At 38.4% G+C, this 115343-nt stretch carries 96 protein-coding genes, 1 CRISPR repeat array and 1 riboswitch (2 of these 98 cut by a window edge); of the genes, 41 read left to right on the forward strand and 55 right to left on the reverse strand.

The features are described from left to right. On the reverse strand, positions 1–285 hold the start of the coding sequence (locus MS2017_RS02665; protein WP_122951165.1) for a cadherin domain-containing protein. 2253 nt of this gene lie to the left of the window's left edge; the window shows 285 of its 2538 coding nt (coding positions 1–285); its start codon is at positions 283–285; its stop codon lies off the left edge, out of view. Between the two features lie 142 nt (positions 286–427). Beyond that, positions 428–709, reverse strand: coding sequence for a hypothetical protein (locus tag MS2017_RS02670; protein ID WP_122951166.1), 282 nt, complete (start codon positions 707–709; stop codon positions 428–430). A 263-nt stretch (positions 710–972) separates the two neighbouring features. Between MS2017_RS02670 and MS2017_RS02675 the strand changes: the two genes are divergently transcribed. Then, positions 973–1152 (forward strand): hypothetical protein, encoded by a 180-nt coding sequence (locus MS2017_RS02675; protein WP_071564755.1) that lies wholly within the window; start codon positions 973–975, stop codon positions 1150–1152. A 179-nt stretch (positions 1153–1331) separates the two neighbouring features. Here MS2017_RS02675 and MS2017_RS02680 read toward each other — a convergent pair whose 3' ends face one another. Both MS2017_RS02680 and MS2017_RS02685 read right to left on the reverse strand, forming a co-directional pair. Beyond that, positions 1332–3665, reverse strand: a complete 2334-nt coding sequence (locus tag MS2017_RS02680) for a cadherin repeat domain-containing protein (RefSeq protein ID WP_122951167.1) — start codon at positions 3663–3665, stop codon at positions 1332–1334. Continuing rightward, positions 3662–4117: a hypothetical protein gene (locus MS2017_RS02685; RefSeq protein ID WP_122951168.1), complete on the reverse strand. Its 456-nt coding sequence runs from the start codon at positions 4115–4117 to the stop codon at positions 3662–3664. Before MS2017_RS02685 ends, MS2017_RS02680 begins: the two co-directional genes overlap by 4 nt. A 336-nt stretch (positions 4118–4453) precedes the next feature. Between MS2017_RS02685 and MS2017_RS11105 the strand changes: the two genes are divergently transcribed. Further along, positions 4454–4840 carry a hypothetical protein gene (locus MS2017_RS11105; RefSeq protein WP_164707583.1) on the forward strand — a complete coding sequence of 129 codons (387 nt, stop codon included), beginning with the start codon at positions 4454–4456 and terminating at the stop codon, positions 4838–4840. Here the strand turns inward: MS2017_RS11105 and MS2017_RS02690 are convergent. Further along, positions 4812–7097: a cadherin repeat domain-containing protein gene (locus MS2017_RS02690; RefSeq protein ID WP_122951169.1), complete on the reverse strand. Its 2286-nt coding sequence runs from the start codon at positions 7095–7097 to the stop codon at positions 4812–4814. The two genes, MS2017_RS11105 and MS2017_RS02690, sit on opposite strands and share 29 nt — an antisense overlap. A gap of 519 nt (positions 7098–7616) precedes the next feature. Between MS2017_RS02690 and MS2017_RS02695 the strand changes: the two genes are divergently transcribed. Further along, positions 7617–8222 (forward strand): transposase, encoded by a 606-nt coding sequence (locus MS2017_RS02695; RefSeq protein WP_122951170.1) that lies wholly within the window; start codon positions 7617–7619, stop codon positions 8220–8222. Positions 8223–8610: 388 nt separating this feature from the next. On the opposite strand, the gene MS2017_RS02700 is transcribed toward MS2017_RS02695, so the two are convergent. From MS2017_RS02700 to MS2017_RS02720, 5 genes are all read right to left on the reverse strand, one after another. Further along, positions 8611–13611 carry a beta strand repeat-containing protein gene (locus MS2017_RS02700; protein ID WP_122951171.1) on the reverse strand — a complete coding sequence of 1667 codons (5001 nt, stop codon included), beginning with the start codon at positions 13609–13611 and terminating at the stop codon, positions 8611–8613. Positions 13612–14258: 647 nt separating this feature from the next. Next, positions 14259–16604, reverse strand: coding sequence for a cadherin repeat domain-containing protein (locus MS2017_RS02705; RefSeq protein WP_122951172.1), 2346 nt, complete (start codon positions 16602–16604; stop codon positions 14259–14261). A gap of 652 nt (positions 16605–17256) precedes the next feature. Then, positions 17257–23931 (reverse strand): beta strand repeat-containing protein, encoded by a 6675-nt coding sequence (locus MS2017_RS02715; protein ID WP_122951174.1) that lies wholly within the window; start codon positions 23929–23931, stop codon positions 17257–17259. A 72-nt stretch (positions 23932–24003) separates the two neighbouring features. Continuing rightward, positions 24004–24195, reverse strand: coding sequence for a hypothetical protein (locus MS2017_RS11110; protein ID WP_164707584.1), 192 nt, complete (start codon positions 24193–24195; stop codon positions 24004–24006). A 452-nt stretch (positions 24196–24647) separates the two neighbouring features. After that, the gene (locus MS2017_RS02720; RefSeq protein ID WP_122951175.1) at positions 24648–26942 is read right to left on the reverse strand and encodes a cadherin repeat domain-containing protein; all 2295 of its coding nucleotides are present in this window, start codon (positions 26940–26942) and stop codon (positions 24648–24650) included. A 382-nt stretch (positions 26943–27324) separates the two neighbouring features. Here MS2017_RS02720 and msrP point away from each other — a divergent pair, with 382 nt between their 5' ends. From msrP to MS2017_RS02745, 5 genes are read left to right on the forward strand one after another with little or no spacing between them, the layout of a single operon-like run. Further along, a complete protein-coding gene (gene msrP / locus MS2017_RS02725; RefSeq protein WP_122951176.1) occupies positions 27325–28278 on the forward strand; it encodes a protein-methionine-sulfoxide reductase catalytic subunit MsrP in 954 nt (317 codons plus the stop codon). Between the two features lie 7 nt (positions 28279–28285). Further along, the gene (locus tag MS2017_RS02730; RefSeq protein WP_122951177.1) at positions 28286–28858 is read left to right on the forward strand and encodes a protein-methionine-sulfoxide reductase heme-binding subunit MsrQ; all 573 of its coding nucleotides are present in this window, start codon (positions 28286–28288) and stop codon (positions 28856–28858) included. Beyond that, on the forward strand, positions 28846–30153 hold the full coding sequence (locus tag MS2017_RS02735; RefSeq protein ID WP_076982510.1) for a M16 family metallopeptidase: 1308 nt from the start codon (positions 28846–28848) through the stop codon (positions 30151–30153). The genes MS2017_RS02730 and MS2017_RS02735 overlap by 13 nt, the downstream gene beginning before the upstream one ends. Beyond that, a complete protein-coding gene (locus MS2017_RS02740) occupies positions 30154–31449 on the forward strand; it encodes a M16 family metallopeptidase (RefSeq protein ID WP_122951178.1) in 1296 nt (431 codons plus the stop codon). Next, positions 31439–31777: a gamma-glutamylcyclotransferase family protein gene (locus MS2017_RS02745; RefSeq protein ID WP_071564827.1), complete on the forward strand. Its 339-nt coding sequence runs from the start codon at positions 31439–31441 to the stop codon at positions 31775–31777. The genes MS2017_RS02740 and MS2017_RS02745 overlap by 11 nt, the downstream gene beginning before the upstream one ends. On the opposite strand, the gene MS2017_RS02750 is transcribed toward MS2017_RS02745, so the two are convergent. Further along, positions 31774–35457 carry a DUF3683 domain-containing protein gene (locus tag MS2017_RS02750; protein ID WP_122951179.1) on the reverse strand — a complete coding sequence of 1228 codons (3684 nt, stop codon included), beginning with the start codon at positions 35455–35457 and terminating at the stop codon, positions 31774–31776. The two genes, MS2017_RS02745 and MS2017_RS02750, sit on opposite strands and share 4 nt — an antisense overlap. 346 nt (positions 35458–35803) lie before the next feature. Here MS2017_RS02750 and hemJ point away from each other — a divergent pair, with 346 nt between their 5' ends. Continuing rightward, on the forward strand, positions 35804–36226 hold the full coding sequence (gene hemJ / locus MS2017_RS02755; protein WP_122951180.1) for a protoporphyrinogen oxidase HemJ: 423 nt from the start codon (positions 35804–35806) through the stop codon (positions 36224–36226). On the opposite strand, the gene MS2017_RS02760 is transcribed toward hemJ, so the two are convergent. The 12 genes from MS2017_RS02760 to MS2017_RS02815 all read right to left on the reverse strand — a co-directional run bounded on the left by MS2017_RS02760 (position 36198) and on the right by MS2017_RS02815 (position 51727). After that, on the reverse strand, positions 36198–37478 hold the full coding sequence (locus MS2017_RS02760; RefSeq protein WP_122951181.1) for a chloride channel protein: 1281 nt from the start codon (positions 37476–37478) through the stop codon (positions 36198–36200). The genes hemJ and MS2017_RS02760 overlap by 29 nt on opposite strands. A 7-nt stretch (positions 37479–37485) precedes the next feature. Then, entirely contained in the window at positions 37486–38373 is an 888-nt protein-coding gene (cysM, locus tag MS2017_RS02765) for a cysteine synthase CysM (RefSeq protein WP_122951182.1), read from the reverse strand. A 3-nt stretch (positions 38374–38376) separates the two neighbouring features. Then, on the reverse strand, positions 38377–38865 hold the full coding sequence (locus MS2017_RS02770) for a hypothetical protein (protein WP_122951183.1): 489 nt from the start codon (positions 38863–38865) through the stop codon (positions 38377–38379). After that, entirely contained in the window at positions 38865–39989 is a 1125-nt protein-coding gene (locus MS2017_RS02775) for an ATP-binding protein (protein ID WP_164707585.1), read from the reverse strand. The genes MS2017_RS02770 and MS2017_RS02775 overlap by 1 nt, the downstream gene beginning before the upstream one ends. Positions 39990–40111: 122 nt before the next feature. Beyond that, positions 40112–40675: a DUF4276 family protein gene (locus tag MS2017_RS02780; RefSeq protein ID WP_241156949.1), complete on the reverse strand. Its 564-nt coding sequence runs from the start codon at positions 40673–40675 to the stop codon at positions 40112–40114. Then, complete coding sequence (locus MS2017_RS02785; RefSeq protein WP_122951185.1) at positions 40666–41862, reverse strand: AAA family ATPase; 1197 nt, start codon at positions 41860–41862, stop codon at positions 40666–40668. Before MS2017_RS02785 ends, MS2017_RS02780 begins: the two co-directional genes overlap by 10 nt. 4 nt (positions 41863–41866) lie before the next feature. Then, the gene (thrC, locus tag MS2017_RS02790; protein WP_122951186.1) at positions 41867–42931 is read right to left on the reverse strand and encodes a threonine synthase; all 1065 of its coding nucleotides are present in this window, start codon (positions 42929–42931) and stop codon (positions 41867–41869) included. A 175-nt stretch (positions 42932–43106) separates the two neighbouring features. Next, positions 43107–44384, reverse strand: a complete 1278-nt coding sequence (locus MS2017_RS02795; protein WP_071563291.1) for a homoserine dehydrogenase — start codon at positions 44382–44384, stop codon at positions 43107–43109. A gap of 288 nt (positions 44385–44672) precedes the next feature. Beyond that, entirely contained in the window at positions 44673–45575 is a 903-nt protein-coding gene (locus MS2017_RS02800; protein ID WP_122951187.1) for an ADP-ribosyltransferase, read from the reverse strand. 260 nt (positions 45576–45835) lie between these two features. Then, complete coding sequence (locus MS2017_RS02805; RefSeq protein ID WP_122951188.1) at positions 45836–49753, reverse strand: hypothetical protein; 3918 nt, start codon at positions 49751–49753, stop codon at positions 45836–45838. A gap of 732 nt (positions 49754–50485) precedes the next feature. Then, positions 50486–51037 carry an RNA pyrophosphohydrolase gene (locus MS2017_RS02810; RefSeq protein WP_071563876.1) on the reverse strand — a complete coding sequence of 184 codons (552 nt, stop codon included), beginning with the start codon at positions 51035–51037 and terminating at the stop codon, positions 50486–50488. Between the two features lie 18 nt (positions 51038–51055). Beyond that, the gene (locus tag MS2017_RS02815) at positions 51056–51727 is read right to left on the reverse strand and encodes a Bax inhibitor-1 family protein (protein ID WP_122951189.1); all 672 of its coding nucleotides are present in this window, start codon (positions 51725–51727) and stop codon (positions 51056–51058) included. A 60-nt stretch (positions 51728–51787) separates the two neighbouring features. Here MS2017_RS02815 and murD point away from each other — a divergent pair, with 60 nt between their 5' ends. From murD to cas4, 6 genes are all read left to right on the forward strand, one after another. Further along, positions 51788–53032: a UDP-N-acetylmuramoyl-L-alanine--D-glutamate ligase gene (gene murD / locus MS2017_RS02820; RefSeq protein WP_122951190.1), complete on the forward strand. Its 1245-nt coding sequence runs from the start codon at positions 51788–51790 to the stop codon at positions 53030–53032. A 35-nt stretch (positions 53033–53067) separates the two neighbouring features. After that, positions 53068–57879, forward strand: a complete 4812-nt coding sequence (cas9, locus tag MS2017_RS02825; protein ID WP_122951191.1) for a type II-B CRISPR-associated RNA-guided endonuclease Cas9/Csx12 — start codon at positions 53068–53070, stop codon at positions 57877–57879. A gap of 103 nt (positions 57880–57982) precedes the next feature. Beyond that, entirely contained in the window at positions 57983–58696 is a 714-nt protein-coding gene (locus tag MS2017_RS02830) for a Fic family protein (RefSeq protein WP_122951192.1), read from the forward strand. Next, positions 58674–59660: a CRISPR-associated endonuclease Cas1 gene (cas1, locus tag MS2017_RS02835; protein ID WP_122951193.1), complete on the forward strand. Its 987-nt coding sequence runs from the start codon at positions 58674–58676 to the stop codon at positions 59658–59660. The genes MS2017_RS02830 and cas1 overlap by 23 nt, the downstream gene beginning before the upstream one ends. Positions 59661–59666: 6 nt before the next feature. After that, positions 59667–59975: a CRISPR-associated endonuclease Cas2 gene (gene cas2 / locus MS2017_RS02840; RefSeq protein WP_122951194.1), complete on the forward strand. Its 309-nt coding sequence runs from the start codon at positions 59667–59669 to the stop codon at positions 59973–59975. Beyond that, complete coding sequence (gene cas4, locus MS2017_RS02845; protein ID WP_164707586.1) at positions 59965–60540, forward strand: CRISPR-associated protein Cas4; 576 nt, start codon at positions 59965–59967, stop codon at positions 60538–60540. The genes cas2 and cas4 overlap by 11 nt, the downstream gene beginning before the upstream one ends. A 248-nt stretch (positions 60541–60788) precedes the next feature. Beyond that, a CRISPR array of direct repeats spans positions 60789–64333; the repeat unit is 37 nt; unit sequence CCAGCACATCATAACCTAAAAAACCAGCAACTGAAAC. A 186-nt stretch (positions 64334–64519) separates the two neighbouring features. On the opposite strand, the gene MS2017_RS02850 is transcribed toward cas4, so the two are convergent. After that, positions 64520–64993: a hypothetical protein gene (locus MS2017_RS02850; RefSeq protein ID WP_071564226.1), complete on the reverse strand. Its 474-nt coding sequence runs from the start codon at positions 64991–64993 to the stop codon at positions 64520–64522. Between the two features lie 202 nt (positions 64994–65195). Between MS2017_RS02850 and MS2017_RS11115 the strand changes: the two genes are divergently transcribed. Next, the gene (locus MS2017_RS11115; RefSeq protein WP_164707587.1) at positions 65196–65342 is read left to right on the forward strand and encodes a hypothetical protein; all 147 of its coding nucleotides are present in this window, start codon (positions 65196–65198) and stop codon (positions 65340–65342) included. A gap of 126 nt (positions 65343–65468) precedes the next feature. Here MS2017_RS11115 and MS2017_RS02855 read toward each other — a convergent pair whose 3' ends face one another. Beyond that, a complete protein-coding gene (locus MS2017_RS02855; RefSeq protein WP_338071739.1) occupies positions 65469–65870 on the reverse strand; it encodes a tRNA dimethylallyltransferase in 402 nt (133 codons plus the stop codon). On the opposite strand from MS2017_RS02855, the gene MS2017_RS11775 reads away from it, so the two are divergent. The 7 genes from MS2017_RS11775 (at position 65811) to MS2017_RS02885 (ending at position 69376) form a co-directional block, all read left to right on the forward strand. Further along, positions 65811–65939, forward strand: coding sequence for a hypothetical protein (locus tag MS2017_RS11775; RefSeq protein ID WP_257468852.1), 129 nt, complete (start codon positions 65811–65813; stop codon positions 65937–65939). The genes MS2017_RS02855 and MS2017_RS11775 overlap by 60 nt on opposite strands. A gap of 109 nt (positions 65940–66048) precedes the next feature. Further along, complete coding sequence (locus MS2017_RS02860; protein ID WP_122951196.1) at positions 66049–67131, forward strand: Fic family protein; 1083 nt, start codon at positions 66049–66051, stop codon at positions 67129–67131. A gap of 43 nt (positions 67132–67174) precedes the next feature. Next, positions 67175–67315, forward strand: a complete 141-nt coding sequence (locus MS2017_RS02865; RefSeq protein WP_122951197.1) for a restriction endonuclease subunit S — start codon at positions 67175–67177, stop codon at positions 67313–67315. A gap of 93 nt (positions 67316–67408) precedes the next feature. Then, positions 67409–67645: a restriction endonuclease subunit S gene (locus MS2017_RS02870; protein WP_164707588.1), complete on the forward strand. Its 237-nt coding sequence runs from the start codon at positions 67409–67411 to the stop codon at positions 67643–67645. Positions 67646–67654: 9 nt separating this feature from the next. Next, positions 67655–68344 (forward strand): TIR domain-containing protein, encoded by a 690-nt coding sequence (locus tag MS2017_RS02875; RefSeq protein WP_122951199.1) that lies wholly within the window; start codon positions 67655–67657, stop codon positions 68342–68344. A 20-nt stretch (positions 68345–68364) separates the two neighbouring features. Then, positions 68365–68781 (forward strand): hypothetical protein, encoded by a 417-nt coding sequence (locus MS2017_RS02880; protein WP_122951200.1) that lies wholly within the window; start codon positions 68365–68367, stop codon positions 68779–68781. Positions 68782–68785: 4 nt separating this feature from the next. Continuing rightward, positions 68786–69376, forward strand: a complete 591-nt coding sequence (locus MS2017_RS02885) for a TIR domain-containing protein (protein WP_071563695.1) — start codon at positions 68786–68788, stop codon at positions 69374–69376. A gap of 390 nt (positions 69377–69766) precedes the next feature. Here MS2017_RS02885 and MS2017_RS02890 read toward each other — a convergent pair whose 3' ends face one another. Together MS2017_RS02890 and miaA are read right to left on the reverse strand one after the other, a co-directional pair. Then, positions 69767–70435 carry a hypothetical protein gene (locus MS2017_RS02890; protein ID WP_122951201.1) on the reverse strand — a complete coding sequence of 223 codons (669 nt, stop codon included), beginning with the start codon at positions 70433–70435 and terminating at the stop codon, positions 69767–69769. Positions 70436–70848: 413 nt separating this feature from the next. Beyond that, positions 70849–71766, reverse strand: coding sequence for a tRNA (adenosine(37)-N6)-dimethylallyltransferase MiaA (gene miaA, locus MS2017_RS02895; protein WP_071563398.1), 918 nt, complete (start codon positions 71764–71766; stop codon positions 70849–70851). 83 nt (positions 71767–71849) lie between these two features. On the opposite strand from miaA, the gene MS2017_RS02900 reads away from it, so the two are divergent. From MS2017_RS02900 to MS2017_RS02915, 4 genes are read left to right on the forward strand one after another with little or no spacing between them, the layout of a single operon-like run. Continuing rightward, on the forward strand, positions 71850–72860 hold the full coding sequence (locus MS2017_RS02900; protein ID WP_071563397.1) for a CDP-6-deoxy-delta-3,4-glucoseen reductase: 1011 nt from the start codon (positions 71850–71852) through the stop codon (positions 72858–72860). Further along, positions 72860–73168: a BolA family protein gene (locus MS2017_RS02905; protein WP_122951202.1), complete on the forward strand. Its 309-nt coding sequence runs from the start codon at positions 72860–72862 to the stop codon at positions 73166–73168. The genes MS2017_RS02900 and MS2017_RS02905 overlap by 1 nt, the downstream gene beginning before the upstream one ends. Positions 73169–73185: 17 nt before the next feature. Then, positions 73186–74712, forward strand: coding sequence for a lytic transglycosylase (locus MS2017_RS02910; protein WP_241156951.1), 1527 nt, complete (start codon positions 73186–73188; stop codon positions 74710–74712). Continuing rightward, positions 74709–75404 carry a hypothetical protein gene (locus tag MS2017_RS02915; RefSeq protein WP_122951204.1) on the forward strand — a complete coding sequence of 232 codons (696 nt, stop codon included), beginning with the start codon at positions 74709–74711 and terminating at the stop codon, positions 75402–75404. Before MS2017_RS02910 ends, MS2017_RS02915 begins: the two co-directional genes overlap by 4 nt. On the opposite strand, the gene MS2017_RS02920 is transcribed toward MS2017_RS02915, so the two are convergent. From MS2017_RS02920 to MS2017_RS03000, 17 genes are all read right to left on the reverse strand, one after another. Then, positions 75379–76137, reverse strand: coding sequence for a cell division protein FtsQ/DivIB (locus MS2017_RS02920; protein ID WP_122951205.1), 759 nt, complete (start codon positions 76135–76137; stop codon positions 75379–75381). The two genes, MS2017_RS02915 and MS2017_RS02920, sit on opposite strands and share 26 nt — an antisense overlap. Continuing rightward, positions 76130–77047, reverse strand: a complete 918-nt coding sequence (locus tag MS2017_RS02925; protein ID WP_071563392.1) for a D-alanine--D-alanine ligase — start codon at positions 77045–77047, stop codon at positions 76130–76132. Before MS2017_RS02925 ends, MS2017_RS02920 begins: the two co-directional genes overlap by 8 nt. 328 nt (positions 77048–77375) lie before the next feature. Further along, positions 77376–78212 (reverse strand): UDP-N-acetylmuramate dehydrogenase, encoded by an 837-nt coding sequence (gene murB / locus MS2017_RS02930; protein WP_122951206.1) that lies wholly within the window; start codon positions 78210–78212, stop codon positions 77376–77378. Continuing rightward, on the reverse strand, positions 78199–79608 hold the full coding sequence (gene murC / locus MS2017_RS02935; protein ID WP_122951207.1) for a UDP-N-acetylmuramate--L-alanine ligase: 1410 nt from the start codon (positions 79606–79608) through the stop codon (positions 78199–78201). Before murC ends, murB begins: the two co-directional genes overlap by 14 nt. After that, positions 79605–80075, reverse strand: coding sequence for a 2-C-methyl-D-erythritol 2,4-cyclodiphosphate synthase (gene ispF / locus MS2017_RS02940; RefSeq protein ID WP_122951208.1), 471 nt, complete (start codon positions 80073–80075; stop codon positions 79605–79607). The genes murC and ispF overlap by 4 nt, the downstream gene beginning before the upstream one ends. Next, positions 80068–80766, reverse strand: a complete 699-nt coding sequence (gene ispD / locus MS2017_RS02945) for a 2-C-methyl-D-erythritol 4-phosphate cytidylyltransferase (protein ID WP_071563388.1) — start codon at positions 80764–80766, stop codon at positions 80068–80070. The genes ispF and ispD overlap by 8 nt, the downstream gene beginning before the upstream one ends. Positions 80767–80834: 68 nt before the next feature. After that, complete coding sequence (locus MS2017_RS02950; RefSeq protein WP_122951209.1) at positions 80835–81143, reverse strand: septum formation initiator family protein; 309 nt, start codon at positions 81141–81143, stop codon at positions 80835–80837. After that, positions 81140–81547, reverse strand: coding sequence for an RDD family protein (locus MS2017_RS02955; protein ID WP_122951210.1), 408 nt, complete (start codon positions 81545–81547; stop codon positions 81140–81142). The genes MS2017_RS02950 and MS2017_RS02955 overlap by 4 nt, the downstream gene beginning before the upstream one ends. After that, complete coding sequence (locus tag MS2017_RS02960; protein WP_122951211.1) at positions 81544–82371, reverse strand: peptidoglycan DD-metalloendopeptidase family protein; 828 nt, start codon at positions 82369–82371, stop codon at positions 81544–81546. Before MS2017_RS02960 ends, MS2017_RS02955 begins: the two co-directional genes overlap by 4 nt. Next, entirely contained in the window at positions 82349–83782 is a 1434-nt protein-coding gene (gene xseA, locus MS2017_RS02965) for an exodeoxyribonuclease VII large subunit (RefSeq protein ID WP_122951212.1), read from the reverse strand. Before xseA ends, MS2017_RS02960 begins: the two co-directional genes overlap by 23 nt. Before the next feature lie 3 nt (positions 83783–83785). Further along, the gene (locus MS2017_RS02970; RefSeq protein WP_122951213.1) at positions 83786–84271 is read right to left on the reverse strand and encodes a Smr/MutS family protein; all 486 of its coding nucleotides are present in this window, start codon (positions 84269–84271) and stop codon (positions 83786–83788) included. 46 nt (positions 84272–84317) lie between these two features. Continuing rightward, the gene (gene rpsT / locus MS2017_RS02975) at positions 84318–84578 is read right to left on the reverse strand and encodes a 30S ribosomal protein S20 (protein ID WP_071563382.1); all 261 of its coding nucleotides are present in this window, start codon (positions 84576–84578) and stop codon (positions 84318–84320) included. Positions 84579–84629: 51 nt separating this feature from the next. Beyond that, a complete protein-coding gene (gene hflD / locus MS2017_RS02980) occupies positions 84630–85235 on the reverse strand; it encodes a high frequency lysogenization protein HflD (RefSeq protein WP_071563381.1) in 606 nt (201 codons plus the stop codon). A gap of 14 nt (positions 85236–85249) precedes the next feature. After that, the gene (mnmA, locus tag MS2017_RS02985; RefSeq protein WP_122951214.1) at positions 85250–86317 is read right to left on the reverse strand and encodes a tRNA 2-thiouridine(34) synthase MnmA; all 1068 of its coding nucleotides are present in this window, start codon (positions 86315–86317) and stop codon (positions 85250–85252) included. 100 nt (positions 86318–86417) lie between these two features. Continuing rightward, complete coding sequence (locus tag MS2017_RS02990) at positions 86418–86972, reverse strand: reverse transcriptase domain-containing protein (protein ID WP_122951215.1); 555 nt, start codon at positions 86970–86972, stop codon at positions 86418–86420. Beyond that, entirely contained in the window at positions 86969–87436 is a 468-nt protein-coding gene (locus MS2017_RS02995) for an RNA-dependent RNA polymerase family protein (protein WP_122951216.1), read from the reverse strand. The genes MS2017_RS02990 and MS2017_RS02995 overlap by 4 nt, the downstream gene beginning before the upstream one ends. Before the next feature lie 313 nt (positions 87437–87749). Beyond that, positions 87750–88667, reverse strand: coding sequence for a PhoH family protein (locus tag MS2017_RS03000; RefSeq protein ID WP_122951217.1), 918 nt, complete (start codon positions 88665–88667; stop codon positions 87750–87752). A 253-nt stretch (positions 88668–88920) separates the two neighbouring features. On the opposite strand from MS2017_RS03000, the gene MS2017_RS03005 reads away from it, so the two are divergent. The 3 genes from MS2017_RS03005 to MS2017_RS03015 are packed head-to-tail and all read left to right on the forward strand — an operon-like array spanning position 88921 to position 90569. Beyond that, positions 88921–89427: a copper chaperone PCu(A)C gene (locus MS2017_RS03005; protein ID WP_071563378.1), complete on the forward strand. Its 507-nt coding sequence runs from the start codon at positions 88921–88923 to the stop codon at positions 89425–89427. A 3-nt stretch (positions 89428–89430) separates the two neighbouring features. After that, positions 89431–90108: an SCO family protein gene (locus tag MS2017_RS03010; protein WP_071563377.1), complete on the forward strand. Its 678-nt coding sequence runs from the start codon at positions 89431–89433 to the stop codon at positions 90106–90108. Further along, positions 90105–90569 (forward strand): hypothetical protein, encoded by a 465-nt coding sequence (locus tag MS2017_RS03015; RefSeq protein ID WP_071563376.1) that lies wholly within the window; start codon positions 90105–90107, stop codon positions 90567–90569. Before MS2017_RS03010 ends, MS2017_RS03015 begins: the two co-directional genes overlap by 4 nt. On the opposite strand, the gene miaB is transcribed toward MS2017_RS03015, so the two are convergent. The 7 genes from miaB to metK form a co-directional block, all read right to left on the reverse strand. Then, positions 90558–91880 carry a tRNA (N6-isopentenyl adenosine(37)-C2)-methylthiotransferase MiaB gene (gene miaB / locus MS2017_RS03020; protein ID WP_122951218.1) on the reverse strand — a complete coding sequence of 441 codons (1323 nt, stop codon included), beginning with the start codon at positions 91878–91880 and terminating at the stop codon, positions 90558–90560. The two genes, MS2017_RS03015 and miaB, sit on opposite strands and share 12 nt — an antisense overlap. Next, a complete protein-coding gene (locus tag MS2017_RS03025; RefSeq protein ID WP_122951219.1) occupies positions 91880–92902 on the reverse strand; it encodes a mechanosensitive ion channel family protein in 1023 nt (340 codons plus the stop codon). The genes miaB and MS2017_RS03025 overlap by 1 nt, the downstream gene beginning before the upstream one ends. Before the next feature lies 1 nt (position 92903). Continuing rightward, positions 92904–93410 carry a murein hydrolase activator EnvC family protein gene (locus MS2017_RS03030; RefSeq protein ID WP_071563373.1) on the reverse strand — a complete coding sequence of 169 codons (507 nt, stop codon included), beginning with the start codon at positions 93408–93410 and terminating at the stop codon, positions 92904–92906. Further along, the gene (locus tag MS2017_RS03035) at positions 93400–94026 is read right to left on the reverse strand and encodes a YqaA family protein (protein ID WP_122951220.1); all 627 of its coding nucleotides are present in this window, start codon (positions 94024–94026) and stop codon (positions 93400–93402) included. The genes MS2017_RS03030 and MS2017_RS03035 overlap by 11 nt, the downstream gene beginning before the upstream one ends. Next, a complete protein-coding gene (gene glyQ, locus MS2017_RS03040; protein ID WP_122951221.1) occupies positions 93980–94879 on the reverse strand; it encodes a glycine--tRNA ligase subunit alpha in 900 nt (299 codons plus the stop codon). Before glyQ ends, MS2017_RS03035 begins: the two co-directional genes overlap by 47 nt. A gap of 162 nt (positions 94880–95041) precedes the next feature. Next, positions 95042–96412: an adenosylhomocysteinase gene (ahcY, locus tag MS2017_RS03045; protein ID WP_122951222.1), complete on the reverse strand. Its 1371-nt coding sequence runs from the start codon at positions 96410–96412 to the stop codon at positions 95042–95044. A 148-nt stretch (positions 96413–96560) separates the two neighbouring features. Continuing rightward, positions 96561–96631: riboswitch (S-adenosyl-L-homocysteine riboswitch) on the reverse strand. A 12-nt stretch (positions 96632–96643) separates the two neighbouring features. After that, positions 96644–97759 carry a methionine adenosyltransferase gene (gene metK, locus MS2017_RS03050; RefSeq protein ID WP_122951223.1) on the reverse strand — a complete coding sequence of 372 codons (1116 nt, stop codon included), beginning with the start codon at positions 97757–97759 and terminating at the stop codon, positions 96644–96646. Positions 97760–98175: 416 nt separating this feature from the next. Here metK and MS2017_RS03055 point away from each other — a divergent pair, with 416 nt between their 5' ends. The 8 genes from MS2017_RS03055 to MS2017_RS03085 all read left to right on the forward strand — a co-directional run bounded on the left by MS2017_RS03055 (position 98176) and on the right by MS2017_RS03085 (position 110074). Continuing rightward, the gene (locus tag MS2017_RS03055; protein ID WP_122951224.1) at positions 98176–98391 is read left to right on the forward strand and encodes a transposase; all 216 of its coding nucleotides are present in this window, start codon (positions 98176–98178) and stop codon (positions 98389–98391) included. 481 nt (positions 98392–98872) lie between these two features. Continuing rightward, entirely contained in the window at positions 98873–99880 is a 1008-nt protein-coding gene (locus MS2017_RS03060; RefSeq protein WP_122951225.1) for a hypothetical protein, read from the forward strand. 43 nt (positions 99881–99923) lie between these two features. Next, on the forward strand, positions 99924–100118 hold the full coding sequence (locus MS2017_RS11120) for a hypothetical protein (RefSeq protein WP_164707589.1): 195 nt from the start codon (positions 99924–99926) through the stop codon (positions 100116–100118). 125 nt (positions 100119–100243) lie between these two features. Then, positions 100244–104749: an FISUMP domain-containing protein gene (locus MS2017_RS03065; RefSeq protein WP_122951226.1), complete on the forward strand. Its 4506-nt coding sequence runs from the start codon at positions 100244–100246 to the stop codon at positions 104747–104749. Between the two features lie 253 nt (positions 104750–105002). After that, entirely contained in the window at positions 105003–106601 is a 1599-nt protein-coding gene (locus MS2017_RS03070) for a hypothetical protein (RefSeq protein WP_122951227.1), read from the forward strand. 121 nt (positions 106602–106722) lie between these two features. Then, a complete protein-coding gene (locus tag MS2017_RS03075) occupies positions 106723–107574 on the forward strand; it encodes a hypothetical protein (RefSeq protein WP_122951228.1) in 852 nt (283 codons plus the stop codon). 461 nt (positions 107575–108035) lie between these two features. Continuing rightward, positions 108036–108779, forward strand: coding sequence for a hypothetical protein (locus MS2017_RS03080; protein WP_071564759.1), 744 nt, complete (start codon positions 108036–108038; stop codon positions 108777–108779). Positions 108780–108964: 185 nt separating this feature from the next. Further along, positions 108965–110074: a JDVT-CTERM domain-containing protein gene (locus tag MS2017_RS03085; protein ID WP_071564760.1), complete on the forward strand. Its 1110-nt coding sequence runs from the start codon at positions 108965–108967 to the stop codon at positions 110072–110074. Positions 110075–110234: 160 nt separating this feature from the next. On the opposite strand, the gene ccmB is transcribed toward MS2017_RS03085, so the two are convergent. Beyond that, entirely contained in the window at positions 110235–110900 is a 666-nt protein-coding gene (gene ccmB, locus MS2017_RS03090) for a heme exporter protein CcmB (protein WP_071564761.1), read from the reverse strand. After that, positions 110897–111493 (reverse strand): cytochrome c biogenesis heme-transporting ATPase CcmA, encoded by a 597-nt coding sequence (ccmA, locus tag MS2017_RS03095; RefSeq protein ID WP_071564762.1) that lies wholly within the window; start codon positions 111491–111493, stop codon positions 110897–110899. Before ccmA ends, ccmB begins: the two co-directional genes overlap by 4 nt. Positions 111494–111508: 15 nt before the next feature. Between ccmA and sppA the strand changes: the two genes are divergently transcribed. Further along, on the forward strand, positions 111509–112456 hold the full coding sequence (gene sppA / locus MS2017_RS03100; protein ID WP_071564763.1) for a signal peptide peptidase SppA: 948 nt from the start codon (positions 111509–111511) through the stop codon (positions 112454–112456). Positions 112457–112649: 193 nt separating this feature from the next. On the opposite strand, the gene MS2017_RS03105 is transcribed toward sppA, so the two are convergent. After that, the gene (locus MS2017_RS03105; RefSeq protein WP_071564764.1) at positions 112650–113420 is read right to left on the reverse strand and encodes an outer membrane protein assembly factor BamE domain-containing protein; all 771 of its coding nucleotides are present in this window, start codon (positions 113418–113420) and stop codon (positions 112650–112652) included. 48 nt (positions 113421–113468) lie between these two features. Between MS2017_RS03105 and fur the strand changes: the two genes are divergently transcribed. Beyond that, positions 113469–113876, forward strand: coding sequence for a ferric iron uptake transcriptional regulator (gene fur, locus MS2017_RS03110; protein ID WP_071564765.1), 408 nt, complete (start codon positions 113469–113471; stop codon positions 113874–113876). Between the two features lie 12 nt (positions 113877–113888). Then, positions 113889–114680, forward strand: a complete 792-nt coding sequence (locus tag MS2017_RS03115) for a metal ABC transporter permease (RefSeq protein ID WP_071564766.1) — start codon at positions 113889–113891, stop codon at positions 114678–114680. Between the two features lie 269 nt (positions 114681–114949). Here MS2017_RS03115 and prfA read toward each other — a convergent pair whose 3' ends face one another. Further along, a protein-coding gene (gene prfA, locus MS2017_RS03120) for a peptide chain release factor 1 (RefSeq protein WP_071564767.1) crosses the window boundary here: on the reverse strand, positions 114950–115343 show its 3' end. It continues 695 nt past the right edge of the window; 394 of the gene's 1089 nt are visible here — the last part of the coding sequence; its start codon lies off the right edge, out of view; it ends in the stop codon at positions 114950–114952.

Below are 115343 nucleotides of genomic sequence, written 5' to 3' on the forward strand. Positions count from 1 at the left end.
TAGAGCGGGAATGCCGCAAATTGCTGTAATATGCCAAGAAAACCCCCCTAATAAACTACACCCTGTGGAGTCATTACCTAGTATGGTAATGGTAGTAGAATTACCACTCGCCCCATCTTGAATGCTAGTGAATACCATAGATTGATGGGTTAAAGAGGCTTGTGTGTTAGGTGTGCCGTCTTGAGCATGTGCGCTTATAGTGGCAATAAAGGTGTCTGTGGCAAACACCTGAGAAGCAAACAAAACCAATAAAGTGGTAACAATAAAGCGATTAAATGTATTCATAATAAAATTCCTAGGTTGGTAATTAATGGTTATTTTTCTGTGTTATTTTTTAAGTAGTGACGAATAAACTTGGTGGCAAGGTATTGATTGACAATCTCTAATTCGTTGCTAAAGTTGTTGTATTTTTTGTTACCTATCGGAATCATTTCTGTTGTTTGAAAAAATAAAAATGCTTTAGTGGTAAGAGAGAAATGTTTGAATTTTTTTTGGCGCAGGTGTTACTAGTTTTATGGTATAGCGGAGCGATGGGGAGAGGCGTGGAGGAAATGGTTTTAAATATAGAATATTTTTTTTCAACGATTGCAATGCAGGTAATAAAAGCAACGAGGCGAATAATTAGGGTGGAGAAATAAGCGGTCGTTTGGTTTGGATTAAGCCCAGATGTTGCTAAAATTGCGGTGTTATTGTAATGCAATATATTCATAGTCTAAAATTAAGTAATGCTCTGAATTATTCCATAAAAAATAATATTTGTGTGAGTTTTTAATTGTGGGTGGATGGGTAATTTTGATTTTTTTATTTGTTCTTGCAGGTGATTCGTTATACTTTTTTCAAAAATAAACGAATAATCTGGCGTGCATTCTCATTTTAAATATAGGTAAAAATATCTATGCTATCAATAATTAGCAGATGTTTTTACTAGTAACATTTAGGCGATTACAAACACTGTGAGACCTTTGCATAAATATGAATAATCATCAAGAATCCTCGTTTTACCCACTTAGTAATTTTTTAAACCCAGCCTTAGCCCCGCTAGAACAAGGTTTAAGAAAATCACCAAGTGGGCAAAAATTGAATCTTGCCAATCATCCATATTTACGCAAAGGTCTCACTGTATTATTTATTTTATTTTTGAAAATTCTATAACTCACCCCTTTACTTTATCCTCAAGCTGTTTTAAGTAGGGGTGGGTTTATAACCCATCCTCTTGCCTCACTCTCATACCCTGCGTGAGAGTGAAAAAAAATTATTACAATAAATCAGGCGCAAAAAAGCCCCATTTTCACGGGACTTTTGTTGTCAGTATTTTTACTTGATTTGTTTGCTTAATAAGAAAATCGACGCCTTTTTCTGATTAAATAATAAGCACTCAATGTCATTAACAGAATAAAAACTATATCAAATCTAGCAGGTGCATTAGGATTGTAAACACAACCACCGCCACTGCTATTACTACCACCATTACCAACAACAGGCGTTGCTATTGAAATAGTGCTTTCAACCACGCCATTAGCATGATTGTCATCCGCATCATTTTCACCGCCATCTTTAAGGGTTAGTTTAAGGCAAGTTGCGCCGGTGATTAATCCAGTTTGCCAAGTGCCATCGGTGCAGGTATTACTTGTGTTGGTTTTGGATTGTATGCTGTTATTATTATCAACCACAAAATTACGCCAACCAGTCGCTAGTGAGTATTGACGCAATACTGCATTTGCAGGGATTGGGGTGGCGAGTTGAATGATTACTTGGGTGGAGTCACCAGTGGCGCTTAGGCCTTCGATTATATAGTCGTAGATATCGCCAGTGGCTAAGGTGTCTTTAGTGTAGTCGGATAGGTGGTTGGCTACTCTGTATTGTTTTAGTTGATCAAGGGTTAGCTGTCCAGAATCTTCGCCCATGATGCCGGGTAATATTCTAGTACTTCCTGGACTGGTGATTTTTTTGTTTGTGCCTGCGGGTAACTCGTTGTTGCTATTTCCTGATTCTTTGCTGTCGGAAATGCCGTTGCCGTTTGTGTCTGTTCGTCCATTGGGATAGGTGTCAACTAATTTAAGCTTCAATACTCTTTCTGATGAAAAATCGCCAGCCGTTACTTTTAGTGTGATTGTCCGGGTGCCGATGTTGGCACTTTGGGGATTGAAAACAAAAGTCTTGCTGGTGCTTATGTTAGAAAAATCGGCACTACTCCAAGTATAAGTTCCTGTGCCTGCTGAGGCACTGACAGTAACTTCTCCACCATCTTTGCTGATTAAAGGACCTTTGTTTTCACCTTGAGTTACACTAAATTGGGCGATCACTGGGGCGGCGATGTAAGTGGCAGTGATGGTAATGGTAAAGGGTTGTGGGATGGAGTCGTGAGTGCCGTCTTTAGCGGTGATGTTAATGTTGATCGTGTTTCCGAGGGCAGTGGTGATGGATTTATTGGTTCTGAGTTCATTGCCGTTGACGATTTTGAAGTTGGTGGTGTCGTTGACGGTAAAGGTAAGAGGGGTATTGGTATCTACATCACTGGCACTAAGGGTGCCGACTAAGGTATTGGCGGGTTGGTCTTTGATCAAGTTTACATTACTAAGTAGAATGTTAGTTGGGGCAGTGTCGTCTATGTCGCTAACTGTGAAATTAAAGATTTTGTCGAATGTGTGATTGTTGCCATCGGTTACGGTAATGGTGGCGCTAAGACTGGTGGCGTTCTCGTAGTCTAGGGTGGCGTTGAGTTTGAGTTTGCCATTGTCAATGGTAAATTTGGTGTTGCTACTGGTGTAAGTAAAAGTGTCGTTGGCATCGGCATCGGTGGTGGAGAGTGTGCCTAATTCAGCGCCAGTGCTTGTGTTTTCAGCAATGGTGCGGTCGCCTGTGAGAGTGATGGCGGTGGGGGTTTCGTCGTTGAGGTCATTAAGGGTAACGGTGATGGTTTGGATGGTGTTTTTATCGTTGCCATCTCCGGTGGTGGCTTTGACTTTGACGGTGTAGGATTTTGTGGCGCTTTCGTAGTTGGTGGTGGTGCCGTTAAAGGTTAGGGTGTTGTTGGTGCCACTGAGGCTGAATAAGCCACTGGTGTTTTCTGTAATGCTGAAAGTGGCAGCAGTATCGCTGGCGGTGAGGGTGTGCTCGAGATTGTTGCCTTCGTTGGTAGCGAGGTTGTTGGTGGAGGTGATAGTAAGTGTCCCGCAATCTTCCCAGCAAAATTTAAGGGTTCTTTGAAGCATTGAAGGGCTTTCTGTGTTATTGATACTTGCGCCACTAAATAAAGATGGGGGGATGTTACCACTTTTATAAGGAGTTTGTAAGGTAAATTTCTTGCCATCTTGGTCTTTTATTATTGCAATGGTATAAGAACTAAGTGTTAAATCCCAAGTTTTGTACATGTTGACAGTGCCCTCAAGAAAATCTATTTTGTAAGGTAAGTTAGCACTAGTGCCAACACCAGATTCATTAACAAAGGTACGTGAATCAATTTGATTATTGTTTTCATCAAAGAAACGGTTATTTTTACTCACAAAAAATGCATAATCATCAAGTGTAACTCGTATAGTTTTTTGCATATCGCTAAGAATATAGGTTGTATCCTTAGTGGCCTGGGTGAAGTCAAGGGCTAGTGTTTGCGCTGATAAAGTCAATAGACAAAACGAGGCAATAATAAAGCGATTGAACATATTCATAATGAAACTCCTAGCTGATAATTAATGGTTATTTTTAAGTAGTAACGAATGAGCGTGGTGGTGAAGCATTGATTGACAATCTCTAATTCGCTACTAAAGTTGTTGTATTTTTTGTTACCCACCGAGATTACTTTTGTTGCTTGAAAAGATAAAAATGCTTTAATGATAAGAGACAAATGTTTGATTTTTTTTGGTGTAAGCGTTGCTAGTTTTTCGGTGTATGGGAAGATTTTGCGGTATAGCGGAGCGATAAAAGGAAGTGTGGAAGAAATGGTTTTAAATATAGAATATTTTTTCTCAACGATTGTAATAAAGGCGATAAAAGCCAAAAAACCTCGGTTGACGAGGCAAGTAATTAGGGTAGAGAAATAAGAGACCGGTTGGCTTGAATTAAGCCTAGGTGTCGCTAAATTGCGGTGCGATGCTGTCGTAATGTAATGCAATGTATTCATAAGTGACTAAATTATTCCATACAAATGAATAATTGTGTGGGTTTTATTGTTGAATTGAATCTTTGTTGTTCGTTGTGTGAGAATGAAGGCTTGTTTGTGTGGGTTTTGCGCTTCGTTCCCAAGTTCTTCCTGGGAATGTGTAGTTGGTTTTGAAGATAAAAATATGACAAAAAGATTGGGCAGGGTATTTGAATAAAGATAAAAATGTTGTTAATTGTTGGCGCATGTATTTCCAAGCAGGACTTGGGAATGAAGGTGGAAATAACACCCTTTTCTTGGTCGTCTTATTTAAGAACACCTCCAGAAACTCTAATACAATGAGACCTTTGCATAAATATGAATAATCATCAAGAATCCTCGTTTTACCCACTTGGTAATTTTTTAAACCCAGCCTTAGCCCTGCTAGGACAAGGTTTAATAAAATTACCAAGTGGGCAAAAATTGAATTTCGCTAATCATCCATATTTATGCAAAGGTCTCACTGTATTATTCATTTTATTCTTGAAAATTCTACAACCCATCTCTTTACTTTATCCTCAAGCTGTTTTAGGTAGGGATGGGTTTGTAACCCATCCTCTTGCTTCTCTCATACTCTGCGTGAGAGTGAAAAAAAATTATTACAATAAATCAGACACAAAAAAAAGCCCCATTTTCACGGGACTTTTGTTGTCAGTATTTTACTTGACTTGTTTGCTTAATGAGGAAATCGGCGTCTTCTTCTAATTAAATAATAAGCACTTAATGTCATTAACAGAATAAAAACTGTATCAAATCTAGCAGGTGCATTGGGATTGTAAACGCAACCACCGCCACTGCTACTACTATCACCATTATCATCACTATCATCATTGCCACCGACAACAACAGGCGTTGCTATTGAAATAGTGCTTTCAACCACACCATTAGCTTGATTGCCATCAGCATCGTTTTCACCACCATCTTTAAGGGTTAGTTTAAGACAGGTTGCGCCGGTGATTAATCCAGTTTGCCAAGTGCCATCGGTGCAGATATTACTTGTGTTGGTTTTGGATTGTATGCTGTTATTATTATCAACCACAAAATTACGCCAACCAGTCGCTAGTGAGTATTGACGCAATACTGCATTTGCAGGGATTGGGGTGGCGAGTTGAATGATTACTTGGGTGGAGTTACCAGTGGCACTTAGGCCTTCGATTATATAGTCGTAGATATCGCCAGTGGCTAAGGTGTCTTTGGTGTAGTCGGATAGGTGGTTGGCTACTCTGTATTGTTTTAGTTGATCGAGGGTTAGTTGCCCAGAATCTTCACCTATGATGCCGGGTAATATTCTGGTGTTTTCTGGACTGGTGATTTTTTTGTTTGTGCCTGCGGGTAATTCATTGTCGCTATTTCCTGATTCTTTGCTGTCGGAAATGCCATTGCCGTTTGTGTCTGTTCGTCCATTGGGGTAGGTGTCAACTAATTTAAGTTTTAATACTCTTTCTGATGAAAAATCGCCAGCTGTTACTTTTAATGTGATTGTCCGGGTGCCAATGTTGGCACTTTGGGGATTGAAAACAAAAGTCTTGCTGGTGCTTGTGTTGGAAAAATCGTTACTACTCCAAGTGTAAGATCCTGTGCCTGCTGAGGCGCTGACGGTAACTTCTCCACCGTCTTTGCTGATTAAAGGACCTTTGTTTTCACCTTGGGTTACGGTGAATTTGTCGATTACTGGGGCGGCGATGTAAATGGTAGTAATGGTAATGGTAAAGGGTTGTGGAGCGGAGTCGTTAGTATTGTCGCTGGCGGTGATGTTAATATTGATCGTGTTTCCGAGGGCGGTGGTGATGGATTTATTGGTTCTAAGTTCATTGCCGTTGACGATTTTGAAGTTGGTGGTGTCGTTGACGGCAAAGGTAAGGGGAGTGTTGGTATCTACATCACTGGCACTGAGGGTGCCGACTAAGGTATTGGCGGGCTGGTCTTTGACTAAGTTTACATTACTAAGTAGGATGTTAGTTGGGGCGGTGTCGTCTATGTCGCTAACTGTGAAGTTAAAGGTTTTGTCGAATGTGTGACTGTTGCCGTCGGTTACGGTAATGGTGGTGCTAAGACTGGTGGCGTTCTCGTAGTCTAGGGTGGTGTTGAGTTTGAGTTTGTTGTTGTCAATGGTAAATTTGGTGTTGCTACTGGTGTAGGTAAAAGTGTCGTTGGCATCGGCATCGGTGGTGGAGAGTGTGCCTAATTCAGCGCCAGTGCTTGTGTTTTCAGCAATGGTGCGGTCGCCTGTGAGAGTGATGGCGGTGGGGGTTTCGTCGTTGAGGTCATTAAGGGTAACGGTGATGGTTTGTTCGGTATTTTTATCGTCGCCATCTCCTGTGCTGGCTTTGACTTTGACGGTGTAGGATTTTGTGGCGCTTTCGTAGTCGGTGTTGGTGCCGTTGAAGGTTAGGGTGCTGTTGTTGGTGCCACTGAGGCTGAATAAGCGGCTGGTGTCTTCGGTGATGCTGAAGGTGGCATCGGCGTCGCTGGCAGTGAGGGTGTGGGTGGGGCTGCTGCCTTCGTTAGCGTTGAGGGTGTTGTTGGAGGTGATGGTGAGGTTGTTATTAATAGCAAGAATAAGATTTTGACTGTAGTAGTTGATTAATTTAGCCGCTGCATTTACCAAGTACTCGAAGTCCAAGTTTAAAATTACTGAAGTTTTGCCACTAGCGTCGGCTAACTTAAAGCCGTCACCCCCAAGTGTAATTTTTATCTGTTGACTGTAATTATTAACAGGATTTACGAGTTCTGCAGGAGAAGTAATAGTGAGATTATGAGCGCCTAAATAGTATGTAGTACCAGAATAGAGCTCTACATGTGCTTCTTTACGCGAAACAAGCTCAACAGGCTGATCGATGGTAGCAAGAATCGTTTTGTTACCTATTCTCTTAACATCTATAACTGTTGGTCTGACGGCAAATACCTGTGAGGTAAATAAAACCAATAAAGTGGTAACAATAAAGCGATTAAATGTATTCATAATAAAACTCCTAGGCTGGTAATTAACGGTTATTCTTCTGTGTTGTTTCTAAGTAATGGTGAATGTAAAGTGGCATAGGTTTACAACTGTTAAATTATGCCATAAACCGAACATCTGTATAATCTTTTACATAGAAGACACCTCCAAAACCCAATACAATTTATGAAAAGTATAAAGCAGCACTTTTTTCATCTAAAAATTCATCAAATAGCGGGTTACTCTCCTCATTTTTGGCTAAAAAATGCACTATTTAAGCCCCCTGCATTAAACTAAAAAACCCAACAAAAAATCACAAATCAACCCTCAAAACCTTATGCAAATATTAGAATTTATGATAAAATACTATAATTATCAGACACTTACAAAAAAATTCGAGTTAAAACCACTCAAGAACAAACCTTTGCTGATAGTTTTATCAATATACCAAATTTAGAACCAAACTAATCAAACAAAATCTATTTGATAGACTTTTGAGTAGCATCAATCTTATGCTTGAGAACAATCAACTCAAACTCTCTAATGGCAAATGCAACCTTAATTCAAAGTGCTAGACGCACTAAGAAGATTATTACAACACACAAAACTGGTGGGGCTTATAAGATTGATAGCAACCCAATTCAATATTCAGATGATAAAGATGCAAGATGGACATTTAAGGCGGGAAAATACACTTATGGATATTCATCAGTAGTAACAACTGATGCCAATGGATTAATTAACAAAGCCACTACGCACCCTGCTAATGATAGTGAAATGACTCATTTTGAAGAAAATGTTAAACAGGCAGGCAATCAAAAAGGCGTAAGCGTTTTATACGACAAAGGAGCAGCCTCTCAAGCTAATAGTGAAGCACTTAAAGCACAAAAGTTAAGAGATGGTATTATGCGCAAAAAACCCAAAGGCAAGCAAATGAGTCATTGGAATAAATTACGCAATAAAGCAATCAGCAAAAGAAGGTTTGTGGTTGAACGCACCTTTGGTACACTCAAACGCACTTATGGTTTGGCAAGAAGTCGTTATATTGGTTTAGAGAAAGTTGCCAGCGAAGTTAATCTTAAAGCTATTGCTTATAATCTAGTTAGAGCGGCGAATGTTTATATTAACAAGGGATTAAATACAACCTAGGGATTATTGTGTCTTTTTTGTGGAAACAGTACAAAAAAGAGTAAAAAATGAGCGATTTATAGTTGATATTGATGATTTTTTTAATGAAAGCTGGGTTTTATATGTTTTTTGACTTTGAAAAGTCAAAAATTGAGGGTTTTGGGTTTTGATGGTTGGTTTTAGGGTGCTATGCAGGGGTCTTATTCAGGGTACCTCCAAAAACCCCAGTGCGATTTAAGGAAGTTAGAAAAAGGTGCTGTTTTATACTTTTCATCAATTGTATTGGGTTTTTTGGAGGTGTCCTTTATGTAAGCCCTTTATTCTCATGCTGTTTTAGATAAAGCCGGATTTGTAACCCGCCCTATTTTCACAGGGATTTTTTGTCAGTATTTTTACTTGATTTATTTGTTTAATAAGAAAATCGGCGTCTTCTTCTGATTAAATAATAAACACTCAATGTCATTAATAAAATAAAACCTATATCAAATCTGGCAGATGCATTAGGGTTGTAAACACAACCACCACTGCCACTACTATTGTTACTACTGCTACCATCATTAACAATAGGTTTTGCTATTGAAATAGTACTTGCAACCACACCATTAACATCACCCGTGTTGTCGGTTTGTTGACCATCGGTATCGTTTTCACCGCCGTCTTTGATGGTTAGTTTAAGGCAAGTTGCACCTGTGATTAACCCAGTTTGCCAGTTATCATCGGTGCAGGTTGTGCTGATTTTGGATTTAATTGTATTGTCATTATTATTCACAAAAGCAGACCAGCCATTGACTAACGAATATTTGCGCAACTCTGCATCTTTAGGGGTTGCCGTGGTGAGTTCGATAATCACTTCAGAAGTGCCTGTGGTGCTTAAGCCTTCAACGACATAGTCATAAATAGCACCAGTCGTTAGTGTGTCTTTGGTTTTGTCAGGTAGATTACTGGTTGTTACATATTCTTTCATTTGATCAAGGGTTAAAAATGTGGAATTTTTGCCTAGAGCAAGCGTACCTAATAATATTCTAGTGTTTCTCTTACTGGTGATGGCTTTACCTTTGTTTTCGCCTTCGCCTGCTTGGATTTTATTGCCAGCATTGTTAATGTCTTTTTCATCGGGGATGCCATCACCATCGCTATCACCCTTAACATCTTTACTCTTTTCAATTAATTTGAGTAGTAAGGTTCTTTCTGATGTGTGCTCTCCAGTTGTGGCTTTTAATTTAATGGTTATAGTGCCGAATGTGGTTATCGTTCCGGGGTCAAAGGTCAGCGTTGCGTTGCTTACACCATTATTAATATTGGTGCCATTAATATCAGTGCTACTCCACTCGTAAGTCTGTGTGTCTACTAAGGTATGAATCTTAACCTCTCCACCATCTTTGCTAATTATCCGACCTTCTTTTTCACCTTGAGTAATGATGAATTGATTGATGACTGGAGCAATGTTAAGGTTAATGGTGGTTTTGGTGATTGTAAAGTTTTGTTGTGCAGAGGTAAGGGTGCCGTCGCTGGCAGTAATGGTGATGGTGATTGGAAAGGTAATGTTACTGGCTGCTGTTTTGAGTTTTAGCTTATTGCCAATAATTTCAAAATTGTCGTTGGTACCGATAATATTATAGATTAAGTTACTTGTTGTGTCTGTGTCGGTGGCAGACAAGGTGCCTATGATCGTATCAGCAAGGGCGTTAGAGGTAATGGTGGATTTGCTAAGGACAATGTTGGTGGGGGCGGTGTCGTCAATATCGGTGATAATAATGGTGATTTGGGCGGTTTTGTCTATGGCGTTGGTGCTGGTTATTTTGACTGTTAGGATATGACTTGATTTGTCTTCGTGGTTTAGGGTGTTTTTTGCGACTTGGATTTGTCCTGTGTTGTTAATTTTAAAGAAGCCGTCGTCGTTGCCAGCCGTAATTTCAAAGGTTGAAATTGTGCCTATGGTTGTTAAAGGGGTACCGATGTTGGTGTCAATGGCTGAATTTTCGTTGACAGATCGGGATTGATTGGCAAGGGTAATTTCAACTATTTTTTCGAGGGTAAGCGTCAGGGTTTGGGTGGCATCGGTTTCGCCTGTTTTTCTGGCGGTGATTTCAACTTCATAGGTGTTCTCGGCTCCGTCTTCAAAGTCGGTGGCAGTGAAGGTGAGTTGGGTGCCGTCAAGGGTGAATTTAGCTTTGTCTGCACCATCTGTGATGGCAAAAGTTACATCGTCTCTGTTGGCAGCAAGTGTAATGATTTTGTCGGCTTTTTCAATGGTGGTGATAGTGGCTGGTGAGGTGATGGCAAAATTTGCATTGACGCTAAAGTTGAAATTTACAGGGGCGGAAGTGTTGACGCCATCGAAGGCGGTGATGGTGATGTTATAACTGGATTTGGTGCTGTAGGCAACGGTGTGTGCGATTTTTAATTGGTTGCCGCTAATGGTAAAACTGGTGGCGTCGGTGCTACCGAGGGTGTAAGTCAATGTGCCAACGGTATCTGCATCGGTGGCAGAGAGGGTGGCGATGGTGGTGCCAGCTGTGGTGCCGTCGGCGATGACGATGTTACTGAGTTGAATATTAGAAGGGGTAATATCGTTGGTATCGGTGATGGTGAAGGTGAAATCTGTGTTAAATGTGTGGTTGTTAGCATCGGTTACGGTGATGGTGGTGGTGAGGTTAATGGTGTTTTCATAGTCTAGGGTAGCGTTGAGTTTGAGTTTGTTGTTGTCAAAGGTAAAGGCGGCGTTACTGCTGGTGTAGGTAAAGGTGTCGCCTGTGTCGGCATCAGTGGCAGAGAAGGTGCCTAATTCGGCGCCAATAGCAGTGTTTTCGGCGATGGAAAGGTCGCCTGTGAAGGTGATGGCAGTGGGGGTTTCGTCGTTGATGTCGGTTAAGGTGATTATTAGGGTTTGGGTGGCATCGGTTTCGCCTGTCTTTCTGGCAGTAATTACAACTTCATAGGTGTTGTCGTTGGTTCTGGCTTCAAAGTCGGTGGCAGCGAAGGTGAGTGTTGTGCCACTAAGGGTGAATTTGGCTTTGTCTGCACCATTTGTGATGGCAAAAGCCACATTGTCTCTGTTGGCAGTAAGTGTAATGACTTTGTTGGTGTTTTCAACTACGGTGGCAGTGGCTGGTGAGGTGATGGTAAGTGTTTGAACGACATTTAAGGTAAACCCTCGACTGAAAGTGGCACCTGTATCAGCAACTTGAATAACAATATGATATTGCGATTGAGTGGCAAAATTAACTGCTGCTTTAACGCTTAATTTACCGTCTGTACTTAGGGTGAATTTGCCGTTGTCAGCATTATTGACACCATTGAGGTTGTCAAAAGAATATCTATGTGTACCAACCGTGTCTGAATCTACAGCAGAAAAATAAGCAACTTGCATGCTAGCAGGGATATTATCGGCAATATTAGTGGTATTGATAAGGATATTTGTGGGAGCGACATCATCCACATCTTTAATCTCAAGTGTAAAGTCTTTGGTGAATTCATGGCCATTGCCATCGTTGACTTTAATGCTAAAAGAGAGTGTTTTATTGGTATTGACTTCGTAGTCAACAGTTGCTTGTAGTTCTAATTTTGTGCCATCGTTTGAAATCTTTAAAGTATTGTTTTCATTGTTGGTCAGTGTGTAGGTAAAGGTGTTATTGGTATCAGCATCAGTGGTTGTTAATGTGGCAACTGTACCAGAGGAGGAGCCGTCTAATAATTTTCTTTTGTCGTCTTCAATGGTGCCTACATTGTTATCAATATTACCTGTTAGAAGAATGTCAGTGGGAGTATTGTCATTGATATCAACTAGGTTGATGGCGATGGTTTGTTCGGTGTTTTTGTAGTCTTCGTTACCTGTGGTGGCTTTGACTTTGACGCTGTAGGATTTGGTGGCGCTTTCAAAGTCGGTGGTGGTGCCGTTGAAGGCTAGGGTTGCGTTGTTGGTGCCGCTGAGGCTGAATAGGTTACTGGTGTTTTCAATAATGCTGAAAGTGGCGTTTTCATTGGCAGTAAGGGTGTGAGTGGTGTTTTCACCTTCATTTATATTTAGTGTGTTGCTAGAGGTAATGGTAAGTCTAGGTTTTACGGTTAAAGTAAATTCCCCAAGTAAATCACGCTTCAAAGGATCGCTTGCGTTGCCATCAGCAACACGGATGTAAACTTTGTAGGAACTTTTGGTAGCAAGGTTGACTGTCTCGGTAATGCTTAACTTGCCATCAGTGGTGATTGAAAATTTATTGTTGTCAGTCGTGTTGTCATCTACAAGCCCATAATAAAATTGTGTGTTAGTGTCAGCATCGGTGGCAGAGGTGGTGGCAATTTGGGTGTTGGCAGGTGTGCCATCGATAATGGTTAAGGGGTTGAGTTGGAGGTTTTTAGGGGTATTGTCATTTACATCGGTAACTACTACAGTTACTGTTTTTGTGTATTCATGGCCTGCGCCGTCTGTTACTTTGACATCAACACTTAGGGTTTTAATGACTTCATAATCAACTGACTTGATAATCCTTAGTTTGGTGTTGTTAATAATTTTGAAAAAATTACCAGTATTGTTTTCTAAGGAAAAAGTAAAGGTGTTTGTGGTGTCAACATCTATTGCACCGAGGTTGGCGACTAGAAATAAACGGCTGGAAATACTACTGGTTTCCTCATAACGCCCCTCAGGTATCGTTAAAGTGCTGTTGCTGAGGGTAATGTCAGTAGGGGTGCTGTCGTTTACATCAGTTAGGGTAACTTCGATGGTTTTAGTGGTGTCGGCTTTACCTGATTTAGTGGCTTTAATGTGGATAGTATAAATTTTTGATGAAGTGGTGTCATAATCTGCACCGTTGGCATTTTTGAATTTTAATACGCTATTTTCAATTTTAAAAAGGTTGTTGTTGTCGGCGGTGCCGTCTAGCGAAAAGGTTGCGCCATCTTTATTAGCAGAGAGGGTGGCAATAGTTTGAACTCCTTCAGGGGTTGTTAGGTTGTTTGTGGTGATGGTGAGAGGGAGATAATCGGTAAGGGAGATTGTTTGTTTTAAATTTTTTAAAACAATTTCATTGTTGTTATTAGCCACATAGGTGCCCAAATTAATATCCACAGAGTCTAGATTATCAGCATCTAGAGTGGCAAGTATAGCAGTTTCTTCCCATGTCCATTGGGTAGCAAATCGACCAATGGGGCTAATTGGCGTTAGAGTTCTTGACGGACTATTACTTGAAGGCGACCCAAGATAATAAGTTGCACCTTTATTGATACTGTAAGATACCCTTGGATTATCTATTGATTCTGTGACTGATTCCCATCCTTGGACAGGCTGATCAAAAGTTATTTGAAAAGTTTTAACATCTATTCTTTTAAGTTCCGTTATAACTGGATCGGAAGCAAAGGCTTGAGAAGTGAAAAAAACCAACAAAGTGGTGATAATAAAGCGATTGAATGTATTCATAAAAAACTCCTAGGTCGGTAATTAACAGTTATTTTCTGTGTTGTTTCTAAGTAATAGCGAATGAGTGCCCCGTCATAAGCGCCAAAAATATAAATTTTTTTCAATGATTGTAATAAAGGTAATGGAAACAAAAAAACCTCGGTTAACGAGGCAAGTAGTTAGGGTGGAGAAATAAGAAGTCATTTGGCTTGAATCAAGCCCAAATATTGCTAAATTTGCGGTGCGGTGCAGTGCTATTATAACAATGTAGTGTGTTCATAAGTCAGGAATTATTCCATAAAATTGGGACTTGTGGGGCTTTTTTTATTGTTAGTGCGGTGTATTTTTTGGCGAGGTGAATGGGATTTGTGAAATGGGGCGAGGAAGGGTTGCAAATTCTTCTCCACTTGTGATAATTAGTTCTGTGTGAAATTTTGAGCAAAACTATTATTCTTGTTTATATTCAGGGTACTTCCAAAAACCCCAGTGCGATTTAAGGAAGTTAGAAAAAGGTGCTGTTTTATATTTTTCATCAATTGTATTGGGGTTTTTGGAGGTGTTCTTTATGTAAGCCCTTTATTCTCATGCTGTTTTAGATAAAGACGGATTTGTAACCCACCCTATTTTCACAGAGATTTTTTGTCAGTATTTTTACTTGATTTATTTACTTAATGAGAAAATCGGCGCCTTCTTCTGATTAAATAATAAACACTCAATGTCATTAACAGAATAAAAACTGTATCAAATCTAGCAGGTGCATTGGGATGGTAAACGCAACCGCCACTGCTGCCACTGCTATTACTACTACCGACAACAACAGGCGTTGTTATTGAAATGGTACTTTCAATCACGCCGTTGGCTTGGTTGTCGCTATCATTTTCTCCACCATCTTTAAGGGTTAGTTTCAGGCAGGTTGCGCCTGTGACTAATCCAGTTTGCCAAGTGCCATCGGTGCAGATATTACTTGTGTTGGTTTTGGATTGTATGCTGTTATTGTTATCAACCACAAAATTACGCCAACCAGTCGCTAGTGAGTATTGACGCAATACTGCATTTGCAGGGATTGGGGTGGCGAGTTGAATGATTACTTGGGTGGAGGCACCAGTGGCGCTTAGGCCTTCGATTATATAGTCGTAGATATCGCCAGTGGCTAAGGTGTCTTTAGTGTAGTCGGATAGGTGGTTGGCTACTCTGTATTGTTTTAGTTGATCAAGGGTTAGTTGCCCAGAATCTTCGCCCATGATACCAGGTAATATTCTAGTACTTCCTGGACTGGTGATTTTTTTGTTTGTGCCTGCGGGTAATTCATTGTCGCTATTTCCTGATTCTTTGCTGTCGGAAATGCCGTTGCCGTTTGTGTCTGTTCGTCCATTGGGATAGGTGTCAACTAATTTAAGTTTTAATACTCTTTCTGATGAAAAATCGCCAGCCGTTACTTTTAATGTGATTGTTCGGGTGCCGATGTTGGTACTTTGGGGATTGAAAACAAAAGTCTTGCTGGCGCTTGTGTTAGAAAAATCGTTACTACTCCAAGTGTAAGTTCCTGTGCCTGCTGAGGCGCTGACGGTAACTTCTCCACCGTCTTTGCTGATTAAGGGACCTTTGTTTTCACCTTGGGTTACACTAAATTGGGCGATCACTGGGGCAGCGATGTAAGTGGTAGTAATGGCAATGGTAAAGGGTTGTGGAGCGGAGTCGTTAGTATTGTCACTGGCGGTGATGTTAATGTTGATCGTGTTTCCGAGGGCAGTGGTGGATCTGTTGGTTCTGAGTTCATTGCCGTTGACGATTTTGAAGTTGGTGGTGTCGTTGACGGTAAAGGTAAGGGGAGTGTTGGTATCTACATCACTGGCACTGAGGGTGCCGACTAAGGTATTGGCGGGTTGGCCTTTGATCAAGTTTACATTACTAAGTAGAATGTTAGTTGGGACAGTGTCGTCTATGTCGCCAACTGTGAAATTAAAGATTTTGTCAAATGTGTGATTGTTGCCATCGGTTACGGTAATGGTAGTGCTAAGACTGGTGGCGTTCTCGTAGTCTAGGGTGGTGTTGAGTTTGAGTTTGTTGTTGTCAATGGTAAATTTGGTGTTGCTACTGGTGTAGGTAAAAGTGTCGTTGGCATCGGCATCGGTGGTGGAGAGTGTGCCTAATTCAGTGCCAGTTCTTGTGTTTTCAGCGATGGTGCGGTTGCCTGTGAGGGTGATGGCGGTAGGGAGTTCGTCGTTGAGGTCAACTAGGTTGACGGTGATGGTTTGTTCGGTATTTTTATCGTCGCCATCTCCTGTGGTGGCTTTGATTTTGACGGTGTAGGATTTTGTGGCGCTTTCGTAATTGGTGGTAGTGCCGTTGAAGGTTAGGGTGTTGTTGTTGGTGCCGCTAAGGCTGAAGAAGCCACTGGTGTTTTCTGTAATGCTGAAAGTGGCGGTGGTGTCGTTGGCGACGAGGATGTGGATGGTACTTGCTGCTTTTTCATTGGCGGGGAATGTGTTGGTGGAGGTGATGGTGAGGGTGGCTGGAACTGGGCAAGACTCCCAGCAGAGGTTAATGGTTCTTTGGGGCATTGAAGGGCTTTCTGTGTCATTGATACTTGCGCCAATAAACGCAGAGGGAATGGGTTGGTCACTCTCATAATAAGTTTGCATGGTGAATCTTTTACCTCCTTGGTCTTTTATTATTGCAATGGTTGCGGGTTCAAGTGTTAAATCCCAGGTTTTGTAAAAGGGAAGAGTGTAGTCAATGCTTCCTAATTTCAAATGTGTAGTAATACTGGTGCCAACACCAGATCTACTGACAAAGCCATGAAGAGCAATTTGATTATTGTTTTCATCAAAGAAACGGTTATCTCGATCCACAGCAAGTGCATAATCATCAAGTGTAACTCGTATAGTTTTTTGCGTATCGCTAAGAATGTAGGTTGTGTTCTTAGTGACTTGAGTGAAGTCAAGGGCTAGCGTTTGTGCTGATAAAGTCAATAGACAAAATAAGGTAATAATAAAGCGATTGAACATATTCATAATGAAACTCCTAGCTGGTAATTAATGGTTATTTTCTGTGTTGTTTCTAAGTAATAGTGAATGAGAGTGCCCTGTCATAAGCGCCAAAAATATAAATTTTTTTCAATGATTGTAATAAAGATAATGGAAACAAAAAACCTCGGTTAACGAGGCAAGTAGTTAGGGTGGAGAAATAAAAAGTCATTTGGCTTGAATCAAGCCCAAATATTGCTAAATTTGCGGTGCGGTACGATGCAGTGCTATTATAACAATGTAGTGTGTTCATAAGTCAGGAATTATTCCATAAAATTGGGACTTGTGGGGCTTTTTTATTGTTAGTGCGGTGTATTTTTTGGCGAGGTGAATGGGATTTGTGAAATGGGGCGAGGAAGGGTTGCAAATTCTTCTCCACTTGTGATAATTAGTTCTGTGTGAAATTTTGAGTAAAACTATTATTCTTGTTTACATTCAGGGTACCTCCAAAAACCCCAGTGCGATTTAAGGAAGTTAGAAAAAGGTGCTGTTTTATACTTTTCATCAATTGTATTGGGTTTTTTGGAGGTGTTCTTTATGTAAGCCCTTTATTCCCATGCTGTTTTAGATAAAGACGGATTTGTAACCCGCCCTATTTTCACAGGGATTTTTTGTCAGTATTTTTACTTGATTTATTTACTTAATAAGAAAATCGGCGTCTTCTTCTGATTAAATAATAAACACTCAATGTCATTAATAAAATAAAACCTATATCAAATCTGGCAGATGCATTAGGGTTGTAAACACAACCACCACCACTATTGTTACTACTGCCACCATCATTAACAACGGGCGTTGCAATTGAAATAGTACTTGCAACCACACCATTAACATCACCCGTGTTGTCGGTTTGTTGACCATCGGTATCGTTTTCACCGCCGTCTTTGATGGTTAGTTTAAGGCAAGTTGCACCTGTGATTAACCCAGTTTGCCAGTTATCATCGGTGCAGGTTGTGCTGATTTTGGATTTAATTGTATTGTCATTATTATTCACAAAAGCAGACCAGCCATTGACTAACGAATATTTGCGCAACTCTGCATCTTTAGGGGTTGCCGTGGTGAGTTCGATAATCACTTCAGAAGTGCCTGTGGTGCTTAAGCCTTCAACGACATAGTCATAAATAGCACCAGTCGTTAGTGTGTCTTTGGTTTTGTCAGGTAGATTACTGGTTGTTACATATTCTTTCATTTGATCAAGGGTTAAAAATGTGGAATTTTTGCCTAGAGCAAGCGTACCTAATAATATTCTAGTGTTTCTCTTACTGGTGATGGCTTTACCTTTGTTTTCGCCTTCGCCTGCTTGGATTTTATTGCCAGCATTGTTAATGTCTTTTTCATCGGGGATGCCATCACCATCGCTATCACCCTTAACATCTTTACTCTTTTCAATTAATTTGAGCAGTAAGGTTCTTTCTGATGTGTGCTCTCCAGTTGTGGCTTTTAATTTAATGGTTATAGTGCCGAATGTGGTTATCGTTCCGGGGTCAAAGGTCAGCGTTGCGCTTGCACCATTATTAATATTAATATCAGCGCTACTCCACTCGTAAGTCTGTGTGTCTACTAAGGCATGAATTTTAACCTCTCCACCATCTTTGCTAATTATCCGACCTTCTTTTTCACCTTGAGTAATGATGAATTGATTGATGACTGGAGCAATGTTAAGGTTAATGGTGGTTTTGGTGATTGTAAAGTTTTGTTGTGCAGAGGTAAGGGTGCCGTCGCTGGCAGTAATGGTGATGGTGATTGGAAAGGTAATGTTACTGGCTGCTGTTTTGAGTTTTAGCTTATTGCCAATAATTTCAAAATTGTCGTTGGTACCGATAATATTATAGATTAAGTTACTTGTTGTGTCTGTGTCGGTGGCAGACAAGGTGCCTATGATCGTATCAGCAAGGGCGTTAGAGGTAATGGTGGATTTGCTAAGGACAATGTTGGTGGGGGCGGTGTCGTCAATATCGGTGATAATAATGGTGATTTGGGCGGTTTTGTCTATGGCGTTGGTGCTGGTTATTTTGACTGTTAGGATATGACTTGATTTGTCTTCGTGGTTTAGGGTGTTTTTTGCGACTTGGATTTGTCCTGTGTTGTTAATTTTAAAGAAGCCGTCGTCGTTGCCAGCCGTAATTTCAAAGGTTGAAATTGTGCCTATGGTTGTTAAAGGGGTACCGATGTTGGTGTCAATGGCTGAATTTTCGTTGACAGATCGGGATTGATTGGCAAGGGTAATTTCAACTATTTTTTCGAGGGTAAGCGTCAGGGTTTGGGTGGCATCGGTTTCGCCTGTTTTTCTGGCGGTGATTTCAACTTCATAGGTGTTCTCGGCTCCGTCTTCAAAGTCGGTGGCAGTGAAGGTGAGTTGGGTGCCGTCAAGGGTGAATTTAGCTTTGTCTGCACCATCTGTGATGGCAAAAGTTACATCGTCTCTGTTGGCAGCAAGTGTAATGATTTTGTCGGCTTTTTCAATGGTGGTGATAGTGGCTGGTGAGGTGATGGCAAAATTTGCATTGACGCTAAAGTTGAAATTTACAGGGGCGGAAGTGTTGACGCCATCGAAGGCGGTGATGGTGATGTTATAACTGGATTTGGTGCTGTAGGCAACGGTGTGTGCGATTTTTAATTGGTTGCCGCTAATGGTAAAACTGGTGGCGTCGGTGCTACCGAGGGTGTAAGTCAATGTGCCAACGGTATCTGCATCGGTGGCAGAGAGGGTGGCGATGGTGGTGCCAGCTGTGGTGCCGTCGGCGATGACGATGTTACTGAGTTGAATATTAGAAGGGGTAATATCGTTGGTATCGGTGATGGTGAAGGTGAAATCTGTGTTAAATGTGTGGTTGTTAGCATCGGTTACGGTGATGGTGGTGGTGAGGTTAATGGTGTTTTCATAGTCTAGGGTAGCGTTGAGTTTGAGTTTGTTGTTGTCAAAGGTAAAGGCGGCGTTACTGCTGGTGTAGGTAAAGGTGTCGCCTGTGTCGGCATCAGTGGCAGAGAAGGTGCCTAATTCGGCGCCAATAGCAGTGTTTTCGGCGATGGAAAGGTCGCCTGTGAAGGTGATGGCAGTGGGGGTTTCGTCGTTGATGTCGGTTAAGGTGATTATTAGGGTTTGGGTGGCATCGGTTTCGTCTGTCTTTCTGGCAGTGATTACAACTTCATAGGTGTTGTCGTTGGTTCTGGCTTCAAAGTCGGTGGCAGCGAAGGTGAGTGTTGTGCCGCTAAGGGTGAATTTGGCTTTGTCTGCACCGCCTGTGATGGTGAAAGTTGCGTCATTTCTGTTGGCAGTAAGTGTGATGACTTTGCTACTGTTTTCGGCTACGGTGGCAGCGGCTGATGAGGTGATGGCAAAATTTGCATTGACGCTAAAACTAAAGTTCATCGGGGCGGAAGTGTTGACGCCATCGAAGGCGGTGATGGTGATGTTATAACTGGATTTGGTGCTGTAGGCAACGGTGTGTGCGATTTTTAATTGGTTGCCGCTAATGGTAAAACTGGTGGCATCGGTGCTACCGAGGGTGTAAGTCAATGTGCCAACGGTATCTGCATCGGTGGCAGAGAGGGTGGCGATGGTGGTGCCAGCTGTGGTGCCGTCGGCGATGACGGTGTTACTGAGTTGAATATTAGAAGGGGTAATATCGTTGGTATCGGTGATGGTGAAGGTGAAATCTGTGTTAAATGTGTGGTTGTTAGCATCGGTTACGGTGATGGTGGTGGTGAGGCTGGTGGTGGTTTCATAGTTTAGGGTAGCGTTGAGTTTGAGCTTGTTGTTGTCAAAGGTAAAGGCGGCGTTACTGCTGGTGTAGGTAAAGGTGTCGCCTGTGTCGGCATCAGTGGCAGAGAAGGTGCCTAATTCGGCGCCAATAGCAGTATTTTCGGCGATGGAAAGGTCGCCTGTGAAGGTGATGGCAGTGGGGGATTCGTCGTTGATGTCGGTCAAGGTGATTATTAGGGTTTGGGTGGCATCGGTTTCGCCTGCCTTTCTGGCAGTGATTACAACTTCATAGGTGTTGTCGTTGGTTCTGGCTTCAAAGTCGGTGGCAGCGAAGGTAAGTGTTGTGCCGCTAAGGGTGAATTTGGCTTTGTCTGTGCCATCTGTGATGGCGAAAGTTGTGCCACTTTTGTTGGCAATTAGGGTGATGGCTTTGGCGGTATTTTCAATGGCGGTGGCAGTGGCTAATGAGGTGATGGCAAGGTTTTCATAGACAGCAAGGGTGAAATTCATTGGGGCGGAGGCGTTGACACCATCAGAGGCAATAATGCTGATGTTGTAACTGGATTTATTGGCAAAGACAACGGCGTATGCAGTTTTTAATTGGTTGCCGCTAATGGTAAAACTGGTGGCGTCGGTGCCACCGAGGGTGTAAGCTATGGTTTCGCCTGTGGTGTCTGCGTCAGTGGCAGTGAGGGTGGCAATGACGATACCAGCTGTGGTGTTGTCGGCAATGGTGGTGGTGCTGAGTTGGATGTTAGAGGGGGTGATGTCGTTGGTATCGGTGATGGTGAAGGTGAAATCTTTGTTAAATGTGTGGCTGTTACCATCGGTTACGGTGATGGTGGTGGCAAGGCTGGTGGTGGTTTCATAGTCTAGGGTAGCGTTGAGTTTGAGTTTGTTGTTGTCAAAGGTAAAGGCGGCGGTGTTGCTGCTGGTATAGGTAAAGGTGTCGCCTGTGTCGGCATCAGTGGTAGAGAAGGTGCCTAATTCGGCGCCAGTAGCAGTATTTTCAGCAATGGAAAGGTTGCCTGTGAAGGTGATGGCAGTGGGGGTTTCGTCGTTGAGGTCGGTCAAAGTGATTATTAGGGTTTGGGTGGCATCGGTTTCACCTGTCTTTCTGGCGGTGATTACAACTTCATAGGTGTTGTCGTTGGCTCTGGCTTCAAAATCGGTGGCAACGAAGGTGAGTTGGGTGCCGTCAAGGGTGAATTTGGCTTTATCTGCACCATCTGTGATGGCGAAAGTTACATTGTCTCTGTTGGCAGTAAGTGTAATGACTTTGCTACTGTTTTCGGCTACGGTGGCAGTGGCTGGTGAGGTGATGGTAAGTGTTTGAACGACATTTAAGGTGAACCCTAGGGTGAAATCACCAACTGCATCAGCAACTTTAATGGCAATATGATATTGTGATTGGGTGCTAAAATTAACGGTTTCTTTAACGCTTAATTTACCGTCTGTACTCAGGGTGAATTTGTTGTTGTCAGCATTATCAGTCCTACTGAGGTTGTTAAAGGAATATCTATGTGTACCAACCGTGTCTGAATCTACAGCAGAAAAATAAGCAACTTGCATGCTAGCAGGGATATTATCGGCAATATTAGTGGTATTGATAAGGATATTTGTGGGAGCGACATCATCCACATCTTTAATCTCAAGTGTAAAGTCTTTGGTGAATTCATGGCCATTGCCATCGTTGACTTTAATGCTAAAAGAGAGTGTTTTATCGGTATTGGTTTCGTAGTCAACAGTTGCTTGTAGTTCTAATTTTGTGCCATCGTTTGAAATCTTTAAAGTGTTGTTTTGATTGTTGGTCAGTGTGTAGGTGAAGGTGTTATTGGTATCGGCATCAGTGGTTGTTAATGTGGCAACTGTACCAGAGGAGGATCCGTCTAATAATTTTCTTTTGTCGTCTTCAATGGTGCCTACATTGTTATCAATATTACCTGTTAGAAGAATGTCAGTGGGAGTATTGTCATTGATATCAACTAGGTTGACAGTGATGGTTTGTTCGGTGTTTTTGTAGTCTTCGTTACCTGTGGTGGCTTTGACTTTGACGCTGTAGGATTTGGTGCTACTCTCAAAGTCGGTGGTGGTGCCATTAAAAGTTAGGATTGTGTTGTTGGCGCCGCTAAGGCTGAATAGGTTGCTGGCGTTTTCAATAATGCTGAAAGTGGCATTTTCGTTGGCAGTAAGGGTGTGGGTGGTGTTTTCGCCTTCATTTATATTTAGTGTGTTGCTAGAGGCAATGGTAAGTCTGGGTTTTACGGTTAAAATAAATTCCCCAAGTAAATCACGCTTCAAAGGATCGCTTGCGTTACCATCAGCAACACGGATGTAAACTTTGTAGGAACTTTTGGTAGCAAGGTTGACTGTCTCGGTAATGCTTAACTTGCCATCAATGGTGAGTGCAAACTTGTTGTTGTCATTCTCACCAATTACAAATTCATAATAAAATTGTGTGTTAGCATCGGCATCGGTGGCAGAGACGGTGGCAATTTGAGTGTTGGCAGGTGTACCATCGATAATGATTAAGGTGCTGAGCTGGAGATTTTTAGGGGTATTGTCATTTACATCGGTAACTACTACAGTTACTGTTTTTGTGTATTCATGGCCTGCGCCGTCTGTTACTTTAACATCAACGCTTAAGGTTTTGTTGGTCTCATAATCAGCTGTTTTGATAATCCTTAATTTGGTGCCGTCAACAATTTTGAAAAAATTACCAGTGTTGTTTTCCAAGGAAAAAGTAAAAGTGTTTGTGGTGTCAACATCTATTGCACCGAGGTTGGCGACTAAAAATAAATAGTTGGGATCATTGTCAAAATAATTTACACCTTCAACTATTGTTAAAGTGCTGTTACTGAGGGTGATGTCGGTAGGAGGGTTATCATTTGTGTCGGTTAGGGTGATAGTGATGGTTTTAGTGGCATCGGTTTCTCCATTTTTGCTGGCTTTGAGGTGAATGGTGTAAACTTTTGATGAGGTGGTATCATAATCTGCACCGTTGGCATTTTTGAATTTTAATACGCTATTTTCAATTTTAAAAAGGTTGTTGTTGTTGGCGGTGCCGTCTAGCGAAAAGGTTGCGCCATCTCTATTAGCAGCGAGGGTGGTAACAGTTTGAACTTCTTCAGGGGTTGTTAGGTTGGTTGTGGTGATGGTGAGAGAGAGGTAATCGGTAAGGGAGATTGTTTGCGCTGAGCCATTCATGCCTTCATAGCCGCTATTCACCATATAAAAACTCATGTCAACATTCACAGAGTTTATATTGGCAACATCCATAGCGGCTAATGCAGGGGCTTCCTCCCATGTCCATTGAATAGCAAATCGGCCATTGGGGTTAATTGGTGTCATAACTCGCAATGCATAACTGCTTTGTGAAACACCAGGCGCTCCAAGATAATAAGTTGTACCTCTGTATAGTCTGTAATTTATCTCTGGTTCAGCTGCGCTCGCATTAAAACTATCCCATCCTTGAACCGGCTGATCAAAAGTTATTCGAAAAGTTTTAACATCTATTCTTTTAAGTTCCGTTATGACTGGATTGGAAGCAAAGGCTTGAGAAGTGAAAAAAACTAACAAAGTGGCGATAATAAAGCGATTGAATGTATTCATAAAAAACTCCTAGGTTGGTAATTAACAGTTATTTTCTGTTGTTTCTAAGTAATAGCGAATGAGAGTGCCCTGTCATAAGCGCCAAAAATATAAATTTTTTTCAATGATTGTAATAAAGGTAATGGAAACAAAAAAACCTCGGTTAACGAGGCAAGTAGTTAGGGTGGAGAAATAAGAAGTCATTTGGCTTGAATCAAGCCCAAATATTGCTAAATTTGCGGTGCGGTACGATGCAGTGCTATTATAACAATGTAGTGTGTTCATAAGTCAGGAATTATTCCATAAAATTGGGACTTGTGGGGCTTTTTTTATTGTTAGTGCGGTGTATTTTTTGGCGAGGTGAATGGGATTTGTGAAATGGGGCGAGGGAGGGTTGCAAACCCTTTTCCACTTGTGATAATTAGTTCTGTGTGAAATTTTGAGTAAAACTATTATTCTTGTTTATATTCAGGGTACCTCCAAAAACCCCAGTGCGATTTAGGGAAGTTAGAAAATAGTGCGTTTTTAGTCAAAAATTAGGGGAATAGCCCGCTATTTGATGAATTTTTGGATGAAAAAGGTGCTGTTTTATACTTTTCATCAATTGTATTGGGTTTTTTTGGAGGTGTTCTTTATGTAAGCCCTTTATTCTCATGCTGTTTTAGATAAAGCCGGATTTGTAACCCACCCTATTTTCACAGGGATTTTTTGTCAGTATTTTTACTTGATTTATTTGTTTAATAAGAAAATCGGCGCCTTCTTCTGATTAAATAATAAACACTCAATGTCATTAATAAAATAAAACCTATATCAAATCTGGCAGATGCATTAGGGTTGTAAACACAACCACCACCACTGCCACTACTATTGTTACTACTGCTACCATCATTAACAATAGGTTTTGCTATTGAAATAGTACTTGCAACCACACCATTAACATCACCCGTGTTGTCGGTTTGTTGACCATCGGTATCGTTTTCACCGCCGTCTTTGATGGTTAGTTTAAGGCAAGTTGCACCTGTGATTAACCCAGTTTGCCAGTTATCATCGGTGCAAGTTGTGCTGATTTTGGATTTAATTGTATTGTCATTATTATTCACAAAAGCAGACCAGCCATTGACTAACGAATATTTGCGCAACTCTGCATCTTTAGGGATTGCCGTGGTGAGTTCGATAATCACTTCAGAAGTGCCTGTGGTGCTTAAGCCTTCAACGACATAGTCATAAATAGCACCAGTCGTTAGTGTGTCTTTGGTTTTGTCAGGTAGATTACTGGTTGTTACATATTCTTTCATTTGATCAAGGGTTAAAAATGTGGAATTTTTGCCTAGAGCAAGCGTACCTAATAATATTCTAGTATTTCCTTTGCTGGTGATGGCTTTACCTTTGTTTTCACCTTCGCCTGCTTGGATTTTATTGCCAGCATTGTTAATGTCTTTTTCATCGGGGATGCCATCACCATCGCTATCACCCTTAACATCTTTACTCTTTTCAATTAATTTGAGTAGTAAGGTTCTTTCTGATGTGTGCTCTCCAGTTGTGGCTTTTAATTTAATGGTTATAGTGCCGAATGTGGTTATCGTTCCGGGGTCAAAGGTCAGCGTTGCGCTTGCACCATTATTAATATTAATATCAGTGCTACTCCACTCGTAAGTCTGTGTGTCTACTAAGGCATGAATCTTAACCTCTCCACCATATTGGCTAATTATACGACCTTCCTTCTCACCTTGAGTAACGATGAATTGATTGATGACTGGAGCAATGTTAAGGTTAATGGTGGTTTTGGTGATTGTAAAGTTTTGTTGTGCAGAGGTAAGGGTGCCGTCGCTGGCAGTAATGGTGATGGTGATTGGAAAGGTAATGTTACTGGCTGCTGTTTTGAGTTTTAGCTTATTGCCAATAATTTCAAAATTGTCGTTGGTACCGATAATATTATAGATTAAGTTACTTGTTGTGTCTGTGTCGGTGGCAGACAAGGTGCCTATGATCGTATCAGCAAGGGCGTTAGAGGTAATGGTGGATTTGCTAAGGACAATGTTGGTGGGGGCGGTGTCGTCTATATCGCTAACTGTGAAGTTGAAGATTTTGTTAAAACTGTGACCGTTGCCGTCGGTTACGGTAATGCTAGTGCTAAGGGTTTTGTTATCTGCAGGCAAGGCTTCATAGTTGGGGCTGCTTTTGAGTTTGAGTTTGTCGGTACCTGTGGTAATTTCAAAATTAGTGGTGTTACTACTGGCATAGGTAAAGGCATTGTTAGTATCGGCATCAGTGGCAGAGAGGGTGCCTAACTCAGTGCCAGCGGCAGTGTTTTCAACGATGGTGCGGTTGCCTGTGAGGGTGATAGCGGTGGGGGTTTCGTCGTTGAGGTCATTAAGGGTAACGGTGATGGTTTGGATGGTGTTTTTATCGTTGCCATCTCCAGTGGTGGCTTTGATTTTGACGGTGTAGGATTTTGTGGTGCTTTCGTAATTGGTGGTGGTGCCGTTGAAGGTTAGGGTTGCGTTGTTGGTGCCACTGAGGCTGAAGAAGCCGCTGGTGTTTTCTGTAATGCTGAAAGTGGCGGCGGGGTCGTTGGCGGTGAGGGTGTGGGTGGTGCTTGCTGCTTTTTCATTGGCGGGGAATGTGTTGGTGGAGGTGATGGTGAGACCGGCTATGCAATTGCCGTCAACACAGAGTGTGTAACCCTCAAAGTTTTCACCTGATCGAAACATTACATTAACCTCGTCGCCTGCAGCCAAGATAGATGGGATAAAACTAGAGATAGTGTCTGTACAATGGTTTTGTGCATGGGTAAATTCACTACTTTGTTCAGCGGGTGAACTTAGTACACAGGTTGCTCGTATTATTCTATTGTTACCAGAAATAGCAATAACTTCATCACTCCTTGAGTATGCTGTAATGATTTCAAAGGTATTATTAATAAGACTTACATGAAACTCTTTGGTAGCAGGATTAGGGTTAAGTGTTGCAAACACCTGTGAAGCAAACAAAACCAATAAAGCGGCAATAATAAAGCGATTAAATATATTCATAATGAAACTCCTAACTGATAATTAATGGTTATTTTCTGTGTTGTTTCTAAGTAATGGTGAATGTAAAGTGGCATAGGTTTGCAACTGTTAAATTATGCCATAAACCGAACACCTGTATAATCTTTTACATAGAAGACACCTCCAAAACCCAATACAATTTATGAGAAGTATAAAGTAGCACTTTTTTCATCTAAAAATTCATCAAATAGCGGGTTATTCTCCTCATTTTTGGCTAAAAAATGCACTATTTTATAACGCTCCTAAATCCCTTGAAGGTGTTCATAAGAAGAAAACGCACTGTTTTTTTATTTTATCAAGGTAAAAACTTGCATAAATTTGACAGCGTATAATAAGCGACTTATGTTGAGAGAGAATGGTGTGAATGAAAAAAATTCCTGAGTATTGTGTAACGAATGAGGCGGATTATCTTAATCGACGCACTTTTATTAAAAAAAGTGTGGGTTTGGGTGTGGGTTTGGCAGCGTTTGGTAGTTTGCCGAGTTTGGCGGAAGGCGTGCAGGGTGGAGGCTTGTTTGACAAAATAGTGGCGACTGATTATGGCAAGGGACTGGTGCCGCATACTTATAAGGAAATTAGTAATTACAACAACTTTTATGAATTTGGCACGGGGAAGCGTGATCCGGCAAAAAATGCACATACTTTGAAGCCTGCGCCTTGGCATATTGAGGTTTCGGGTGAGTGTGTTAAGCGAGGGGTGTATGATTTGGAGGACTTTATTGCGCCTTATCAATTGCAGGAGCGTATTTATCGTTTTCGTTGTGTGGAGGCTTGGTCAATGGTTATTCCTTGGGTGGGGGTGTCGTTGGCGAGTGTGTTGAAAACTTTTCAGCCTACTTCAAAGGCAAAGTATGTGGTGTTTAAAACTTTGTTGGACAAAACGCAGATGCCGTGGCAAAAACGCCCAACGCTGGATTGGCCTTATACTGAGGGATTGACGATTGCTGAGGCGATGAATCCCTTGAGTTTTTTGGCGGTTGGCTTGTATGGTAAAACTTTGCCTAATCAAAATGGTGCGCCGTTGCGTTTGGTGGTACCGTGGAAGTATGGGTTTAAAAATATTAAGTCGATTGTTTCCATTCATTTTCAAGAGACGGCACCGATTAACACTTGGCAAGATCAGGCGGCTAGTGAGTATGGATTTTATGCCAATGTTAATCCAAATGTGGATCATCCACGCTGGTCTCAGGCGCGTGAACGGGTTATTGGTCGGGGCAGTTTTTTCTCGCCAGAAAAGCGCAAAACTGAGATGTTTAATGGCTATGGTGACGAGGTGGCACATTTGTATACAGGGCTAGATTTGACTAAAAACTTTTAATATTTGTATGAATTTTTCTTGGCAAAAGCCTGTGTTGTTTGTGTTGCTTTTAAGCCCTTTTTTGGTGCTTGTGGCAGATGTATTTTTGGGTCATTTAATTGACCCAGTTGAAGAGATTACCAATCCAACGGGGCAATGGGCGTTTAGATTTTTGTTGTTGAGTTTGTTGGTTACGCCGTTGAATCAAATTTTGCCTTTTTCAATTATTAAATATCGCCGTATGATTGGGGTGTTTAGTTTTTTTTATGCGTGTTTGCATTTGGGTATTTTTTTAATCAGTCAAGAGTTTAGTGGCGTGCTTATTGTTGAGGATATTGTGAAGCGACCTTATGTGACGATTGGTTTCTTGGCTTTTATATTGTTATTTTTGTTGGCAATAACTTCGACCAATAAAATGATGCAGCGACTTGGAAAGCGCTGGAAAAAATTACACAAAAGTATTTATTTGATTGCGATATTGATTGCCATACATTTTTATTGGCAGGCAAAATCATCAATGGATATTGAGCCGATGATTTATACTTTGATTGTCTTGTTATTACTTAGTTTTAGGGTGGATTGGAAAAAATGGTTAAAATAATTGTAGTATTTATTGGTCTATATGTTGCTCAAGTTTGGGCACTGGAAGGCGTTAGTCAAGTGACATTAAAAAATGGTTTAAACATTATTGTCAAAACTGACAAGCGTGCACCTGTGTTTATTTCTCAACTTTGGTATAAAGTAGGCTCCAGTAATGAAAAGCGACCATTAACAGGGGTGTCGCATATGTTGGAACACATGATGTTTAAGGGAACAAGTGACTACAAAACGGGAGATTTTTCCAAGATTATTGCGCGTAATGGTGGGCGTGAGAATGCTTTTACTTCCAAAGATTATACGGCTTATTATCAGACAATGCACAAGTCAAAATTGGCGTTGGCTCTGAAGATGGAGGCGGATAGAATGCGCCATTTGCAATTGTCTAGTGATGAGTTTGAAAAAGAACGAAAAGTGGTGATTGAAGAGCGTCGATTGCGCATTGAAGACAACCCAAATGCCAAAGTGGCTGAACACCTGAATTTGATTTCTTTTGCTAAAAAAGGTGCTTATCATGCGCCAGTTATCGGATTTCAAGAAGATATAGAAGGCTATAAATTAAGTGATTTACGCACCTGGTATGAGACTTATTACGCACCGAATAATGCAACTTTGGTGGTCGTTGGTGATGTTGATGCAGAGGAAGTAATTGCCTTGGCACGGCAATATTTTGGTGCGTATAAGAGCAGTGCAAATATTGACAATATTGACAATCCATCTATTACACAAACGGGGCAATCCCATGTGTTAAAACTGAAAGCGGAACTGCCTTTTTCCATACTGTCATTTCCTGTCCCAAGTCTTAAAACTGCAACGGATAAACACAGAGCCTATGCCTTGAATATGTTGGCATTTGTGCTGGATAACGGGTTGTCCAAAACATTGGTTAGAGAGCAACAAATTGCTTCTAGTATTGGCGTGGGTTATGGGCTGTATGACAAATACGATACTTTATTAACACTGAGTTTTATCCCTGCAAAAGGGGTGAGTGATGAAGTGGTGTTATCTGCTATCAAAACACAGGTTGCTGAATTGATTAAAAAACCTACGGTGATTGAAGCGGAATTATTGCGTACTAAAATACAACTTGAAGCCAATTTTGTATTTGAGCAAGACCATATAGGTACCCAATCTTATTATTTGGGTATGCTGGCAACCGTGGGTCTGGGTATCGAAACGCTATTTTCCTATGTGGATAAAATGCGTGTCGTGAGTGCTGAGGATATTGCTCAGGTTGCCAAACAATATTTGCATTTTTCTGCTGCCAATTCGGTGGTACTTATTCCACAAGGAGATTAGATGAAAATCTTACTTTTACTTTTGTTGTTTTCAAGCAACATTTATGCCCAATTAAATATCCAGCATTGGACAACGCCTGAGGGTGCAAAAGTGTTGTTTGTGCAAACTCAAGGGTTGCCAATGTTAGATATTGATCTTAATTTTGATGCTGCCAGTAGCAGAGAAGGTGCGCAATATGGTTTGGCCGCTCTAACCAGCAGTTTGTTAGGTACGGCTACCCAAAATCGCAATGAAGAGCAAATTATTAGCGCTTTTGAGTCTGTGGGTGCGCAATTTGGCAAGAGATCATTAAAAGATATGTCAATCTTATCGTTGCGTACACTGTCAAGGGAATCGGTTTTAAGAGAGGCACTTAATATTTTTACCGAAGTTGTTGCTCAACCGAATTTTCAACAACAATATTTAAGTCGTGAGAAACGCCAAACCTTGCAATCTATTAAAGCCAACAAACAATCTCCAGACAGCGTAGCCTCGATAGCCTTTGCTCAGGCAGTGTTTGGCAAACACCCTTATGCTCACAGTAAAATTGGTACGCCAGCAACGATTGAAGCGATTAGTCTAGACGATTTAAAGCGCCATTATCAGCAGTTTTTCGTTGCCAAAAACTTGACCATTTCTTTGGTGGGCGATGTCAGTAGGGCGAGAGCCAAGCAGATTGCACGCCAACTTTCACATGGTTTGAACATGGGTAAAAAAGCCGAACTTAATCCGCTTGTTAAGCCACTTAATCAAGCGCAAGAAATTCACATAGATTTCCCTTCAAAACAGACGCATTTACTCATTGGACAAGTGGGTATTAGCCGTTCTCATCCTGATTATTATGCTCTATATTTGGGTAATCATATATTTGGTGGCAGTGGGTTGGTTTCCATTTTAAGTGATGAAATTAGGGAGAAAAAAGGCTTGGCTTATTCGGCTTATAGTTATTTTAGCAAAATGACCTCTAATGGCTATTTCTTATTAAAACTACAAACCAAAAATACCCAAGCTGAGGAAGCAAAAGCGACTGCTCTTGCTACTTTAAAAAACTTTGTCAATAAAGCCGTGAGTCCACAACAACTGCAAGATGCTAAGGACAATATCATCGGTGGCTTCGCCCTGAAAACTGCCAGTAATGCTAATATTTTGATTTATCTGTCTATTATCAGTTTTTACGACTTACCTTTAGATTTTTTAAGCAGTCTTACCGACAAAATTAAAGACATTAGTGCGCAAGATGTGCAAAGTGCCTTTAAGCGTTTGATTGACACCGACAAACTTATTATTTTGAGTGTAGGAGGTGCAAATGCAGAGTAATACTATTTTGTTGTTTTCTTATGGCACTTTGCAAGACACCTCTGTGCAAATTGAAACTTTTGGGCGTGAACTTACAGGGTATGACGACCAATTATTGGGTTATAAATTAGCAAAGATTGCCATTCAAGATCAAAAAGTTGTTGCACTGAGTCGTGAAGCATATCATCCAATTGCAGTTGTTAGTCAATCTGAGCGCATATCAGGCAAAGTGTTTGAAATCAGTGCCGAAGAATTGGCACAATCCGATCAATATGAAGTTGCCGATTATCAACGGGTATTAGGAAAAATGGCATCAGGCACACCCGCTTGGGCGTATGTAGCGGCTTAAAGTAATACTTTTTCAATATGCACAGACTTAACAAAGTCTTTTTGCCAATTTTTACCCAGTTGTTGTTCAGCGATTAACTCTATTGGGTAAATTGGTTCAACACCTGTTGAATCGCTATAACGCGACAAACCTTGTCGACAAGCAGGGCAGGTGGTAAGCATTTTGATTGGCTTGTCGGTTGATGATAGCGTTGCTAAATCTTTTTTTATTTCAGTTTCCTTGCGAAATTTCACCTGTTTGGCAATATCGGGACGGGCAACTGCAAAAGTGCCTGCTTCGCCACAGCAACGGTCGTTGCTAATAACATCTGAGTTCATAATTTCAGAGATGACAGTGCTTGAATCTTTTGACTTAATTGGGTCATGGCAGGGGGCATGATAGAGATATTGTTCGCCAGTATTATCAAGTGTTACCTTGTTTTCTAACAAGTATTCGTGAATGTCAGTTAGGCGAGAATTTTTAAAAATACCGCCCAATTCATAAGTCATTAACTGGTCAATGCAGGTGCCACAAGAGGTTAGTATGTGTGTGATATCAAGATAATTGAGCGTGTTTGCCATGCGATGAAATAGGACACGGTTGTCAGTTGCCATAGCGTTGGCTTTTTGCTCGTAGCCACTAGATTTTTGTGGGTAGCCACAGCATAAATAACTGGGTGGCAACACGACTTTTACACCCTGATGATATAACAGTGCAATGGTTGCTAAACCGATATTGGAATATAGGCGTTCTGAGCCACAACCAGGGAAATAAAATACGCTGGGTGAGTCAGTAGTGGATTTTTCAGGGTGCGCTAGAATGGGAATACTGCCTGCATCATTAATATTGAGTAGGCTTCTTAGTGGTGCTGCTGATGTGTCAGTTGGCAGGGGTTTGTCTAAAATTGTTACCAATTCTGTAAAAGGGCTGGGCTTGCCCACGGTTTTATCGGGCTGTTTTTTTAAGAATGATTGACTTAGTTTTGAAGTGATATTTTGTGCTTTGTAACTAAAGTCAATCAGGAGTTTTTTGGTGAGGTTAATTTTCCATGGCTGAGTCATATTGAGATAAGCAATAGACGCTTTAGAGGCGATATTGGTGTGTCTTTGTTTTTGTTTTACCAAGATATTTTTCATCTTAATAGAAACATCGCCAAAATCAATATTCACAGGACAAGGTTTCTCGCAACGATGGCAAATGGTGCAATGGTCTGCCACATCGTTCAATTCATCAAAATGGTCAATTGACACGCCACGACGCGTTTGCTCTTCGTAAAGAAAGGCTTCGGAGATAAGGTTGGTACCGATGATTTTATCACGCGGTGAGTAGAGTAAATTGGCCTCTGGGACATGGGTGGTACAGACATCTTTGCATTTGCCACAACGAAGGCAGGATTTTACCATGTCATTAATTTCGCCAATTTCACTACTTTCTAAAATCAACGCCTCCTGTTCAACCAATTGTAGTGAAGGGGTAAAGGCATTTTCCAAGCCACTGTTCGGCATCAATTTGCCTTTGTTAAAATGTCCGTTGGGGTCAATTTTATTTTTGTAATTGACAAATTCTTGTTTGAATTCAGCTGATAAATATTGGTATTTAGTGAGTCCAATACCGTGTTCACCTGAAATAACCCCACCAAGTTGCTCGGCTAAAATCATAATTTCATCCACCACTGCTTCCGCTTGTTGCAGCATTTTTGTATGATGAGAATGCACAGGAATATTGGTATGCACATTGCCATCACCAGCGTGCATGTGGGTGGCGACAAATAAACGAATTTCTCGGTATTCGCTATGAATGGCGCTAACTTCCTTGCGCACATTGATAAATATATCACCCATTAGTAAATCGTTTAAAGGTTGGGCAAAATCATTCACATAAGAAATCACACGCTCGCCTGTTTGTAAGGCTTTAAAGCCAGAATCTTGTGCCAAACTTGCCAAGGCATCTTGCCACTCAAAATTGACTTTATTCAGCAAGCACAAGGCCAAGGTAATTTTGTCTTTTACCAAAGTGGATTCTGGGTTAATACCTTGAAAGTAGGCTTTAATTGCATCCAATGTGGCAAGTTTGTTTTTAATGGATAAGCGGATATTGATGTGTTCAATGCCATGGCTATAATCACTAAGTTTATCCAGTGGGATGACCACATCTTCGTTGATTTTAAAGGCATTGGTATGAGCGGCAATGGCGGCGGTGTTAGCACGATCTTGCCAAAAGGTTTGGCGTTTTTCTAATGACTTGGCGACAAAACACTCGCCTCCTCTGGCTTGTGCTAAAGTAATGATTGTATCGATTTGAGTGCAGAGAGAGGCTTCATTTTCAGCGCTAATATCAATTAATAGCACCATTCTTGGGAGTTCTGGACGGTTGGCTTTTGTGGTGTAGTTGACGGCCTTAATGTAGCGGGCATCGAGGTGTTCCATACCTACTAAATCAACTTGTGTATTGGTATCAATGTTGTCTTTGATCTCAACAATGCTAGATACTGCTAATTGTAAATCGTGGCCAAAAAACTCCAAACAAAGTGTGTTAATATATTTGAGTGGCTGGTGGAGGACAAATTCAGCAGAGGTGATAAAGCCATCACAACCTTCTTTTTGAACCCCCGGTAATCCATCTAAGAATTTATTGGTAACATCTTTGCCCAAGCCACTTTTACGCAGACTTGCAGATTTAATATCAAGTCTTTTGGTATCAATAATGGTTTGTGCGTCGGCTTTTAATGTGTGAATGTTAAAACTCACTTCGTCTAACAATTGAATCTTGTCTTGATTGTGGTCAATACGCACCACTTGCAGCCACTCCCCATCGGGCATCACCATTTTCCAAGAGAGTAGATTGTCAATCGTTGTTCCCCATCTGAGTGCTTTTTTGCCCCCTGCATTCATGGCCACATTGCCACCAATCGTGCAAGCATCTTGTGAAGTTGGATCAACGGCAAACACCAAGTTATTTGCTGTTGCTACTTCGCTAACCCGTTTGGTAATCACACCTGCACCAACATTAACGCTGTGCATACCGTTGTTGCACTGTACCGTGTCAATAAAACTGAGTTTTTCAGTATTAATCACCGCAGTTTGTGCGTTTAAAGGGATTGCACCGCCGGTATAGCCTGTACCACCACCTCTGGGGATAATGGTTAAACCCAGTTTAATGCAAGTTTTGATAATGGCGGCAATTTCAAACTCAGTATCTGGTGTAATGACCACCGCAGGATATTCAACCCGCCAGTCAGTTGCATCAGTTGCATGGGAAGCGCGTGATAAGGCGTCAAAACGAATGTTGTTATTGTGGGTAACTTTGAGCAGTGCTTTTTTAATACGATTTTGATTGCTTTGAAATTCACTTAAACACGCTTTAAAGTCATCTACTGCTTGGTCAGCACTGCGTAATAGTTCAAGCACTTTTTCATTGCCATCGGAGCGTGTGCGAATTTGATTCAGACGATAATATAGTGCCTCAGTAAGTGATTTCCAGCGGCGTTTATTTTTGATTAAGTCTTCTTGTAAATAGGGGTTACGATTAACTACCCACATATCACCCAGCACTTCGAATAACATTTTAGCACTCCGACCAGTATTGCGATTTTCTCGTAATTGATTTAACAAATCCCATGATGCCTCACCTAGGAAACGACGCACAATTTCTTTGTCAGAGAATGAAGTGTAGTTATAAGGAATTTCGCGATATTGTTGCAATTGAGAATAGAAGTGATTAAAGTGGGATTATTTTACTATGAGACCTTTGTATAAATATGGGTGATTAGTAAAATTCAATTTTTACCCACTTGGTGATTTTCTTAAACCTTGTCCTAGCAGAGCTAAGGCTGGGTTTAAAAAATTGCCAAGTGGGTGAAAAGTGGATTGTTGATGATTATTCATATTTATGCAAAAGTCTCACTATGAAACCTTTGTATAAATATGGGTGATTGGCAAAATTCAATTACCGCCAAGCAAGTGAAAAGTAGATTGTTGATAATTATTCATATTTACCCAAAAGGCCTCACTATAATAACACCTGTTTATTGTTTTATTCGAGGTTATTATGTTGTGGGTAAAGGCATTTCATATTATTAGTATCATCACTTGGTTTGCGGCATTGTTTTATTTGCCTCGTTTGTTTGTTTATCACGCTATGAGTAACGATAAAACAAGTGTTGAGCGTTTTAAAATCATGGAGCGCAAACTCTATCGTGGCATTATGATGCCAAGTTTTATTTTGGCAACAGCATTAGGGGCTTGGATGGTGATAGACGGTTGGGCCTTTTATGCAACGCAATATTGGTTACATGCTAAATTGGCATTGGTCATCCCCTTGATTGTTTATCATTTTTATTGTGGGCATTTACTTACTGCATTTAAGCAAGATAAAAACACGCATTCGCATATTTTTTACCGTTGGTTTAACGAATTTCCCGTATTATTATTAGTGGCCATTGTTATTTTGGTTGTGGTGAGGCCTTTTTAGAAAATTTTTCAGCCAATGCTTCGTAAATAGGTTGGTGATAAATTTGTTTGGAAATGAAATTAGCAGCAAAAGCAACGACCAACCCTGGAATTAGCAAGTGCAAACCCATCGTCATTTCAAGAATTACAAAAGTTGAAGTAAGTGGCGCTCTAATCACCGCACTTAAATAGCCAATCATCGCCATGATCACAACGACTTGCATATCAATTTGTGTATAAAAATTAGCAACTTCCGCCCCAATTCCCGCACCAATGGAAATACTTGGCATAAATACCCCACCTGGAATAGTGGAGACAAAAGAAGTTAAAACAGCAAAGAATTTCATTATCACAAAGTCTAAACCCAGCGCCTGATGATTAAGTATTTGTAAGATTTCCGTATGTCCAGAGCCTGCAATTTGCCCTTTTGAAAAGTAGTTAAACAGTGCTATAATCATCCCCAAACACAATGCTATAACCAATATTTGAGTTTTATTGTTTGCGACCAACTTGTTAATGAAATAAATTGTCATTCTAGAAAATAACCCACCCAAAACACCAACAACAATTGCCATAGGTAGCAGTTGCCAAATTAAAGTTAAATCCAATGAATACGAAGAAAAATCCCCCAAATACGGCTGATTACCATGATATAAAATCTCTAAAAAATAAACCAAGAGACCCACCATCATAATTAAAATTAGCGCCTGCTTCTTTAGATTTCTGCCAATTTCTTCATAAGCAAATAGTATGCCAGCAATCGGCGTATTAAACGCTACAATCAACCCTGCACTACCACCAATAGCAATTAACGCATGAATTAAAAATTTTCGATTAAGTTTGAGAAAACGATTAAATCCATAAAAAATAGAACCTCCAATATGAATACTCGGCCCCTCAATACCAATCGGCGCACCTCCTAACATGGTTAAAAATATAAGCCCTATTTTTCCCGCCGCCACCCTAAATGAAAGCAATTTTTCACGAATAGATTTGTTACGAGAATCCGTTGCCGCAATTAATTGTGGAATACCACTACCCTGCACAAAATGACAATATTGTTTTGCAAAATAAATAATACCAACAAAAGTAATCGGCGTAATAATAAAACTCAACGCTGGATGTTTGGCAATTAATGTTTTAAAAATATGCTGCGAATACTCACTAATTTGCAAGAAAAAAGTAATCGCAATCACCGTCAAAACACTCGCCAATATCAACGATGCATAAACTTTTAATTCATTGGGGAAATGATAGGATAAGTATTTTTTCACACTTTGACTAAGAAAAAACTCCCGTGGAAAGGTACCTATCTCCTCGGTCGCAAACAATAGTAACAATGATGGCGTTGTCAACTTTTTTGGACAATTCAATAGCAGCAGACACTGCACCGCCACTGGAAACGCCAGCAAAAATACCTTCTTGAGTGGCTAAATTGCGAGTAGTTTGCTCGGCAGCAATTTGTGAAACATCCATTATTGAATCCACTTTAGAGGCATCAAATATTTTAGGCAGATAGGCTTTAGGCCAACGACGAATGCCAGCAATTTTTGCCCCATCTTCAGGCTGCACGCCAATGATTTGTACGGCAGGGTTCTTGGTTTTTAAGGTAGTGGAAACGCCTATAATCGTGCCAGTTGTCCCCATGGCAGAGAGGAAATGTGTGATTTCACCTTTTGTATCTTGCCAAATTTCCTCAGCAGTCGTGTTAATATGTGCCCCTGAGTTGTCCTCATTAGAAAATTGGTCAAGTTGTTTGCCTTTACCTTCTTTTTCCATCTTATCAGCCAAGTCTCTAGCGCCTTCCATGCCTGCCTCTTCACTTACTAAAATCAACTCAGCGCCATACGCCGCCATCGCATCACGCCGTTCTTGCGAGAGATTGTCAGGCATAATCAACACCATTTTGTACCCTCTAATTGCCGCTACCATTGCCAATGCAATCCCTGTGTTGCCACTGGTTGCCTCAATTAATGTATCACCCATGCCAATTTCGCCTCGCGCCTCAGCTTGGGTAATCATATTGAACGCTGCACGGTCTTTTACCGAACCTGCGGGGTTGTTGCCTTCAAGTTTGAGTAAAATTGTGTTGCTGGGATTGGGGTTTAAGCGTTGAAGTTTAACGAGTGGGGTGTTGCCTATGGTTTGTTCTATGGTTTTGTAATTCATAACTTATTGTCGCCAAGTAATATTAACATTGATATAGTTTTCTTCTAAAAACTTTTTAAATTCGGCATCTCTAGACCATAGTTTTTCAAAATCACAGTTTTTGAATTTTCCTGCAAGGTTAGCTTGAATGAATTTGCTTGTAAATTCATTTTTATTGCAGGCGCCAAATTCAGTAAACAACTGATCTTTAGTTTGTTCGCACACATAACTTAATTCATCTTCTAAGTTTTTATTTTGAACGATTAAACAAACATTATATCCTTTTAATTTCTTAAGATTGTCTTTGAATAATTGTTTGTTTGTTAATGTGTCAGTATCAATGATAAAATATAGTTCTGAACTTTTTGATAGCATTCTAATTATTCTGTTAATGTCACCCTCCCAAAGATTGAATTTTCTAACCTTTCCTTGTTTGATTATTCCCTTGTCTTTTAAATAAGTTATTAGTTTTTTCTCACTCTCTCCTTCGTAAAAATATTCAACCTGCGACATTACAAAAAATTCTCAATTTTACTGGTATCAGGCAAAGTGCCAAACACATCGTTTTTTACATAACCCAATAAGCTTCTGTCATTTTTGGTATAGCCTAATTTTTCAGGATGCAAAACTTCAACAAATTCATTTTTTCTCATAAAAGTGTAACTGTGGCTTGGTAAGTTCATTGCTAAAATATCGTAATTATGTGTTGTGTAGAAAAACTGAGAATTTGGTTTTAGTTTTTCAATGATTAAATTCAGTATTGAAATTTCTATTTCTGAATGAGAATATGCCATTTTTTCATCTAAGAAAAATGTACAATCATCCTTTGACTTTATATGGTGTAAAAAATCAGCAACTTCAATGGACTCTATTGTCCCTCTTGAGAGTCTCATTTCACTATCTTTAATAAAAACTCCATCTTTAATAAAAACTTCATCTTTATTGGCAAATTTAACAATATAAGAGTTCCCTTCACTCTCTGAGATTTTACTAACGCTTAATATTGAGTTATCAAAAGATTTCAGAATGCCTTCTAAAATGGAAATATTTGGCGTATAAGTTTTTATGAAATGAGGGTCGTTAGAGTTGGAATCACTGAATAGGTAACACCAAATAGAGGATTGCTCACATAATATTCGACCTAAAGAATGAGCAACAGATTTAAAGCCAGGATTTTCAATGCCATGCTTGTTGTTTTCATCGTATGTAAAACGGGGAGTTGAGTTTTCCACAGCCAATAAGGTTGCTTTTAAATTAGAAGTTTTCTTTAATTTGCAAACTGTGTGTTGTTCAAAAATCAAGCGATTGATATCAAATTTAATTAACAATTTGTGTATTTCTTTGCTTTGTGGGGTTATGTATATAATCTCAGCGCTAGCACTTTTCTTTTTATCACCTATTGAGCTTGAGAAATATTTTACATCCCTTCCTGCCAAATAATTGTTAATAAAACACATTGTTTTACCCAATGAAGTTTTTCCTGAGGCATTTGCTCCCATTAGAATGCAAACTTTTTTGTAATTTATTTTTGGAAAATCCGTTAAAAATTCCCCCTCTATGGTTGAATTGGCTATTTTTTTAGGATAAGTAAAGTCAAACTCTGTATCCTTAAACATATAAAAATTGTCAATTTTCAATTTTAGAAAAATCATAGTTGCATTCCAATATTTGGATTTAAATTGATAGCATTATACTAAGAATTGTATATTATATGTAAAAGTGTTTAATATATTTGTGGTGTCAACTCACTTATTTATGTTTATGGAACTCTCTGACATAAATCTTTAATCCCCAAAAGGAGCATATTGAAACTGACAGATGTATTGCTATTGTTTAATTTTAGATAAGGCGTTATTGCTTTTGAGCCTGATATGGGCTGGTATTTTTTATTGGTAATTCTTTTTAATATTTGTTTTGCATTGGTTAATTTATCAACATCTCTAAATTTCTTAGAAGCCTGACTTGAGGCTAATGTTTTATTAAAAGCTTGTTCAATTGCTGATAAGTCGCCTAAGTAAAAATTTTCTAATTCATGGCAAGCAATTCGAACAAGAGACACCTTTGCTTTGCCACTGTTCCTAACTTTGTTTAACAGTTGTTGCTTGACATTTGTGCATACAGCAGCATCTTGATCTCTAAGAATTAAAAAAACGGTGTCTGGGCGTTGATAATTTTTTAATTTTTTTTCTATTTGCTTGTCTAAATCACTTTTTCCCTCAAAGGAAATGACAAGAAACGAAAAATTATCCGGTAGTATTTTGGGTAAGACAATTTCCAGCATTTTTTTTGCAGATCTTTCTTCGGTAAAACAAACTAAATGCACTGTTTGCCTAAATTGTTAAAAAATCCTTGTTTCCATAAATAACCCATTTTGTCACCATTTTCCATATAGGTTTTAATTTGCTCGTTTTTAGAGGCGCGTTTAATTGTCGTGTAACCTTTGTCTTTGACCAGTAAAAATACCTCATCAATTTCAACGGCATTTAAAAAATCAGGAGAGTGCGTGGAAACAAAAACCTGTTCACCTCGATCGGCATACGCTCTAAATTCTTCTGCCAATTCTTCTAACAAATGCGGATAAAGTTGATTTTCAGGTTCTTCAACGCACAGTAACGGGTAAGGCTTAGGGTCATAAAGCAAAACCAAATAAGCCAGCATTTTTATTGTTCCATCGGAAATATAGCGCACTAAAAATGGCTTATCAAAGGACTCATCTTGAATTTTTAATAATACTTGCCCTGTTTCAATGGTTTGCACCTCTACTTTGGAAATTCCTGGAATTCTTTGCTTTAAAGTATTAATAATGTTATCCAGTATTGGTTTGTGATTATTGTGCAAATAATCAATGACATTGGATAAGTTTTCACCCAAGGTGGATAAATGTTCGGCATAGTTCGCTTGTTGGATATTGCGTGCTTCATTCACATGAATATCAGAGACATGCCAGTTATCAATAAGTTCACTGAGGGCAATAACTGCAGGGAATTTTACAAATTGAGACAAGCCTTTGATGGCTAAAATATCGGGCGATCTCAGGGTTTGACCTTCTCGTTTTAAATCTGTTTCTTCCGTAGAGTCAAGCATTTTCTCATTAATAACCGCCTCACCTTCGCCCCTAGAAAAATCTAAAAATTTCCAAGGATTCCCGTGCTGACCACGGCGATATTTTAAAATTTCTCTATCGACAATTGCCTTGCCATTTTCTTGTGCAATGCTTAAAGAGTAAGTGATAATCGGATTTTTTTCGTAAGTGTCTTTTGCTCTAAATTTTATTTCAAATTCAATGTTATCATTACAACTGCGACTAATGACTTCATTGAATCCACCTCGTTTCTCAAAGGCAGTGTTAACATTCGTAGAAAGTGCATCTTTTAAAAAACCAAAGACATTAAAAAGTGTGGTCTTTCCAGAACCATTAGCGCCAATAATTACGCAGAATCTAGGAATATCTTTCATTTCAGCATTTTTAAACGCCTTGAAATTTTTGATTTTTATAGATTCTATTTTCATAATTTTACATATTATCTAAAATCGCATTTTTAACTTCTTCCATCACTGGATTGATGTTAATCATCTTATCTTTGCATTGAGCAATGGCGGTATCAGGGTCTTTTAAGCCATGGCCTGTTAAAGTGCAGACGATTTTAGAGCCTTCGGGGATTTTACCGCTTTTAATGTCAAGCATGGCGCCTGCGAGGGAGGTGGCTGAGGCGGGTTCGCAGAAAATACCTTCTTTTTCGGTGAGTAGTTTTTGTGCTGCTAGGATATCGTCGTCGCTGATGGCGTCAAACCAGCCGTTTGATTCTTTTTCTACTTTGTGGGCTAGATCCCAACTTTGTGGGTGGCCAATGCGAATGGCAGTGGCAATGGTTTCGGGGTTATCTATCATTTCACCTTTGGCAAAAGGGGCGGATCCTGCTGCTTGGTAGCCTACCATTCTGGGGGTGTTGTTGGCTTTGCCTTCTTGATGATATTCTGTGTATCCTATCCAGTGGGCGGAAATATTGCCTGCATTGCCAACTGGTAAGCAGTGGTAATCGGGTGCTTCACCCAACTCTTCAATAATTTCAAATGCTGCGGTTTTTTGACCTTGTAAGCGAAAAGGGTTGATTGAATTAACAATGGATACGGGGGCGTGGTCAGCCACTTCTTTTACGAGGCGCATGCCATCGTCAAAATTGCCTTTGATTTGGATAATGACAGCACCGTGAATCATTGCTTGTGCCAATTTTCCCAGTGCGATTTTTCCCTCAGGAATAAGTACAAATGCTTTGATACCAGCGCGTGCTGCATAAGCTGCTGCTGATGCGGAAGTGTTGCCTGTAGAGGCACAAATAATAGCCTTAGAACCGGCTTCAACTGCTTTGGTTACTGCCATGGTCATACCACGGTCTTTAAATGAGCCTGTTGGATTTAAACCTTCGTATTTCACATAAATATCAACTTTTTTACCCAGTAGGGCGGGGATATTTTCTAAGCGAATTAGGGGTGTATTGCCTTCGCCTAGGCTGATAAAGCGTGTGTTTTCATCAACGGGTAATCTGTCTTTATAGTGGTTAATTAAGCCGGTGTATCTCATTGTTTTCTCCTTCTTTTGGGTTTATGTTCTCTTAAATCTGTTGATGGAAATAAGAAATATGGGGTCTCTGCGTAAATATGGATGATTGGCAAAAATCAATTTTTGCCTAAATTGTCAAGTGGGTGCTTGATGATTATTCATATTTATGTAAAGGCCTCATATTGGTTTTTTTGTTTTAATCTAATGTTTCTACATGGATGATTTTAATTTCTTCTTGGATAAAATCATGACTTTGAATTTCTGTAACTGCCACCTGAATATCGCCAGTTTTTACTTGATTGGTGATAATGGCAATGTGTGCGTTGTCTTGCTCGTCAATTTGCTTTTGCACCACTGCTTCTACGCTGATATTGTGATTGGCAAAAATTGCCGTAATGTCTGCCAATACGCCCGGTTTATCGGTAGCCAATAAGCGCAAATAAAAGATGCTTTCAATGTCATTGTGATTTTGATAAGGTATTGCTTCAAATGATTTCCAACCTAAAACATCGTTACTCACTGTGCCTTTAATGACATCAATCAAATCAGCAATTACCGCACTTGCTGTGGCTTCATCACCTGCACCAGCACCATAGTAAAGCGTTGGCCCTACGGCATTGCCTTTGACCAATACTGCATTCATCACACCATCAACATTTGCCAATAAGCGCGTTTTGGGAATTAGGGTTGGGTGTACACGCATTTGAATTTCACCCTTGACCTTCTTGGCAATTCCTAAGTGTTTAATGGAGTAGCCTAGTTCTGTGGCAAAAGCCACATCTTCGCCACTAATTTCACTAATCCCTTCGGTTGAAACCTTGTTAAATTGCAACTCACAACCAAAGGCAATGGCTGCCAATATGGCTAATTTGTGCGCTGCATCAATACCTTCAACATCAAAAGTGGGGTCAGCCTCGGCATAACCCAATTCCTGTGCTTCTTTTAAGACGCTGTCAAAATCTCTTCCTTTGTCACGCATCTCAGTTAGGATAAAATTACCCGTGCCGTTGATGATGCCAGCCACCATTTCAATTTGATTGGCACTCAGTCCTTGCTCTAAAGATTTAAGAATTGGAATGCCACCAGCCACTGCCGCTTCAAACAACAAATGTGTGTTATTTGCTTTTGCCAAAGCCAGCAGTTCATTACCATGTGTGGCAATCAAAGCTTTGTTGGCAGTAATCACATGTTTGCCATTTTTAATTGCTGTTTCTACCAATTCTTTTGCCAAACCTGTGCCACCCATTAATTCTAATACAATATCAATCGAGTTATTGTTAACAATTTCAGATGGGTCTTGGGTCAGTTGAATGCCTGCTGTTGAACAAATACGAGATTGATTAATATCACGCACTGCGGCATGTGTTACTTGGATTTGCGTGTTTGTGCGGCGCTTAATCTCAGTTTGATTTTTTGCCAAAACATTGACAACGCCACCACCAACAGTCCCCAGCCCTAAAATTCCGATATTCATCGTATTTGTCCTAATGATAAAAGTAAAGAGTCAAATTATACCAATTCGTTTGCGTAAGCCTTGCTTGATTTTATAAGAGGTTTTACGAGAAAGGGCATTAAAAAGAATGGTTTTTTATCTCTAAATCAAAGCATCAAAATCACCACATTTAAAAGATTCTTGTTTATTTACCAAAACCGCAGGGGATGACTTGTAACCGTTCTTTTTTTTACTTAAAAATTGAAATCAATGTTGTTTTTATAAATTAAACAAAAGGAAAAATAGGTACTTAGCGCCACTTGGTATTATCTATGTTTCAGGCGCACAAGTCCCAAGCCCGACATTGATATTGTCCTTCAACGAGTCCGGCATTAAATACTTATTTTCAGGGCCTAATCGACTTTCAAGTGTTCGAAACTCCTCTTGATTTAAGGGGCGAGCTTGCGTCATAAAAAAAACATTTGCGTCACTGGGAATCATTTCTTCTTCCCCAAGTTCAACGGTTACCATTTTTTTCTCATGACCCATGTCGTCAATAAAACCATCGTAACTTGTTATTTTTTTGATTTTGTATGCTTGCCCCGGTTTAACCAGAGCCTCTGCTTCATCTTCATGTGAATACAAGGCAATCGGGGCTGAGCTAGCTGAGTTTTCGATGCCGAAAATAACCCCGATATCACCCTCTGCACCTGTTCTTGAAAAATATGAAGCCTCTTCAAAGCTGGATGAAAAAGAGGTAAACTTATTGGTTACAAGGTAATCCCCTTCTACCACTTGGGGTGGGTTTTCTGCATCAAGATTATAATAGGGTTTGCCATTTCCTGATGATCTTGTTGAAGAACTTCCGCGATAGATATTACTGTTAGAAGGCGGGAATTTTTCCAGCGTTTCAGAGAATTTTTTTATTCTTGTTTGGTAATTACCTACGGTTAGAGGGTCGGATTCTGCAAGACCATCTCCAAGGTAATCATTTACAAAATCATTGCTATCAGTTGTATATTCTGCAAAATAATCGCTCTCTGCTTTTGTTAGTTCCAATTCTTCTGTTTGGGCGTACATTTTCTCAGCATGAACTAACTTCGCTTCGCTTCTTGTTGCTCTGTCATTATTAGCAAATAAATGTCGTTGTTTGTCCACATCTGGAAAAACTGTTGCGAATGCATTCGTAACGGTTAAAGTGAGTAAGGTAATAAGTAGATAATATTTTTTCATAATCAATTTTTAAGAGTTAAGTTACAATAAGGCCTTTGTGTCAATATGGACAATCGTCAAACATACACTTTTTATCCATTTGGCAATTTTTAAAATCCAGCCTTAATCTTACTAGGGCAGAGTTTAAATAAAATTACCAGTGTGACAAAAATTGAATTTTGCTCATCCATATTTATACCAAGGTCTCCCAATGAATAGAGATAATTTTAGCGATCACATCGCCTGTTAAACACTTGATGCAAAAGTCTCACAATAAGAACTTAGGGATAACAACCTTCAAGCACCAACTCACCATCATTTATTTCAGTGAGTGCACTTTCGGAAATCACTTCTTCGCTTTCCATTGATTGTGTCTCCACGCTCATGTCTTCTAATAAACTTTCGTCAGAAAGTGCATCTAAGTCCATGCTCATTGTTCCTGATTCTTCAATTTCAGACACCATGTCTTCTGATGCAAGTGTACTAGAAAAGGATTCCATACCCTCCATTATTGCTTCTGCCATATCAAATGCCATTACGATATTTAATATATACATAAATCCTTTGAAAAAACGCTGAAAAAATGTGGGCCCTTCTGCGTCTAAACCACTTATCCAGTCAGATATTGCGCGAGATTGCAGGTTGAATATTATTCTTTTATCTGCTTTCATCATATAGGTTAAACAACTGCCAATAATATAATAATCTTCAAGGTAGTCTTCAGGAATTGACACATCACAGGCCTTTAGAATATTGTTGTCTACATGGCTTACGCCATAAGTCATACTGTCTTTGGCACGCATATAATAAAGTTGGGCAATCTTACCCATCATAATACCTGGGTCAAATCCCATTTTGCTATCAGGAAAATAAAATGTCCTGTAGTTTTTCAATACATTTAATGATGCATGATAGAGTTTGAAGCCATTGTGTCCATTTTTTTTATAAAACGCTAAAGTGTAATCTTTCCCAAACCATTTTTCGAGTAGGGTAAGCGCAGTTGCCATAGTGGCTCTTGCTGAGGGAACATAATGCAGTGTAAATATATGGTAATTGCCAAAAGGCCCCCAGTTTTTTACCTTTTCTCCAATGCCAACCATTCTAAGATCTATTTCTCTTATCCACTCACTGTATGTAGGTGTGTAATTTTTTGTGCCATAGGTAATTGATGTGGAACCAATACTAACATCAGTATATATTTTTGTCCAAAGACCCATGTAGGCCACATTTTTATTGTAATCTGCAATAATATTTTCTTTGTTTTGATTGGTAAAATAACTGGGTATTGATGCACTGGCTTTGCGGTAAGCTTTCTCAAGGATAAAGTTTAATATTTTTTTCTTAATGACTTCTGATTTCATTTCTTCATAAATAGTATCACCCCCCTCTTTGTAAGATCCATTTCCAGACGAAGGATTGTTTAATGTCAATAATACTGAACCCTCTCTAAAAACAAAATTGTATAGCCCAGAAGGGGTTAAACTGCTTTTTTTGTTACCCTTATGGCGGCTGTTAATGATGCCGGCATATTCTTTAATTGTTTTTTTGATATATTTATGGAAATAAAGTGAATGATAAGGAAAGTCTCCATATTTTTCTTTGTACTTAGCAATCCACAAACCTCGTCCAATAATGCTATCTGCACTTGGATCGCGATTGATATCAAACCTATAATCCTCGCCAAAATTACTCACACTACCACCAGCAGTATGATTAATTCGATAAAGTATTGAGCGCCTTGCTTTTTCTACCAAAACTTTAATTCTTGATTGCGTCTTAAAATCTTTTGTAAATATTAGATCTGGATCTTTTAACATACTCAAAATGAACTCAGCATATACGGCATGCGGGTCTTGTGTTGCTTTTATTGTATTGTCTTTGGAGGCGTTACCATAGGTAATGTATGGTCTGTTAAAGTCAATCGATGCGCCTCCCGGATTCCACATTTTTATAACGGTATAAAACCCATCTCGTAACTGCTCCATAATATAAGGAAATACCTTTATTCTAACCATATTAGGCAGTTTCTTTTCACGAACCATATCTTCGTCAGCCAGCCCTGCATACAAGTAATTATGCGTCAAATCATAGCCAAAAATTAAATATATATTGCTGTCTTTATTAAAATCGAAAGTAATGTCTGAAAAACTACTGATGCGCCCATTTTTGCCTACATTAATAGGGTTATTGTCTTTTTTTGGATTAATAAAGTCATTTGGCCCCAGCCCATCTAAGAAATTTAAGCTAACTTTTACCTTGCTACTCTTTGTTTTGGCGTTTTTTAGAATGCCACTGCCTAAATTTATAAAATTACCGACTTCTGTATAATTCTCATGATGAACTGAAATTTGCATTAAACTTCCTCTGCCATTTTTACTTTTAATGCCTATGTCAAAATAAGATTCTACATATTTGGAGTCAAGTGTTGTTTTTTTAAGGTCTAAAGGCAATACACTAAGAACCTTCATATTCTTGTAAGGGATAATATTATTGTCAATAAATACATTTTTTTGATAGGCGGTACGGCTTCTCGGTATTTTAATTTTAGCTTCGTCAGCTGTCCAAAAAAGTGTGGGGTCAAGTAACCCGATAGGTGTTCTAACGGGAATAGACTTTTCTTCATTGGGGAAATTGATTTTATACTGTAGCACCTTACTGGGGTAAGCGTAGGTCATTTTTGTGGTGGGGTATATTGAGTTAAGACGATATTCAGTGGCAGATTGCAATTTACCTGCCGTATCATTGTTTAAGTGTAAATAATAAAAACTTGCTGAGGCAAATTCATTTAAGGTGAAAGCGCCGCCATCAACGATTGATTCTTCCATCGTTAGACTTGTCCCATAAGACTTATTGTGGTTCGGTGTCTTCTGTGCATTGTGAGAAACATACAGCGTGGCACCATTGTATACGGTTTTAAGATAATATTTTTCTGTGCCAAATTTACTTTCAAATTGCCACTTGGCAGGTTTGCCCACATCATAAGGTGTGAAAAAATAATCCGAACCTCGGTGAGGCTGAACAATATGTCCTGAGAAATATTTATTGCCACCAAAGGCAAATATTTCCGCATAAATTTTGCTAAGATCTCTATTGTAGGTGTATAAACTTCCGTTCCATCCGTAGAAAACTTTGTTATTAGGAATACTTGTTTCGTTGACAGAAGCCAAATCGCAAGGTGCCATTCGAGTGATTTCACGCGGATCGGAAAAATGAATATCCTCCTTCTCAAATTTCATACATTGTTTATCATCATCCATAAGTGAAAATGTAGCAAACGGCTTAAAATCATGCAGAATAACAATGTGGTGTTTGACATGTTCCGTAGAAGATTCGAAACCCATGGGCGCATTACGCTTAAGGATAATGTGGGCAACACCTTTTTTATTGAAGGACACTTTTCCCGAGTCTGGGTCGTAACTAGCAACGGATGGGTGATTAATGGGGTAATTTGCAGCGGACAAACTGCTGTCCACAAGTAACTCTTTTTTCGGTGTTTCCTTATATCCATTTTGCTGGCTTTTCGTTGCGCTATTCTTAGTAATCTTTGGTGGTGTATCGGTCGCATTGTTTTTTGATCTTTCAACAAAAGGCGCCAAATAAGGCATATCGCCAAAACTAATACTGTAGTCATCTAAAGATTCATTGGGTTTGAGCAATGTGTTCAAATCAATCTCGGGTGAGAATAGCACCAATTTGTGTGTTTTGAATATTGCAGACGAATATACATGCACCTTCATCACCCTGTTACTAACATCTGTCCCTGCAAAAATCTTATTACCCAAAGGCAGAGTTGCCATAATACTGATGCGCTTGTTATAGGCACTTGGGTCAAATTTCAGCCCCAAACCTTGTGTAGTATGCTTATAGGAAACATACTTAGGAAGAGGTGCCAGTGGATCAATAGTGCGTATTTCCCTCTTGTATATCGTAGTCGCATCTTGACTTATTGACGGGTAAGCGTAGTCGTCAATAACTACCCCTTGAACATCTGGGTAATCTTTAGTGTGAAAACCAATTAAAAAATTAAGCGCCTCTTTTTGTTTTGTTTTTTTAAGAAAATTGTTGAACACTAAAGTCCCCTCGTGATGAGGAAACCAATCTGTTTTTTCTTTATTCCAGCGTACTTCTGTACTAGAATCAATACAGGAAGTGAGTAATAAAAGATTGGACAGAATAAAGAAATAAATTATTTTTTTCATTTTAGTTGTAGCTCCTTGAGACTTTTGCAGTGCATCGCCTTTTTTGAATAATTTGTTATCGAAACTTTTGCATCATCGGGTGAATTTACCCCATAAATACAACCTTTTCATTTAAAGAAAAACTCTTGCCTTAAACTACACAAGAGAATCAAATGGAGTTTAAACCCCAAATTTATCGGCTTATTATATCCGAGACCTTTGCATAAATATAAATAATCAACAAGAATCCACTTTTCACCCACTTGGTAATTTTTTAAACCTAGCCTTAGCCCTGCCAGGGCAAGGTTTGATAAAATTACCAAGTGGGCAAAAATTGAATTTTGCTAATCATCCATATTTATGCAAAGGTCTCTATCCATTAAATTAACCTCAAATGTTTCTTTTTATCAAATCTATTTGCTTGGAAAAAGTGTTTTGATTCAGGGTGAAAAATTACACTTAGCATTTAAAGTGAGTATTTTTTACCAGTAAAAAAATGAACGCTTGACGATACCCAGTATCATTTACATCATTCATTTTTTTTAAAGGACATGCTTGCTTGGCATGGGTATTTTTTTTCCAATGAGTCAAAATTTAAATACGCATTTTCAGCATTTAATAGCCCTTTGAATGTTTAAAATTTATTTTGATTTATGGTGCCACCTTTTTACCCGTAAGAAATACATTTGCACCCTTAAGAATCATTTTTTTAGGCAAGATTCCTGAGTAGTCTTTTAAGTGTCTTGCTTTATTTTATAAAGAAGGAGGGCGAGGCATTAGAATTGCACTCCCTTTAAATGGGCGGGAGTAGCATTTGGGGATTTGGTGTTGGTTGTTAAAAACGATGGGGGCTAGGGATTTGAGCATATCTTCATAAACAGGCTTTTTGAAGTCGATAATAACCTGAATAGGATGCCAATAATCAACCCACATCCAGTCATCAAATTCAATTTTTGTATGTGTGTCTAATTTAATGTTGTTGTCTTCGCCAATGAGTTTTAATAAAAACCAAACCTGCTTTTGACCAATGCAAATTGGCTTTTGTTTACGCCGAATGCAGGAATCAGGCAAATCATAGCGCAACCATTTTGGCGTTTTGGCAATGACATTGACATGTTTAGGCGTTAAGCCAACTTCTTCTTCCAATTCACGAAACAAAGCCTCAAGATCGCTTTCGCCATTATCAATGCCACCTTGCGGCAACTGCCAATTATCTTGTTGACAACGCTTGGCTAAAAGTATCTGATTTTTATCATTGATAATAACAATGCCAATATTAGCGCGATATCCTTCTTTGTCAATCATTGTGCAAAAGGCTTGTAATTAGTCGTCGTTAAAAGCACCCAAAATATATAGCAAACTGGTAAACATATTGTGCAACGCTAAATACAATCCCACTGTTGCAGCAATGTAATTAGTCTCGCCACCATTGATAATAGATGACATCTGCGAAAGCATATAAGCCCCCATTAACAACACCACCACAAACGAAATTGCCAAACTCACAAAAGAAGATTCAACCAAAAATGCATTCACCAAAGACAAAACAATCACGCCAATCATCGCAAAAAATATCATGCCATTTAAAAAACTAAAATCTTTCTTAGTATTTTGCGCATAAAAACTAATGGCAAAAAACGACACACCCGTACCAGTCAACGCTTGCAATACCAGTTCACCACCATTCGGCATCGCCAAATAATGCGCCAACATTGGGCCAATGGAATACCCTAACAAACCTGCTACAGCAAAAGCCGTAAAAATACCCTTATTGCTATTTTGTGTTCTTGGTAAAACAAACCAAATCATCGCAATCGCAGCAATTGAACTCGCTATCGCAGAGCCATAACCCGCACCCGAGACAACAGAAAACCAAGACGCTAAACCACCAAAAATCAGCGTATAAGACAACAGCCTCATTGTGTCTGATAAAACCTTGTTTTTAACCCGAATGCTCGAAATACCTGCACTTGCAGTAGTTGAAAATGTACGCATGATTTTTCCCTCTTTATAGATAAGTGTAAAATATCTATTTTATTCTGAAAACAGCATGTAATGAAACTAATTTTAGGCAATGGCAAAACCGCACAATCCCTCGCACGCTTTTTAGACAAGCAAAGCACCCCCTTTACCTTGCTCGAAGACACTAGAAAAATTAACAATCCATCCGTTTTGCAAGACATTGACGAAATTTTTATCTCACCGGGTGTCCCACAAACACAACCTATCGTCATCTGGGCAAAAGAGAAAGACATTCCCGTTACCAGCGATATTGAATTATTCTCACGCCACGCCCAAGCCCCAATTATCGGCATTACCGGCTCAAATGGCAAATCAACAGTTACCCAACTACTCGGCGAAATGATTGCCAATGACAACAAAAAAGTCGCCATCGGTGGCAACATCGGCAAACCAGCACTTGATTGCCTATCATCCGAGATTGATTTTTATGTCCTTGAACTCTCAAGTTACCAACTAGATTACACACAAAATTTAAAACTATTCACCGGTGTCGTGCTTAACATCACTCCCGACCACCTTGACAGATACCCAAGTTTTCAGCACTATGTCAACACCAAACTCAGCCTATACACCTACTGCCAACACCCAGTTATCAACGCCAACGAGCCACTCACCCCACCAATAAATACCCCCAAATATTTTGGTATTGAAATACCCAAACAACCCAGCGATTTTGGCACAGTTACCTGCCACGGCAGCTGCTATTTCCTCAAAGGCGACGATGTCCTTATGGCAGTCGATGAAATGCAACTCATCGGCAAACACAATGTCAGCAACATCCTCGCCACACTCGCCTTAGGCGATCAAATCGGCTTAAACATCACAGCAATGATTGCCTCCATCAAAGTTTTCAAAGGCCTAGAACACCGCCTAGAATGGGTTACCCAAAAACACAACACCGACTACTACAACGACTCAAAAGCCACCAACGCCATCTCCACCATCAAAGCCATCAAAGCCCTCACCCAAAAATACAAAACCATCACCCTCATCCTCGGCGGCATCCCCAAAGACGAAGATTACAACACCCTCCTCACCCTCATCGACTCGCACATCGCCAGCGTCATCCTCATCGGCCAAAGCACCCACACCTTCAAAAACCACCTAAAAATCACCCACACCACCCAAGCCAACTCAATGCAAACCGCCGTCAAACTCGCCACCAACACCCACTGCGAAGCCGTACTGCTGTCTCCAGCTTGCGCCAGTTTTGATATGTTTGATGATTTTGAGCATCGGGGGCGGGTGTTTAAAGATTGTGTAAATTATTTGGGGTAAAATCTGATAAAAATAAATATATAAAGGTTTAAATTATGAGCAAAATTATTTCACCAATTGCTATTGATATGGGGGCTAAAAATACGGGGGTTTATTACGCTCATTACCAGAGAAATTCAACTTTTCAAGAGGTGGATAAGAAGGGTCAGGTTTTAGTTTACGGTAATTACACACCTTTACTGGTGAGCAGAACAGCCAATCGCCATACTAGACGAGGCTATACGCGTAAAAAACTGGCTAAACGCTTATTGAGTGTTGTATTAAAAGAGTACTTTGATTTTCCCGCTGAAAAACACACACAAGCACTTGGCTTTTTAATGAATCGCCGTGGGTTTAGTTTTTTAGAAGAGGAATATTCAAAAGAGTATCTAAATAATTTACCTAATGATTCTTGGGAAGCGTTATCAGAAGAAGTCCAAAAGATGCTTGGTGGGCAAGAAAATATTGCTGATAGACTAATGAACCTTGCAACTACTAACCCTTCAGAAGTTACCAAACTTCTGGAAGCAGTTCAGAATATAAAAGGGTATAAAGATTTTCAGGAAGAAGATAAAGAAATAAAAGCCGATTTGGTTTATTTTGATTATATTGAGAAAATTAGTAAAGCTTGTAAATTGGTTAAAAAAGGTGAAAGCATTGAAGATGATAAAGTTACAAAAAGCAAGAAAGACAAGCAAAACTTATCTAAAACTGCCAATTGGGTTGTCGCTCGATTAAATAATGAAAATGCATTAAATTTAACAGTTGCTACAGAAAGTTACCAAACGAATTTAATTGAAGAGATTACACAAATAAATTACCAGCAGATACAAAATAACTTACCTGACTTTGAAAAGGAAAGAGAGGTGATAAAACAACGCAAAAAGGACAACAATACATCTGATTGGAAATTTAACTATTCTGAATTTAAGTTTAATACACCTAATGAAAAAGGATTGGAGGAAGATGTAGCAAGAACCCATTTACATCATTTTTGTTATGCCGTTTATAAAATCAACAACGAAATCATTTCAGGTGGTCGTCATCGCTCTAAGTTTTTTGATGAAATTAAAGATGATTTAGATAATTTTACAACCAATAGTTTTTTAAACAATAAGCACAATCCGGAATATTTGAAAGATTTTATTTTGGCAATCAATGAAAATAAAGGATTAGATGTCGATAAATTATATAAATTAGTGTGCCATATTAGCAACTTTGAGCTCAAGCCATTGAGGAAGTATTTTAATACTGAAGCGTATAAAAGTGGCGATAAATTGGACAATAAAAACCTTTCTAAAATAACATCTCGTTGGTTTTTACAGCACTGGATAGTAACCAAAGAAAAAGATAAAGAGGCTAAAGTAGAAGACTACGAAAAACTAAAAAAAGCGTGGCGAGCGCATCAAAAGTGTCAAGATGACAATAAAAATAATATCATTAGTTTTTGGCTGAAAACTGACCCAAAATTAACCATCCCACCTTACCAAGCAATGCTTAATCGTCACCCACCTAAATGCCAATCTTTATTATTGAATGCAGATTATTTAAATAAACATTATCCACATTGGGAAGATTGGTTAGATGACTTAAATTCAAATGAAGAATATCAAACAAAATTACAATCATTGCAAAGAGGCAAGGGCAGAAGAAAAGCCAAAAATGGCAAAGAGATTGATGGTAGATTGCTTGACGATGAAAAAATCAAAACTCGTCAATTACAATTCATTCTAGATACAGCTAAGAAACAAGATTTTTATAAACTTAATGAGATCTGGAGTGTTTATCATAAATTACAAAAATCAGATGTTGATAAAATAAAATGGCAAGAAAAATTAGGAAACTTAATTGATGCGAGCAAGTTGCCAAAAGACTTAAAACAGGATTTAGATTTTAGCCAAGAAGAAAGTTTTGGACATTTTTTAAATAAATATTATCAAACTCGGCGAAAAGCCAGAGATGGTAGATATTTTCTAATTCAAGAGAAAAAAGAAAAATGGCTAACTAACAATAAATTATTAATCCTTTGCACGCATAAGCCAAGACAGAAAAAACACCAATGGCAATTAGATTTAGCCGCTGTTTTAGGAGTAAATGCCGATGACTTAAAGGCTAAAATAGTTGGCAATCCAGAGGATTATTTTAAAAGTATCAAAGGATTTGCTTCTAATTGTGAAAAAGCTGCCAAAGCCCAAAAAGAGCATAGAGGCGAATTAAAACATAAAATTTATACTGAACTGACAAGCAACCCAATCGACAAATTGGGAAAACTTGCTAATAAATGCAGTAACTTAAAGCAAGAGCTGATTAAGGAAATTAAAATTCCTGAACTATTAGCAGATAAACAGACTAATGAAGTTAATCAAAAAATTGCATTAGTTTTTAAATTCGCTCAAATTCACAATATTGTTTTTAAAGATCGTAGTGGATTTTCTAAAACTTGCCCTGTTTGCTCAACAGATAATGCTTTTAGAATGCAAGAAAATGATAAGGGCATTACTAAAGCCTCAAGACTACCAGCTCTAAGTATTCGTTTGATTGATGGTGTAGTGATGCGTATTTGTGATGCCATTGCTCGGCAAGTTGCGGTAACAAAGTGGAATGATATTAAGGATGATTTACAAAATGGAACGAAGGTTAGCGTTCCCCTTATTTTAGAACAAAATCGTTTCGAATTTGAGCCAAACCTTAAAAAAATTAAAACAGCACCAAAGCCAGGTGTAAAAGCAGCTGAAAAAGCAGATGAAATAAAAGACAATAGAACTAATAAGTACAAAGGGCAAAAAGTATCGTTGTATAGTGGGGAAGGATTGGGAAGCGATGGCGAGATAGATCATATTATTCCTAGAACGGGACCATATGGCATACTTAACGATGAAGCAAATTTAATTTATATCTCTAAGAGTGACAATCAAAATAAAGGAAACGATATAAAGTTTTTAAAAGATTTACATAAAAATTATAAAACCGAAATTTTTGGCAAAAAATCTGATGCTGAAATCAAAGAATTCATTTATAAGCGATTAGGCAAAGACATCGAAAGTAAAGATTTTGCTTTTGACAAGTATTTAAGTTTTATCAACTTAGGAGAAAAGGATAAAAAAGCCTTTAGGCATGCTTTATTTTTACAAGAGGGCGACCCCTTAAGGGAAAAAGTAATTCGTGCCTTAAATAATCGCAATCGTGCGATTGTAAACGGTACACAGCGTTACCTTGCTCAATGTATTGCTGATAAAATCCATCGTATTGCTAAAAAGGAAAATAAACACAATTTAATAGAATTTGATTACTTAGAATATACTGCCAGATGGGATGATCCAAAAAGTACCTACAACTTGCGCAAGAAATACGATTTAGTTAAATCCAAAAAACAACCTTTGTACTCACACCTGATTGACGCACAATTGGCTTTTTTACTTGCCAGTGAAGATCATCAAAACGATGGCACTATGGGAATTAAATTTGACAACAATCAAACAATTTGGGAGTATGAAACAAATAAAGAAACTGGTGAAATTTCTCCAAGTAAGTCATTTAATGCGATAGATGTTGGGGAGAGTGATTTAAAAAAGATTGACTTAAGTCCTAAAGATAGCAATCAAAAAATTATTGATATTGAAAAAAATAATAGCAATAAAAAGCAAAATTTATCCAAGATTTTTAAGCGTCGCATGTTTAAAGCAAATGCTATAGGTGAACGGTATAAACCGATTGTTAAATTTAAAGATAAATGGTATTTAGGTTACCCGATGACGATCAAAGGTGGCATTTATAATTGTGATGAATACTGCCAAGAAGTTGCCAGTAAAAATGATATAAAGAAAATAGAAGATGTTGTTAATGATGATAAGTATTATCAATTAACAACTGACCATAAGCAAATAAAAATTTGGACGATTAAAATAGTTGATAAAAAGTATAAGAAAATTAATAAAGATTCACATAGATATTTTAGCCAATTGAACCCAGAATATAACAATGATGAAAAAAAAGAAGTAGATCAAATAAAATTTATTTTAGATAAATGTAGATACTATGTGGCAAAAACTGATGTCATTAATGCCCCTAAAATTTTTGATAAGCAAGGTTATCCTTTTTACAAAAATTGGGTGGATTTTGATAATGCTTGGCGTAAGGAAATTGGTGATGATTATTCTGTGAAAACTGGAGAGTATGATTTATCAAATAATACTACTAAAAAGAAGTGGGATATTTTTTGTAAAAACAGGTTTTCACCACCTGAAAACCAACATAAAAATAAACACCAAGTTAAAGGGAAAAAATACACGATGATATCTTCAGGTACGCCATCTGGCAATGTTTTTAGGGTTAAAAGAAATAACCAAAATATTTATCAGGCTTTGCCATTAGATAATAATATTATTTTAAAAAAGAAATCTAATTTTTTAATTAAACACAGTAAAAATTTAACTTTAAGTTCTGCAGTTGCCGATAAAGATTTGGCAAAACCTATTGATATTGAGGAAAAAATCGAATTAAAAAACTGCGTTATTCCAGCAAATAATTTTTTTAAAGATGAATTAAAGGGGGTAAAAGTATTTTTAAATAATACTTCGGTAGATATAAAAGACTTTCCGTTGGATAAATTTAGAGAATACTTCAATAAAGAAATAGATGTCAAGAAATCAATAAAAATAGAAATATTAACAGAAGAACAGGCAGAAATAGACTTAACAGAAAATCCAAATTTATTATATGCTCACAAGTGCAAGGTGGATGCTAGCATTCGGTACACAACTAGGGATGGATCGGTTACAAATATCAGGGTAGGGGTTAAAGAGCGATTGGTTAGTTTTTCGTTACCATTTAGAAGTTGTGAGAAAATTTATAAGGACAGCCAAGGCTAATGGGTAGCTATCAAATCATTTTTCGCCAATTGAAAATAGAGCGTAAAAATAAAAACTTGCCTATAGAGATGCAAACAGTTTATCAAAAAAGCATACCAATAAAATGAACTTAACAGCCATTATCCCCAACCAAAAAAAAGCACTATTTTTTGCCAAGAAACAACTGAGCGAGTTGGTTTATGATGCCGTAAATTTAGAGGGTGTAAATTATACTTTGCCAGAGGTACAAACTTTGTTAGATGGGGTAACAGTGGGCGGACACAGGCAAACTGATGAGTTGATAACACGAAATCAAATTGAAGCATGGGGGTTTTTGTTTAAGATAATTGAAGATGGGGATTTTGATTTGTCTGCTGAATTTGTTTGCCAATTGCAAGCAAAAGTTGCTAAGCGTGAAGCGCTTACTTGGGGTGAATTTAGAGGGGGCGGCGTTAGTATTGCGGGCACAGATTATCTACCACCTAATCACAAAGAATTACCCAATTTGTGGCAAAAACTAAGACAAAAATCCATGCCAAATGATATTGACGGTATTTATCAATATGCCATCAGTTTATTTTTACAAATGGCACGAATTCAATTTTTCTATGATGGTAACAAGCGTACAGGTAGGCTAATGATGAATGGCATATTGCTTAAAAATGGTTTGCCTGTTATTAATTTGCCAGTTAGTAGGCAGTTGGAATTTAATCAATTAATGCTAGATTTTTATTTAAGTAACAATGAGGCGCCAATGCAAGCGCTAATGTTGTCTTGTCTTGATGTTAAGTATTTAAAGATAATGGCTGAAACAAATGCACGCTCATTTAACACTTAGTGAATACGGGCAATTTATTGGCGTAACCAGTGAATGTTTGACAGTGAAGCATGAGGGTTTTATTAGAGAGTATCCGCTCAATCGCCTAAAGAGTGTGCAAGTTGCTAAACGAGGTGTAAGTTTTTCATCTGATGTGATTATTGCTTGTGCCAACAGAGGGATTAAATTTTTTATTCAGGATTTTAAAAACGAAATCATTGCCAGTATTTCAGGCACGCAACAACACGCCGTAGTACGAGTGCGACAAAATCAGTTTGAATTTATCAAAACCATTAAAGTGGCAACTTTATCTGCATCCGTTATTGAAGGGAAAATTAAAAATCAGCGTGCAACACTACTTTATTTTAAAAAATACCACCAGCATCATAAAGCCATTATCGATACAACTGCCGAACAATTAAACAGTATTCTTACGCAAATAAAATATAGAAAATGGCAAAATTTTAACCAATGGAATGAAATATTATTAGGACTAGAAGGGTGTGCAGCAGCACAATATTGGCAATGTTTGGTAGCGTGTGATTTAATGCCCAATGATTTTAAAAATAGAATTGGACGACAAGCGCAAGATGTTGGCAATAAGGCACTAAATTATGGTTATGCAATTTTAACATCTTATATTTGGAATGCACTTTTGAACGCAGGACTAGAGCCGTATTGCGGTTTTTTTCATACACAAAGAGCAGGCAAACCTTCACTCGTTTTAGATATGATGGAAGAATATCGTGCTTGGGTTGTGGATAGAAATATTATCAAATTACGCACTCAGTTGAACGGAAAAAGTGATTTAACGCCTGCTATAAAAAAGAAAATTATCACAGGCATTCATAAAACTTTTAACACCAAATACCATTATAAAAAACGAAAAATGCGTTTAGAAAGCATCCTACAAAGGCAAGTTTATCATTTGTCAGGGCATTTTTCTGATGATAAAAAATATAAATCTTATCGTTTTAGGTGGTAATAATTTATGGCTCAAGCAAGATTACATAACGAAGTAATGGTGGCTTACGATATAGAAGACAGCAAAAATCGCACTAAATTATTTAAAAAACTTAAAGACATTAGCCTTAAGCCAATCCAAAAATCCGTATTTTGGGGGCATTTAAACAAAGCAGAAGAGGATAGCGTGAAGCGCTTATTAAAAGAATATTGCCAAAAAACCGACAAAGCCTTTATCGCCAGAATTGCGCTCTCAGAGCAAGTTAATCAAAATAATTCTATTGGTTACGAAAAGGATGATTTCCCTAAAAATCCCCCTGAATATTATGTCTTATAGTCTGCCAATTAGCCTAATTCGCCAATATTGCTTTTGCCCTAGGATTCCTTATTTTCAAGAACTATTAAAACTTAATCCCAAAAGACCACAATGGGTAAAGCAAGGCGAGGACTTGCACCAAAAACAACAAAAAGTTTTTAAACACCGCACATTAAAGCGCTTTGATTTAGAACAAGCAACTCAAACATTCGATGAATTTGTAACCTCTGATAGTTTTGCCTTACATGGCGTTGTTGATAGTGTTTTAAACAATCAAGAAAATATTTACCCAATAGAATTTAAGTTGGGTGGCAGTAAACCAATGAAAGGGCAAATCTTGCAACTTACAGCTTATGGCATGTTATTACAAGAAAAATATGGCTTTCCTTGTCAAACAGGATTTATCTTATATGAGAACAAAGGCAAAACCCATCAGATAAATTTTGCTAAAGAGCGCATCCAACAAGTAATAACAATTAGAGATAAAATTTTATTTGATTTAGATAATTCTTATATGCCAGATAGCCCGGCAACACCGTCCCAATGCACACAATGCGAGTATTTAAACTATTGCAACGATCGATAAATGGTATAATATTTTCACTTAATTTAGACAATAAAAAACCCGACATGCAAAGCAGAAAGTCGAGTCAAAATTTATTTTAGATGATTTCAGTGCATCGCTATTTAGGTTATGATGTGCTGGCACTTAAAGTAAATATTATAACAATAAACTTCGCAGAATTTAACACTTTTTAATATTTTTATGAACTTCGTAAAAACATCAATTTTTCAACCTTTAAAATCCTTATTTAGTAAGGGTTTTAAGGCAGACCAGCACATCATAACCTAAAAAACCAGCAACTGAAACACTGCTTATTCTTTATTTCGTCGTGCTAAAGTTCACCAGCACATCATAACCTAAAAAACCAGCAACTGAAACAGTACATCTTCATTATGAGAATCCGTTGAATCATACCAGCACATCATAACCTAAAAAACCAGCAACTGAAACTGTTCAGGAAAAGACTTTTTAAAACCATGACCATGCCAGCACATCATAACCTAAAAAACCAGCAACTGAAACCTTGAGACTATTAATAGATCGATGCAAGCTGGTACCAGCACATCATAACCTAAAAAACCAGCAACTGAAACCCAATCCGCATATTAACGCCAGTCGTTAGACCCACCAGCACATCATAACCTAAAAAACCAGCAACTGAAACGTGGCCAGTGCGTTGGTTGTCGTCTTGAGCGTTCCCAGCACATCATAACCTAAAAAACCAGCAACTGAAACCTTGATCCTTTGATGGATAATGTTCGTTTTTATACCCAGCACATCATAACCTAAAAAACCAGCAACTGAAACACCTTATAATTCTTCTGATTTTGCTGTTTCTCTTACCAGCACATCATAACCTAAAAAACCAGCAACTGAAACCCGGGAGTATTGGAACGAAACTTACCTGTAACAACCAGCACATCATAACCTAAAAAACCAGCAACTGAAACTTTTCTATAAACCTAAAGGAAATCAGGGTTAGTAAGACCAGCACATCATAACCTAAAAAACCAGCAACTGAAACGTTCATTATTTATCTTTACAGCTATTGGGGGGAACCAGCACATCATAACCTAAAAAACCAGCAACTGAAACACGGTGGTCAGCCTACGGCTGAGAATAGGTTTAACCAGCACATCATAACCTAAAAAACCAGCAACTGAAACATGGCCTGCTTTCATCCATTGCAAGCTTTTCGCGTTCCCAGCACATCATAACCTAAAAAACCAGCAACTGAAACCCAAGATATTCTGAACGCTGCAAACGAGCATCAGCCAGCACATCATAACCTAAAAAACCAGCAACTGAAACTAATCGTAATATTACCATTTATCTGCTCAGTAAATCCAGCACATCATAACCTAAAAAACCAGCAACTGAAACTTAGAGTAGTTACTCCAGACTTATCTCCTTCAGCCAGCACATCATAACCTAAAAAACCAGCAACTGAAACCTCTTATAACCGGCACAGATAGCCTAAGGATAATGCCAGCACATCATAACCTAAAAAACCAGCAACTGAAACAACGAAACATAAAACACATCAATTTCATCATAATCCAGCACATCATAACCTAAAAAACCAGCAACTGAAACCCTTTCCTTCACTAACAGACTTTGATATTTTTCCCCAGCACATCATAACCTAAAAAACCAGCAACTGAAACGTTGAAAATTTTTTAATAGGTCAATCTGGAAAACCAGCACATCATAACCTAAAAAACCAGCAACTGAAACCCAAAAATGGCTTGTGCAGCTGTGCCAAGATTCGCCAGCACATCATAACCTAAAAAACCAGCAACTGAAACCCACGAGATTTACCTCTATAGGTAAATTTAGGTTTCCAGCACATCATAACCTAAAAAACCAGCAACTGAAACAGGCCATCTCTCAAGCCCGACTGTACGGAAATGTCCAGCACATCATAACCTAAAAAACCAGCAACTGAAACCTAGAAGCCGACGCAGTCGCAGTCGGCAAGTTGTCAACCAGCACATCATAACCTAAAAAACCAGCAACTGAAACCTGAAAGGGGTAGCACAGTTAGTTCTACTTGATACCAGCACATCATAACCTAAAAAACCAGCAACTGAAACAAAGTCTTTTAAAGGACTAAAAAGCTCGAGTCTTCCAGCACATCATAACCTAAAAAACCAGCAACTGAAACAGGCTTTCCAACCTTAGATGAGGTTAAGGCTCACTCCAGCACATCATAACCTAAAAAACCAGCAACTGAAACAACAATTGTTGTTACAGTCTTATCAATGCTTGCCTCCAGCACATCATAACCTAAAAAACCAGCAACTGAAACGCAAGATCGGATGATTTAGACTGGTGCGTCACTGGGCCAGCACATCATAACCTAAAAAACCAGCAACTGAAACCCTTCAGCGCTTTATTAAACTTCGCACTAGATGAAGCCAGCACATCATAACCTAAAAAACCAGCAACTGAAACATACCACCTTTAGCGGAGAGAATAGGATTAAGACCCCAGCACATCATAACCTAAAAAACCAGCAACTGAAACCATGGGAATTCAATGTGAATGTACTTCTTTTTGTCCAGCACATCATAACCTAAAAAACCAGCAACTGAAACCCTCAATATACCCCTTATTAATATTCTGATCCACCCAGCACATCATAACCTAAAAAACCAGCAACTGAAACACTTAACCACAGTCTCGCCAATGTTGTCGCTTAATACCCAGCACATCATAACCTAAAAAACCAGCAACTGAAACAACTCATCTGCAACTATTAGAGTTGCAGTTACACCAGCACATCATAACCTAAAAAACCAGCAACTGAAACCCGGTTGATTACTCTTCAGAAGAAAAAAACAAACTACCAGCACATCATAACCTAAAAAACCAGCAACTGAAACCCTTCTCGGATGAACAAACAACCTCTACCATTTCCCAGCACATCATAACCTAAAAAACCAGCAACTGAAACCCCTAACATTAAGAACACGATAGTCTTCGAGTACACCAGCACATCATAACCTAAAAAACCAGCAACTGAAACAGTCAACTATTAAGCAGACACTGTTATAACTCTAACCAGCACATCATAACCTAAAAAACCAGCAACTGAAACCGCTAGAGGCTTCAGGTTGTTTTTTCAGTTTATCCAGCACATCATAACCTAAAAAACCAGCAACTGAAACTTGGACAATTTACTTAAAGTGATTGCTCTATCTCCAGCACATCATAACCTAAAAAACCAGCAACTGAAACTCATATCCGCATCAATCATTAATGCTAATCGTATGTCCAGCACATCATAACCTAAAAAACCAGCAACTGAAACACAACTAATATACAGATTGGGCAACTGGCTAGAGCCAGCACATCATAACCTAAAAAACCAGCAACTGAAACTCATTTTCAAAACTTGAATTGCATCCAAAGTAATGCCAGCACATCATAACCTAAAAAACCAGCAACTGAAACTAGGACGACGCAATTTAGAAGAACCACGCTTCTTCCAGCACATCATAACCTAAAAAACCAGCAACTGAAACAGCCTCTTGATAAGCAAAAACATGATCATTAAAACCCAGCACATCATAACCTAAAAAACCAGCAACTGAAACTGGCCTCAAAAAGGTAATGCTGTTCCGCTTCCTGCCAGCACATCATAACCTAAAAAACCAGCAACTGAAACCAAGAGGCTCAGCAAGACCGAACTCAACAAGATCCAGTACATCATAACCTAAAAAACCAGCAACTGAAACGCGAGCTTAGTAGCCGAGAGAATTGGATTGAGACCCAGCACATCATAACCTAAAAAACCAGCAACTGAAACTCAATTAATGCTAGATTTTTATTTAAGTAACAATGAAGCGCTAATGTTGTCTTGTCTTGATGTTAAGTATTTAAAGATAATGGCTGAAACAAATGCACGCTCATTTAACACTTAGTGAAGACGGGCAATTTATTGGCACAGTAAATCAATTGACTGCTTTGCTTTAGTTCTGTATTTGCAACACGCTTATAACTTATGATAACAAGTGCCATACAAATCTACGGGAGCCGACCATTGGCTGTATGGCCCTTCTACTGTTTCTATGTAAGCCAAGCCTTCTACCACTCGTTGTACTCTGTAAGCGTTTACTTGATTGGAAGAACAACGATTGACTATAACATCGTGACGAACTAACCTCGTGTGGTATCTATTTAAAGAGTCAACAAGATCTGTGTCCTGAGTGAATGGCAAGTGTATTGGATGGTCGTGATCTCTGAGTCGTTGTTTACTGTAATGTGTGCCAATAACCCATATATTGCCTACTGGGCAACCTTTTGGTGTTATTTCGTCGTTGTCGTATGGGGAGTACCTGTCTAGTGGTTTGCACTTTGTTGGTGCGTTTAGTAGTTCGCGCTCTGTGGAGAATGTGTTTAGTGATTCATACCCTGTTGAGAATGCGTTGGCACTTAATAGCAGTGCTAGAATTAATATTTTTTTCATTGTTGAACTCCTGTAGTTATTAATTTAAATAGAAGTATAACATTATTTCCAAACCTTTGATAACCTTTAAAATTTCATTTGGGTAACTTTCACTTTTTTCTACATGAGGGCAAGATATAAAATCACAGTATCACGATTGAATAAAAGTTTATTACGGATTTGTATATTGCTTTTTTCTAAAATTAGAGACCTTTGTATAAATATGAATAATCGTCAAAAAACCACTTTTCACCCACTTGGCAATTTTTCCAGCGATACTCAGCAACCTTTTAGGAGGGTAAATCTAGTCTTGGCGCTTACTAGGATTAGGTTTAATAAAATTACCTATTTGATTATCGCTACACAGTAATTCTTTAGGAGGGCAAAAAATGAACTTTGCCAATCATTCACATTTATGCAAAGGATTTACTTTCTCTCTGTTTTGCTGTATTGCCACCCCTTAATGTATGTCATTTCCAAATAGTGCCAAGAGGCATTACGATTGAATAAAATCTATGGCGGCTTGTATATCGCTTTTTTCTAAAACCAGTGCATCGGTTTCACTTTTGAGCCAAGTGCTTTGGCGTTTGCAGAGTTGGCGAGTGGCAATGATGGCTTTTTCTATTAGGGTTGTTTTGTCAATTTCATTGTTGAGGTATTGCCATGCTTGGCGGTAGCCGACGCAACGGATGGCGGGTAGGTCTTCGTGGAGGTTTGGGTTTTGTTTTAGGGTTTGTACTTCTGCTAAGAAGTTGTTTTCCATCATCGATAAAAAGCGGGTTTCGATGCGTTGGTGTAATTCGGCTCGTGCGGGCATGAGGATGATCTTTTTGATGGGGTGATTGATGTTGAAGAAGAGGCGATTGTCGATATTGCCCAAGCTAAAAAAGATATTCAAAATATAGAACGAGAGCCAGCAGATATTAAAAAACAGATGAATGGATATTTAAAAGAATTAGAGTTATAAATGGTATAAAAATGAATATGTAATTAATTATATGTTCAATAATCCTATTTTTTGAACACTTAATATAAATATATACTATAATTAAATTTTTCTGAACACTAAGCAAATAATGAACACACTGAATCAAATTGTTAAAAATAACACTTTTGAGTCGATTGTTATATTAAAGGCATTAAATAAAGCCCATCGATACTTAGGGGAGTTAAAAGGTGTTTGTCAAAGCATGCCAAATCAGCAGATTCTTATTAGCACTCTAGCATTACAAGAGGCAAAAGACAGTTCTGAAATTGAAAATATTATTACTACTCAAGATGAAGTTTTCAAATATCAATTACAGGCAAACAATAAAAACATTGCAGCTAAAGAAGTTAGCCAATATAGCGACGCCATGAATTGTGTCTTTCATCGGCTTAAAACTCATAATCTTATTACCACCAATACGATAATTGAAGCCCAAAAAATTATTAAAGGTAATGATGCAGGTTTGCGCACACAGCAAGGCACAACGCTATTTAATGAGAAAAGTGGTAAAGTTGTATATACACCACCTAATCCTGATGAGTTGCCAGAATTGTTAAAAGACTTGGAACAATTTATTAACAATATTGACATTGAGTCAGATTTAGATCCTTTAATAAAAATGGCGATTATTCACCACCAGTTTGAAAGTATTCACCCGTTTTATGATGGTAACGGCAGAATTGGGCGTATTGTTAATATTATTTACTTGGTACAACAGGGCTTGTTAGGCACACCTGTATTGTATTTAAGTCGGTATATTAATCACAATAAGAGCCAGTATTATCACTTGTTGCAAGCTGTTAGGGATGAAGGAAAATGGCAAGAATGGGTGTTATATATGATCACTGCGGTTAGCAAGACCGCACAAAGCACTATTAAACTTATCACTAATATAAAAGAGTTACAGCAAAGCTACAAGCACCGCATTCGTAGTCAATGCCCAAAAGTTTACTCGCAAGACTTAATTAATAATATTTTTAAGCACCCTTACACCAAAATTGCTTTTTTACAACAAGATTTAGGTGTATCACGCCTAACTGCTAATCGTTATTTAGAGCAGTTAGTAAAAGAAGATTTGTTAACCAAGCATAAATTTGGCAGGGAAAATTTTTACTTCAATCCTCAACTGATTAACTTGTTGAGCAATACAGAGAATATGCATGATGAGTGATAAAGTTTATTTTACCAGGGTATAAAAAAACCGAAATTGGGTTATTCCAGAGGATTGGGAGGCGGTGCGGTTGGGAGAGGTGGGAAAATTTATTGGTGGAGGCACGCCATTGATAAAAATAAAAGAATACTGGGGCGGAAATATTCCATGGGCATTCATCAATTATTATAGAAAATTTAGATAATACTGTATACGGTTATCATTTAATAAGATTCAGGTCTGAAAAAGATTTGGACATTGATTTTTTTTGGGGTATGTATTTAATAATGTTTTAATATTGAAGGAGTTTGCAAGAAGAGCAACAGGAAGTACGCGGTTTACTTTATCGATTAAAAACTTTAATGAAATTGAGGTATTATTTCCACCACTTGAGGAGCAACAAAGAATCGCTCAAATTTTAATGCTTGCTGATGATGAAATAATCAAATTAAAAAACGAATTAGTCTTTTTAAAAACCCAGAAAAAAGGATTAATGCAACAATTATTAACTGGGAAAATTAGAGTAAAAACATAGGAGAATAGAATGGGAAAGAAAGTTTTTGTGTCATATAAGCATAGCGATAGTTCAGTTCAATCTCTAACTAGATATTGCAATAATACGGTTCGTGATTATGTGGATTATTTAATAAATAACACTTTAAAAAATGATGTTTATAAGGGTGAAGGGGATGAAGATTTAAGTGATTTCAAGGATGGTACGATTGAAAATCATTTAAAAGATAAAATTCACGATAGTAGCATTACAATTGTGTTGATTTCTCCGAATATGAAAGACCTTTATAAAAGTGAATCAGACCAATGGATTCCATGGGAAATATCTTATTCACTTAAAGAGATAACGAGAAGTGATAAAACAAGTCATACCAATGGCATATTGGCAGTTGTATTGCCAGATATGAAGGGTAGTTATGATTATTTTCTTGAAGAAGGCACTTGTATTGCTTGCAACTCTAGTACAACTAAAACTAACATCTTATTTCAAATACTTAGGGAAAATATGTTTAACGGTAAAGCATTAATTCCAACTGATTGCCCTAATTGTGATTCGTATGCAGAGAGGGGAAGGTCTTATATTGAATCTGTTAAATGGGAAGATTTTATCTCTAATAAAGATTTTTATTTGGATAAAGCAATAGAAATAATGAATGATAGAAAATCTTACAATATAACTAAAGAAGTTCAAGATAATAGTTATGAAAATACAATTTTTTAATAAATTAAGGGGCTGTAATAATGGACGATAAAGAACAAGTAGTAAAACATTTAGAGATAACGCAAGGCGTGGTTAATCGCCTAGCGGGCAATTCTTTTTCTATTAAAGGTTGGAGCATGGCAATACTAGCGGCAGCTATCTTGTTTATTGCTAGAAGTAACGGGGAATATTCAGAGTATCTTATTTTAACTTTCCTTGTTCCTATTTTTGGATTTTGGCTGTTGGACGGGTATTTTTTATGGCAAGAGCGATTGTTTAGAGGGGTTTATGATGATGTTAGGCAACAAGAAACAACGGATTTTAAAATGAATATTCCCGCACAATTTAAAAAGGTTGATAACAAATGGAGAGATTCAGTTTGCTCATTGACGCTTTGGATTTTTTATAGCGTTGAGGTTGTTTTTATTGTGGTGGTATTTTTTATTTTAAAAGGTTAATGAGATGAGAAAAGTATTTTTTAGTTTTGCCTGGGAAGACATTTGGCAGGTTAATCAAGTGCGTAATAGTTGGGTTGCACAAGGTCGTAAATTTGCTGGTTTTATAGATAAGGCAAAAATAGAAAAATTAAAACTACAAACAGATAAAGAAATAAAGATGTGGATAAATAAGCAAATGCACGGCACTTCTGTTACTTGTGTTTTAGTTGGAGAAAATACTAATAACAGCAAATGGGTTAAATATGAAATAGAACAAAGTATAAAATTCAATAAAGGGATAGTTGTTATTTATATTCATAACACAAAAAACAGTAATGGCGACATTGGAAAAGTCGGAGAAAATCCTTTGAGTATTTATAAAAAAACACTTACAGAAAAGTTTGGAAAATCTATTTTTTTAGGCGGTGCAGTAGGAGTTTTAGCTAGATTTTTTCCACCAACTGCACCAGTTGCATGGGCATTATTAGGGGTGTTTACAGTTTGTCAATTATTTAAAAGCGAAGAGAGTTATAGGGTTTATGATTGGATTGAAGAAGATGGGCGTAATAATTTGAGTGATTGGATTGAAGGGGCCGCCCAACAAGCAAAGCGATAAAATAAACCAAACTTCAAAAAAAATAAACGAAAAACACCTGTAACAAAATATCACTGCTTTATTTAAGAGCAATGGGTTGGTGCATTTTTTTTGGCAGCATTAAATAAACTGGATAGACGAAGAATTAAATTTTTTAGAGATGAAATACCGCTTTCATTTAGTATCCTCGTTGTCGTTACTGCCGTATGGGGATATTTGCCTAGTGGTTTACATTGTTATTAACTTAAATAGAGGCGTATTACCTTTAAAGCCTTTGACAACCTTTTAAAATTCTTCTAAAACTAGAGACCTCTGTATAAATATAAACAATCGTCAAAAATTCACTTTTCACCCATTTGGCAAAAAGTGAATTTTGCTAATCATCCATATTTATACAAAGGTCTGAACTAATTAGAGTATGCCACCATCAAAAATATGTTCAAGAGTACTTACGGCTGGTATGGAATCAATGACTTTGTTTACTACTTCTCCAACATTGTCTCCTTCAATAATATGCTTAACAGCACCCACGACTGGCACGATTTTGAGAGCGTCGTTTGCTATTTCTCCGGCGCTTTTTCCTTTAATTATATCGTCAACAGCCTTAACTTCAGGAAATACATCCGAAACGCCTAATTCATCATGGTAAGGCGTTGATGAATCGGTTGATTTATCAGAGTGATATGCTGGTTCGGTGGTTAGGGCTGCGCCGATATTATCTATATAGGTTGAATGTTCGGCTAATTTAAATTGAATATTTGCTTGCTTACTCCAGTTGTCCTGGAAGTGGGCACCATCATTGTCACTTTTAACATTGTGGGCTAATATCTCATTCAAGGCTGTAAGATCAAAGCCAATTGAACTTTGCATGTTTTTGGTGTTAAATTCTATCGTTATATATTTTGATGACCCGTCGCCTTCGGTATGCATAATGCCCTTGAGTCCTGTGTAGTCGTCTAATTGTATGATGCTGTCAAGTGCAAAGCCTTCTATTGCGCAAACATCCTCGTTCATTTTTAATGTTATTACCAATTTATTATTTGTTTGGGTTAGGCTGAAATTCTCTATTCTTAGTCTCATTTTACTTCTCCTTGTTATAATTTTATTTGGTTTTGTTTTTAAAAAAATTGAATAGTACTTATTTACTATACCACAAAAGTAATGCAGTTTAAAGTCAATATGAATAATTATCCAAAAAAATTCACCTTTCACCTACTTGGTCATTTTTTTTAGCGACACCCAGCAACTCTCATGGGGGTAAGACCAACCGTAGGGAACGGTTTGTAACCGTTCCCCTCCTTGCTAGAACAAGGTTTAAAGAAATCGCCAATTAAGTTATAGCGCTATACAATCACCTTCTAGGAGGGCAAAAATTGAATTTTGCCAATCATTCATAATTTATGCAAAGACCTTATTTTGCCTATATTTTGTCGCATTGCTACCCTTTAAAGTTATGCCATTTTCAAATATCACCTAGGCACAAAACCATGGCATTACGATTGAATAAAATCTATGGCGGCTTGTATATCGCTTTTTTCTAAAACCAGTGCATCGGTTTCACTTTTGAGCCAAGTGCTTTGGCGTTTGCAGAGTTGGCGGGTGGCAATGATGGCTTTTTCTATTAGGGTTGTTTTGTCAATTTCATTGTTGAGGTATTGCCATGCTTGGCGGTAGCCGACGCAGCGGATGGCGGGTAGGTCTTCGTGGAGGTTTGGGTTTTGTTTTAGGGTTTGTACTTCTGCTAAGAAGTTGTTTTCCATCATCGATAAAAAGCGGGTTTCGATGCGTTGGTGTAATTCGGCTCGTGCGGGCATGAGGATGATCTTTTTGATGGGGTGATTGATGCCGGATTGTTTGTTGCCTTGTAATTCACTGAGGGTTTTGCCGCTGAGTGTAAAGACTTCTAGGGCGCGGGTGATGCGTTGTGAGTCGTTTGGGTGGATGCGGCTTGCGGCTTGTGGGTCGATTTTTTTTAAGTTGTTGTGTAGTTTGCTGGCGCCTTTGTCTTTAAGGAGTTGGTTGAATTTTTCTTTGGATTTTTTGGTAGATTCTGGTAATTTGGAGAGTCCGTGTTCAAGTGCGTTAAAATAAAATGAAGTGCCACCGACTAAGATAGGTATTTCCCCTTTGTCAAAGGCGATTGCTATTTGTGCTTTGGCATCACGCACAAAATCAAAGACTGAGTAGGCGTTTTCTGGATTGCAGATGTCAATTAACTGATGTGGGTATTTTTTTAGGATGGCTTTACTGGGTTTGGCGGTACCGATGTCCATGCCTTGGTAAATGAGTGCGGAGTCAACGCTAATAAGTCTTGCTTTGAATTTATCTGCTAATTGAATAGCCAAATCGGTCTTACCTGAGGCGGTAGGACCCATTAAAAATACAATAGTTTGGTGTGGTGTTTGTAGCATAAAAGGACTTTAAATTACTAGGCATTAACAGAGATAACCTACATTATAATACCAGTCTTCATAAAAATCTCATAAAATAAACAATGTTTACAATTGAAAACCAGATAACTGGCAAAATTTTCAGAACTGATGGCGATAGTGCCATTTTAGAGGATGCATTAATTCATGGCTTAAATTTCCCCTATGGTTGTCAAAAAGGTTTTTGTGGCAAATGCAAGGCGACGATTATTGAGGGCGAAGTGGGGTACAAAGGTGATGTTCCGAACGGCATTACCCCTGAAGAGGTGGCTGATGGAATGGCGTTATTGTGCCAATGTTATGCTAAATCTGATGTGGCTTTGGCGGTTAATGAGTTGGACAGTGTGGCGGATATTGAAGTGAGAACGCTGCCCTGTAAGGTGCAAAGTATTGAGCGTTTGAATCATGATGTGGTGCAGATATTTTTAAAAATTCCGCACGCTGAATCGTTGCAATATTTGGCGGGGCAGTATATTGATTTAATTCATCCTGATTTTGAGCCTCGGGCGTTTTCTATTGCCAGTGCACCGAGTAATGATGGTTTGATAGAGTTGCATGTGCGTTTGGTTGAAGGGGGTAAGTTTACGCATTTTATTTTCAATCAATTACAGGAAAAATCATTGTTGCAACTAGAAGGACCAAAAGGGGATTTCTTCTTTCGAGAAGACAGTAAAAAACCTGTTATTTTGATGGCTGGTGGCACAGGGTTTGCCCCGATTAAATCCATTGTTGAGCATGCAATTTCTACTCAACTTAATCGAACGCTTTATATTTATTGGGGGGTGCGTGACGAGGTGGATTTGTATATGGATTTACCGATGCAGTGGGCGAATGAGAACGATAATATTCATTTTGTGCCAGTGTTGTCACAGCCCAATAAAGATTGGCAGGGTAGAGCAGGCTTTGTGCATAAAAGCATATTGGCGGATTTTGAAGATTTAACGGGGTATGAAGTGTATGCTTGTGGGTCGCCAGATATGGTAAAGTCTGCGGCCAAAAGTTTTGTGGAACAAGGCATGATTAAGGATAATTTCTTTTCAGATGCCTTTGTTTTCGCTTTTACAGGGAAAAAATAATGAATACTATGCAACAACACTTAACGGATCAACTGACCACGGCACTGAGTCCAATGCATTTGGAGGTAATTAATGAGTCTAATAACCATTCTGGACCTGCGACTGAGTCACATTTTAAATTGGTGGTGGTGAGTGATTATTTTGCTGATCTTAAATTGATTGACAGACATCGCTTTATCAATCAATTATTCAAAGAAGAGTTAAATCACATACACGCTTTAGCGATGCACACTTATACGCCAAATGAATGGCAAATGAAAAACGGTGCGCCCAATTCTCCACAATGTGCAGGGGGTTCAAAATTTTAAAAAAAATAGCTTTTTTATTGTTATTTATCTTAAGTGCTTGCGAGTCGCAAGAGGCCATTAATGTAGACAAAGAAGTAACCGATGCAGCATTTTGGGCGGAAATAGAAGAAATTGACAATCAAGAAACTAAAGCAGATTTATGGCGCTATATTTCTAGCAAACATACGCTAAAAGCACGCAATTCAAAGGATTTATACTGGCATATTAAATGGTTTAAGGACAATCCTGATTATCTTGAACGGGTAACAAAACGAGCTGAGCCGTATTTACACTTAGTAGTTCAAGAGGTAGAGAAGGCGGGTTTGCCGATTGAAGTGGCATTGTTACCGATTGTTGAGTCGGCTTATTATCCGTTTTCTTATTCACATGGCACGGCTTCAGGTTTGTGGCAATTTATTCCCGGTACTGGAAAATTATACGGTTTGAAGCAAAATTATTGGGTGGATGAGCGCCGCAGTGTCATTCATTCAACCCGTGCGGCGGTGAGATATTTGAAAAATTTACATACCTTGTTTAAGGGCGATTGGTTGTTAGCGCTTGCCAGTTATAATTCTGGGCCAGGTAGGGTGCAAAGAGCGATTAAAAAGAATAAAGCCAAAGGTAAAAAAGCAGATTTTTGGCACATTTCCTTACCCAAAGAAACCAAAGGCTATGTACCCAGATTGTTAGCGGTGGCAGAGTTGATTAAAAATCCAGGTAAATATGGACAAACAATTACTTTTGTTGCCAACCAACCACAAGTTGAATCGGTGCACCTATATTCGCAATTAGACTTGTCGCTTATTGCCCAATGGACAGGATTAAGTTTAGATCAAATTTACACGCTTAACCCTGATTTGAACCGTTGGGCAACGCCAGATACCACTCATTATGAGTTATTATTGCCTATTGACAAGGTGGCAATTTTTAAGCAAGCGCGTGCGAATTATCCCAAGAAAAAACAGTTAAATTATAAGCGCTATACGGTCAAATCAGGTGACAGCCTCAATAAATTGGCAAAAAAATTCAATTCCTCAGTGGCTTATATTAAGAGCATTAACCACTTAAACGGCACAAAAATTCAGCGTGGGCAAAAAATCATCATTCCCATCCCTAAGAAAGCAGACAATTATTACACCCTGTCTAAAAGTCAACGCAAAATACAGCGATTTAACGCTAAAAAACACGGTAAAAAAGTGACGCACAAGGTTATTAAAGGCGATAGTTTGTGGCTAATATCTACTCGTTATGGCGTGCCTACAGAGAGTATTATCAAGTGGAATCATTTGGCCAATGCTACCAAAGAATTAAGAATTGGGCAAAAACTCATCATTTGGCAAGTGCCAAAACTTCGAGCATCACAACTAGAAAATATTACCAAAATCGGCGTAAATGTCAAAAGAACGATTGTTTATCGTGTGAGAAAAGGCGATAATTTATCACGCATTGCACATAAATTTGGTGTGCTTGTGTCGCAGTTGCGCAAGTGGAATAAATTGTCTGCCAAAAAGCCATTAAAAATTGGCAAAAAACTTAAAATTATTAAACCCATAGTGAAACCATGAATCAATTACCTGTTAATAAAATTATCTTTGCCAGCTTTGCCTTTGTCTTAATGAATTGGAGAAAGATTGTTGAAATATCAATCTTGCCATTGTTGTTGTCGTTGCCGTTATTGACTTTGTCTGCTGAAATTATTGATTTTCTCAATATTTTCACGGAAAAAAGTGCGGTAAAAACTGAAGATATTCAGCTTCCTAGTGGCATTGTTGCTTATGCATTGTTGTCCTTATGTGGACATATTAGCTTGTCAATTAATATGTATCGATTGGTGATTTTTGGTGCTGACAGTGTGTCGTGGATGCCGATTTTTAAGTTGCGGCAAATTGTTGGTTTTCTTGGGCTAACTTTTTTTATTAATTTGGTAACAGGTCTGCCATTGTTGTTCGCTGATCTTATGTGGATACATCTTGCGGTTTCTTTTTTCCTTGTCCCGATTTCATTAAATTTTATTAATATTGCCACCGACCAATCTTTGAAATTTAAGTGGGAAATAAGTGTTATTACACAAGTGAATTTATTCTTTTTACAGATTTTATTGCCGTTGTTAAGTGCAATGGCGATAAATTTCTTAATATCCAGTACCGGATTACCGGATATAATTAGCTGGATAGTTAAAGTGATTGTTTTTTATTGGACATTAATTAATTTAGCGTTGTGTTATCAGTTAATCACTCAGTCGAATACTTCAAAGTAAAGCCTTTTGGGTAGCGCATATCAAAGGTGGCTTGGTTTAATTTCTTGCGTGATATTTTCTTTTTAAGTTCTTGGTAAACTTTTAGAAAGCGTGCTAACCGTTGCTGTTGCTGTTGGTATCCTAAAATGACCGTGACATTGGGTTCAAATGTGAGTCGCTCAATGTGTGTTTTAGTGAATGATTTAATGGGTATTTTCTTTGTTATTTTTTGGTATTCTTGATAGTTTTGATAAAGTTGAGAAACGGTTTTTTGGTCTATTTTGGTGCGTGCTAATACGGCATCAGAAACAGTCATTTCCTTAGGTATAAACAGCGTGCCATTTTTGGATATATATCCTGTGCAATTGGGCTCGTCGTTTGTCTTGCAGTCTATATTTTCCCAACGCATGGCGATTTGTCGGGCATCAATGTTAATTTTAATGCGGTTAAAAAATAATGGCTCGGCGGTGATGGATACTTTGGCAATCCATGGTTGATTTTCTAATGCTTGTTGAATTTCATTGGTGTTGAGTTGGTATTCGTTTTTAATCAATGGGTGTATGATTTTTTCCAGCATGATTTGGGTCATGGGCAATTCGGTGTCAATGTGCCATTTAATTTCTGCTTTGAGAAAACCTGTGTCAATGATGGTTTTGGCGCCCCATGCCCCAAGACTTAGCAGAATAAGAAAAGCGCAGATTTTGGCAAGGAACTTAAGTCGCTTGGTTGATAATTTTTTGCGTTTTCTAATCATTGATAATTTTTAAAACCAGTTGCTTGAAACTTAGTCCAATTGCCTTGGCAGCCATTGGTACTAACGAGTGAGAGGTCATACCCGGTACGGTGTTAATTTCTAATAAATAAGGACTGTTGTTTTTGTCTACAATGAAATCAATTCGCCCCCAAGTCTTGGCATTCATGACAGTAAATGCCTGCATGGCAATTGCTTGTAGTTGTTGTTCATCTGTATTTGACAGTCCACATGGGTGGAAATATTGGGTGTCATTAGCATGATATTTTGATTCATAGTCATAAAATTTACGCTCTGTTTTAATTTGAATAACCGGTAATGCTTTGCCATTTAGAATTGAAACTGTGTATTCATTACCTTCAATCCATTGTTCAACCAATGCAGTATTGTCATATTTAAATGCCAGCGTAAGCGCCTTTTCTAGGGCATCAATATGATTTACTTTGCTAATACCTATACTAGAACCCTCAAGAATCGGCTTAACTGCCCAAGGCAGTGGAAAATCAATCTTAGGTATGTCGCCACCCATTTTAACCAAAATAGAAGGAGACAGTGGCAAGTTATGTTTTGCCCAAATGGTTTTCGTTGTGGCTTTGTTCATACACTGTTCAGAGGCACTGGCGTTTGAGCCTGTATAAGCAAGTTGGCGGTTTTCTAATTGCTGTTGAATGTAGCCATCTTCGCCACCACGACCATGTAGAACAATAAAGGCCTTGTCAAATTTTTGCTGCCAAAGTTGCTCTAAATTATCACCTTGCCAGTCAAATTTAAAGCACTGTATGCCTTGATTTTTTAAAGCCTCATAAACGGCATTACCACTGTTTAGAGAAACTTCTCTTTCGGCTGAATTGCCCCCCATTAATACGGCGACTTTTTGCCATTTTAAAGGCTTGGCAGGTGTTTGAATTTGCATAGGTGGTTGATTGTCCTTAAGTGTGTTTCATTATATTGGTCATTTTCTAATGTTTTTTTGTTGTTCTTATTTTAATATGAGACCTTTGCATAAATATGGATGATTAGCAAAATTCAATTTTTGTCCACTTGGTAATTTTCTTAAATTTTGTCCTGGCAGGGCTAAGGCTAGGTTTAAAAAAATTACCAAGTGGGTGAAAAGTGGATTCTTGATGATTATTTATATTTATGCAAAGGTCTCAATATGGTGCAATGGCATTCAACCGTATTATCTGGGCACAGTAATGCAGTTAACAAAACGCCTGCGTTTACCATGGGCGTTCTTTTGTCTAGCCTATTATGACCACTTCGGTTTCCAGGTCAATATTAAAGTTAGATTTTACAGTTTGTTGAATGTGTGTAATCAAGCGTTCAATGTCGCTCGCTGTGGCGTTGCCTTGATTGATAATAAAATTGGCGTGCTTGTCCGAGACACAGGCATTGCCAATGCAAAAACCTTTTAAATGACTTTCTTGGATGAGTTTTGCAGCGTGATGATTGGGTGGATTTTTAAAGACACTGCCGCAACTTGGCAATCCAATGGGTTGTAAATCATTGCGTTTTTTAAGCAAAGCCTTGATGTCTTGTGGTTTATCTGTTTGTGCCAATCTCAAATTTGCCCCAATAAAAATCTCATTTTGATAATGAGGCGTTACTTGTCGATAAGCAACATCAAACTCGGCAACATTACGCTTAAACACCTTACCTACTGTATTAATGGTGGCAACAGAATCAACCATAGACCAAAAATCCGAGCTAAATGCACCCGCATTCATTGCCAATGCACCGCCGACATTACCGGGAATAGCACTCAAAAATTCAGCGCCGTTTAGCTCTTGAGATTGGCAAAAACGAGCCAATTTTGCCAGCGTCACTCCTGCTCCTGCTTGAATAATATTGTTTGTTATATTCAGTTGATTAAGTTGAGTGAGTTTAATGGCAACCCCTGCAAAGCCTTGGTCACGAACCAGTAAATTACTGCCCAATCCTAACATAAAGATGGGTTTTTGGTTGTTTTTTAAAAAATGAGACAAGTCATCAAGGGTGTGGGGGGTAAAGAAATCTTGCACCACGCCGCCTGCTCTGAGTGAGCAGTGTTTGCTCATCGGCTCATTATGACTTAGCATTGATTAGCAACCCAATTAAAGTATGAATGTCGCCAGCACCAAGCGTTAGCACCACATCTCCGTTTTTAACAATATTGGGTAATATTTTTAGTGCTTCATCGGTACTCTTAACTACGATTGGGTCTAATGTGCAGCGTTGGCGAATACTGTTTGCCAGTGTGCTGGAATTGATATTGGCAATGGGTTGTTCGTTGGCAGGATAAATATCAAGCAAAATCAGCGCATCCACTGTGGACAGGGCATGTGAAAAATCATCAAACAAATCGCGCGTGCGTGTGTAGCGATGTGGTTGGAAAATAACCACCAAGCGTTTGTTTTGATAAGTATTTCTCAGGCTTTCAAATACCGCCATAATTTCATTCGGATGATGGCCATAATCATCAAATAAAATCACTGATTGATTGCCAATCGTTAGAGTGCCGTGATAATCAAGACGGCGCTCAACCCCTTTGAAACTTTTTAGCGCTTGCTGGATAATGTTAATATTAATATCCAATTCACAAGCCACGCCAATGGCTGCCAAAGTGTTAAGTATGTTGTGCTTACCAATAAGATTCAGTTCAATTTTAAAAGATTGTTTTTTGGGAGTGTGAATAACTTCGAAGCACATTTTTCTATCGGTTTGACTGATGTTATTTGCTTGGACATCAACCCCATTAGAGAAACCAAAAGTAACCAAAGGGCGGTGAATGCTATTGAGTATTTTTTTGACACCAGCGTCATCGCCACATAAGACACAAACGCCATAAAAAGGCAGATTGGAAGTGAAACTAACAAAAGCATCGGTGAGTTTTTTATAATCATTGTCATAAGTACTCATATGGTCTTGGTCGATATTGGTAATGACGCTCAACATCGGTTGTAGGAGCAAAAAAGATGCATCAGATTCATCGGCTTCGGCTATCAAGTAATCGCTTTCCCCCAGTTTTGCATTGATGCCGTTAGAATTCAAAATACCGCCGATAATATAAGTTGGATCAAGTTTGGCAGTATGTAAAATATGGGCAATTAAACTGGTGGTAGTGGTTTTTCCGTGTGTGCCTGCCACTGCAATGCCAAAGCGAAAACGCATAATTTCTGCCAACATTTCTGCTCTAGGAACAACGGGAATGTTGGTGTCGTGAGCCTTGATGAGTTCTGGATTTTTTCCATTAATCGCACTGGAAACAACCACCACATCGGCATTTTTTACATTGTCTTGATGGTGTGTGGTAAAAATCTCACAGCCTAATTTTTGTAAGCGTTCAGTAACAGAACTTTGATTAAGGTCTGATCCTGAAATTTGATAACCAAGATTGTGCAACACCTCGGCAATACCACTCATACCTGAACCACCAATGCCAATAAAATGAATGTGTTTGATTCTAAAATTGGAGATATGGCGTAAATTGTTCATATTTTTGCAACGCTGATAATGCTGAATGCCTGAATACCTTCACCTCTGCCGAAAGCCGTCAAACCTTCGCCTGTGGTAGCAGTGATGCCAATATCGTTGGGTTGAGTGTGGGTTAAATGGGCGATATTGGCTTTGAGTTGTTCAATTTTTGGGGTAATTTTAGGCACCAAACATTCAATGGCAATGGCAATATGGATAATTTTCCAATCGCCCAAATCATGCAATGCCAATTTTAAATATTGCGCACTATCAGTAATGCCTTGTTGGCAAAGTTCATCAGCTTTAGCGCCCAATACATTCACCCCAGTGACAGAAGAAATGGCGTTGGTGATTGAATGCAAAATGACATCCGCATCACTGTTGCCTTTTAATCCCTGAGGGTGGTCAAATACAATGCCACCTAAGATCAATGGCTTATTTTTGATATCAAAAGCGTGGGAATCTTGCCCCAGTCCAGTTTTAGTCATGGCTTTTAAGATAAAAGTTAGCCAGTTCCAAATCTTCTGGTGTGGTTATTTTCAGATTGCTTTTACTGGCAGAAATTAAGACAGATTCTAAACCCAAATGTTCCATACTACTGGCTTCATCGGTAATCATTAAATTATTTTTTATCACATTCTCTAAGGCCTTGGATAATACGCCAAAGCGATACATCTGGGGTGTTTGTGCCTGCCAAAGTTTAGACCTATCCAAAGTGCCTTCAACGATATTCCCACGAGATTGCTTGATTGTATCCACCACCTGAGTCGCCAACAAACCGCCGACAGGGTTGTCTTTAAGTTGCTCAATTAATTTTATTACCTCATTGGCTTTAATACAAGGTCTAGCGGCATCATGCACCAGTACCCAATCCTCATCTTGGGCAAAAGGACGCAAAACATTAAGTGCCGAAATAACCGAATGAAAGCGTTGTTCACCACCAACAGCAGTTGCCAACAGTTTTGTGTGATTTGCAAAAGTTGATTTTTTAAATTCTGTATCATTCTGCGCAATAGCCACCACGCAAGCCTTAATTTGCGTCATACCTAACAAAGTCTCTAATACCTGATCAAGCACGCTTAAACCGTTTTCCAACTTCAAGTATTGTTTGGGTTTTTCAGCATTCATCCGCACACCAATACCACTGGCGGGGACAATAAGAAAACATTGATCAGTCATGCTCAAAATTATACCTATAAATTTTTCCAATAAGCACAGCTTATGTTATGCCATTTTCAAAAATGGCATTATGGTAATTTGGTAATTTGGTAGTAGCGTTCACTTGGTTTAATTAGACCAAACCGGTAGCGGGCTTGGGATTCTAAGATTTCCATATCAACTGCGTTTTTTGCTTGTAATTCGAGGATTTTTATTGTATTTTGTTGTTTTAATAATTGATTGATTTTCTCATTTTTGTCAATCATGGCTTGCTTTTCCAATAACGAAGATGGAAATTGATTGATTAAAAAATTTTGACGGATTAGGATTAACAATATAGCGGCAAGCATAAGGGTGATCCAGTATCGATAGACAAAGTCAAAGTTTTTTTTAATCATAAGTCTTTTATTAATTTTGTGTTTGAAAGACGGTCGTGTAAGGCAAGATTGTCTTTGTTGAATAATTGATAAACAAAGCCAAGTCCTAGCGTTGAAAATGACACAATGGATAAGACAAAACGAATGAGCGCCTGTTGATGGGTGATATTTTTGTTGTTATTTTGCACGATATGGAATTTCCAGGCTTTCATGCCAAGGGTTTGTCTGCCTTTAACCCATGACCAAGCAAAATAAAAATAACTGGTTAATAAATACACTAAAAACATCCAGCCATTTACTTGCGCTTGTTTTTCAAAAAATATAATAAGCAGAATGCCGACAATAAAAAATGCCAACGAAAAAGCTAAGAAAACATCATAAGTAATGGCGCCCAATCTGCGCAATAAAGAGACATTTGATTTCATTGTTGACCCAGTAATAAATTTGGATTTATGGCGGTGCGATTGAGGTAAACACTCCAATGTAAGTGTGGGCCAGTTGAGCGTCCACTTTGTCCAATTTCACCAATAATTTCACCTTGTTTAACCGATTGCCCTTGTTTAACCAAGTGTTTATTGAGGTGAATATAGGCGCTAATTAACCCTTGCCCATGGTCTAAAAATATGGTCTTGCCGTTAAAGAAGTATTCCCCTATTAAAATCACTCTGCCAGCAGCGGGCGCCTTGATTGGTGTGCCAGTAGCGCCTGCGTAATCAAGCCCTGTGTGTGGTCTGCGTGCTTCTCCATTGTAAAATCGTTTGAGCCCAAAAGGGCTGGTGGTAATGCCATCAACAGGGCGAGTGAATATGCCTTTGGACAGGGATTGAGTGGAAAAAGTGGTTCTGGCTTTTGATAGAATAGGGCGCTCTTTGTTTATGCGTTTTGTGTGTGCCAAATTGGGATTGACATATTTTTTCTTTTTTCCTTTTAAGGTAATGCGTTGCTCTTTATAAGTGTGTGTTTTAACTTCAAAATCTAAGGTTTGAGTGGTGAAACCTTGTATGGTAACCGACTTTTTTCCAAGTTTTTCTAGTAATGGAATGCCGATTAATACTTGCCAATGATTGTTTTTAATGTGTTGCACATATAGAGGTGTGGTGTGATAAAACGCTTTTGGATTGGGGTGATTGCTTTCAAAATCAATCACTGCAATGCCGCCAAGAACGGGCGTGTTTTGGATTGCCACACTTGCCCACAAAACACTCGGCAATAATAACAAAATAAGGCTAATTTTTTTTAAACTTTTCAATTTTTTTTACCTCAGAATAAAGGTTACCATCACCCAATCGGGTATTTATCAATGTGCCTATTTTAACCTGAGCAACAGAGTCCAGTACTTGATTATTCTCTAACATAGAAATGCTGTAGCCACGAGAAAGCGTGTTTAACGGTGAGAGGTGGTGAAGTCCTGCGCTGTGTGCGGCAAGTTTGTATTTTTGTCGCTCAAGGCTGTGGTGTATTGCTTTTTTCAGGGTTTGAGTTAGATTAAATAAATCTAGTTGTTGTTGGGCGATGGTGTGTTGAATGTGGTTATTTAATTGTGTTTTTGCTAATTGATTCAGTTGTTGTTTGTGCTTAATGCTGGCGATTGGCGAGTGTTGTTTTAATTGCTCAAACAAAGTATTGAGTTTGCCTTGGTTTAAATTAAGTGTTATTTTTGCCTGATAATTTAGACGCGTATTTAACTCATCCAGTCTTTGTGAGAATACATTTAGTTGTCGATTAAAACTTGGCATACCTAGGCTTAACTGCTTGAGTTGTTGCTGATAATTATTCAAAGTTTGTTGAATGTGTTGCGTTAAATTGGCGTGTAGTTTGCTAAGTTTGCTGAGTAATTCCAGTCTGTCTGGCGTTGCCAACATCGCTGCTGCACTGGGTGTGGGTGCACGCATATCGGCAACAAAATCGGCAATGGTAGTGTCAGTTTCATGCCCAATGGCACTGATAATTGGGGTGGTGGCTGCAAATATGGCTCTTGCTAAGATTTCTTCATTAAACGCCCATAAATCTTCTAACGAACCGCCACCTCGTGCCAAAATTAACACATCACATTGTCCGTATTTATCAGCCGCCTGCACAGCTTGTGCCAGTTTTTTTGCCGATCCTTCGCCTTGCACCATACAGTCAAATAACAATATTTCAGCAAAGGGATAGCGTTTATTAAGTACCTTGATAATGTCCTGAATAACCGCACCATTAGATGAGGAAACAACGCCAATGGTATTAACTTCTACAGGCAGGTGTTTTTTGTGTTGTGTATCAAACAAACCTTCATCACGCAATTTAACTTTGAGTTGCTCAAAAGCAGCTTGTAAATTGCCCACCCCCACAGGTTCAATACGGCGAACAATTAACTGAAAATCCCCCCGTGCTTCGTAAAGTGTCGGTGCTGCTTGTAACAACACTTCCATACCATTTTCTGGAATGAATTTAATATGGCGCTGACTTAGGCGAAACATAGCGCAACGAACTTGCCCTTTGTCGTCTTTTAAAGAAAAATACCAATGTCCCGAGGTGGGGCTAGAAAAATTAGAAATCTCACCGCGCAACCAGCAAATTGGGATGTTATTTTCAATGGTTGAATGACACAGTGACAAGAAGTCAGATACTGAGTAAATCTCATCGGTATTAAAATCAAGTTCGAAATCAGGATGTAGCATATTTTATTTTTTTAAGAGCGCAAAAACCGCACCCGCACCTCCATCTTTAGGTGGGCAAGAATGAAAGGCTAATACTTGCGGATGTTGCTTGAGAAAATTTACCACCTGTGTTTTGAGAACGCTCATTCCATTATCAGAGCGATATCCTTTGCCATGAATAATATGCACAAAACGCTCAAATTGATGATGATACATAAAATTCGACAAAGCCACACATGCCTTTTCTGTTGTGTATCCGTGTAAATCTATACTTGCCGCATTGTCAATATGACCCTGTTTCATAATATTCATTTGCTTGTTCGATATACCGCTTTGCGCATAATAGACAATTTCTTCACCTCCGATTGCCCCATCAAGAACAAAACTGTATGCTGTAAATGCTGGAATTTTTTCAACCTTGTTTATACGCTGGGCATCATCTTTGTCCATTAACACCTCTGTATCAACAGTTTCTCTGAATAATTGTTTGTCTTCGTCATTAATACACATAAAAAAGCCCTCAACCGAGGGCTTTATTATAAGCAATATAACTAAATTACAGGGCTTTAATTTGTGCGTTAAGGCGAGATTTTTTTCTAGCTGCTTGATTTTTGTTCATCAAGCCTTTGCTGACTGCCTGGTCAATCTCTTTTTGCATTTTGGCAAAACCACCTTGTGCCTCTTTTTTATTGCCATCTGCTAAAGCATAAGCAACTTTCTTGATGAAAGTGCGAACTTTGGCACGAATTTGAGAATTGTGTTTGTTGCGTTTGACTGCTTGTCTTGCGCGTTTTTTAGAACCTGCTGAATTAGCCATCGTATGAAGTTGATTAATGAATAAAAAGGCATAATTATAAAGTCTAAAGGATTAAAAGTCTATAGTATTTATTAATTTAAGTGTTTGTTTTTTATTAAATAGCAAATGCCAAGTTTTTCCCCCTTGCGATTTCCACAAAGATACTGCCCGAATACCCGCTAATAACAAGGCTCTAATGTGATTAGAAGTGTGTGCGTTGGACAAATAAATTTGCGCCCCATTTACCATAATGGTTGGGTTTAACTCACCTAAAGTGGATTTGTAAAGTTCAGCCAAGCGTGCCAGAGAGTTAGAATGACCAATATCGAAAAAATCTTGTTTTTTGATTGTCTCTATTTCAGTTGATATTTTTGATAAAAGCACTTTATTTTTCATTAATTTCTTCTCAAGATTAATGAGTGCTAAAGAATAAAGGGTAATATTTTGATTATTTTTCATCCCCTTGCTAAAAACAATTTTGAGTGAATTAAGCCCAACAGATAAATCTTTTGGTGAATCAAAAATATCTTTAACATTTGTGCTATTAGTCACAAGGCTCTTTAAACTTGCCTCATTACTTTGACTGTCGCAAACACCTGTGTGTGCCAATTGGTCAACCAAAGTGGCGCTTTGTAATAAGGAGGCTAGTGCCAATGTTTGTCGGTGTAATTTATTCATAACGGTATTCAGTTTTATTTTCTATGTTCAATAATGGCACCACCTAAGCAAATATCCTTGTCGTAAAAAACAACAGATTGCCCAGGGGTAATGGCGCGCTGTGGCTGGTTAAATGTAACTTCAATTTCTCCATTTTGTGCGTTAATCGTGCAATCTTGCGATGCTTGACGATAGCGTATTTTGGCACTACATTTTAATGGAAATGTGGGCGTTGTTGTTATCCAATGTGGAATTGAGGCACTTAAAGATTGATGATATAGCAAAGGATTATCACCTTGCACAACGATTAATTCGTTGCTATCCAGTCGTTTATCAGCCACAAACCAAGGTTCACCTGATGTACCAAAACCGCCACCAATTTCCAAGCCTTTGCGTTGACCAATGGTATAAAAAGCCAACCCTTGATGGTGTTTGATAAATTGTCTATTTTCATCAACAATATCCCCTTCTTGCTTGGGTAAATAAGTTTGCAAAAACTCAGAAAAATTGCGTTCACCAATAAAACAAATGCCCGTGGAATCTTTCTTATCCGCAGTAATAAAGCCATTTTTTGTGGCAATATCACGCACCTCAGTTTTGTTGATCTCACCCAAAGGAAAAAGGCTTTTTGAAAGTTGATATTGATTCAAAAGATGCAAAAAATAACTTTGATCCTTGCCATTATCCAGCCCAGTTTTAAGCTGAAATACGCCATCTATTTCCTTAATCCTGGCATAATGCCCCGTCGCAATTTTGTCCGCACCTAACGATAAAGCATAGTCCAAAAAAGCCTTAAATTTGATTTTCTGATTGCACAACACATCAGGATTAGGCGTGCGACCTTTTTTATGCTCTTGTAGAAAATGTGCAAACACATCCTCCCAATAATCCGCCGAAAAATTAACCGTATGTAATATTATCCCCAACTTATCAGCCACTTTTTGCGCATCAGACAAATCCTGCTCTGCCGTACAATGCCCATCCTTATCATCTTCTTCCCAATTTTTCATAAACAAAGCCTCAACCTCAAAACCTTGTTCAAGAAGTATATGAGCCGCTACAGAAGAATCCACCCCACCCGATAATCCGACAATTATTTTCATTGGTTGATAAAGTTTTGTAAGTCTAACTTGAATTTATCGACACCTGCTTTATTGCTTTTAGTTGCAAATTCAAAGATTTTATTTTGCAAATGCTTTTCTTTCATTGCTCCCATATTGCTTTCCCATTTGTGTTAGGCTTATTATTATTACCGTATTTTTTTCTTAGTTTGTTTAGAAAATTCTTATCCATTGAATTTATATAACTAACAATGCCAAATACTTTGTGGATTTCTCCATTGGGTGTGATTACCATTCCCAATATTTTAACCCTAGATTTCTTAGAATAGGTTTTTGTTTTGTTGTGACTAATTTTCAATTTTTGGTCAAACATGCTGGCTAAAATATCTTCTACTGTTGATTTTACTTGTTTAATATTTGTGTCGTTGCTTGAAAATATTAAGTCATCAGCGTACCTGCTGTAAGTTATTTTTTGTGGTTTGCATTGGCTTAATACTGCTTGATCAAATTTAAGTAATATTGAGTTGCTCAATCTGCCCGAAGAGGAAAATCCAAGTGGTAAAGTGCCTTCAAATGTCATTAATTTGACGATATTATCTTTAGGGCACCTCCAAAAATCCCAATACAATTTATGAAAAGTATAAAACAGCACCTTTTTCATCCAAAACTTCATTAAATAGCGGGCTATTCTCCTCATTTTTTGCTAAAAAATACACTATTTTCTAATTCCCCTAAATCGCATTGGGGTTTCTGGAGGCGTCCTTTATATTGCTCTATATCTGTTATGGCTATATTGCCCTTGTTTATGTTGTGTTGTATTGTCGCCATTACATCAACACTTTGAATGCTACCAAAAAAATTAGAAATATCGGTAGAAAGGAAATATTTATTGTTTTTATGTGGCTCAAGGCAATTGCGTACAGTTGTATTTTTTGCGTATGAAAAACATACGGAGGCATTATAATCCAGTTTATTTACAACAAAAACATTAATAAATTTATGGAATTCCGTTAGTTTTTTATTGACTGATAATACAGTTCTTTGATTGAATTGATGTTGAGTAATGTGATCTTTAACATTGGTGTTAATAAAATCTTCAAAAGAATATTTACCATGGAAGTAAAGGTTAAATATTTCTTGAAATGGTTTTTTTTTGATCATAAATTGGTTGGCGTTTTTTTAAAATGCCTAATGTTGACTTCTTCAACATTAGGCATTTAAAAATTAATAATAACCGCTTAGAGGTTAAATTTTTATAGACTGAAGATACTTCTGGTCATTTAACTTAAATTGAATTATATCAAAGAAGTAATTTAATTGCAACTTTTAAGGCCTTTGCATAAATATTAATAATCATCAAGAATCCACTTTTTACCCACTTGGCAATTTTTCAAACCCAGCCTTGGCTTTGCTAGGACAAGGTTTGAAGAAATTGCTAATTTGGCAAAAATTGAATTTTGCTAATCATCCATATTTATTCAAATTTTTCGTAAGCAGAAACAATGCGTTGCACGAGATTGTGGCGTACTACATCTTTGGTTTCAAAATAGCAGAAAGAAATTTTATCTTCGTGAGCCAATACTTTTGCGGCGTGAATGAGTCCAGATTGTTTTGGATTGGCTAGGTCAATTTGTGTTACATCGCCTGTAATGACCATTTTTGAGCCAAAGCCTAAGCGGGTTAAAAACATTTTCATTTGTGGGATGGTGGTATTTTGTGCTTCGTCTAAAATAATAAATGATTCATTTAAAGTGCGACCACGCATAAAGGCAAGTGGGGCGACTTCTATGATGTTTTTATTGAGTAATTTTTCCACTTTATCGAAGCCTAGCATTTCATATAAAGCATCATAAATGGGGCGTAAATAAGGGTCAACTTTTTCATTCATATCGCCGGGTAAAAATCCCAATTTTTCACCTGCTTCGACTGCGGGGCGAACCAAAACAATGCGACGCACGGCGGAATGCTCTAATGCCTCAACTGCGCGTGCTACTGCAAGATAGGTTTTTCCTGTGCCAGCGGGGCCAATGCCAAAGGTGCAATCTCTGTTTTGAATGTTTAAGACATATTTTTGCTGATTTAAATTTCTTATGTGGATGAACTTGCGTTTGGTTTTAATGTTAATCGTTTGTTCTGGTGAGTTTTCACGAGAATAGGTTTTGATTGCCATTTCCACATCGTGAATTTGAATGTTTTGGGTTGCGCTTAAGGTTGTTAAATCTTGCAATACTCGAGCGGCAATATGTGCGTTATCGCCTTTAATGACAAATGCTTCACCTTTGTTGTTCATTTCCACATTCAGGCTTTTGGCAATTGCCTCTAAATGTCTGTCAAATGAGCCGCAAATACCAGAGAGTTGCTCGCTACTGCTTATTTCAAGTGTAATATTCATGGGCGTTATTTTATCATCTACTGTGGCTATTTATAGCATTAAGAATGGATAAAATAATGTGGATAATATTATTTTCAATGTATGGCAGTGTAATTCCGCCTTAAAGGTGGCACAACTCTTTAGATGTCGTTTGGATAAACCAAAGAGGGTGCTTGTTGTTATTGACTACAAATATTAGTTAACATAGGTTATTTGCAAAATAATATTTATTCACTATAATGCGTTGGAGTTTTATATAGTAATTAGAGGAAAAATGAAAAAAATAACATTAAATTTAACGCTAACCTTATTGTCCTTATTGTTTGCCATTCAAGTGAATGCCATGACGCATAATAATGGGGAGCAGCATAATATGGATACCATTAGTATTCACAATCCATGGGTGCGTTCGGCGCCACCAAATGCACCAGCATTGGGTGCCTTTGTGGAAATTTATAATCATTCTGACAAAGACATTAAGTTATTGTCCGCTAGTGCTAGTGGATACAAGCGATTGGAATTACATCAGTCTGGACACAAGAACGGTATGATGACGATGGTTAGAAAAGATTTTGCACTGGTTCCTGCTCATGGTAAATTGGTTTTTAAACCGGGCAGTTGGCATGTAATGATGATTAAACCTGAGAAAGTGCCAAAAGAGGGTGGCGTGGTTGCGATTACATTCGCATTTGATAATGGCTTTTCTAAGACTGTAAATGCTATAGTGAAAAAAGCCAATATGATGAAAGCCAATATGACAATGAAAGACCACGGACATTAAACATTGAAAAAAATATCAATTACTGCCGCTGTTGTATTAGTTGCTATTGCACTTTATTTTTATAATTCTGATAAAAATTATCGTCATTTATTAGGTAAGCAACTAAAGGCTTCTTACATTTTAGACAACCCTAATAAGCCACTACCTAAATTCTCCTTGTTGGATCATAATCGCCAATTGTTTGACAATGAGCGTTTAAAACAAGGCTGGTCGTTGTTGTTATTTATCTATACGCATTGCCCTGATGTTTGCCCAACTGAACTGCTTGATATGGCACAGTTAAAAAGACTGATAACAGATGATAAAACCATGAATACGCCCGCCGTTGTGGCAATCACTTTTGACCCACTCAGAGATACGCCCGAGGTTTTGAAGGAATACATTACCCATTTTGATAAAGATTTTATTGGCGTGTCTGGCGACCAAGCGCAAATTGACCAACTTATTAAATCTTTTGGCGCTTATTATGAGCGAGTTATATACGATAAAAAAGGCAAGTCAATCACTTTGAAAGCGGGTGATAAATTACCTGAGGGCGCGCTTGAGGAGGGGTATGTTATTAACCATACCGCTTGGATTTATTTAATCAGTCCTAAGGGTGAAATTTTTGCTGGCTTCCCATCACCGCACAAGCCGAATGAGATGATGCAGGATATTAAGCTTATCATGGATTCCCTTTGAACTACAAACCTGTTATTGTTATTGCATTTGTCTTATTTGCATTTATTATTTTATTAGGCTATTTGGCGTTTAATTGGAATACTCAGAATATCAATTACTATCTTCAAGTTGATGATTGTCAAATAGACAAAACCAGTTGTCAAGTTAGACTTGATAAACACAGTTCTATTAAAATTAACATTTTACCAAGAGGCATTCCCAGCACTGGAAAACTAACTGTTTATATTGAGGAACAAGGTGATAAGCTTAATGAATCAAGTGTCTCTTTTGAGGCTATTGAAATTGACACGACTACGCCACAATATCGCTTATACAGGCAAACTGAGAATAGTTTTTCAGGTAGTGCTTTTTTAGCAATATGTTCATTGTCAAAACAAAGTTGGATAACACATCTCTTTGTTAAAAAAGGCAATGAAACTTGGGAAATTTCACTCCCATTTAGCAAGCAATTAGAGAACTAACTCTCCGATAAGCGAATTGCCTCGTGCATCAGTGATTTTAACATCAACAATTTGACCAATTAAAGATGCATCACCTTTAAAATGCATATTACGCATATTTTCAGTGCGTCCAAACAAGTTGTTGTCTTTTTTTGCTTTATTTTCCACTAGAACTTTTTGCACACTGCCAATCATTGCTTTAGAAATGGTTTCTGTAGATTCGTCAATGGTTTTTTGCACCAGTGCAAGACGCTCTTTTTTAACCGTCATATCAACATCATCGGGATAACTGGCTGCGGGCGTACCAGGACGGGCAGAGTAAATAAAACTGAATGATTTGTCAAATGTAATGTCGTTAATCAGTGCCATTGTGTTGTTAAAATCTTCATCGGTTTCTCCGGGAAAACCAATAATGAAATCTGAAGAGATGGAAATATCAGGGCGAATTTTGCGTAATTTCCTAATCTTTGATTTGTATTCAAGTGCGGTATGCCCGCGCTTCATTAAAGTTAAAATTTTATCGGAGCCACTTTGAATAGGCAAGTGTAAATGTGAAACCAACTCAGGCACTTCGGCATAAGCCTGAATAAGACTGTCGCTGAACTCAACAGGATGTGAAGTGGTGTAGCGAATCCTATCAATGCCGTCAATTTGAGCCACAATGTTAATTAACAGTGCCAAATCAGCCATTTCATCATCCTCCATTTTTCCTTGATAAGCATTGACATTTTGCCCTAATAAGTTCACTTCTCTTACCCCTTGATTGGCCAATATTTGCACCTCATTAATGACATCGTTAAAAGGGCGGGACACTTCTTCGCCTCGAGTGTAAGGCACGACGCAAAAGGTGCAGTATTTAGAGCATCCTTCCATGATAGAAACAAAGGCGCTTACGCCGTTGGTTTTTGGTTCAGGCAGATGGTCAAATTTTTCAATTTCTGGAAATGAAATATCAATGCTGGTTTGTTTGTTAAGGGCATTACTCAGCATATTTGGTAATCTATGTAAGGTTTGTGGGCCAAAGATAATATCAACGAAAGGCGCGCGCTTAAGAATGAGTTCCCCTTCTTGTGAAGCGACACAGCCGCCTACACCGATAATTAAATTGGGATTTTTTTCTTTAAATTTGCGCCATCGACCAAGTTGGTGAAACAGTTTTTCTTGTGCTTTTTCTCGAATAGAGCAGGTATTGAGTAGCAACACATCGGCTTCAAGTGCATCATTGGTTAACACTAAGCCGTGTGAGTGTTTTAACACATCAATCATTTTTTGACTGTCGTATTCATTCATTTGACAGCCGAAAGTGCGAATATATAATTTAGATGAGGGCATTACTTTTGAATATGTAGTGTTTGTGTTGGGTAAGCGATTTCTGCCCCATGTTCAGCAATAATATCTGCAACGCTAAGTAATATTTTTTGCTTAATCTGCTGGTATTCATTTTTATTGACAGTTTTGGTAAAGGCATAAATATTAAAATCCAGCGATGAAGCGTTAAAATAATTGAAAAACACACGCAATGGTTGAGATTGGTCAATTTCTTTGTGGGCTTTTAGCATTGTTTCTACTTCTGTGACAATAATAGGCATTTGTGCAATGTCATCATAGCGAATGCCAATCACTTCATTGATACGGCGATTGGTCATACGCGATGGCGTTTCAATTGGAATTGATGCAAAAATTGAATTAGGAATATAAACAGGGTTTTTGCTAAAAGTACGAATGCGCGTCATACGCCAGCCGATTTTTTCGACCGTACCTTCAAATTCTTTAGAGCGAATCCAATCTCCGACTGAAAAAGGTCTGTCCATTTGCAACAACAGACCGCCGAAAACATTTGACAGCATATCTTTAGCGGCAAAACCCATAACCACGCCACCCACGCCACCAAAAGTAAGTAAACTGGAAATGGAAAAACCAAAGTGTTGTGCAATACCAAGTGCAATAGAAACAATAAGCAGTAATTTAACCAAGCGGGAAATCATTCTTATTGAGTCTTTGTTGATGTTAGCATTGCGTGAAAGCAGATAAGCCTCAGTGTTGGATATTGCCCGTAATACCCCCCAGGTAATGATAAAGATTGGTGTAATATCAATGTAACCAACCACTTTTTTTAGCGATGTAATGTCTTCTTTAAATATATTAATGGAAAAATAAATCCAGCCAAACCAAACCAAAACTTTGAGCGGTGCAGAAATGGATTTAATTAAATAATCGTCTAATTGATTTTTGGTTTTACTGGCGTGAAGGGTTAATTTCTTAAGTGATAATTTTAAGGCAAAGTGTGCAATAAAGGCTATGGCGAATAAAATACCAGCAATTTCATAAGGTTTTAAGTGTTGTAAAAATTCCATATTATTTTAGATAATTAAGTGGGTTAATAAGTGTGCCAAATTTTTTCATTTCAAGATAAAAATAATCTTTTCCAGCCAGTGCAATAATTTGTCCTTTTTTTACTTCATCGCCATTTGCTACTTTTAGCGTTTGATTGTGTGCATAAGAACTGTAAAAACCTAATGGATGTTTGATAGTAATCATTTTTCCACGATCTTTCATTTTATCACTATAGGTTACAACGCCATCACGAATAGCACGCACTGGTTGATTAAAATAGGTGTTAAAGGTTAAGCCCTGATGTTCTTTAGAGAAGAATTTAATGATTTCGCCAGCAACAGGAATGGGTTCATGGTTTTTTGCCATGGTTTTTTTTGCATTATCCTCATCAGAAGAATGTGTAATGGCATTAACACCTTCTTGAGCAGTTGACCTGTCAATCACCACCACTGGCTTGCTAGTTTTGCTAGTAAAGCAACCAGATAGCGCCATAGAAATAACCGTAATAATAATTAATTTATTTAACATACCAAACTCCTAGTGCAATAATAACAATCAAAAGATAACCCAAACGGTCAATGTATTTTTTTAGCCAAACATCACAAGTGTTGCCAAATTTTTTAATAAGAAATGCCACTAAGAAAAATCGTGCACCTCGTGCTAAAAATGAAATTAGTATAAACGGTAAGAGCACCATATTGGAAATACCTGCACCAATTGTAAATATTTTGTACGGCATCGGGGAAAAACCTGCAATGGCAACAATCCAAATACCATATTCTTCAAACCATTGTTTGATAGCATCAAGCTTATCCACATAATGCAGTTTAACCAAGAGTGGCTGGATAGTGTCTATCAATAATGCACCCAAGAAATAACCAACCACACCGCCCAGCACGGATAAAACTGTGCAAATCAAGGCAAAACGATAAGCACTATTGGGTTTTCTTAATACCATAGGCGCAAGCAGGGCATCAGGTGGTGGATAGGGCAAAATGAAAGATTCTACAAAACTTATCAGTGCAAGCCAGTAAATGGCATACTTACTTTGTGCCCAATCTAATGTTGTCTGATAAAGTTTGGAGAAAATTTTCACCTTAGTCTTTCTTGACCATGGGAAAACCCAGCGCTTGTCGAGAATCATAATATGCCTTAGCCACTTTTTGACTCATTGAACGCACTCGACGGATAAAACGCGCTCTATCAGTAACGCTAATTGCATGTCGTGCATCAAGCAAATTAAACAAGTGCGATGCCTTCATTACTTGCTCGTAAGCGGGGTAGGGTAGTGCTTCATCGATTAACCTTTCATTCATCGCCTCAGCTTCGTCAAATTGTTTAAACAAAACTTCGGTATCAGCAATTTCAAAATTATACTTAGACTGCTCTACTTCGTTTTGATGAAATACATCGCCATAACTCACGCCATCAACCCACACCAAATCATATACACTGTCCACACCCTGTAAATACATCGCCAAACGCTCAAGCCCGTAAGTCAACTCACCCGAAACAGGCTTACACGGCAATCCGCCAATTTGTTGAAAATAAGTGAATTGAGAAACTTCCATGCCATTCAGCCAAATTTCCCAACCCAATCCCCAAGCACCAAGCGTGGGTGATTCCCAGTTATCTTCAACAAAACGCACATCATGCTTCGTTAAGTCAATGCCAATTTCCGTTAAAGATTCCAAATACAAATCTTGAATATTTTTAGGCGACGGCTTAAGTAATACTTGAAATTGATAATAATGTTGCAAACGGTTTGGATTTTCCCCGTAACGCCCATCAGTCGGGCGACGAGAGGGTTGCACATAAGCCGCCTTCCAAGGTTCGGGCCCAATTGCCCTTAAAAAAGTGGCAGGGTGAAAAGTCCCTGCCCCCATTTCCATATCAAAAGGTTGTAGTAAGGTACAACCTTTTGACGCCCAAAATGATTGTAATTTTAGAATTAAGTTCTGAAATGAAGTTGTTGCATCTAAATCTTGTAATGACATATTAAGACAATAAAAATAAAGTAAATTTTACCTTGAGACCTTTGCATAAATATGGATTCTTGACGATTATTCATATTTATGCAAAGGTCTCACTTTATGCCATTTTCAAGCATAAAATAAACACCCTGTTAAGTTTTACTTGAAAATGCAAAGTAAAAGCCTTTAATACTTATAACTTTCAGGTTTAAATGGCCCCTCTTTAGGGACATTGATGTAATCAGCCTGAGCACTTGTCATGGTCGTAAGCACACCACCAAAACCGCCAACCATACCTAGAGCCACTTCTTCATCAAGTTTTTTAGGCAACACTTCAACATAAATATCACCACCTTTGTCGGCAAATTTTGCATCAAACAAATGCATTTGCGCTAAAACTTGGTTGGCAAATGAGCCATCCATAATACGGCTTGGGTGTCCTGTGGCATTACCCAAATTTACCAAGCGACCTTCGGATAATAAAATCAGGTAATCATTTTTGTTGTTTGTTCTAAAGATACGGTGAACTTGGGGCTTAACCTCATCCCAACGCCAATTGTCACGCATATATTGAGTGTCAATTTCATTGTCAAAATGCCCAATATTACAAACCACGGCACCTGATTTAAGGGTTTGTAGCATAGCATTGTCACACACATTAATATTGCCTGTGGTAGTAACAATTAAATCAGTGGTGCCTAATAAGCCTATATTGATACCGTCAATTGAATTGGTGTTAATGCCGTCAATATAAGGGGACACAATTTCAAAACCATCCATACACGCTTGCATGGCACAAATCGGGTCAATTTCGCTGATTTTAACAATCATCCCTTCTTGTCGTAGAGATTGTGCAGACCCTTTGCCAACATCACCATAGCCAATGACCAGTGCTTTTTTGCCTGACATTAGCATATCGGTGCCTCGTTTAATGGCATCGTTTAACGAGTGGCGACAACCGTATTTGTTGTCATTTTTTGATTTGGTAATGGAGTCGTTGACATTAATAGCAGGGACTTTAAGTGAGCCTTCTTGCATCATTTCTAATAAACGATGAACGCCTGTTGTGGTTTCTTCGCTAATACCATGAATGTTTTGTAGCATTTCTGGGTATTTTTCATGCAACATTTGCGTTAAATCACCGCCATCATCAAGCACCATATTGGCTGCCCAAGGTTTGTCGTTATCCAAAATGGTTTGCTCAATACACCATAAAAATTCTTCCTCTGTTTCCCCTTTCCAGGCAAAAGTTGGAATATCAGCTGCCACCATTGCTGCTGCCGCATGGTCTTGTGTTGAAAAAATATTACAACTTGACCAGCGAACTTGCGCACCTAAATCAACCAATGTTTCCATTAAAACAGCGGTTTGAATAGTCATGTGAATGCAACCGAGAATTTTGGCATCTTTTAGAGGTTGTGTGCTTTGATATTTTGTTCGTAGTGCCATCAGTGCAGGCATTTCCGCTTCTGCAAGTTCTATTTCTTTACGACCGTAATCAGCCAGCGTCATGTCAGCGACTTTGTAATCGCCCTTATTTAGTGTGTTGTTGCTCATTTTATACTCCTAATGGGTAAGTTGTTTGGTGTGAGTCCGTTACGATTTAAGGATGTTGAAAAAGAAGGCGTCTCTTGCAAATAAAAAAGCACCTGTCTCTACCTTCTCTTCAATCGTAATAACCACAAAAAAAACTTACAAATTTAAAAAAAGATGAGCGCCGTTTTGATTTGCCAAGCCTGATTGAAAATTTTTTCCAATGCAACGCCCCTTGGCATATTGTCAAATATTTTACTTGATTTTTTCCCAACTAATGTTAGTTTCTGTGCGACCAAAATGCCCATAAGCAGCAGTTTGTTGATAAATAGGGCGCTTTAAATCCAGCATAGTGATCAAACCTTTGGGGCGCAAATCAAAATCTGCATTAACAAATTCTTCAATCTCTGCCACAGGCATTTTTTCCGTGCCAAAAGTTTCAATGCTGATTGAAGTCGGCTGTGCCACGCCAATTGCATAAGACACTTGAATTTCGCATTTATCTGCCATACCAGCAGCCACAATATTTTTTGCCACATAGCGTGTGGCATACGCTGCACTTCTGTCCACTTTTGAAGGGTCTTTGCCTGAAAAAGCACCGCCCCCATGTCGTGCCATACCACCGTAAGTATCAACAATAATTTTACGCCCCGTTAAACCCGCATCTCCCACAGGGCCACCGATAACGAAAGCACCCGTTGGGTTAATGTGGTATTGGGTTTTGTCGCTTAACCATTTGGCAGGTAGAATGGCTTTAATAATTTCTTCCATAATCGCTTCTTTAAGGTCTGCTTGGGTAATGTCGCCATCATGCTGAGTGGACAAAACCACCGCATCAATGCCAACCACTTTGCCTTCCTTGTAAACGCAAGAAACTTGCGCTTTGGCATCAGGGCGTAACCACGCTAATTTGCCACTCAACATTAAATCCGCTTGTTTTTTAACCAAGTGATGTGCGTAAGTAATCGGTGCTGGCATCAAAATTTCAGTTTCATTGCAAGCATAGCCAAACATCAAGCCTTGGTCGCCCGCACCTTGTTCATGGTCGTCAAATTCATCAACTCCCATGGCAATTTCTGGTGATTGTTCACCCAGTAAATTGGTGATTTTGCAAGTGTTACCTGTAAAACCATATTCTTCTTTGGTGTAACCAATGCTGTTAATAGTATCTCGCACAATTCTGTCGTAATCGACAGAAGCAGTGGTGGTAATTTCACCTGCCAACACCACATCATTGTCTTTAACCAAAGTTTCACAAGCCACACGAGCATTTTTATCTTGCGTTAAAATCGCATCTAATATGGCATCAGAAACTTGGTCGCAAACTTTATCGGGATGTCCGGCAGAAACGGACTCAGAGGTGAAAATCATTTTTATTCTCCTAAAAAATATAAAAAACCCCTGTAAAGCGGGGTTTCAAAGGAAAACCTACTTTAGCTTGTTTTAGTTACCGTGGTAACAACGCTAGCAATCGGGCAAATCAGCGTGTATAAAAATAGGAAATTATACAGAGGTCTGGATTGAAAAAATTATTTCACACATAATATTTTCTTCTTTTTTATGTAGAGACCTTTGCATAAATATGAATAATCATCAAAAATCCTCGCTTCACCCACTTGGTAATTTTTTAAACCCAGCCTTAGCCCTGCTAGGACAAGGTTTAAGAAAATTACCAAGTGGGTAAAAATTGAATTTTGCTAATCATCCATATTTATGCAAAGGTCTCATATTATTTCTGATACAGCAGTATTTTTTCCAACATAAACGGCGGTTGAACTGGTAAACAAATGAGTCATTGGCATAAATTACGCAATAAAGCAATCAGCAAAAGAAGGTTTGTGGTTGAACGCACCTTTGGTACGCTCAAACGCACTTATGGTTTGGCAAGAAGTCGTTATATTGGTTTAGAGAAAGTTGCCAGCGAAGTTAATCTTAAAGCTATTGCTTATAATCTAGTTAGAGCGGCGAATGTTTATATTAACAAGGGATTAAATACAACTTAGGGATTATTGTGTCTTCTTTGTGGAAACATTAACTTAAATAGAGTAAAAAATGAGCGATTTATAGTTGATATTGATGATTTTTTTAATGAAAGTTGGGTTTTATATGTTTTTTGACTTTGAAAAGTCAAAAATTGAGGGTTTTGATGGTTGGCTTTAGGATGTTATGCAGGGGTCTTAAATGGTATTGTTTGCACAAAGGTCTCTAGTGTTTGCTTGTAACAAAGAGTGCGGTTATTTTCGTATATTCACCGTTGATTGAAATATTTTTTTTGATTGAAACCATTGCGCCATCTAGGTTTGCTGTATTTTAATTTATATTTTAAAATCGATAGACATTCAAACATTAATTGATGTAAAATCAGTTTACTTCATAAATATACTATTGGATTTACCCTTTTTTCAAAGGGCGTTGAATTAATAAACATAAAGCCATATAATTTGGTAAAGATTACATTGTTATGGTTTGTCATTAAGGATGACCATGAAAACAATAAAGTTAAGTGCCTTAAGTTTGTTGCTTTTCAGTAGTTTTAATGTATTAGGCGACTCAACTACTGAATGCCGTGCAAGAGACCAAAGTATTATTCCAAATTCTTCCTACAAGAGTGCGACATCATGTGTCTGTAAAACTGGATATAGTGGGCGTATTACTGGAGACTCCTCTAGTGGTTTTTTAGGAGCGTGCACCCTTGTCGAAGACTCTGCAGGTATATCATCAGCTGTATGGGTTACTTCTATCGTTGCAATAGGGTTTACAAGTCTTACAGGTCTTGCTACTGCTGCTGGTTATTACATTTATAGAGTCAAAATAGCGAAATTAAGTGCAAATTCTGAGATGAATGAGTTAGGAGGAGATATTCAATCCATTGCCAATGATGAAGCGATTGTCAATGATGGAGCGTCAGGGAGTTCTATTGATTCCATATATTCTCTCGCCTCTCCAATTGAGCGCACTAATTACGATCTTTACGACCTCCCTACTAATTTTCCATCAAGAGCTGATAATATGGTAGAAGGAGATTATGATCTAGCAAGACCTATAGATGAATTGTCTATTGAAGGACATTATGCAGAACCCAAAGATATATTTTTAGATGAAAGCCATTATGCGACCCCCTATGAAGAATCACTTTCAACTGGATTGCCCAATCCAGCAGAGGCTTCCCTGCCTAATGATTATCTATATGCCACAGTAAGCAAGAAAAAATTTATACCTGAGTTGGAATTCCAAGATTCAGGTGAGGAAATAGATTCAGGAGGACTTGGAGAGCAAGTGAAAGATGTTCAAGAGCATATTATTGAAGATACCAAGATAAGTGAAGAAGGTACTGGAGAAATAGAAGAGGCGGGGGCGTATTTTGAAGGTCAGACAATTTCTAACCCCAATATTGCCAATGTTGTTCCAACAAATGACATTATCACTGATCCTGAATACCAAAGTGTGAGTGGGCAGAATAAAACACAAGATGACTTAGGGGGGTGTGAATAGCGCCTTAAATCTAAAGCAAGTATTTAGAGACCTTTGCATAAATATGAATAATCATCAAGAATCCTCGTTTCACCCACTTGGTAATTTTTTAAACCCAGCCTTAGCCCTGCTAGGACAAGGTTTAAGAAAATCACCAAGTGGGCAAAAATTGAATTTTGCTAATCATCCATATTTATGCAAAGGTCTCATTTGGTTATTCATTGGATTTAATGTAATACATAAACGAAGTAACACATAAGCGAAAAAAGTAATGCAAACTTGATAAGGCTGTGATATTAAAAAAAGCCTTTTTTTTAAAATTACGATGTAATTTTAATTTTTTTTAACAAAGATAGTTTTACTATTTATAACAGAGATTAACTTATGCAAACAACTAAGACACTAATTATTGGTTTATTTATTTATGGATTATCAAATATTGGCATATCAGCAAAATCATTGGAAGACCCGCTCTATTCTAATGTTGCGGCACATCAATCTAAAATACCTGCTGCACTAACAGACTCTTTTGGCGATATCTTTGGTTCAGTACCAAATAACACGCCTTCTGCCTCAAAGTCAACACCAACATCAGACAATACTTCTGACGCCAATATACCTTCTAAAGTATTTGTATCAAGTATGTTTAGCAATCGTGATATATATGTAGAATTTCTTAAACATCTACACACATCGTTAGCACTTAATGATAACTTTAAGGCGCTTAACGATTTTTTAAGCACAAAGTGTTCCGATAAATGTAATATACGATCAATTTTTGCTGTACTTAATAAATTAAGAACTGAGAATTTGTTTTTTTGGATTGGAAAATATCGCACCACTTTGAAATTTAATGATCGAGGCCAAACATTCACAGTTTTTATCACAAATGGTGCCAAGGTTAACAACGGCAAGGTTGCGGATGGCTCTGTTTTTATAAACAATATACCTATTTATAATGCCACATTTAAAAATAGGCAATTAACTTGGAACTACGACACTGGTTCAATATTGTCTAACAGTTCCAAAGGTGATCTCACTTTTGCCGATATTTTTGTTAAAGATTCTTATATTGGTCATAATTTTTTAGGCACATTGATGGTGAACAGTAAGATCACAGGAAAAGAGGAGAGTTATAGATTTACAGGTTTTTCTCGCATTTGGACGCCAACTAAATTATCAGCAAGAAAGAGGAGCGGTTCAAAAAATAAGTCAAATAACAAATCGGGGAGCGCCTCAGGGAGTACCTCAGGAAGTGAATCAGAAGGTGCTTTAAGGGCAGGAAACGACCCAGGAAATAGCTCGGGTTTTGGTTCGAATATTAGTTACCACCCAAAACCAATGGGTGTTGGCATGATTAATTACAAAACCCATCTTTTTGGCTCACAAGTATGGACTGTGGAAAATATGCGTCATTTCCCAACCAAACTTATGACGGGTATTTTTACTGGGGACAGCAATGATATCAAATATTATGAATGGGCTTCTGCCATGGATGAAGAGGTTGAAGAGGGATCACAAGGCATCTGTGCATCAGGCTGGCGCATTCCAACAGATGCAGATTGGAAAAAATTAGAAAGTTATTTCAAAATGAGTCCAGTTCAGCAAAATAAAAATAATACTTATCGTGGCAAGGATCAGGCCAGTATGCTCAATCAAGGTTGGTTTAACGCTGAATTATTAGGGTTTTTTAGAGACAATAACTTGCAAGAAAAAGGTAAAAAAGTTTACTTTGTCAGCTCTAGCAAATCCACAAAGGCAGGGCATTTTATTGGTCGTAAAATATCAACTGTGCCTGTATCTGCTATGCGTTTTGTGCTGATCAAGAAAGCCACTCCTGGACAAATGGCAATAGGCGAAGTGGAGGTAATGTATCAGGGCAGGAACATTGCACGCCATAAAAAAGTGACAGTTCACGCAGGTAAGGCATACACCCTTTTCCACTCTTTGCTTCCTGACTCTCCTTCCTCTTGGGTAGATGCAAAAGACATCGTTGATGGTAATGTAAACACTGGTTTTTTAAGTGATAATAGCTCAAGTAACGGATGGGTGACTATTGATTTGGGTGCAGAGTATAGAATTGAGAGCATCAAAATTAAAGACTTAATTCACCAATCCAAGCGTATTCCAGCCAAAGAATTGGCTATTTTTACCTCTAAAAAAGCAATAAATGCCTATGAAACAATACAAGAACTCAGGACTAACCCTGAGATTGAGAGTGTTGGAGTTAGTATGATGAGGCCTTCAAGCGACCCTGATCATCATTTTATTATTACTGACATAACACTAGATTTGTGGCGTGGTGATATAGACAACAGTATTGGCTCTAGTGTGCGTTGTATTCAAAACGACATTATTCCAAATTTAGTCGCCCCCAGTATTGAAAACAATATCAAGATTGGCGAACGGATAAAACCTATTGTGATTTTGGATTTTGCACCCGGTGTGATTAACAAGTGGTCAATCAGTCCAGCACTTGATAATGGTTTGGTATTTGACACTAAAACAGGCACAATTTCAGGCACCCCTAACAAACTTCAAATGAGAAAAAAATATACAGTTACTGCCACCAATGACAAAGGCCCAAATTTTATTGATGTGTATATTACGATTTTACCAATATTGATTGATAACATTGAAGTGTCAGGTAATGATGTTCTGGTAGTCGGTAAAAGCACTCAGCTTAGTGCTACTATCAGTCCTAGCAATGCCAGCAATAAAACCCTTTCATGGTTGGCAAATGACACAGTAAGTATTGACAATAAAACGGGTGAAGTGACTGGACTTAAAGAAGGTATTGCCAGTATCAGAGCTATTTCTAACAATGGTCTTGTAGTCGGCAGATTTGAAATACTGGTTGTTGATTCACAAACCATTGTTTTTGATAAAAAACCTTATAAAGTTATTTTATCCGAAGCAACGGGAAAAATTTGGTTAGATAGAAACCTAGGTGCATCTCAAGTTTGTAAAACTGTCAAAGATGCTGATTGCTATGGCGATTTATATCAATGGGGCAGGGGTAGAGATGGGCATCAGTCTAGAGCGTATATGGGAAAAACCACAACTTTGGCAAGTAGTATCACCCCTAACAATAGCAATTTTATAATTAGTACAGCTGATAAAGTCAATGACATTGGCTTTTTTCTCACACTTAATAGAGGCGATTGGACAGCAGTAGGTGTTGATGATTCAGGCGACAAAAGGATGGCAGTTTGGGGTAAAACTGGCGTTAATAACATTTGTCCAGCAAACTTTAGGGTGCCAACTTCAAATGAATTAAAGGCTGAAATTGAGGCAAGCACAGCAGCTGGAAAAACAGGTATAAATACTTTATTGAAATTGCCATTAAGTGGTAATCGCAATAGCGAGGGCGAGTTAAAAGATTTTGATTACAAAGGTTTTTATTGGGCCAAAAGCTCAGATAGTCTTGAACTTGATGACAATGGCGATGTCTCCTTCCCAAAAAAGGATCGCATTCAAGGTCTTAGTGTGCGTTGTATAAAATATATTAAACCCACTGTCCCCATTATTGTCCCTAGTGTTGAACAGTTAACTGTTCAAATTGGCGAAAGTATCACACCGATTACCTTTGCTAATTTTGGTGCCAATGTTACCCAATGGTTCATCACTAAGAAGTCGCTTGCTAATGTTGATAATATTAGTGCTAATGCTAATAACCCATTTTCAATGATAGAAAATAAGGTAATGGGCAATGTTGACAATAGCAGCCTTGCCAGTGGATTGTCTTTTGACAGTCATACTGGCACAATTTCAGGCAGAGCAAATAACATAACATTAAGAATCTACTATGAAATTACTGCTACTAACAGTTTTGGCACAGATTCTGCGATAGTTAGTATTGCTGTGAATCCTTTGCCTGTGCCTGTTACCAGTATTCAACTTAGTCATAATGCCATACAAATAGAAGGCAAGAGCGTTCTTAAAGTAGGAGAGTCTATCCAACTTAGCGCTGGAATCACCCCTGGTAACGCCACCAATCAAGGTGTTTTGTGGTCGGTAAATTCTAATCATGTAACCATGTCTAAATCAAAAGGTACAGCCACGCTTACAGGTGTTAGCACTGGTGTGGTAGAACTTTATGCCACTTCTCTAGATGGGGGAGGTGCGTTTGCTAAACTCACTATTCATATTGTTGAAAAAATATTTAAAGGAAAAATTTATAATACAGTTGTTTCAGTGAAAAATCGAATGTGGCTAGATAGGAATCTAGGCGCAAGTCAAGTTTGCATTGACGCTAGAGACAGTGAATGTTATGGCGATTTGTATCAATTTGGACGACCCGACGATGGACACCAAAGACGCATAAACACAAATATTCAGTATAAGCAAGCAAAGACTATTAAGCCAAATGAAAATACATTTTTTGTAAATGAAGATGTGCCTCAGGTTACGACGACTTCTGTTACTACAACGGACAAGGCGACCCTAAATCCGTTCACATGGTTTGGCGCCTCTACAACGACAAAAGTTACCGTGACAACTCGACCACCCAAAGGAGACTGGACAGTGGCTGATAAAGAGAGAACTAATCGCGCTAATTTTTGGTCTGACAGTAGTGGCAACGGCATTTGCCCAACTGGTTTTAGAGTGCCCACACCATCAGAACTAATAGAAGAGGCGTTGAATACTAGACGCCTTAGACACTTAGGCCCCTTAAGGCTTCCAATGGCAGGCAAACGCCATTTGTATGATGGTGTCATAAAAAATGAAGGAACTGTAGGGAGTTATTGGAGTCAAACATATGTAGAACATCAATTTCCGAAAGCTATGTCATTTTATCTTTTAGCAGGGAACACGAATTTATATATTAGCACTGAAGGCGATGCTAATGGTTATAGTGTTCGTTGTATAGCAGATTTACAGGAATGATTACCTCAATAACATCAATATCCTTGATAGCAATAACAAAGTACATAGGAAGTTTTGTCCACGAAAGATTTTTTTATGGGAGATTTACAAGGAATCTGTGCAAAAAATTGGCACATTACTGCGCTTGATTAAAAAGTGAATAATATTTAGTTTTTGAAATAAGTATTACCTATCAGAAATTAGAGGACACAAGGTAAAAGATAGATTGTAAGCATTAAAAAAAGCATTTTGCATTTAAAGAAGGGGATATTTTATGACATTAACAAAATTTAATTTTTCAACACTAATTTTTAGTGCTTTATTGACATTTAATATTAACGCTGATATGTGTGTGCCAGAAAATGATGAATTTGATGAGCAAATATCACAACAAGAAGGCATTGATCCACCCATCGAAGAGGACAGTATTCCCACAGAAAGCGAGTATATTGAGGCGATTGATAAAAATCTCAGTTCAGCATCAGAAGAAACGGTTGAAATTCTAGATGAAGTTGTCACAGAGACGGCTGTAATAACGCTAAAGAGCGTAGGAGAGGTTTTGACCGCTATTACCGTGGTTGCGTTGCTGGGAATAACGGCTTATGAGATATTTAAAGTCCTTAAAGCCCCTAACACAACAGTTATGCAAAAAGTAGATGCCATAACTTTGGATGTGGCTAGTCTAATTCCTGGTGTTGGACTCGTCATTATGATAGTTAAAGATTTTGGTCTTTCACCAGGCGATCGGGCAAGAAAAAAAATTGATGATTCTATACATGCCATTGCCAATGAACATTCTTATGCCGTGGTTAGCCAAGAGGTTGCCAATCTAAACGCACGCATATTGCAGATCGAAGAGCAACTCACAAAAACAATAAATGACACAGCTATTGCAACGAAAATTCGAGCTGGTATTGACGATATGTTGCTTCGTTATTATTCACAAAAATATTTGTCATCTGCCAAAAAAATTCGAGATTTTTTACCACAAACTTATGCAAAGCAATGGATGGAAGCCTCTCCGAAATTTATCAGTCTAGATGCCGCTCTTGAGGGGGTAGTTAAAGGGGAAGAAAGAACCTTGCCCAGTGTTATTTCTAGTCAAACTCTCAAACTTTGTGGCGTTAATGACACCACTAATTTTCTAAGTTTTAGAAACAAATCTTCCAGTCAAATAAAAAGCTGTTTAGAGGGTATCTTTTATGATTATAAAGCTCATTTTAGCACCTACTCTTTAAGTGATACTATTACAATCAGCACGCTTGATACCACGAAAACCCCTAATGAAAAAGTTATTCAAGATACGACGCTTGGTAACTTTTTATCCTCTTATGCAAAAGCTTATAATCATTTTTTAAGTAATATCAAACTCATCCATATCAGCGGTATTCAAAAAGAAAGAACAAGGGTGGGAAGAGAGATTTGTCTTAAGCGCAAAACTTCCGGAATAGATTTTTTGAAAAAATCGAAAAAAGAGCTTCAAAGCATGGCAAAAACTATGTTTCAAGAGGAGCATAATCTTAATAGTAATAATCAAAACAAGAGTGAACTTTGCAACTTTAAAGGTAAGTATTGGTGCGCATACCTCAAGTATGACCCCTCTAAAGACACTACACTCCTCCCTATATTATCTAAAGTGGACAAGTTGAGGGTGTTAATAGATGACGCCCATAACGACTGTCTTGAGGATGCTCATAACGACAAGGTTGCTGATGTTAAGTTTATTCGTGCTATGAATAATGATCGTTTTTATCCTATGCTTGGAAAAAACGATACCGCCAAGTTATTTGTTGATCTATTTCGTGGTGTTAAATCACACCTTATGTTTTCTGTTAGAAAAAAGGCAAAAATATTTCATGAAAGCAAACGATAAAAACAGTATATGGCAGACCCAATTCCACGACATCGTTGTATAAAAAATGATTATTCATATTTATGCAAAGGTCTCTATTTAATAGAAATTAAATTATTATAGTTTTTAACTGGAGAAAACAATGAAAATAATAGAATTAAGTATTTTGAGTTTTCTGTTTTTTAGTTTAAATGTAGTGAATGCGACCGAATGCTTGAAAAGTGACGGAAGTATTGTTCCAAATTCTTCACTCAAAAGTAAAAACTCATGTACCTGTGCAACTGGATATGCAGGGAATATTACCCAAAATCCAGCGGGTGGTTTTTCAGGTGTGTGCAGCCTTAGTAGAAGTCCCTCAAGAGTATCGTCAGCTTTATGGGTTATTTCTATCGCCACAATATCACTTAGTATTGGCTCTGCTTCACTCGTGGCTGGTGGCTTTGTTTATTATAAATGTTGTAGAGCAACTACTGGTATTGAGACAGATCTAGGTTCAGATCTAGGTTCAGATTTAGGTTCAGATTCAGGTTATTCCATTGGCATTGAGATGGATGAGATGCACTTTTATTTCAACCCGATGAATCAGGTTAATCCATATATGGTCCAAGATGCCCAACTGTTGGAACAACCTATGGATGAGATCTCAATTAACAGTGCATCTTCAGATGGCTCTATAGAATTTTACAGCGCATTTTCGTCATTATCCGATACACCCCCAATGGAATCAAGTTTTAATGTAGGCGTAAATTTAGATAATTTCAGTATGAGCAATCGAGTGCAAGATATGATAGAAAATATTGAAGAGACCGAGTTAAATGAAGTGAGTGGAGAGTTACAAACAACAGAATATTTTGGAGATCAGGCAATTGCCGATCCCAGTGTTGCCACTCAAGCAAATACTATAATTGATGAACCTGAATACCAAGACATATATAAGCTGAGTGGAGCACAAAAAAGCTCAAGTGGTTCGGATGGTTTTAAAGATTGCAAGTAGTCTCTTGTGTTACCAATACTTAGAATGAGACCTTTGCACCAATATGGATGATTAGCAAAATTCAATTTTTGTCCAATTGGTAATTTTATTAAATCTTGTCCTAGCAGGGTTAAAGCTAGGTTTAAAAAATTACCAAGTGGGTGAAAAGCGGATTCCTGATGATTATTTATATTTATGCAAAGGTTTCAGAATAAGAATAAAGCCCAGATTATTTGGTTTATTTTTGTAAATGGCTTTAGATAGCGAGAAGTATTTAGTGGGGTAATTTAGTGAACAATAGACCCAAAAAATATTTAGAGTTTTTACACAGAGGATCGCTAAAGACTATTTTTTTTTGAATAAAAGTGTTGTATTGATGAATTGAATTCGCCTATTTTTTTTAAACGGCAATGTTGTACTTATGGGTTGAATGCTCCAATTTAGTAGAGGTTAAATTATTTAATTATTAATTGAGGAAAATTATGAAAATAAGAAAGTTAAGTGTTTTGAGTTTGCTACTTTTTAGTAGTTTAAATGTACTAAGTGCGACCACTGAATGCAAAAAGGAAGATGGAACCTTTATTCCAAATTCCCTCCTTAAAAGCGAAACATTATGCGTATGTGTAACTGGGTATAAGATGGATATTGTTCCCAACTCGTCTGGTGGGTTTTCAGGGGCATGCACCCTTATCAATAGCTCTACAGGTGCATCGTCAAACTCATGGGTTATTCCTGCTGCAGCAATCGCATTGGCGCTTGGTACCTCAGTCGCTGCTGGTCGCTATATTTATAAATGTTGTCAATCTACTAATGTAACGGATGTAGATGCAAATGCTACCCCTATGTCTGAAATGGAAGACCAAGGTATGACATCGGGGGACTATGTGCTTTCAACAGATTTTGAGGAGCTTCCAATTGGCTTTATTCAGCCAGATGAAAGATCCTTATCCGAAGATGAATATGGAGATTCCGCAGAACTTGGCTTTAACGACCAAATAAAAAATGTGGCAGGCAATCTTGAAGAATTTAAGTCAAATGAAGCGAGTGGCGGAGTGGAACCAGACTATTTTACAATGACTGATCCCAACCAGGTAGATTACCTAACCATGCGGAAGCAGGGGCAGGAGCATGATTACGAAAACTGGAAACCAGACGAATCAGGAGAATTAGACGAAAATGGCTTAAAACGCTCAGAAGAGTCGGACACCCCAGAAGATTGTAAGTAATATCCATAATGCCATTTTCAAAAATAAACCAAACAATCTGGTGCCCCAAGTATTGGCACGATTTTATTTATTTTATTTTGGAAAATGGCATAACACGCTTTTAAAAAATTAATTTTAATTTTTTATCTACTGATTGTTTAAATTTATAGTAGAATCAACGGCTTTTAACTACAATAGGAAATACTATGAAAATATTAAACTCATTTGTCGTTACACTTTCTTTACTTTTCTCAGTTCAAGCTTTGGCAAGTCTTAATCCCAACCCCGACCCTAGGGTCTTTTATGTCGCAAGTGATAGTAGTAATAATTTGAATAGAATGGATCTTAGTTTTGCTAAGAATATTAGTGTTGGCACAGTAACAATAGTGGACTTTGATGGTATTCTCATTGGATATTGTCAGAGTGAATCTACTGTTACAACTCAAGACCCCAATACGCACGAATGGAAAAAGTCTATTGTTAAGGGTGTAACCCCTAAGGATGCTACCGATCCAGATACTTGTTTGACAAATTCAAGCAAGGGTGGATTGTCTCTTGTAGGGCAAGCGGTAGAGATAACTGTAGGTAGAAGAGGTGAGTTCCCCGAACTTAGTGGCGAGTACATACTTTGTGTTGATGGTGATTGTCGCAAAAAAAACCAATTACCCGTAGGAAAAGATAAAAAAATCACCAGCAAACTAGGCACCAGACTATTATTCGGCGCCATGGGCAAAGATTCTGTATACCTAACCCTTGATCAAATGAAGCAATATATCGCAAACAATGCATTGCCCGATAAGTCCAAAGATACAGTGATCACTGGTGATATTTATGACTATGTTGTCAAAGACTTAAACGCCACTGTCAAAGATTCAAGTGCCACTGCCAAAGACTTGAACACCACTGGTGATTCTGCTGAAGTGATTATTGAACTCGTTACTGCAATCTCTAAAGATGCAGAGTTGCGTAAATATTCATTAGTCCATGGCTGGTCTAGTTTTGTCGTTGACGATAACAATGCCATCCAATCTAAAATTAGCGAAACTTGCACTGATGACAACTGGGAAACTGGATTAATCGCTGGTGCAACCTGCCTTAAATTAACCGTTAAAGACGGTGGCGAAAACGACACTGATGGTGAACAAGTTGATGTTACTGGCGATGTTAACGGTATTATTAAAAACACCATTTCCCCCAGTGGCGGCGGTTGTGTTTATAACCCCAACGCACCCGCTAGATTTGATATAGGCTTTATCTTATTGATGATATTAAGCGCTTATTATCTTATTAGAAGAAAACGCCGTCTTATCAATTAAGTTCTTAACCAATAAACAAAAAAAAGGGTCGCTATTTTAGCGGCTCTTTTTTTGTTTGGATGGAATGGACGCTAGATTGTTTATTCATAAGCGTAGTAAGGCTTGGCTGTATAAAAGGAATGTGGTTGCCCCATTAGGTAAAGTGGTTTTTAACATGCTCTTATTCTAAACTTATTCTTAAAGACAATGCACTAACAAAGGGTGCAAGCATTAAACTTACGGTTAAAATTGTGGCTAAGAAATACAACTGAGCGTCAATTTCTAACCCTGCCTGTGCTTGAGAAACAGCAGAGGAGGCAAAAATTAGAATAGGGATATAAAGAGGTAATATCAACAACGACAACAACATACCTGAGTTTTTAATACTAACAATTAGCGATGCACCAATTGCACCAATCAGGCTTAAACTCGGCGTGGCAAGTAGCAGGGTCAGCATCAACACCTTGATACTTTCATCATCTAGAAATAAAAACACCCCAAGTAATGGCGACAACAAGATAATTGGCACGCCTGTTAGCAGCCAATGTGCCACAATTTTAGACAAAATCAACAAGGGCAATGAGTGATGAGAGATAAGCATTTGCTCCAAAACGCCATTGTCAAAATCATGATGAAATAACGAATTTAAAGACAGCAAAACAGCCAACATACTTGCCACCCAAATAATGCCTGCAGCGATTTGCGATAGCGTTGATGCCTCTGGACTGATGGCAAGGGGAAATAGCGATATGGAAATGATAAAAAACAGCAAGGGATTGAGTATGCTGGACAGATTGCGAATGGCAGAATGTAAATCACGCATTAGCGTTTGTAAGTAAATGTTCATAATGCTAACACCTTTTGATTTTTTAAAGCAGAATCTTGGTGGGTGGTAAATAAGCACGCCCCCCCTTGTTTGCAATGTTGCTCAATGTGCTGTTCAACCATTTTTACCCCTTGTGGATCAAGGGCAGTAAAAGGTTCATCCAATAGCCAAATTTTTGCTTTAGAAAGTATCAAACTTGCCAAAGCCACACGGCGTTTTTGCCCTGCTGAGAGTTTGGCACAATATTCGTTTTCATAACCTTCTAATCCCACCTGTTTGAGTGCATCAAGTAACAATGGCTGTCCAACCGATTGGTTAAGTGCCGTTAAAAATTTAAGGTTTTCAAGACAAGTAAGCTCAACACTTAAAGCAGATAAATGCCCCAAATAAAAAATTTCCGCCTGATAGCCTTCTGATTTAACCGCATCATTGTCCAAGAAAATCGTGCCTTGCTCTTGCACACTAAGCCCAGCAAGAATCTTCAAAAGCGAAGTTTTACCACTACCATTAGTGCCAGTAATGCGTAAAATACCCCCCAAGTCCACCGTAAAAGAAAGTTGGCTAAATAACAGGTTGTAGCCTTTTTGACAACTAAGATTATTTATTTTTAACATAACTGAGAATTATATATGAAACGCACCTCCGATGAACAACTAGCTGATATCGCCCAAGAATTTGTCCGCCAAAATAGATCTAAACGCCGTTGGCGCATTGCTTTTAGTTTGTTATTTATTGGTTATTTTTCCTCCATTTTTTATATGGGCATCAATGACAGTGGCGCATTAGAAGGGATGCTTAAAAAAGAAACACCTTTTGTTGCCGAAGTGGTACTAAGTGGCGTAATCCAAAGCTCAGGCGACATTGATGCGAACGAGGTTATTGAATTATTAGGCAGTGCTTTTGAATCAAAAAATGCCAAAGCCGTTATTTTAAGAATTAATTCCCCCGGCGGCTCACCCGTGCAATCCAGTAGAATTTACAAAGCCATCGTGCGTTTTAAAAAGAAATTTAATAAAAAAATCTATGTTGTTGTTGAAGACATTTGCGCCTCAGGTTGTTATTACATCGCCTCCGCTGCTGATGAAATATATGCTGACGAATCTTCAATTGTGGGCAGTATCGGCGTGGTTATGTCTGGTTTTGGTGCCGTTGATGCCATTGAGAAATTAGGCATCCAAAGAAGACTTTATACCGCAGGAAAATACAAAGGTTTACTTGACCCCTTCTCCCCAGAAAATGAAAAAACGATAGCACACATCCAAAACAACATCCTAAACAAATCACATCAAAATTTTATTAACGCCGTCAAAGCCGGTAGAGGCAATAAACTTTCAAAACACAAAGATTTGTTTACAGGACTAATTTGGCTTGGAGAAGACGCCAAAAAATTGGGTCTAATAGACGGCATCGCAGACGCCAATCATATTGCCAAAAATATTGTCGGCGTCAATTCAAGAGTTTTATTTGAAACAAAAAAAACCTTATTAGAGCAACTAACCGAAGCCAGTGCTAAAGGCATTGCACTGGTTGTTAATGAACAATTAACCAGTCAGCATTTTACGGGCTCCTTACAGTGATACCATTTTTAAAAAAATAAACCAAACAACCTGAAAACCTTTACATAAATATGAGTGATTAGAAACATTCAATATCTTGGCAAGAATTAAGGCTGAATTTACTCTTCTAGAGGGCTACCAGATATTACTGGAAAGATTGCCAAGTGGGTTTTGCTGATGGCTTATCTTTATGTAAAAGCCTTGCTATAAAGCGTTACCAGATCTGGCGTATAAATTGGTACCAAAGTTGATACCAAGGTTTGTTGTCTTCTTGAATTTGCTTTTCTTTTAATGCTTTTTCTTGAGCAAGTGCAATATTTTGGGCGATTTTGGCTTGGGTTGTTTTTAGTGCTTCTTCTTGCGCAAGACGATCGGCTTCTATTTGAGCCATTTTGATTTTTTCGGCTTTTTCTTTGGCAAGTTTTATGGCTGCCACTCTGGCTTTTTCCTCTTCTGCTTGTGCTTTTTCTTGAGCCAGTTTTATTGCTAATGCTTCGGCTTTTTCTGCTTCTATTTTTTCTTGTGCGATGCGTTTGGCTGCTATTTTGGCAATTCTGGCTTGTTCTTTAGCGAGTGCTATGGTTGCCTTTTCATCGTTTATGCGGTTGCTTTCTGCGACCTTTTCTATAAAAGTTAATGCGGGTAGGGAGCCAATGCCGTTGGTATCGATGTTGGTTAATTTTTCTTGTGCAAATGTTAGGATTAAGCGGTAATTAATAATTTTTCCTGAACCAAGGCTAGAATAGTTAATGTAATCCCATTGATTTTTGTGAAAGGGGTCGATAACGCTTGGATGGCCGATAATATCTTGCACTTGGTGCTTTGACATACCTGTTTTTAATCGATTAACATCGAAGCGGTTTAAGACCGAACCTTGGTGAATATCAGCCCTGTAGGGCGTTGGTAATAGGTTGGAAACATAGGTTGGAAATGTGCAAGCATTGATAAACAAAGATAAAAATGCGATTAAGAGTAATTTATTCATTTATTGGTTAAAATAGTTAAGATAATTGAATAACTCATTTTACCCACAATGGACGCGCAAGATTTAAAAAGTGCAGGACTTAAAGTTACCTTACCAAGACTTAAAATTTTAGAAATTTTAGAAACCAGTGAGAATCATCACATGAGCGCTGAGGATATTTACCGTGCGTTGATTATGCAAAATGCAGAAGTGGGGGTGGCAACTATTTATCGTGTTTTGACACAGTTTGAAGAGTCGGGTATGGTGAATAAACTCAACTTTGACAATGGTCAAAGTGTTTTTGAATTGTCCAATGTAGAGCATCACGACCATTTGGTGTGTGTGAAATGTGGCAAAATTGATGAGTTTTCGGACGAGGTTATTGAGCAACATCAGCATGATGTGGCAAAAAAATATGGCTATCAACTCACTGACCACTGCCTCTATTTATACGGTCTTTGTCAAGACTGCCAGTGATAGGATAAATTAGTGGAGGATTTTATTCTTAGAGCAATTTTAGCGGCCATTGGCATTTCAATTATTGCAGGCTCTCTCGGCTGTTTTGTTATTTGGAAGCGTATGAGTTATTTTTCAGAATCTATTTCACACTCTGCTTTATTGGGGGTGTCTTTGGGATTGGTAAGTGGCTTAGGTTTGCATTTTGGGCTGATTGTTGTTGGGGTAATATTTGCCATATTGATTGTTGTTTTGCAGCAAAGAAAGTTTTTATCTAACGATGCTATCCTTGGTATTTTTTCACATATTTCCTTGTCACTTGGTGTGGTAATTTTGGCATTGGTAGGCAGTGCAAATACCGATTATTTTGCATTGTTATTTGGTGATATTTTGTCTATTACAAATCAAGATATTGCTTGGATTTATGCCGTTCTTGTGTTGGTGGGTACGCTGCTTATTGTCTTTTGGCAACGGTTATTGTTGCTAACCTTAAATGAAGATTTAGGTGTGGCAAGTGGACTTAATAAATTAAGGTATCAATTGTTGTTTATGTTGATGATTGCACTTACGGTGTCGGTGTCGGTGCAAATTGTCGGGGTGTTGCTTATTACCTCGTTACTCATTATTCCGCCAGCAATTGCCAGGGTTTTCTCTCGTAGTCCAGTGCAAATGGTCTTGTTTTCTATGATTACTTCCGTTGTTGCTGTGGCGATTGGGTTGAGTGGTTCAATGCATTATGACATTGCAACAGGGCCGACGATTGTCATTGCACTGGGTGCTTTGTTTATTGCTTCGCAGTTGTTTCCAAGCAAGCGATTAACTTAAAGAGACCCTTGCATAAATATAAATAACCATCAAGAATCCACTCTTCACCCACTTAGTAATTTTTTAAACCCAGCCTTAGCCCTGCTAGGACAAGGTTTAATAAAATTACTAAGTGGGCAAAAATTGAATTTTGCTAATCATCCATATTTATACAAAGGTCTCTTAAAGAGACTCCAGTAAATATTAGTCCTACCAGGATAAGTTTTATAAAAAATTACAATGGAATAAAATTTGTCTTTTGTTTAACACCTATATTTAATGCAGGGGACTTATAAAGCGTCATTTAGTTCACTGAGTTGATTGGTTTGTTGCTCAACAATTAACGGCTCAATGATGGACTCTAAATCGCCTTCCATAATCTCAGCAAGTTTGTATAGTGTTAAATTAATGCGGTGGTCGGTAATGCGACCTTGTGGGTAATTATAGGTGCGAATGCGTTGTGATCGGTCACCGCTGCCGACCAGTTCTTTGCGTGTTGAGGCTTGTTCTTTTTGTTGTCGTTGTTGTTGTGCATCTAAGATTCGTGAGGCCAATACGGACATTGCTTGCGCTTTGTTTTTATGTTGTGAGCGACCGTCTTGGCATTCAACCACAGTACCTGTTGGGAGGTGGGTAACACGCACGGCAGAATCGGTTTTGTTAACATGCTGACCGCCTGCGCCA

This window comes from Bathymodiolus thermophilus thioautotrophic gill symbiont, assembly GCF_003711265.1.
GTDB lineage: Bacteria > Pseudomonadota > Gammaproteobacteria > PS1 > Pseudothioglobaceae > Thiodubiliella.

What these genes read in the sequence shown, in the direction of transcription:
- MS2017_RS02670 (WP_122951166.1), bottom strand. Translation starts at nt 709, where the DNA reads ATGAATATATTGCATTACAATAACACCGCAATTTTAGCAACATCTGGG.
- MS2017_RS02675 (WP_071564755.1), top strand. Translation starts at nt 973, where the DNA reads ATGAATAATCATCAAGAATCCTCGTTTTACCCACTTAGTAATTTTTTA.
- MS2017_RS02680 (WP_122951167.1), bottom strand. Translation starts at nt 3,665, where the DNA reads ATGAATATGTTCAATCGCTTTATTATTGCCTCGTTTTGTCTATTGACT.
- MS2017_RS02685 (WP_122951168.1), bottom strand. Translation starts at nt 4,117, where the DNA reads ATGAATACATTGCATTACATTACGACAGCATCGCACCGCAATTTAGCG.
- MS2017_RS11105 (WP_164707583.1), top strand. Translation starts at nt 4,454, where the DNA reads ATGAATAATCATCAAGAATCCTCGTTTTACCCACTTGGTAATTTTTTA.
- MS2017_RS02690 (WP_122951169.1), bottom strand. Translation starts at nt 7,097, where the DNA reads ATGAATACATTTAATCGCTTTATTGTTACCACTTTATTGGTTTTATTT.
- MS2017_RS02695 (WP_122951170.1), top strand. Translation starts at nt 7,617, where the DNA reads ATGGCAAATGCAACCTTAATTCAAAGTGCTAGACGCACTAAGAAGATT.
- MS2017_RS02700 (WP_122951171.1), bottom strand. Translation starts at nt 13,611, where the DNA reads ATGAATACATTCAATCGCTTTATTATCACCACTTTGTTGGTTTTTTTC.
- MS2017_RS02705 (WP_122951172.1), bottom strand. Translation starts at nt 16,604, where the DNA reads ATGAATATGTTCAATCGCTTTATTATTACCTTATTTTGTCTATTGACT.
- MS2017_RS02715 (WP_122951174.1), bottom strand. Translation starts at nt 23,931, where the DNA reads ATGAATACATTCAATCGCTTTATTATCGCCACTTTGTTAGTTTTTTTC.
- MS2017_RS11110 (WP_164707584.1), bottom strand. Translation starts at nt 24,195, where the DNA reads ATGAACACACTACATTGTTATAATAGCACTGCATCGTACCGCACCGCA.
- MS2017_RS02720 (WP_122951175.1), bottom strand. Translation starts at nt 26,942, where the DNA reads ATGAATATATTTAATCGCTTTATTATTGCCGCTTTATTGGTTTTGTTT.
- msrP (WP_122951176.1), top strand. Translation starts at nt 27,325, where the DNA reads ATGAAAAAAATTCCTGAGTATTGTGTAACGAATGAGGCGGATTATCTT.
- MS2017_RS02730 (WP_122951177.1), top strand. Translation starts at nt 28,286, where the DNA reads ATGAATTTTTCTTGGCAAAAGCCTGTGTTGTTTGTGTTGCTTTTAAGC.
- MS2017_RS02735 (WP_076982510.1), top strand. Translation starts at nt 28,846, where the DNA reads ATGGTTAAAATAATTGTAGTATTTATTGGTCTATATGTTGCTCAAGTT.
- MS2017_RS02740 (WP_122951178.1), top strand. Translation starts at nt 30,154, where the DNA reads ATGAAAATCTTACTTTTACTTTTGTTGTTTTCAAGCAACATTTATGCC.
- MS2017_RS02745 (WP_071564827.1), top strand. Translation starts at nt 31,439, where the DNA reads ATGCAGAGTAATACTATTTTGTTGTTTTCTTATGGCACTTTGCAAGAC.
- hemJ (WP_122951180.1), top strand. Translation starts at nt 35,804, where the DNA reads ATGTTGTGGGTAAAGGCATTTCATATTATTAGTATCATCACTTGGTTT.
- cysM (WP_122951182.1), bottom strand. Translation starts at nt 38,373, where the DNA reads ATGAATTACAAAACCATAGAACAAACCATAGGCAACACCCCACTCGTT.
- MS2017_RS02770 (WP_122951183.1), bottom strand. Translation starts at nt 38,865, where the DNA reads ATGTCGCAGGTTGAATATTTTTACGAAGGAGAGAGTGAGAAAAAACTA.
- MS2017_RS02785 (WP_122951185.1), bottom strand. Translation starts at nt 41,862, where the DNA reads ATGAAAATAGAATCTATAAAAATCAAAAATTTCAAGGCGTTTAAAAAT.
- thrC (WP_122951186.1), bottom strand. Translation starts at nt 42,931, where the DNA reads ATGAGATACACCGGCTTAATTAACCACTATAAAGACAGATTACCCGTT.
- MS2017_RS02795 (WP_071563291.1), bottom strand. Translation starts at nt 44,384, where the DNA reads ATGAATATCGGAATTTTAGGGCTGGGGACTGTTGGTGGTGGCGTTGTC.
- MS2017_RS02800 (WP_122951187.1), bottom strand. Translation starts at nt 45,575, where the DNA reads ATGAAAAAATATTATCTACTTATTACCTTACTCACTTTAACCGTTACG.
- MS2017_RS02805 (WP_122951188.1), bottom strand. Translation starts at nt 49,753, where the DNA reads ATGAAAAAAATAATTTATTTCTTTATTCTGTCCAATCTTTTATTACTC.
- MS2017_RS02810 (WP_071563876.1), bottom strand. Translation starts at nt 51,037, where the DNA reads ATGATTGACAAAGAAGGATATCGCGCTAATATTGGCATTGTTATTATC.
- MS2017_RS02815 (WP_122951189.1), bottom strand. Translation starts at nt 51,727, where the DNA reads ATGCGTACATTTTCAACTACTGCAAGTGCAGGTATTTCGAGCATTCGG.
- murD (WP_122951190.1), top strand. Translation starts at nt 51,788, where the DNA reads ATGAAACTAATTTTAGGCAATGGCAAAACCGCACAATCCCTCGCACGC.
- cas9 (WP_122951191.1), top strand. Translation starts at nt 53,068, where the DNA reads ATGAGCAAAATTATTTCACCAATTGCTATTGATATGGGGGCTAAAAAT.
- MS2017_RS02830 (WP_122951192.1), top strand. Translation starts at nt 57,983, where the DNA reads ATGAACTTAACAGCCATTATCCCCAACCAAAAAAAAGCACTATTTTTT.
- cas1 (WP_122951193.1), top strand. Translation starts at nt 58,674, where the DNA reads ATGCACGCTCATTTAACACTTAGTGAATACGGGCAATTTATTGGCGTA.
- cas2 (WP_122951194.1), top strand. Translation starts at nt 59,667, where the DNA reads ATGGCTCAAGCAAGATTACATAACGAAGTAATGGTGGCTTACGATATA.
- cas4 (WP_164707586.1), top strand. Translation starts at nt 59,965, where the DNA reads ATGTCTTATAGTCTGCCAATTAGCCTAATTCGCCAATATTGCTTTTGC.
- MS2017_RS02850 (WP_071564226.1), bottom strand. Translation starts at nt 64,993, where the DNA reads ATGAAAAAAATATTAATTCTAGCACTGCTATTAAGTGCCAACGCATTC.
- MS2017_RS11115 (WP_164707587.1), top strand. Translation starts at nt 65,196, where the DNA reads ATGAATAATCGTCAAAAAACCACTTTTCACCCACTTGGCAATTTTTCC.
- MS2017_RS02860 (WP_122951196.1), top strand. Translation starts at nt 66,049, where the DNA reads ATGAACACACTGAATCAAATTGTTAAAAATAACACTTTTGAGTCGATT.
- MS2017_RS02875 (WP_122951199.1), top strand. Translation starts at nt 67,655, where the DNA reads ATGGGAAAGAAAGTTTTTGTGTCATATAAGCATAGCGATAGTTCAGTT.
- MS2017_RS02880 (WP_122951200.1), top strand. Translation starts at nt 68,365, where the DNA reads ATGGACGATAAAGAACAAGTAGTAAAACATTTAGAGATAACGCAAGGC.
- MS2017_RS02885 (WP_071563695.1), top strand. Translation starts at nt 68,786, where the DNA reads ATGAGAAAAGTATTTTTTAGTTTTGCCTGGGAAGACATTTGGCAGGTT.
- MS2017_RS02890 (WP_122951201.1), bottom strand. Translation starts at nt 70,435, where the DNA reads ATGAGACTAAGAATAGAGAATTTCAGCCTAACCCAAACAAATAATAAA.
- miaA (WP_071563398.1), bottom strand. Translation starts at nt 71,766, where the DNA reads ATGCTACAAACACCACACCAAACTATTGTATTTTTAATGGGTCCTACC.
- MS2017_RS02900 (WP_071563397.1), top strand. Translation starts at nt 71,850, where the DNA reads ATGTTTACAATTGAAAACCAGATAACTGGCAAAATTTTCAGAACTGAT.
- MS2017_RS02905 (WP_122951202.1), top strand. Translation starts at nt 72,860, where the DNA reads ATGAATACTATGCAACAACACTTAACGGATCAACTGACCACGGCACTG.
- MS2017_RS02915 (WP_122951204.1), top strand. Translation starts at nt 74,709, where the DNA reads ATGAATCAATTACCTGTTAATAAAATTATCTTTGCCAGCTTTGCCTTT.
- MS2017_RS02920 (WP_122951205.1), bottom strand. Translation starts at nt 76,137, where the DNA reads ATGATTAGAAAACGCAAAAAATTATCAACCAAGCGACTTAAGTTCCTT.
- MS2017_RS02925 (WP_071563392.1), bottom strand. Translation starts at nt 77,047, where the DNA reads ATGCAAATTCAAACACCTGCCAAGCCTTTAAAATGGCAAAAAGTCGCC.
- murB (WP_122951206.1), bottom strand. Translation starts at nt 78,212, where the DNA reads ATGCTAAGTCATAATGAGCCGATGAGCAAACACTGCTCACTCAGAGCA.
- murC (WP_122951207.1), bottom strand. Translation starts at nt 79,608, where the DNA reads ATGAACAATTTACGCCATATCTCCAATTTTAGAATCAAACACATTCAT.
- ispF (WP_122951208.1), bottom strand. Translation starts at nt 80,075, where the DNA reads ATGACTAAAACTGGACTGGGGCAAGATTCCCACGCTTTTGATATCAAA.
- ispD (WP_071563388.1), bottom strand. Translation starts at nt 80,766, where the DNA reads ATGACTGATCAATGTTTTCTTATTGTCCCCGCCAGTGGTATTGGTGTG.
- MS2017_RS02950 (WP_122951209.1), bottom strand. Translation starts at nt 81,143, where the DNA reads ATGATTAAAAAAAACTTTGACTTTGTCTATCGATACTGGATCACCCTT.
- MS2017_RS02955 (WP_122951210.1), bottom strand. Translation starts at nt 81,547, where the DNA reads ATGAAATCAAATGTCTCTTTATTGCGCAGATTGGGCGCCATTACTTAT.
- xseA (WP_122951212.1), bottom strand. Translation starts at nt 83,782, where the DNA reads ATGCTACATCCTGATTTCGAACTTGATTTTAATACCGATGAGATTTAC.
- MS2017_RS02970 (WP_122951213.1), bottom strand. Translation starts at nt 84,271, where the DNA reads ATGTGTATTAATGACGAAGACAAACAATTATTCAGAGAAACTGTTGAT.
- rpsT (WP_071563382.1), bottom strand. Translation starts at nt 84,578, where the DNA reads ATGGCTAATTCAGCAGGTTCTAAAAAACGCGCAAGACAAGCAGTCAAA.
- hflD (WP_071563381.1), bottom strand. Translation starts at nt 85,235, where the DNA reads ATGAATAAATTACACCGACAAACATTGGCACTAGCCTCCTTATTACAA.
- mnmA (WP_122951214.1), bottom strand. Translation starts at nt 86,317, where the DNA reads ATGAAAATAATTGTCGGATTATCGGGTGGGGTGGATTCTTCTGTAGCG.
- MS2017_RS02990 (WP_122951215.1), bottom strand. Translation starts at nt 86,972, where the DNA reads ATGAGGAGAATAGCCCGCTATTTAATGAAGTTTTGGATGAAAAAGGTG.
- MS2017_RS02995 (WP_122951216.1), bottom strand. Translation starts at nt 87,436, where the DNA reads ATGATCAAAAAAAAACCATTTCAAGAAATATTTAACCTTTACTTCCAT.
- MS2017_RS03000 (WP_122951217.1), bottom strand. Translation starts at nt 88,667, where the DNA reads ATGAATATTACACTTGAAATAAGCAGTAGCGAGCAACTCTCTGGTATT.
- MS2017_RS03005 (WP_071563378.1), top strand. Translation starts at nt 88,921, where the DNA reads ATGAAAAAAATAACATTAAATTTAACGCTAACCTTATTGTCCTTATTG.
- miaB (WP_122951218.1), bottom strand. Translation starts at nt 91,880, where the DNA reads ATGCCCTCATCTAAATTATATATTCGCACTTTCGGCTGTCAAATGAAT.
- MS2017_RS03025 (WP_122951219.1), bottom strand. Translation starts at nt 92,902, where the DNA reads ATGGAATTTTTACAACACTTAAAACCTTATGAAATTGCTGGTATTTTA.
- MS2017_RS03030 (WP_071563373.1), bottom strand. Translation starts at nt 93,410, where the DNA reads ATGTTAAATAAATTAATTATTATTACGGTTATTTCTATGGCGCTATCT.
- MS2017_RS03035 (WP_122951220.1), bottom strand. Translation starts at nt 94,026, where the DNA reads ATGATTCTCGACAAGCGCTGGGTTTTCCCATGGTCAAGAAAGACTAAG.
- glyQ (WP_122951221.1), bottom strand. Translation starts at nt 94,879, where the DNA reads ATGTCATTACAAGATTTAGATGCAACAACTTCATTTCAGAACTTAATT.
- ahcY (WP_122951222.1), bottom strand. Translation starts at nt 96,412, where the DNA reads ATGAGCAACAACACACTAAATAAGGGCGATTACAAAGTCGCTGACATG.
- metK (WP_122951223.1), bottom strand. Translation starts at nt 97,759, where the DNA reads ATGATTTTCACCTCTGAGTCCGTTTCTGCCGGACATCCCGATAAAGTT.
- MS2017_RS03055 (WP_122951224.1), top strand. Translation starts at nt 98,176, where the DNA reads ATGAGTCATTGGCATAAATTACGCAATAAAGCAATCAGCAAAAGAAGG.
- MS2017_RS03060 (WP_122951225.1), top strand. Translation starts at nt 98,873, where the DNA reads ATGAAAACAATAAAGTTAAGTGCCTTAAGTTTGTTGCTTTTCAGTAGT.
- MS2017_RS11120 (WP_164707589.1), top strand. Translation starts at nt 99,924, where the DNA reads ATGAATAATCATCAAGAATCCTCGTTTCACCCACTTGGTAATTTTTTA.
- MS2017_RS03065 (WP_122951226.1), top strand. Translation starts at nt 100,244, where the DNA reads ATGCAAACAACTAAGACACTAATTATTGGTTTATTTATTTATGGATTA.
- MS2017_RS03070 (WP_122951227.1), top strand. Translation starts at nt 105,003, where the DNA reads ATGACATTAACAAAATTTAATTTTTCAACACTAATTTTTAGTGCTTTA.
- MS2017_RS03075 (WP_122951228.1), top strand. Translation starts at nt 106,723, where the DNA reads ATGAAAATAATAGAATTAAGTATTTTGAGTTTTCTGTTTTTTAGTTTA.
- MS2017_RS03080 (WP_071564759.1), top strand. Translation starts at nt 108,036, where the DNA reads ATGAAAATAAGAAAGTTAAGTGTTTTGAGTTTGCTACTTTTTAGTAGT.
- MS2017_RS03085 (WP_071564760.1), top strand. Translation starts at nt 108,965, where the DNA reads ATGAAAATATTAAACTCATTTGTCGTTACACTTTCTTTACTTTTCTCA.
- ccmB (WP_071564761.1), bottom strand. Translation starts at nt 110,900, where the DNA reads ATGAACATTTACTTACAAACGCTAATGCGTGATTTACATTCTGCCATT.
- ccmA (WP_071564762.1), bottom strand. Translation starts at nt 111,493, where the DNA reads ATGTTAAAAATAAATAATCTTAGTTGTCAAAAAGGCTACAACCTGTTA.
- sppA (WP_071564763.1), top strand. Translation starts at nt 111,509, where the DNA reads ATGAAACGCACCTCCGATGAACAACTAGCTGATATCGCCCAAGAATTT.
- MS2017_RS03105 (WP_071564764.1), bottom strand. Translation starts at nt 113,420, where the DNA reads ATGAATAAATTACTCTTAATCGCATTTTTATCTTTGTTTATCAATGCT.
- fur (WP_071564765.1), top strand. Translation starts at nt 113,469, where the DNA reads ATGGACGCGCAAGATTTAAAAAGTGCAGGACTTAAAGTTACCTTACCA.